The organism is Rhodoferax sp. EU05-FHT12H12, assembly GCF_058791215.1.
Map to the genome: position 1 here is coordinate 56,765 of NZ_JBYTDI010000005.1, position 114,544 is coordinate 171,308.

Annotated in this window: 103 protein-coding genes, 1 tRNA gene and 1 riboswitch (2 of these 105 cut by a window edge); of the genes, 48 read left to right on the plus strand and 56 right to left on the minus strand. The window is 63.0% G+C overall.

The features are described 5' to 3' along the window. On the plus strand, positions 1 to 412 hold the 3' end of the coding sequence (gene mutL, locus AC3WS7_RS14775; protein ID WP_492656888.1) for a DNA mismatch repair endonuclease MutL. It extends 1,583 nt beyond the left edge of the window; the window shows 412 of its 1,995 coding nt (coding positions 1,584–1,995); its start codon lies off the left edge, out of view; the stop codon is at positions 410 to 412. 291 nt (positions 413 to 703) lie between these two features. After that, on the plus strand, positions 704 to 3,931 hold the full coding sequence (locus AC3WS7_RS14780) for a bifunctional diguanylate cyclase/phosphodiesterase (RefSeq protein ID WP_492656889.1): 3,228 nt from the start codon (positions 704 to 706) through the stop codon (positions 3,929 to 3,931). A gap of 5 nt (positions 3,932 to 3,936) precedes the next feature. On the opposite strand, the gene AC3WS7_RS14785 is transcribed toward AC3WS7_RS14780, so the two are convergent. The 3 genes from AC3WS7_RS14785 to AC3WS7_RS14795 are packed head-to-tail and all read right to left on the minus strand — an operon-like array spanning position 3,937 to position 6,881. Then, on the minus strand, positions 3,937 to 4,968 hold the full coding sequence (locus tag AC3WS7_RS14785) for a cytochrome d ubiquinol oxidase subunit II (RefSeq protein WP_492657041.1): 1,032 nt from the start codon (positions 4,966 to 4,968) through the stop codon (positions 3,937 to 3,939). Between the two features lie 10 nt (positions 4,969 to 4,978). Further along, positions 4,979 to 6,304: a cytochrome ubiquinol oxidase subunit I gene (locus tag AC3WS7_RS14790; RefSeq protein ID WP_492656890.1), complete on the minus strand. Its 1,326-nt coding sequence runs from the start codon at positions 6,302 to 6,304 to the stop codon at positions 4,979 to 4,981. Next, positions 6,291 to 6,881: a GbsR/MarR family transcriptional regulator gene (locus tag AC3WS7_RS14795; protein WP_296471738.1), complete on the minus strand. Its 591-nt coding sequence runs from the start codon at positions 6,879 to 6,881 to the stop codon at positions 6,291 to 6,293. The genes AC3WS7_RS14790 and AC3WS7_RS14795 overlap by 14 nt, the downstream gene beginning before the upstream one ends. Between AC3WS7_RS14795 and AC3WS7_RS14800 the strand changes: the two genes are divergently transcribed. The 9 genes from AC3WS7_RS14800 (at position 6,880) to AC3WS7_RS14840 (ending at position 15,543) form a co-directional block, all read left to right on the plus strand. Continuing rightward, the gene (locus AC3WS7_RS14800; RefSeq protein ID WP_492656891.1) at positions 6,880 to 7,158 is read left to right on the plus strand and encodes a hypothetical protein; all 279 of its coding nucleotides are present in this window, start codon (positions 6,880 to 6,882) and stop codon (positions 7,156 to 7,158) included. The two genes, AC3WS7_RS14795 and AC3WS7_RS14800, sit on opposite strands and share 2 nt — an antisense overlap. Beyond that, the gene (gene trhP, locus AC3WS7_RS14805) at positions 7,155 to 8,579 is read left to right on the plus strand and encodes a prephenate-dependent tRNA uridine(34) hydroxylase TrhP (protein WP_492656892.1); all 1,425 of its coding nucleotides are present in this window, start codon (positions 7,155 to 7,157) and stop codon (positions 8,577 to 8,579) included. The genes AC3WS7_RS14800 and trhP overlap by 4 nt, the downstream gene beginning before the upstream one ends. Positions 8,580 to 8,717: 138 nt before the next feature. Further along, positions 8,718 to 9,314, plus strand: a complete 597-nt coding sequence (locus tag AC3WS7_RS14810) for a PEP-CTERM sorting domain-containing protein (protein ID WP_492656893.1) — start codon at positions 8,718 to 8,720, stop codon at positions 9,312 to 9,314. 95 nt (positions 9,315 to 9,409) lie between these two features. Next, the gene (locus tag AC3WS7_RS14815; RefSeq protein ID WP_492656894.1) at positions 9,410 to 10,303 is read left to right on the plus strand and encodes a DMT family transporter; all 894 of its coding nucleotides are present in this window, start codon (positions 9,410 to 9,412) and stop codon (positions 10,301 to 10,303) included. 76 nt (positions 10,304 to 10,379) lie between these two features. Beyond that, positions 10,380 to 11,555 (plus strand): glycerophosphodiester phosphodiesterase, encoded by a 1,176-nt coding sequence (locus tag AC3WS7_RS14820; RefSeq protein WP_492656895.1) that lies wholly within the window; start codon positions 10,380 to 10,382, stop codon positions 11,553 to 11,555. Between the two features lie 46 nt (positions 11,556 to 11,601). Then, positions 11,602 to 13,017, plus strand: a complete 1,416-nt coding sequence (locus tag AC3WS7_RS14825) for an MATE family efflux transporter (RefSeq protein WP_492656896.1) — start codon at positions 11,602 to 11,604, stop codon at positions 13,015 to 13,017. Further along, the gene (gene miaA, locus AC3WS7_RS14830; protein WP_492656897.1) at positions 13,014 to 13,988 is read left to right on the plus strand and encodes a tRNA (adenosine(37)-N6)-dimethylallyltransferase MiaA; all 975 of its coding nucleotides are present in this window, start codon (positions 13,014 to 13,016) and stop codon (positions 13,986 to 13,988) included. Before AC3WS7_RS14825 ends, miaA begins: the two co-directional genes overlap by 4 nt. Next, positions 13,985 to 14,638, plus strand: coding sequence for an ABC transporter ATP-binding protein (locus tag AC3WS7_RS14835; RefSeq protein WP_492656898.1), 654 nt, complete (start codon positions 13,985 to 13,987; stop codon positions 14,636 to 14,638). Before miaA ends, AC3WS7_RS14835 begins: the two co-directional genes overlap by 4 nt. 65 nt (positions 14,639 to 14,703) lie before the next feature. Continuing rightward, a complete protein-coding gene (locus tag AC3WS7_RS14840) occupies positions 14,704 to 15,543 on the plus strand; it encodes a substrate-binding periplasmic protein (protein WP_492656899.1) in 840 nt (279 codons plus the stop codon). Between the two features lie 14 nt (positions 15,544 to 15,557). Here the strand turns inward: AC3WS7_RS14840 and AC3WS7_RS14845 are convergent, their stop codons facing one another. Genes AC3WS7_RS14845 through AC3WS7_RS14855 form a run of 3 tightly spaced genes read right to left on the minus strand, consistent with a single transcriptional unit; the run spans position 15,558 to position 18,850 of the window. Beyond that, positions 15,558 to 16,229, minus strand: a complete 672-nt coding sequence (locus AC3WS7_RS14845; RefSeq protein ID WP_296471758.1) for an ABC transporter ATP-binding protein — start codon at positions 16,227 to 16,229, stop codon at positions 15,558 to 15,560. Further along, positions 16,222 to 17,802, minus strand: a complete 1,581-nt coding sequence (locus AC3WS7_RS14850) for an ABC transporter permease (protein ID WP_492656900.1) — start codon at positions 17,800 to 17,802, stop codon at positions 16,222 to 16,224. Before AC3WS7_RS14850 ends, AC3WS7_RS14845 begins: the two co-directional genes overlap by 8 nt. Before the next feature lie 16 nt (positions 17,803 to 17,818). After that, complete coding sequence (locus AC3WS7_RS14855) at positions 17,819 to 18,850, minus strand: thiamine ABC transporter substrate-binding protein (protein ID WP_492656901.1); 1,032 nt, start codon at positions 18,848 to 18,850, stop codon at positions 17,819 to 17,821. A gap of 60 nt (positions 18,851 to 18,910) precedes the next feature. Further along, positions 18,911 to 19,004: riboswitch (TPP riboswitch) on the minus strand. A gap of 156 nt (positions 19,005 to 19,160) precedes the next feature. On the opposite strand from AC3WS7_RS14855, the gene AC3WS7_RS14860 reads away from it, so the two are divergent. Next, positions 19,161 to 21,275: a TonB-dependent siderophore receptor gene (locus tag AC3WS7_RS14860; RefSeq protein ID WP_492656902.1), complete on the plus strand. Its 2,115-nt coding sequence runs from the start codon at positions 19,161 to 19,163 to the stop codon at positions 21,273 to 21,275. Between the two features lie 46 nt (positions 21,276 to 21,321). On the opposite strand, the gene AC3WS7_RS14865 is transcribed toward AC3WS7_RS14860, so the two are convergent. From AC3WS7_RS14865 to AC3WS7_RS14905, 9 genes are all read right to left on the minus strand, one after another. Then, a complete protein-coding gene (locus AC3WS7_RS14865; RefSeq protein ID WP_296471766.1) occupies positions 21,322 to 22,137 on the minus strand; it encodes an ABC transporter ATP-binding protein in 816 nt (271 codons plus the stop codon). 4 nt (positions 22,138 to 22,141) lie between these two features. Beyond that, a complete protein-coding gene (locus tag AC3WS7_RS14870) occupies positions 22,142 to 23,170 on the minus strand; it encodes a FecCD family ABC transporter permease (RefSeq protein WP_492656903.1) in 1,029 nt (342 codons plus the stop codon). Then, positions 23,167 to 24,195 carry a FecCD family ABC transporter permease gene (locus tag AC3WS7_RS14875; RefSeq protein WP_492656904.1) on the minus strand — a complete coding sequence of 343 codons (1,029 nt, stop codon included), beginning with the start codon at positions 24,193 to 24,195 and terminating at the stop codon, positions 23,167 to 23,169. The genes AC3WS7_RS14870 and AC3WS7_RS14875 overlap by 4 nt, the downstream gene beginning before the upstream one ends. After that, positions 24,192 to 25,217 (minus strand): iron-siderophore ABC transporter substrate-binding protein, encoded by a 1,026-nt coding sequence (locus tag AC3WS7_RS14880; protein WP_492656905.1) that lies wholly within the window; start codon positions 25,215 to 25,217, stop codon positions 24,192 to 24,194. The genes AC3WS7_RS14875 and AC3WS7_RS14880 overlap by 4 nt, the downstream gene beginning before the upstream one ends. Before the next feature lie 309 nt (positions 25,218 to 25,526). Continuing rightward, a complete protein-coding gene (locus tag AC3WS7_RS14885; protein ID WP_492656906.1) occupies positions 25,527 to 26,003 on the minus strand; it encodes a DUF2269 family protein in 477 nt (158 codons plus the stop codon). Next, positions 26,000 to 26,365, minus strand: coding sequence for a DoxX-like family protein (locus AC3WS7_RS14890; protein WP_492656907.1), 366 nt, complete (start codon positions 26,363 to 26,365; stop codon positions 26,000 to 26,002). Before AC3WS7_RS14890 ends, AC3WS7_RS14885 begins: the two co-directional genes overlap by 4 nt. Before the next feature lie 3 nt (positions 26,366 to 26,368). After that, a complete protein-coding gene (locus AC3WS7_RS14895) occupies positions 26,369 to 27,487 on the minus strand; it encodes a saccharopine dehydrogenase family protein (RefSeq protein WP_492656908.1) in 1,119 nt (372 codons plus the stop codon). Then, complete coding sequence (locus tag AC3WS7_RS14900) at positions 27,484 to 28,968, minus strand: DUF1501 domain-containing protein (RefSeq protein WP_492656909.1); 1,485 nt, start codon at positions 28,966 to 28,968, stop codon at positions 27,484 to 27,486. The genes AC3WS7_RS14895 and AC3WS7_RS14900 overlap by 4 nt, the downstream gene beginning before the upstream one ends. A gap of 9 nt (positions 28,969 to 28,977) precedes the next feature. Then, on the minus strand, positions 28,978 to 30,777 hold the full coding sequence (locus tag AC3WS7_RS14905) for a DUF1800 domain-containing protein (protein ID WP_492656910.1): 1,800 nt from the start codon (positions 30,775 to 30,777) through the stop codon (positions 28,978 to 28,980). An 82-nt stretch (positions 30,778 to 30,859) separates the two neighbouring features. Here AC3WS7_RS14905 and AC3WS7_RS14910 point away from each other — a divergent pair, with 82 nt between their 5' ends. Next, positions 30,860 to 33,445 carry an FtsX-like permease family protein gene (locus tag AC3WS7_RS14910; protein ID WP_492656911.1) on the plus strand — a complete coding sequence of 862 codons (2,586 nt, stop codon included), beginning with the start codon at positions 30,860 to 30,862 and terminating at the stop codon, positions 33,443 to 33,445. A gap of 28 nt (positions 33,446 to 33,473) precedes the next feature. Here the strand turns inward: AC3WS7_RS14910 and AC3WS7_RS14915 are convergent, their stop codons facing one another. The 4 genes from AC3WS7_RS14915 to AC3WS7_RS14930 all read right to left on the minus strand — a co-directional run bounded on the left by AC3WS7_RS14915 (position 33,474) and on the right by AC3WS7_RS14930 (position 36,965). After that, positions 33,474 to 34,505: a TRAP transporter substrate-binding protein gene (locus AC3WS7_RS14915; RefSeq protein WP_296471787.1), complete on the minus strand. Its 1,032-nt coding sequence runs from the start codon at positions 34,503 to 34,505 to the stop codon at positions 33,474 to 33,476. Between the two features lie 64 nt (positions 34,506 to 34,569). Further along, positions 34,570 to 35,862 carry a TRAP transporter large permease gene (locus AC3WS7_RS14920; RefSeq protein ID WP_296471789.1) on the minus strand — a complete coding sequence of 431 codons (1,293 nt, stop codon included), beginning with the start codon at positions 35,860 to 35,862 and terminating at the stop codon, positions 34,570 to 34,572. An 87-nt stretch (positions 35,863 to 35,949) separates the two neighbouring features. Beyond that, positions 35,950 to 36,465, minus strand: a complete 516-nt coding sequence (locus AC3WS7_RS14925; protein ID WP_296471790.1) for a TRAP transporter small permease — start codon at positions 36,463 to 36,465, stop codon at positions 35,950 to 35,952. Next, positions 36,462 to 36,965 (minus strand): gluconokinase, encoded by a 504-nt coding sequence (locus AC3WS7_RS14930; protein WP_296471793.1) that lies wholly within the window; start codon positions 36,963 to 36,965, stop codon positions 36,462 to 36,464. The genes AC3WS7_RS14925 and AC3WS7_RS14930 overlap by 4 nt, the downstream gene beginning before the upstream one ends. A gap of 179 nt (positions 36,966 to 37,144) precedes the next feature. On the opposite strand from AC3WS7_RS14930, the gene gntR reads away from it, so the two are divergent. Next, positions 37,145 to 38,167, plus strand: coding sequence for an HTH-type transcriptional regulator GntR (gene gntR, locus AC3WS7_RS14935; protein WP_492656912.1), 1,023 nt, complete (start codon positions 37,145 to 37,147; stop codon positions 38,165 to 38,167). Between the two features lie 4 nt (positions 38,168 to 38,171). Here gntR and AC3WS7_RS14940 read toward each other — a convergent pair whose 3' ends face one another. Further along, a complete protein-coding gene (locus AC3WS7_RS14940) occupies positions 38,172 to 38,738 on the minus strand; it encodes a DUF2917 domain-containing protein (RefSeq protein ID WP_492656913.1) in 567 nt (188 codons plus the stop codon). 113 nt (positions 38,739 to 38,851) lie between these two features. Here AC3WS7_RS14940 and AC3WS7_RS14945 point away from each other — a divergent pair, with 113 nt between their 5' ends. From AC3WS7_RS14945 to AC3WS7_RS14980, 8 genes are all read left to right on the plus strand, one after another. Further along, entirely contained in the window at positions 38,852 to 39,853 is a 1,002-nt protein-coding gene (locus AC3WS7_RS14945; protein WP_296471800.1) for a LysR substrate-binding domain-containing protein, read from the plus strand. A gap of 40 nt (positions 39,854 to 39,893) precedes the next feature. Beyond that, positions 39,894 to 40,469: an SH3 domain-containing protein gene (locus tag AC3WS7_RS14950; RefSeq protein ID WP_492656914.1), complete on the plus strand. Its 576-nt coding sequence runs from the start codon at positions 39,894 to 39,896 to the stop codon at positions 40,467 to 40,469. Next, positions 40,466 to 41,383: a M48 family metalloprotease gene (locus AC3WS7_RS14955; RefSeq protein ID WP_492656915.1), complete on the plus strand. Its 918-nt coding sequence runs from the start codon at positions 40,466 to 40,468 to the stop codon at positions 41,381 to 41,383. The genes AC3WS7_RS14950 and AC3WS7_RS14955 overlap by 4 nt, the downstream gene beginning before the upstream one ends. A 17-nt stretch (positions 41,384 to 41,400) precedes the next feature. Continuing rightward, the gene (locus tag AC3WS7_RS14960) at positions 41,401 to 42,489 is read left to right on the plus strand and encodes a lipocalin-like domain-containing protein (RefSeq protein WP_492656916.1); all 1,089 of its coding nucleotides are present in this window, start codon (positions 41,401 to 41,403) and stop codon (positions 42,487 to 42,489) included. A gap of 148 nt (positions 42,490 to 42,637) precedes the next feature. Next, positions 42,638 to 44,416: an ABC transporter transmembrane domain-containing protein gene (locus AC3WS7_RS14965; protein ID WP_492656917.1), complete on the plus strand. Its 1,779-nt coding sequence runs from the start codon at positions 42,638 to 42,640 to the stop codon at positions 44,414 to 44,416. Between the two features lie 85 nt (positions 44,417 to 44,501). Further along, positions 44,502 to 44,699 (plus strand): hypothetical protein, encoded by a 198-nt coding sequence (locus AC3WS7_RS14970; protein WP_296471809.1) that lies wholly within the window; start codon positions 44,502 to 44,504, stop codon positions 44,697 to 44,699. A 21-nt stretch (positions 44,700 to 44,720) separates the two neighbouring features. Next, entirely contained in the window at positions 44,721 to 45,125 is a 405-nt protein-coding gene (locus AC3WS7_RS14975; protein ID WP_492656918.1) for a hypothetical protein, read from the plus strand. 104 nt (positions 45,126 to 45,229) lie between these two features. Beyond that, on the plus strand, positions 45,230 to 46,555 hold the full coding sequence (locus AC3WS7_RS14980) for a Glu/Leu/Phe/Val family dehydrogenase (protein WP_296471813.1): 1,326 nt from the start codon (positions 45,230 to 45,232) through the stop codon (positions 46,553 to 46,555). A gap of 39 nt (positions 46,556 to 46,594) precedes the next feature. Here the strand turns inward: AC3WS7_RS14980 and AC3WS7_RS14985 are convergent, their stop codons facing one another. The 24 genes from AC3WS7_RS14985 to AC3WS7_RS15100 form a co-directional block, all read right to left on the minus strand. Beyond that, positions 46,595 to 47,071, minus strand: a complete 477-nt coding sequence (locus AC3WS7_RS14985) for a DUF1178 family protein (protein WP_492656919.1) — start codon at positions 47,069 to 47,071, stop codon at positions 46,595 to 46,597. Between the two features lie 13 nt (positions 47,072 to 47,084). Continuing rightward, a complete protein-coding gene (locus AC3WS7_RS14990; protein WP_296471816.1) occupies positions 47,085 to 47,687 on the minus strand; it encodes an NUDIX domain-containing protein in 603 nt (200 codons plus the stop codon). Between the two features lie 7 nt (positions 47,688 to 47,694). Next, complete coding sequence (locus AC3WS7_RS14995) at positions 47,695 to 47,997, minus strand: DUF2818 family protein (protein ID WP_296471818.1); 303 nt, start codon at positions 47,995 to 47,997, stop codon at positions 47,695 to 47,697. 43 nt (positions 47,998 to 48,040) lie between these two features. Continuing rightward, positions 48,041 to 49,528, minus strand: a complete 1,488-nt coding sequence (gene nuoN, locus AC3WS7_RS15000; RefSeq protein WP_492656920.1) for an NADH-quinone oxidoreductase subunit NuoN — start codon at positions 49,526 to 49,528, stop codon at positions 48,041 to 48,043. A gap of 24 nt (positions 49,529 to 49,552) precedes the next feature. After that, positions 49,553 to 51,028, minus strand: coding sequence for an NADH-quinone oxidoreductase subunit M (locus AC3WS7_RS15005; protein WP_492656921.1), 1,476 nt, complete (start codon positions 51,026 to 51,028; stop codon positions 49,553 to 49,555). Between the two features lie 12 nt (positions 51,029 to 51,040). Next, positions 51,041 to 53,056 carry an NADH-quinone oxidoreductase subunit L gene (gene nuoL, locus AC3WS7_RS15010; RefSeq protein WP_492656922.1) on the minus strand — a complete coding sequence of 672 codons (2,016 nt, stop codon included), beginning with the start codon at positions 53,054 to 53,056 and terminating at the stop codon, positions 51,041 to 51,043. A gap of 5 nt (positions 53,057 to 53,061) precedes the next feature. Next, a complete protein-coding gene (gene nuoK / locus AC3WS7_RS15015; RefSeq protein WP_094478035.1) occupies positions 53,062 to 53,370 on the minus strand; it encodes an NADH-quinone oxidoreductase subunit NuoK in 309 nt (102 codons plus the stop codon). Further along, positions 53,367 to 54,011 carry an NADH-quinone oxidoreductase subunit J gene (locus tag AC3WS7_RS15020; RefSeq protein ID WP_296471827.1) on the minus strand — a complete coding sequence of 215 codons (645 nt, stop codon included), beginning with the start codon at positions 54,009 to 54,011 and terminating at the stop codon, positions 53,367 to 53,369. Before AC3WS7_RS15020 ends, nuoK begins: the two co-directional genes overlap by 4 nt. 25 nt (positions 54,012 to 54,036) lie before the next feature. Then, positions 54,037 to 54,534: an NADH-quinone oxidoreductase subunit NuoI gene (gene nuoI, locus AC3WS7_RS15025; RefSeq protein WP_492657042.1), complete on the minus strand. Its 498-nt coding sequence runs from the start codon at positions 54,532 to 54,534 to the stop codon at positions 54,037 to 54,039. Between the two features lie 35 nt (positions 54,535 to 54,569). Next, the gene (gene nuoH, locus AC3WS7_RS15030; RefSeq protein WP_296471829.1) at positions 54,570 to 55,646 is read right to left on the minus strand and encodes an NADH-quinone oxidoreductase subunit NuoH; all 1,077 of its coding nucleotides are present in this window, start codon (positions 55,644 to 55,646) and stop codon (positions 54,570 to 54,572) included. After that, positions 55,643 to 57,781 carry an NADH-quinone oxidoreductase subunit NuoG gene (nuoG, locus tag AC3WS7_RS15035; RefSeq protein ID WP_492656923.1) on the minus strand — a complete coding sequence of 713 codons (2,139 nt, stop codon included), beginning with the start codon at positions 57,779 to 57,781 and terminating at the stop codon, positions 55,643 to 55,645. The genes nuoH and nuoG overlap by 4 nt, the downstream gene beginning before the upstream one ends. Positions 57,782 to 57,793: 12 nt before the next feature. After that, the gene (gene nuoF, locus AC3WS7_RS15040) at positions 57,794 to 59,146 is read right to left on the minus strand and encodes an NADH-quinone oxidoreductase subunit NuoF (protein WP_492656924.1); all 1,353 of its coding nucleotides are present in this window, start codon (positions 59,144 to 59,146) and stop codon (positions 57,794 to 57,796) included. Next, the gene (gene nuoE / locus AC3WS7_RS15045) at positions 59,146 to 59,634 is read right to left on the minus strand and encodes an NADH-quinone oxidoreductase subunit NuoE (RefSeq protein ID WP_296471834.1); all 489 of its coding nucleotides are present in this window, start codon (positions 59,632 to 59,634) and stop codon (positions 59,146 to 59,148) included. The genes nuoF and nuoE overlap by 1 nt, the downstream gene beginning before the upstream one ends. After that, a complete protein-coding gene (locus tag AC3WS7_RS15050; RefSeq protein WP_492656925.1) occupies positions 59,631 to 60,884 on the minus strand; it encodes an NADH-quinone oxidoreductase subunit D in 1,254 nt (417 codons plus the stop codon). The genes nuoE and AC3WS7_RS15050 overlap by 4 nt, the downstream gene beginning before the upstream one ends. Positions 60,885 to 60,896: 12 nt before the next feature. Beyond that, entirely contained in the window at positions 60,897 to 61,505 is a 609-nt protein-coding gene (locus AC3WS7_RS15055) for an NADH-quinone oxidoreductase subunit C (protein WP_492656926.1), read from the minus strand. Between the two features lie 8 nt (positions 61,506 to 61,513). Next, positions 61,514 to 61,993 carry a NuoB/complex I 20 kDa subunit family protein gene (locus AC3WS7_RS15060; protein ID WP_094478019.1) on the minus strand — a complete coding sequence of 160 codons (480 nt, stop codon included), beginning with the start codon at positions 61,991 to 61,993 and terminating at the stop codon, positions 61,514 to 61,516. Between the two features lie 4 nt (positions 61,994 to 61,997). Next, on the minus strand, positions 61,998 to 62,357 hold the full coding sequence (locus AC3WS7_RS15065) for an NADH-quinone oxidoreductase subunit A (protein WP_094478016.1): 360 nt from the start codon (positions 62,355 to 62,357) through the stop codon (positions 61,998 to 62,000). 63 nt (positions 62,358 to 62,420) lie between these two features. Continuing rightward, positions 62,421 to 62,505: transfer RNA gene (locus AC3WS7_RS15070), tRNA-Leu, on the minus strand. Between the two features lie 116 nt (positions 62,506 to 62,621). Further along, positions 62,622 to 62,984, minus strand: coding sequence for a preprotein translocase subunit SecG (gene secG / locus AC3WS7_RS15075; RefSeq protein WP_296471841.1), 363 nt, complete (start codon positions 62,982 to 62,984; stop codon positions 62,622 to 62,624). Positions 62,985 to 63,020: 36 nt separating this feature from the next. Then, complete coding sequence (gene tpiA, locus AC3WS7_RS15080; protein ID WP_296471843.1) at positions 63,021 to 63,764, minus strand: triose-phosphate isomerase; 744 nt, start codon at positions 63,762 to 63,764, stop codon at positions 63,021 to 63,023. Continuing rightward, a complete protein-coding gene (locus AC3WS7_RS15085) occupies positions 63,761 to 64,756 on the minus strand; it encodes an NAD(P)H-quinone oxidoreductase (protein ID WP_492656927.1) in 996 nt (331 codons plus the stop codon). Before AC3WS7_RS15085 ends, tpiA begins: the two co-directional genes overlap by 4 nt. Before the next feature lie 66 nt (positions 64,757 to 64,822). Next, the gene (gene pnp / locus AC3WS7_RS15090; protein ID WP_492656928.1) at positions 64,823 to 66,940 is read right to left on the minus strand and encodes a polyribonucleotide nucleotidyltransferase; all 2,118 of its coding nucleotides are present in this window, start codon (positions 66,938 to 66,940) and stop codon (positions 64,823 to 64,825) included. 207 nt (positions 66,941 to 67,147) lie between these two features. Further along, positions 67,148 to 67,414 (minus strand): 30S ribosomal protein S15, encoded by a 267-nt coding sequence (gene rpsO / locus AC3WS7_RS15095; RefSeq protein WP_094478006.1) that lies wholly within the window; start codon positions 67,412 to 67,414, stop codon positions 67,148 to 67,150. Between the two features lie 130 nt (positions 67,415 to 67,544). Next, the gene (locus AC3WS7_RS15100; protein WP_296468075.1) at positions 67,545 to 68,858 is read right to left on the minus strand and encodes a branched-chain amino acid ABC transporter substrate-binding protein; all 1,314 of its coding nucleotides are present in this window, start codon (positions 68,856 to 68,858) and stop codon (positions 67,545 to 67,547) included. 94 nt (positions 68,859 to 68,952) lie between these two features. On the opposite strand from AC3WS7_RS15100, the gene AC3WS7_RS15105 reads away from it, so the two are divergent. Further along, positions 68,953 to 69,342, plus strand: coding sequence for an Hsp20/alpha crystallin family protein (locus AC3WS7_RS15105; RefSeq protein ID WP_296468073.1), 390 nt, complete (start codon positions 68,953 to 68,955; stop codon positions 69,340 to 69,342). A gap of 76 nt (positions 69,343 to 69,418) precedes the next feature. On the opposite strand, the gene tsaD is transcribed toward AC3WS7_RS15105, so the two are convergent. Further along, positions 69,419 to 70,474 (minus strand): tRNA (adenosine(37)-N6)-threonylcarbamoyltransferase complex transferase subunit TsaD, encoded by a 1,056-nt coding sequence (gene tsaD, locus AC3WS7_RS15110; RefSeq protein WP_296468070.1) that lies wholly within the window; start codon positions 70,472 to 70,474, stop codon positions 69,419 to 69,421. 68 nt (positions 70,475 to 70,542) lie between these two features. On the opposite strand from tsaD, the gene AC3WS7_RS15115 reads away from it, so the two are divergent. The 7 genes from AC3WS7_RS15115 (at position 70,543) to AC3WS7_RS15145 (ending at position 77,515) form a co-directional block, all read left to right on the plus strand. Next, the gene (locus AC3WS7_RS15115) at positions 70,543 to 71,301 is read left to right on the plus strand and encodes a GNAT family N-acetyltransferase (protein WP_492656929.1); all 759 of its coding nucleotides are present in this window, start codon (positions 70,543 to 70,545) and stop codon (positions 71,299 to 71,301) included. Between the two features lie 53 nt (positions 71,302 to 71,354). Further along, a complete protein-coding gene (locus AC3WS7_RS15120; protein WP_296468067.1) occupies positions 71,355 to 72,002 on the plus strand; it encodes an ANTAR domain-containing response regulator in 648 nt (215 codons plus the stop codon). A 66-nt stretch (positions 72,003 to 72,068) separates the two neighbouring features. Continuing rightward, positions 72,069 to 72,518: a hypothetical protein gene (locus AC3WS7_RS15125; protein ID WP_296468065.1), complete on the plus strand. Its 450-nt coding sequence runs from the start codon at positions 72,069 to 72,071 to the stop codon at positions 72,516 to 72,518. A gap of 501 nt (positions 72,519 to 73,019) precedes the next feature. After that, positions 73,020 to 74,264, plus strand: a complete 1,245-nt coding sequence (locus AC3WS7_RS15130) for a CmpA/NrtA family ABC transporter substrate-binding protein (protein WP_296468063.1) — start codon at positions 73,020 to 73,022, stop codon at positions 74,262 to 74,264. Between the two features lie 28 nt (positions 74,265 to 74,292). After that, on the plus strand, positions 74,293 to 75,231 hold the full coding sequence (gene ntrB / locus AC3WS7_RS15135) for a nitrate ABC transporter permease (protein WP_492656930.1): 939 nt from the start codon (positions 74,293 to 74,295) through the stop codon (positions 75,229 to 75,231). After that, entirely contained in the window at positions 75,228 to 76,055 is an 828-nt protein-coding gene (locus tag AC3WS7_RS15140) for an ABC transporter ATP-binding protein (RefSeq protein ID WP_296468060.1), read from the plus strand. Before ntrB ends, AC3WS7_RS15140 begins: the two co-directional genes overlap by 4 nt. Positions 76,056 to 76,300: 245 nt before the next feature. Continuing rightward, positions 76,301 to 77,515 (plus strand): MFS transporter, encoded by a 1,215-nt coding sequence (locus tag AC3WS7_RS15145; RefSeq protein ID WP_296468058.1) that lies wholly within the window; start codon positions 76,301 to 76,303, stop codon positions 77,513 to 77,515. Between the two features lie 9 nt (positions 77,516 to 77,524). Here AC3WS7_RS15145 and AC3WS7_RS15150 read toward each other — a convergent pair whose 3' ends face one another. The 3 genes from AC3WS7_RS15150 to AC3WS7_RS15160 form a co-directional block, all read right to left on the minus strand. Continuing rightward, positions 77,525 to 78,313 (minus strand): DUF3750 domain-containing protein, encoded by a 789-nt coding sequence (locus AC3WS7_RS15150; protein ID WP_492656931.1) that lies wholly within the window; start codon positions 78,311 to 78,313, stop codon positions 77,525 to 77,527. A gap of 12 nt (positions 78,314 to 78,325) precedes the next feature. Further along, positions 78,326 to 78,838: a hypothetical protein gene (locus tag AC3WS7_RS15155; RefSeq protein ID WP_492656932.1), complete on the minus strand. Its 513-nt coding sequence runs from the start codon at positions 78,836 to 78,838 to the stop codon at positions 78,326 to 78,328. Between the two features lie 81 nt (positions 78,839 to 78,919). Continuing rightward, positions 78,920 to 79,093, minus strand: coding sequence for a hypothetical protein (locus tag AC3WS7_RS15160; RefSeq protein ID WP_492656933.1), 174 nt, complete (start codon positions 79,091 to 79,093; stop codon positions 78,920 to 78,922). Positions 79,094 to 79,332: 239 nt separating this feature from the next. Here AC3WS7_RS15160 and katG point away from each other — a divergent pair, with 239 nt between their 5' ends. Beyond that, complete coding sequence (gene katG / locus AC3WS7_RS15165) at positions 79,333 to 81,543, plus strand: catalase/peroxidase HPI (RefSeq protein WP_492656934.1); 2,211 nt, start codon at positions 79,333 to 79,335, stop codon at positions 81,541 to 81,543. A gap of 16 nt (positions 81,544 to 81,559) precedes the next feature. Here katG and AC3WS7_RS15170 read toward each other — a convergent pair whose 3' ends face one another. Beyond that, the gene (locus AC3WS7_RS15170) at positions 81,560 to 83,359 is read right to left on the minus strand and encodes a bifunctional protein-serine/threonine kinase/phosphatase (RefSeq protein WP_492656935.1); all 1,800 of its coding nucleotides are present in this window, start codon (positions 83,357 to 83,359) and stop codon (positions 81,560 to 81,562) included. 69 nt (positions 83,360 to 83,428) lie between these two features. Further along, complete coding sequence (locus AC3WS7_RS15175; protein WP_492656936.1) at positions 83,429 to 84,724, minus strand: type IV pili methyl-accepting chemotaxis transducer N-terminal domain-containing protein; 1,296 nt, start codon at positions 84,722 to 84,724, stop codon at positions 83,429 to 83,431. Between the two features lie 324 nt (positions 84,725 to 85,048). Between AC3WS7_RS15175 and nirB the strand changes: the two genes are divergently transcribed. The 10 genes from nirB (at position 85,049) to AC3WS7_RS15225 (ending at position 96,446) form a co-directional block, all read left to right on the plus strand. Beyond that, positions 85,049 to 87,487, plus strand: a complete 2,439-nt coding sequence (nirB, locus tag AC3WS7_RS15180) for a nitrite reductase large subunit NirB (protein ID WP_296468046.1) — start codon at positions 85,049 to 85,051, stop codon at positions 87,485 to 87,487. Positions 87,488 to 87,497: 10 nt separating this feature from the next. Further along, positions 87,498 to 88,289: a type IV pili methyl-accepting chemotaxis transducer N-terminal domain-containing protein gene (locus AC3WS7_RS15185; RefSeq protein WP_492656937.1), complete on the plus strand. Its 792-nt coding sequence runs from the start codon at positions 87,498 to 87,500 to the stop codon at positions 88,287 to 88,289. Positions 88,290 to 88,367: 78 nt separating this feature from the next. Next, on the plus strand, positions 88,368 to 88,751 hold the full coding sequence (gene nirD / locus AC3WS7_RS15190) for a nitrite reductase small subunit NirD (protein WP_296468041.1): 384 nt from the start codon (positions 88,368 to 88,370) through the stop codon (positions 88,749 to 88,751). Between the two features lie 29 nt (positions 88,752 to 88,780). Further along, complete coding sequence (locus tag AC3WS7_RS15195; protein ID WP_492656938.1) at positions 88,781 to 91,594, plus strand: nitrate reductase; 2,814 nt, start codon at positions 88,781 to 88,783, stop codon at positions 91,592 to 91,594. 42 nt (positions 91,595 to 91,636) lie between these two features. After that, positions 91,637 to 92,542 carry a DNA-binding protein YbiB gene (ybiB, locus tag AC3WS7_RS15200; RefSeq protein ID WP_492656939.1) on the plus strand — a complete coding sequence of 302 codons (906 nt, stop codon included), beginning with the start codon at positions 91,637 to 91,639 and terminating at the stop codon, positions 92,540 to 92,542. Between the two features lie 17 nt (positions 92,543 to 92,559). Continuing rightward, positions 92,560 to 93,348, plus strand: a complete 789-nt coding sequence (gene cobA, locus AC3WS7_RS15205; RefSeq protein ID WP_492656940.1) for a uroporphyrinogen-III C-methyltransferase — start codon at positions 92,560 to 92,562, stop codon at positions 93,346 to 93,348. 46 nt (positions 93,349 to 93,394) lie between these two features. Continuing rightward, positions 93,395 to 94,114, plus strand: coding sequence for a methyl-accepting chemotaxis protein (locus AC3WS7_RS15210; protein WP_296472395.1), 720 nt, complete (start codon positions 93,395 to 93,397; stop codon positions 94,112 to 94,114). A gap of 177 nt (positions 94,115 to 94,291) precedes the next feature. Continuing rightward, entirely contained in the window at positions 94,292 to 95,536 is a 1,245-nt protein-coding gene (locus AC3WS7_RS15215) for a BaiN/RdsA family NAD(P)/FAD-dependent oxidoreductase (RefSeq protein WP_492656941.1), read from the plus strand. A gap of 131 nt (positions 95,537 to 95,667) precedes the next feature. Further along, entirely contained in the window at positions 95,668 to 95,880 is a 213-nt protein-coding gene (rpsU, locus tag AC3WS7_RS15220) for a 30S ribosomal protein S21 (protein ID WP_006296472.1), read from the plus strand. Positions 95,881 to 95,999: 119 nt separating this feature from the next. Continuing rightward, positions 96,000 to 96,446: a GatB/YqeY domain-containing protein gene (locus AC3WS7_RS15225; RefSeq protein ID WP_296472391.1), complete on the plus strand. Its 447-nt coding sequence runs from the start codon at positions 96,000 to 96,002 to the stop codon at positions 96,444 to 96,446. Here the strand turns inward: AC3WS7_RS15225 and AC3WS7_RS15230 are convergent. Beyond that, positions 96,443 to 97,207: a DUF4399 domain-containing protein gene (locus AC3WS7_RS15230; protein ID WP_492656942.1), complete on the minus strand. Its 765-nt coding sequence runs from the start codon at positions 97,205 to 97,207 to the stop codon at positions 96,443 to 96,445. The two genes, AC3WS7_RS15225 and AC3WS7_RS15230, sit on opposite strands and share 4 nt — an antisense overlap. 46 nt (positions 97,208 to 97,253) lie before the next feature. Then, on the minus strand, positions 97,254 to 98,675 hold the full coding sequence (pmbA, locus tag AC3WS7_RS15235) for a metalloprotease PmbA (protein ID WP_296472387.1): 1,422 nt from the start codon (positions 98,673 to 98,675) through the stop codon (positions 97,254 to 97,256). Positions 98,676 to 98,698: 23 nt separating this feature from the next. Here pmbA and yjgA point away from each other — a divergent pair, with 23 nt between their 5' ends. Next, entirely contained in the window at positions 98,699 to 99,361 is a 663-nt protein-coding gene (yjgA, locus tag AC3WS7_RS15240) for a ribosome biogenesis factor YjgA (protein WP_492656943.1), read from the plus strand. Positions 99,362 to 99,363: 2 nt separating this feature from the next. Further along, entirely contained in the window at positions 99,364 to 99,960 is a 597-nt protein-coding gene (gene mog / locus AC3WS7_RS15245; protein WP_492657043.1) for a molybdopterin adenylyltransferase, read from the plus strand. Positions 99,961 to 100,048: 88 nt separating this feature from the next. Here mog and cysE read toward each other — a convergent pair whose 3' ends face one another. Together cysE and AC3WS7_RS15255 are read right to left on the minus strand one after the other, a co-directional pair. Beyond that, on the minus strand, positions 100,049 to 100,822 hold the full coding sequence (gene cysE / locus AC3WS7_RS15250) for a serine O-acetyltransferase (RefSeq protein WP_296472381.1): 774 nt from the start codon (positions 100,820 to 100,822) through the stop codon (positions 100,049 to 100,051). Positions 100,823 to 100,832: 10 nt separating this feature from the next. Beyond that, on the minus strand, positions 100,833 to 101,675 hold the full coding sequence (locus AC3WS7_RS15255) for an RNA methyltransferase (RefSeq protein WP_492656944.1): 843 nt from the start codon (positions 101,673 to 101,675) through the stop codon (positions 100,833 to 100,835). Between the two features lie 140 nt (positions 101,676 to 101,815). On the opposite strand from AC3WS7_RS15255, the gene AC3WS7_RS15260 reads away from it, so the two are divergent. Continuing rightward, entirely contained in the window at positions 101,816 to 102,718 is a 903-nt protein-coding gene (locus AC3WS7_RS15260) for an inositol monophosphatase family protein (protein ID WP_296472377.1), read from the plus strand. On the opposite strand, the gene AC3WS7_RS15265 is transcribed toward AC3WS7_RS15260, so the two are convergent. Both AC3WS7_RS15265 and AC3WS7_RS15270 read right to left on the minus strand, forming a co-directional pair. Beyond that, positions 102,719 to 105,691, minus strand: coding sequence for a sensor domain-containing protein (locus AC3WS7_RS15265; protein WP_492656945.1), 2,973 nt, complete (start codon positions 105,689 to 105,691; stop codon positions 102,719 to 102,721). Continuing rightward, positions 105,688 to 108,654: a sensor domain-containing protein gene (locus tag AC3WS7_RS15270; protein ID WP_492656946.1), complete on the minus strand. Its 2,967-nt coding sequence runs from the start codon at positions 108,652 to 108,654 to the stop codon at positions 105,688 to 105,690. Before AC3WS7_RS15270 ends, AC3WS7_RS15265 begins: the two co-directional genes overlap by 4 nt. Before the next feature lie 85 nt (positions 108,655 to 108,739). Here AC3WS7_RS15270 and mutS point away from each other — a divergent pair, with 85 nt between their 5' ends. The 4 genes from mutS to AC3WS7_RS15290 all read left to right on the plus strand — a co-directional run. Beyond that, entirely contained in the window at positions 108,740 to 111,337 is a 2,598-nt protein-coding gene (gene mutS, locus AC3WS7_RS15275; RefSeq protein WP_492656947.1) for a DNA mismatch repair protein MutS, read from the plus strand. A gap of 46 nt (positions 111,338 to 111,383) precedes the next feature. After that, positions 111,384 to 112,211, plus strand: a complete 828-nt coding sequence (locus AC3WS7_RS15280) for a proteasome-type protease (protein ID WP_492656948.1) — start codon at positions 111,384 to 111,386, stop codon at positions 112,209 to 112,211. A gap of 61 nt (positions 112,212 to 112,272) precedes the next feature. After that, entirely contained in the window at positions 112,273 to 113,076 is an 804-nt protein-coding gene (locus tag AC3WS7_RS15285) for an alpha/beta hydrolase (protein ID WP_492656949.1), read from the plus strand. A 6-nt stretch (positions 113,077 to 113,082) separates the two neighbouring features. Then, positions 113,083 to 114,544, plus strand: partial view of an ATP-binding protein gene (locus AC3WS7_RS15290; protein WP_492656950.1) — the 5' portion only. The gene runs 329 nt beyond the window's last position; 1,462 of the gene's 1,791 nt are visible here — the first part of the coding sequence; the start codon lies at positions 113,083 to 113,085; its stop codon lies beyond the right edge, outside the window.

The window sequence follows — 114,544 nt, forward strand, 5'->3', positions numbered from 1 at the left end:
CGCCACCTTCGCCGCCACCCCCGACGAAGTGGCCACCGCTGAGGCCCATGTCGCCACGCTGAACACACTAGGCCTGGAGATCAGCCCCTTCTCGCCCAAGACCCTGGCCGTGCGCGCCGTGCCCACCACGCTGGCCCAGGGCGACGCGGTGGAACTGGCGCGCAGCGTGCTGGCCGAACTGGCCCAGCACGACGCCAGCACCGTCATCCAGCGCGCACAAAACGAAATATTGGGCACCATGGCCTGCCACGGCGCCGTGCGCGCCAACCGCAAGCTCACGCTTGAAGAGATGAACGCCCTGCTGCGCGACATGGAAGCCACCGAACGCAGCGACCAATGCAACCATGGCCGCCCCACCTGGCGCCAGCTATCCCTCAAAGAGCTGGACACGCTGTTTCTGCGGGGGCGCTGACCACGCGCGCCCTGCCCTGCAGCTGAATGCTGGGCAAGTGGGACGAGGCCCGGTTGCTGGCGTTGCTGCCAACCCACGGCACTGCTACGCGCTCGGGGAATATAGAAAGTTGGGAGGACAGGCCGCATAATCGTTGCAACTTTGACTTGCATCGAGTCTTAGCCCTGTACGAACGGCCCCATTGCCTTTATCTTCCGTAGGCTGACCCGGGGCGTGTTTGTCCCTGCTCCAGGAGCTTGTCTTTTGAACGCTGTTGCACCCCAAACCAACCCCTGGGAAAATTTGCGCGGGATGCGAAACCAGCTGCTGGTGCTGGCGGCAGTCCTGTTGCTCCTGCTGTGGGTCGAGGTGCCGGACAGCCTGCGCGGCATCGCGGGGTATGAGCCTTTGCACTCCCTGCTAGAGATCATCGCCGTTGTGGTGTCCGGACTGATTTTTGCGACGGTTTGGAACGCACAAGCCCACAAGGCATCGGGCAGCATGCCCCTGCTGGCCTACACCTTTTTGGGTGTGGCACTGCTGGACTTCTCACACCTGATGTCTTTCAAGGGCATGCCGCTGTATGTCACGCCCAGCGACCCGGAGAAAGCCATCAACTTCTGGTTGGCTGCGCGACTGCTTGCCGCCGTCGGCCTGTTGCTGGTCGCCGCCCTGCCCTGGAAGCCCTTGCGCCGCCCCCTGCATCGTTATGGCCTGCTGGCAGGCGTGCTGGCATTTGTGGTGTTGGCACACTGGGTGTTCCTGTTCCATCCAAGTACCATGCCACGTACCTTTATCGCAGGCAGTGGGCTGACGGCACTCAAGGTCCGTCTGGAATACGGCCTGATAGGCCTGCACCTGTTGGCGGCAGTCTTTCTGCTGAAGCGCAGGCGCACTGAACCCGGCCCGCACCTCACGGCACTGCTGGGTGCGGTGCTGACCATGGCCATGAGCGAGCTGTTCTTCACGATGTACGCCAGCGTGACAGACCTGTTCAATTTGGCCGGCCATGTGTACAAGGTAATCGCTTACCTGTTCCTCTACCAGAGCATCTTTGTCGCGACCGTACAGCGCCCCTACCAGGCGCTGGATGCGGTTCAGAGCAGCCTCAAAGCCACGCTGGAAGCGATTCCCGACATGATTTTCGAGATGGAGCTCAACGGCACTTACTACAGCTACCACACCCCCCAGATTGACCTGTTGGGCATAGCGGCCACCACGCTGGTAGGGAAAAACGTGCGGGACGTCATGCCCCGCGCCTCCGCCGACACCGTACTTGCGGCCCTAAAAGAGGCCATGGACAAGGGCCGCTCCAGCGGGTATTTGGTCAAGTTGCGCTTGCGTGACGGCTGGCGATGGTTTGAACTCACAGCCGCACGCAAGGCGCTGGAAGCCGATGCTGAACCACGACTCATTGTGCTGACCAGGGATGTCACTGAACGCATGGAGTCAGAGCAGCAACTCAAACTGCTGGGAACGGCCATGGCAGACCTCAACGACATTGTGCTGATCACGGAAGCCGAGCCCTTGCACGGTGCGGGCCCGCGCATCGTGTTTGTGAACGAGGCGTTTGAGCGCAAGACCGGGTACACCCGGGAAGAGGTTTTAGGCAAGACACCCCGCATCCTGCAGGGCCCCCATACCGACCGCGCCGTGTTGGACCAGATCCGCCAAAGCCTGCAGCACTGGAAATCAATCCACGCCGAGCTGATCAACTACAGCAAAAGCGGCGAGGAATTCTGGGTGGAGCTCAATATTGCCCCCATCGCCGACAGCACGGGCTGGTTTACCCACTGGGTCTCTGTACAACGTGACGTGACGGAGCGCGTCCGGGCGAAAAATGCCTTGCAGGCGTCCCTGCAACACACCCAGGCCATTCTGGACAACATGGCCGATGGCGTCGTCACCATCGGCCCGGATGGGTTGGTCAGAACGTTCAACAAAGCCGCAAGTGCCATGTTCGGCTACAACGCCGACGAAGTGGTGGGGCGCAATGTGTCCATGCTGATGCCCGAGCCCCACCGCAGCCAGCATGACGGCTACCTCGAACACTACCGGCAGACAGGCGAAGAACGGGTACTTGGCAAACCCCGCGAACTGGAGGGCAGGCGCAAAGACGGCAGCACCTTCCCCATGAACCTCTCGGTATCGCAAACCATACATCTGGGCGAAGCGACCTTCATTGGCCTGGTGCGTGACATTACCCAGCGACGCTCCGATGAGGAAGAAATCCGCAGGCTGGCGTTTTACGATGGCCTGACCGGCCTGCCCAACCGCCGCCTGCTGGCCGACCATCTGCGCCATGCGCTGGCCGCTTCCAGTCGTAGCGGGTTGTATGGTGCAGTGATGTTCCTGGACCTGGACCACTTCAAACAGGTCAACGACACCCAGGGGCATGCAGTGGGTGATGACCTGCTCCAGCAAGTGGCCACCCGTCTGCAAATGGCCGTGCGCGAGGGTGACACCGTGGCCCGCTTGGGTGGTGATGAATTCGTGTTGGTGCTGGAAAATCTCAGTGCCAAACACGATGAGGCAGCTGCGCGTGCGGAAGTAGTCGCCCATAAGATCTTGCACTTGTTGGCCGAACCCTGCAGCCTGCAGGGCAAGCCCCACGTGGCAACGACCAGTGTAGGCATCGCCTTGTTTGTGGAAAACAGCAAAAGTTATGACGACTTGCTCAAGGAGGCCGATGCCGCGCTCTATCAGGCCAAGGCCGCGGGGCGCAACACCTTCTGCTTTTTTGACCCCGCTATGCAGGCCAAGGCGGTGGAGCGCAGCCAGATGGAAGAAGAAATTCGCCATGGTCTCCTAGCGCAAGAGTTTGTGCTGTTCTACCAACTGCAAGTGGACCCGCACGGCGGCAGCCTGGGGGTGGAGGCACTGATCCGGTGGCAGCACCCCCAGCGAGGCATGGTGTCGCCCGCTCACTTCATTCCATTGGCTGAGGAGACCGGCCTGATATTGCCGCTGGGCCAGTGGGTGCTTGAGACCGCTTGCCAGCAGTTGGCCCGCTGGGCCCAAGACCCTTGCACCGCCCACCTGACGATCGCCGTCAATGTAAGCGCTGCCCAGTTTGCACAAGCTGACTTTGTGGCACAGGTCGAGCACGCCTTGACCACCTCCAACGCGCCACCGGAACGGCTGAAGCTGGAACTGACGGAAAGCACATTGGCCGCCAATGTGGAAGACCTGGTCCTGAAGATGAGTGCCCTGCGCCAGCACGGCGTGAGCTTCTCGCTGGACGATTTCGGCACCGGCTATTCCTCACTGGCATACCTCAAGCGCCTGCCGCTGCAGCAACTCAAGATTGACCAGGGCTTTGTGCGCGACCTGCTGACCGACCCCAACGACGCCACCATCGCCCGCACCATCATCTCGCTGGGCCATAGCCTGGGGCTGGTGGTGATTGCCGAGGGGGTAGAGGACGAAGGCCAACGCCAAGCCCTGGCAAGCATGGGATGTGATGCTTACCAGGGCTACTATTTCGGCAAGCCGCTGCCGGTCGACACCCTCGAAGCGGGGCTGCGCAACAAGGTGTAGTCCACCTAGTACTTCAGCGCCGTACTCTTACCCCAGAACACCCGGTACGCAAACACCGTGTAGCCGATGATGACCGGCAGCACGACCACGGTGCCATAGAAGATGACCAGCAAAGCCTCGGGCGCGCTGGCGGCGTTCCAAATGGTGAGTTTGTCCACCACCAGCCACGGGAACAAGCTGTAGGCCAGGCCATAAAAGGCCAACAAAAAAATCCCTACGGTGCTGGCAAAGGGCACGGCTGCGCCGTACTGGTTGGCTTGCGCCAGACGCGTGGGCAGGCGCTTCAGGCTGCGCGCAATCACCACAAACAGCGCAACCGTCGTGGCCGGAATCGGCAGCAGCATCACCACATTGGGAAAGCTGAACCATTTGTCAAAAATGCGCGGGCTGACCCAGGGTGTGGCCAGTGAAATGGCAACCACACCAGCGGCCGTGAGCCACAGGCTGGCCTGGGCCCAGCGCACGGCCTTCATTTGCAGCGCACCTTCCGTCTTCATGATCAGCCAACCCGCGCCCAGCAAGCAGTAGGCTGCCACCAGGCACAGGCCAATCAACGCATTGAAGAGTTGACTGCCCCAGTCGCGGCCAAAACCGGTGACCAGCCCGCCCAGCATGAAACCCTGCGACCAGCCCGCCAACAGTGAACCGGCATAGAACGCACGGTCCCACAAAGGCTTGTGCTCCGCCCGCGCTTTCACCCGAAAGTCAAACGCCACACCGCGCAGCGTCAGCCCAAACAGCATCAGCGCCACCGGCAGATACAAGGCTCCCAGAATGACGCCGTGCGCCATGGGAAACGCCACCAGCAACACGCCCACTCCCAGCACCAGCCAGGTTTCGTTGGCGTCCCAAAAGGGGCCGATACTGGCAATCATGGTGTCCTTCTGCGCCTCGTCATCGGCCCGGCGCAGCAGCACGCCCACCCCCAGGTCGTAGCCATCCAGAATCACATAGGCCAGCATGGCCAAGGCCATCACCAGGGCAAACACCAGAGGCAGCCAGCCTGCGGGTTGGCTCAGGTCGGGCAGGGTCAGCAGGTGGTTGGGTTCAAGCACGGGTAGCCTCCATCTCGGTTGTGGCCGCTTTGCGTGCCAGATAAAACACCACCCGCACATAGGCGAACAGCAAGACGGTGTACAGCGTGAGGTACATGGCCAGCGTGAGTGCGATATTGCCGGCGGGCACCGTGGATGCGGCTTGCGCCGTGGTCAGCACGCCGTACACCAGCCAGGGCTGACGGCCAATCTCGGTCACGTACCAGCCTGCCAGCAACGCCACCCAGCCAGAGAAAGTCATGGCCACCAGCACGCGTGCCAACCACGGCTGCAAGCCGCGCTTGCGCACCTGCCACACCGCCAGCCAACTCATGCCCAACATCAGCAGGCCCACCCCCACCATCACCCGGAAGGCCCAGAACACCGGTGCCACGGGTGGGTGTTTGTCACCAAATTCCTTGATGCCTTTGATTTCTCCATTCCAGTCATGCGTGAGGTAGAACGACGCGAGTTTGGGAATGGCGATTTCGAATTTGTTGGCTTGGCTGGCCTGGTCCGGCAACGCGAACACCACCGCAGGCGCACCCTTTTGGGTGTCCCAAATACCCTCCATGGCCGCCAGCTTGGCGGGCTGGTGTTGCAGGGTGTTCAGGCCGTGCAGGTCGCCCACCACAATTTGCAGCGGTATCAGCACGGCCGCCACATACAGCCCCGTGCGCAAGGACGCCTGCACGGTCGCGCCTTTGTCGCCCAAGAGCCAGCGGTAAGCGCTGAGGCCTGCCAGCAAAAAGGCCACGGTGAGACCCGAGGCGATCAGCATGTGCGTCATCCGGTAGGGGAAGGACGGGTTAAAGATCACTTCCATCCAACTCGTCACATGCGCTTGGCCGTTGATCATCTCGAAGCCCGCGGGGGTGTGCATCCAGGAGTTGAGCGCCAGAATCCAGAAGGCGGACGCCGTGGTCCCGGCAGCCACCAAAAAGGTGGCGATGGTGTGCACCCGCTCACTCACCCGCCCCCGGCCGAACAGCATGATGCCCAGCATGGTGGCCTCCAGGAAGAACGCGGTGAGCACCTCGTAGGCCAAGAGCGGCCCGGCCACATTGCCCACCGTGTTCATGAAGCCCGGCCAGTTGGTGCCAAACTGGAAACTCATGGTGATGCCACTCACCACACCGAGCGCAAAGGTCAGTGCAAACACCTTGACCCAGAACTGGTAGGCATCCATCCAACGCTGCTGCCCCGTGGCGTTGAAGCGGGTTTTAAAAAACAACAACACCCAGCCCATGCCGATGCTGAGGGTGGGAAACAGGATGTGGAAACTGATATTGGCCGCGAACTGGATACGCGCCAGCACGATGGGGTCAAAGCTGTCCATGGTCCACTCCATCGGTGTCGGACTTGGCGGGAGTGAACACACTCTTCACCCGGTCTTTCATCTCCAGCAATTTTTGCACCTTGGCCCCCAACTGCATCAGGCTGGCCAGCGTGGTCGAGTCCATCTTTTGCACATCGTCCAGCCAGTCCGTCATCAGCTCGATGAAGGCGTGCATCTGTTTCATGCGCTCCTGGGCGTGGATGTCTTCGGCCACACTGGGCTGCTCCATCAGCGCGTCACGCAGCATGGAGAGCGTCGGATCAATCTCGCGCTTGCGCCGCTCCGCCGCCAGCGTGCGAAAGATGGCCCACACGTCCTCGGGTGCCTGAAAGTATTCGCGCCGGTCATTGGGCTGGTGGATCAGCCGCACCAGGTTCCACGACTGCAACTCTTTGAGCCCCATGCTCACGTTGGAGCGGGAAAAGGTAAGCGCCTCCCCTATCTCGTCCGCATTCAGCGGCTTGGCCGACACATACAACAGCGCGTAAATCTGGCCCACCGTGCGGTTGATGCCCCAGCGGCTGCCCATTTCGCCAAAGTGCAGCACAAAGCGCTGCGTGAGCGGAGGTAGGTTCATGGTTCTGGTCTTTCCTGAATTTTCAGTATTTTCTGAAATTTCAGGAATTCATGAAGATCAGGAAAAAATTATTGACCTATCTCAAGGGATATTCCAGACCTCAATTCAGCATGACTTGGCGCGCAGCTCGGCCAGAGTGATGCCGGGGCGGGTGGGCAGCGCAAGCCGCTGCGCGAAGTCTTGGGTTGTCATGCGCGCTGCGATTGTGCGACGGTTGACCTGCATCAAACTTCCCGCAGGCGAATTTCGCAGGTCGGCCCGGATAATTTCGGCATGACGTCTGCCACTGTAAACACTGCCCTGCGCACTCCCGAATTGCTGGCCCCCGCAGGCTCTTTGGCCATGCTGCAAACCGCACTTGCGTTTGGCGCCACGGCGGTGTACGCCGGCCAACCGCGTTACAGCTTGCGCGTGCGCAACAACGATTTCGGCAGCCTGGACGTGCTGCGCGCGGGCATTGAGCACACCCACGCCCTGGGCAAGAAGTTCTACCTAGTCTCCAACATCTTCCCACACGGCAACAAGACCCAGAGCTATGTAAAAAACATGCAGCCAGTGATTGACCTGAAGCCCGACGCGATGATCATGTCCGACCCCGGCCTCATCATGCTGGCGCGTGAGGCTTGGCCCGACATGGAGATTCACCTCTCGGTGCAGGCCAACACGGTGAATGCGGCGGCGGTGAAGTTCTGGAGCAAGGTGGGCATCCGCCGGGTGATCCTCTCGCGCGAGTTGTCACTGGACCAGGTGGCGCAGATCCGTCAGGACTGCCCGGACACCGAACTGGAAGTGTTTGTGCACGGCGCGCTGTGCATCGCGTATTCGGGCCGCTGCCTGCTCTCGGGCTACTTCAACCACCGCGATGCCAACCAGGGCAGTTGCACCAACTCCTGCCGCTGGGACTACAAAACCCACACCGCGCAAGTGGACGCCAGTGGTGATGTGCTCTCGCCGCCTCCCGCCGGCCACGCCTGCGGACAGGGCAGCAGTGTGCCTGCCGAAGCCCAGCAGAGCATTGCCTACCTGCTGGAAGAAAGCCAACGCCCCGGCCAGTACATGCCCATCGAGGAAGACGAGCACGGCACCTACGTCATGAACTCCAAAGACCTGCGCGCCATCGAGCACGTGCAGCGCCTGGTGGAAATCGGGGTGGACTCGCTCAAGATCGAGGGCCGCACCAAGAGCCCGTATTACGTGGCCCGCACCGCGCAGGCCTACCGCGCCGCCATTGACGACGCTGTGGCCGGCCGGTCGCTCAACCCCGAGCTGCTGGGCCAGCTCGAAGGTCTGGCCAACCGGGGTTACACCAGTGGCTTCTTCCTGCGCCACACGCCCGAAGCTACGCAGAACTATTTGCGCGGCTACTCCGAGAGCGGCCGCAGTTTGTATGTGGGCGATGTGCTGGCCTTTGATGCGGAGCGCGGACTGGCGCAAGTGAATGTGCGCAACAAATTTTCCGTGGGCGACCGGCTGGAGATCATCCACCCCGCAGGCAACTTCGATGTGACTTTGCAACGCATGGAAAACACAGAGGGCGCGTTCATGGACGTGGCCCCCGGCAGCGGGCACACGGTGTGGGTGGACTTGCCGGAAAAGGCTGTGGGCGCGTTTGTGGCGCGTTATGTGGCAGAAATGGGCGCAGCTGGCGCAGAGTTGCCCGACAGGTCCGCACAACTTCCGGCGCTTGTCCCTGGCTGAGGCGTGGGGCGGCACCCGGGGTTATCCAGACCGGATGACCCGACACAGGCCTAAATAGGTCCAAACGGACTATTGGAGCCCGGAGTCAGGTGAATTACATTTGTTTACAGATCAACCTGTACTGTGCAAAGAGTCACCATGAACTACCAAAAGATATTGGGCGTCGCTGTCATCGGCTTGGCATCGTCTGTGTCGTCCATGGCCGGCAATAGCCTGACCTTCCAAGGTGTCACCTTCAGCACCTACGCCGTGGACAGCGACACGTTGCAATTGACGATAGACAATGCCAATGCGGCTACCGGCAACTGGACTGGCGTGCAGTATCTGAAGGCCTTCGCACTGAAGGACATTGGTGATTTCACTGCGGCATCTGTGGTGAGTGGCCCTTCGTTTTCCTCTGTGGTGGAGGGCAACCAAGAATTGAACGCCAACGGATGCGCAGGTGGTGCGTCTGGCGGTGCCTGTTTCACGTTTTCGCCTTTGGCTGCATTGACCAGCTCCATGAGCTGGACCATCAACTTCACGGCAGCCATTGGCAAGACCCTGGATTTTTCCGCTCCACACCTCAAAGTGGACTTTTACAAGACACTGACGCAAACCAAGAGCACGGGTGATTTGCTGTCCCAAACCCTTCCTGTGACCGCAGTGCCAGAACCCGAAACCTACGCCCTGATGCTGGCAGGATTGGGGCTGTTGGCCACTATCGCACAGCGACGCAAAGCCCGGCAAGGTTGAACCCGGCACACGACACCAAGGGAGCCTAGGCTCCCTTTTTTATTTGTGAATTCCACGCCAGGGAATGCCGTGCATGGGCTGACAATGTTCCACGCATGAAAACCAAATATTTCGCGCAACTGGTTGCGCTGTCCGCCCTGTGGGGCGCGTCTTTTCTGTTCATCCGCATGGCCAGCCCGGTGTTTGGCCCCAATGTGTTAGCCCTGTTGCGTGTGGGCATGGCCACCGCCACCCTGGCCCTGCTGATGCGGGCCATGCGCCAACCCTGGGCCTGGCAGCACTGGCGCACGCTGGCCATCATTGGTGCACTTTCGGTGGCCGCACCCTTTTTGCTGTTTGCCTGGGCTGGGTTGCAGCTGCCCGCGGGCTACAGCGCGCTGCTCAATTCCACGGCCGTGATCTTTGGCATGTTTGCCTCGGCCCGCATGGGGGAAGACACCATCACCATGCGCAAGGTTTTGGGCTGCGTGTGCGGCTTTGCAGGTGTGGCCTTCATCGTGAGCCTGGGGCCGGTGCAACTCTCGGCCAGCGTGGTGCTGGCCGTGGGTGCATGTGTGCTGGCTTCCGCCTGTTACGGCTTTTCTGCCCCCATCACCAAACAGGCAGTGGGCCGCCTGCAGCCGCTGCAAATTGCGGCTGGCATCCACGCGCTGTCGCTGCTCATGCTGCTGCCTGGTGCCGCCTACAGCCTGCCGCAGGCGCAGTTCACGCTCCAGGCGCTGATGGCCGTTGCCGTCATGGGCATCGTCACCTCGGGACTGGCCTACTGGGCCCACCTGCGTATCCTGCGCCATGTCACCCCCGTGGCTGCCATGAGCCCCATCTTCATGGTGCCGGTGTTTGGGGTGCTGTGGGGGCGCCTGTTTCTGGGCGAGGCACTGGGCAGCGGCCTGCTGATCGGCGGCGCATTGGTGCTGCTGGCCAGCGCCCTGATCACCGGTTTCAACCCCCTGCAGCGCTGGCTGGATTTGATCGACGCCAAACCCTGAAACCGCACTGTCATGGCTTGGTCACACGGCGGCACCATCATCCGCCGCTGGTCATTTCAACTCCCAGGGACATTCCATGACACGCATTCGTTTCACCGCCACCGCAGTGGCTTTGTCTGCCGCTGCCTTGCTGGCGGCTTGCGCCAACACCGGCCTGCAGACCCCCGCCTACCCCACGCTGAACGGCGCCAAGCCCTTGGTGATCGGCCACCGCGGTGCCAGCGGCTACCTGCCCGAGCACACCCTGGCCTCGTACAAAAAGGCCGTGGAACTGGGCGCCGACTTCATCGAACCCGATCTGGTCGTCACCAAAGACGGTGAACTGGTGGCCCGCCACGAACCCAACATCACCGCCACCACCGATGTGTCCGCCCGCCCCGAGTTCGCCAGCCGCAAGACCACCCGCAAGGTGGACGGCGTCAACGAGACCGGCTGGTTTGCCACCGACTTCACCCTGGCCGAGCTGCGCACCCTGCGCGCCAAGCAAGCCAATGCCGCCCGCGACAAGTCCTTTGACGGCCAATTCCAGATCCCCACCTTCCGTGAAATTCTGGAGCTCGCCAAGAGCGAAACCACCCGCACAGGCCGCACCATCGGCGTCTACCCTGAAACCAAACACCCCACCTACCACGTGGACGCCGGCCTGCCCATCGAGCCACGCCTGCTGGCCCTGCTGGCCGAGTACGGCTACACCCGCAAAGACTCGCCCGTCATCATTCAGTCCTTCGAGGTGTCCAACCTCAAGGCCTTGCGCAAGCAGACCCAGGTGCGCCTGGTGCAACTGGTGGACGCCGACGATGTGGACGCCAAGGGCAACGTGACCCTGGTGGCCCCTTTCGACAAGCCCTATGACTTTGCCGTGGCCAAAGACGGCCGGACCTTCCCCGACCTGCTGACCCCCAAAGGCCTGGCCGAAGTCAAAACCTATGCCGACGGCATTGGCCCCTGGAAGCCCTACCTGGCCAGCGCCGCCCAAGTGCTGGGCACTGACGGCAAGCCGCGTGACCTGAACGGCGATGGCAAGATCAGCGACGCTGACCGCGTAGCCCTGCCCCCCACCGATGTGGTGAAAAATGCCCACGCCGCAGGCCTGTTTGTGCACCCCTACACCTTCCGCAGCGAGGCCCCCGGCCTGCTGTCCGACTACAAGGGCGACCCCAAAGCCGAGTACAAACGTTTCTTCGCGCTGGGGGTGGACGGCCTGTTCAGCGACTTCCCAGACACCGCGGTGTCGGCACGCGACGGCAAGTAAACACGACGCCCAAGGGCCAAGCCCGCGCCCCTAGAATGGCAGGCCCATGTCTGCCATTCTTCCCCCGTCTTCCCCCTCTCGCCTGCGGCGCACAGGCACCGAACTGGCAGCCTTGTGGCACCTGGCCTGGCCCATCCTGATCGGACAGCTGGCCAATGTGGGCATGTCGGTGGTGGATGTGGCCATGGCCGGCCACGCCTCGGCGCACGACCTGGCCGGCATCTCGCTGGGCGTCTCCATCTGGAACATCACCATCATCACCCTCATGGGGCTGATGATGTCGGTCGCCCCCCTGGTGGCCCACCACGTGGGCGCCCAGGAATTTGACAAGGTGCCGCACCTGGTGCGCCAGGGCCTGTGGAAGGCGCTGGGCGTGGGGTTGTGTGCCATGGTGCTGGTCAACGTGGCCGCGCGGGTGTTTGACCACATGGACATCGAACCCCATGTGCGCGAGGTGGCCAGCGGCTTTGTCTTCATCATCAGCTTTGGCCTGCCGGCTTTCACCTGCTACCGCGTGCTCTACGGCTACAGCGCCAGCCTGAACCAGACCAAACCCATCATGGTGATGTCGCTCGCCGCATTGGCACTGAACGTACTGGTGAACTGGCTGCTGGTGTTTGGCGTGGGGCCTTTCCCGCGCCTGGGCGGGCTGGGCTGCGCCTGGGCCACGCTGCTGTGTGTGTGGCTCAACTTTCTGGGTTTGCTGGTGTGGATGCGGTTTGCACCGGCCTACCGCAGCACCTGGCCGTTTGCCCGCTGGGAATGGCCGCACCCGGAAAAACTGACGGCGCTGTGGAAACTGGGCTTTCCGATTGGCGTGACCTACTTTGCCGAAACCAGTGCCTTCGGCCTTATCGCCCTGCTGATTGCCGAGTTTGGCAGCCGCGAGGTGGCCGCCCACCAGATCGCGCTGAACTTCACCTCCCTGGTCTTCATGGTGCCGCTGAGCCTGGGCATTGCCCTGCTCACGCGCGTGGGCCAGTCGCTGGGCGCGGGCGACCCGGTGGCGGCACGCTTTCGGGCCTGGGTGGGGGTGAACGCCGGCCTGGGTTTTGGCGTGGTATCAGCCATCACCATGGCCCTGTGTGCGCACCAGATTGCCTGGGCCTACACCAATGATGCGGCCGTGGCGGCGCTGGCCGCCAATCTGCTCTTGCTGGCCGCGGCGTTCCAGCTGTCGGACTCGACCCAGGTGGTGGTCAGCTGCGCCATCCGTGGCTACAAGGTCACGCGCAGCCCCATGGTGATCCACCTCACCGCGTTCTGGGGTTTCTCGCTGCCACTGGGCTGCGTGTTGGGCCTGGCGCCGCAGTGGTTGCCCTGGCACCCGGCCCAGGCCATGGGCGCCCAGGGCTTCTGGATCGCACTGGTGGTGGGCCTCACGGTAGCCGCCGTGGGCCTGGTGCTGCTGTTGCGCAAGGTGGCGCTGGACCACCTGCCTGGGCAAGCCCGCAGCATATGAACACCGCCCTGCCCTTCCACATCTGCCTGGCCGGTCCCACCGCCAGTGGCAAAACGGCCGCCGCACTGGCGATTGCAGCACGCCACCCCTGCGAGATCATCAGCGTGGACTCCGCGCTGGTCTTCCGCGGCATGGACATTGGCACGGCCAAGCCCAGCGCCGCCGAGCTGGCCACCGTGCAGCACCACCTCATTGACATCCGCGACCCGCTCAACGCCTACAGCGCCGCCGAGTTTGTACGCGACGCGCAGACGCTCATCTGCGACATCGCCGGGCGCGGCAAGCTGCCACTGCTGGTGGGTGGCACCATGCTGTACTTCAAGGCGTTGTTTGACGGGCTGGACGACATGCCCGCCGCCAACCCCGAGGTGCGCGCCGCGCTGGATGCCGAAGCGGCCGAGAAAGGCTGGCCCGCCATGCATGCCCAGCTCGCTGAGGTGGACCCGATCACCGCCGCGCGCCTGGCCCCGGCCGATAGCCAGCGCATCCAGCGTGCGCTGGAGGTGTACCGCATCTCTGGCCTGCCGCTCTCGCACTTCCATGCGGCCAACGCTGCTATCAAAACAGAAGCTGCTCACGCAGACTCCACGAGGGCTAGAGCCCTTATTTCCTTGGAACCGGCAGACCGCGCCTGGTTGCACGCCCGCATTGCCCAGCGCTTTGACGCCATGCTGGCGCAGGGTTTTCTGGACGAGGTGCAGACCCTGCGCGCACGTGGCGACCTGCACCTGGACCTGCCCAGCGTGCGCTGTGTGGGCTACCGCCAGGCCTGGGAGGCCTTGGACGGCCTGTGGCCCCTGGCCGAACTGCGCGACAAGGGCATCTTCGCGACGCGCCAGCTCGCCAAGCGACAGATCACCTGGCTGCGCTCCATGCCGCAGCGCCGGGTGGTGCCCGCCGATGCACCCGATGCGCTGGCGCAAGTGCTCGCACTGGTAGACAACACACTCGCCCAACGCGCCGCCCCATGACCCTGCGCGTCCAGCACCTCAGCAAGCACTACGGCAGTACGCCGGTGTTTGCCAACGTCTCACTCAACGTCGCGCCCGGCGAGTTTGTCGCCATCGTGGGCGAATCCGGCGTGGGCAAGTCCACCCTGCTCAACTGCATGGCCGGGCTGGACCACTGGGACAGCGGCAGCGTGCAGCTGGCCGGGCACGACCTGGGCAGCCTGAACGATGACGCACGCGCCCTGCTGCGCCGCGAGGCCGTGGGTTTTGTGTTCCAGGCCTTCCATGTGCTGCCGCACCTGGACGTGGCGCAAAACGTGGCGCTGCCCCTGCTGCTGCTGAACCGGCCCGACCCGGCGCGGGTGGAGGCGCTGCTGGAAGCGGTGGGCCTGGGCGGACTGGGTGCGCGCCTGCCCCAGCAGCTCAGCGGTGGGCAGTTGCAGCGGGTGGCCATAGCACGCGCCCTGGTGCACCAGCCCGCCCTGCTGCTGGCCGATGAGCCCACCGGCAACCTGGACCCCACCACCGCCGCCAAGGTGATGGACGCCCTGGTCGCGCAAACCCGCCAGCATGGCACGGCGCTGGTGCTGGTCACCCATTCGCTGGCCGCCACCGCCCAGGCCGACCGCGTGTTGCACCTGCGGGCCGATGGCATGGTGCCACCGTCCTGAGCGGCAAGCCCCTCGGCGAGACCCCTGGCAACACAAGCAAGCGTGCTTGCGCTAGACTGGTTTTCATGGATACACAACGCCGTGCCCACACCAGCCTTCGCACCCTGCTGACCACCACGTTTTGCGCCCTGTGCAGCTTGGCCGCACAGGCCGATTGCAGCCGCCCTATGCAAGTGCCCGTATCAGCCACCGGGCAGAGCGTGATCATCAGCGAGGGCACGATCAGCGGCATTTACCCCGAACTGCTGCGCTCGCTGGGCGGAAAAGACGGCTGCGAATTTGTGCTGAGCCCGATGCCACGGGCGCGCCAAGAGCTGCTGTTTGAAACCGGCAAGGCGGACCTGCTGGTTCCTGCCGTCAAGACCCCGCGGCGCGATGAACACGGCATCTTTGTACCCCTCACCCGCAGCCGGGCCACCATCATTTCGCTTGACGCGCGGCGCGCGCCCTTCAAAAGCATGTATGACCTGCTCGAGCGCAAAGACGTGCGCGTGGTGCTGGTACGCGGCTTTGACTACGGCCAACCCTACCAGGAGCTGGTAGAGGCCCTGCAGCGGCACAACCGGCTGGTGCTGGAGTCAGACCCTCTGGCGGTGGCCCGTGTGCTCAAGGCCAACCCCGGCGATGTCACCATCATGGCGCCGGTGATTTTTGCCGGAGCCATCCAGGACGATGCACGGGTCAGTGACCTGGCGGACAAACTGCGCTTCGACCCGGTTGCCGAGCTGCCGTGGGGCGACAACGGCCTCTACATCTCCAAAAACTCCCTCAGCAAAGAAGACAGCGCCACATTGCTGGCCCTGCTGAATCGCCCGACCGTCGCCAACACGCTGTGGAAGAGTTTTCAAACCTACTACCCCGCCAACCTGCTCAAAGAGAGCATCCGGCCGCGCGACAGCAAGTAGCGCTGCGCGCGGCCTCACCACTGCGGCGCCAGCGCCCCGTCCACCAGCCGGTAACCACGTGTGCCCATGGCACGCGCCTCGGTCTCGTCGTGGGTTACCAAGATGGTGGCCATCTGGAACTCGGCAATACGTTGCACAAACTCCTGGCGCAGCTGCAGGCGCAGCTCGGCGTCCAGCGCGGAGAACGGCTCGTCCAGCAGCAGCACGCGCGGCTGGGTGATCAGCGCACGCGCCAGCGCCACGCGCTGCTGCTCACCGCCTGACAGCTGCCACACCTTGGATTTGGCATAGGCCTGCAGGCCAAAGCGCTGCAGCATGGCGCATGCCTGCTCGCGTGCCGCGGCTTTGCGCTGGCCCTGCTCCACCAGGCCAAAGGCCACGTTGTCCTGCACGTTCAGGTGAGGGAACAGCGCAAAGTCCTGGAACATGAGCGCAAAGCCGCGCCGCTCGGGCGGGGTGTCGGTAATGTCCTGCCCCGCAAACAGCACGTGCCCGCTCTCGGGCGGCTCCAGCCCGGCCACGATCTTGAGCAACGTGCTTTTGCCGCTGCCCGAGGGCCCCAAAAGCGCCGCCGTCTCGCCCGGGCGCACCTGCAGTTGCAGGTCTTGCAGCAGCACGCGTGGTGCCGCACCACGCGGTGCATGGGCGGGCTGCCAGTGTTTGCAGATGGCCTGCAGCTCAAGCATGGTCGCGGTCCTCAGAGGGCTTGGTTTCAATCAGCACAAAGGCTAGCAGCGCTAGCCCCATGAGCACACAGGCCAGCACCAGCGCAGCGCTGCGGTTGGCTGCACCAGGGCGGCCCAGGTGTTGGTAGATCAGGGTGGTGAGTGTGGCCCATTCGGGGCGCGACAAAAACAGCGTCACCGCAAACTCGCCCACGGCGGTGGCCGCAGCAAACGCCATGCCGCGGCGCAGTGCGGGCGCCAGCAGCGGCAGCGTCACACGCACAAACGCACGCCATGGGCTGGCGCCCAGGCTGCGCGCGGCGTCCAGGTAGTGCTCGGGCAGGCTGTCCAGGGCAGACGCGATGGACTTGGCCACAAACGGGTAGGCCAACAAGGCATAGGCCGCCACCAGCAGGCTGAAGCTGCCGGTCCAGGCCGGGTACAGCAGCAGCAAGCCAAACGCCACCATCACTGGTGACACGATAAAGGGCAGAAACACCAGCGTCCGTAGCCACAGCACACGTCGCGCCGCCAGCGCATGCGCCAGGCCCAGCACGGTTGCCAACAGCAAGGAGAGTGCGGTGAAGCGCGCGGTGTTCCACAGCGCCGCCAAGGTGTCTTCTTCCAGCAGCACGGCCCAGGCCTCCGCTCCTGAATTGATAGCTGCTTGCGCAATAGCCATGAGCGGTAGAGCACAAATAAGCATGTAAATGGCCACCACCACCAGCACCGCAGCCCACTGCGCCACCCCCTGCGGCGGCACACGCGGTACACGGTCCGCACGGCCGGGTGTGGCCAGGTGCCGTTCGATGGCGGCATAGGCCAGCGCCACCAGTGCGGTCAGCAGCAGCATCCACACCGCCAGCACGCCGGCCTGCTGCAGTTGCAGCTCGTGCGCCACCAGGGTGTAAATCTCCACCTCGGCGGTGGCGTAGTCTTGCCCGCCCAGCACCAGCGCCAGACCAAAACCCGCAAAGCAATAGAGGAAGACCAGGCACAGCGCCGAGGCCAACCAGGGCGCAATGGCCGGCCACTCCACGCGCCAGAAGGCGCGCCAGGGCGTGGCGCCCAGCGTACGCGCCGCGGCCACGCGCGAGGCACTCACCTGCCCCAGCGCGTCCGCCCCCGCACGCACCACCACACAGAGGTTAAAAAACAGATTGCCGTAGAGCAACAACCAGGGCGTGCCCTGCAAATCCGGCCCGCCCAGGCGCTCCAGCAGGCCCTGCGGCCCCAAGAGCGCCAGCACACCCATGGCCGCCACCAGCGTGGGCACCACAAAAGGCAGCATCAGCCCACGCAGGATCAGCGTGCGGCCCGCAAACTCAAAGCGTGCCAGCACCCAGGCCATGGGCAGGCCGAGGAGGAGCGAGGCGATGCAGGTGATGGCGGCCTGCCAGAACGACCAGGCCATGCGTCCGCGCAAATACGGGTCCAGCCACGGCGCGAACAAGGCAGCAACGCCCGCATCACCACGCCCGCCTTCCACCAGCAAGCGCAGCGCAGGCGCTACCAGCACCACCAGCAAAAACACCAGTGGCAACAAGGCCAAGGCCCAGCCCGCCCGGGGCTGCGCCGGGTCGCGGTGGCGCATGGTCAGGGGCGGTGAATTACTTCAGCACCACCTTGGTCCAGCGTGCCACCCAGTCCGCGCCCTTGGCGGCAATGTCGGCATCACTGGGCGCGTGGAAGGCGGTGGGCTCCGGCGCAAACTTGAAGGCGTCCGACTTGGCCACGCCCGCTTCGGCGGGGTACATCCACATTTCGGTTTGCATGCCCTGCTGCACGGGCACAGAACGCATGAACTCGACAAATTTTTCGGCCGCGGCGCGCTCCTTGCCGCCCTTCACCAACGCCACGCCCTCCACCTGGCGGAACACGGCGCCGGGTAGGCTCAGGGATGCGGTGGGCGGCTCGGCCAGTTTGGTCTTGCTATAGAACAGCTCTGCCGCCGGGCTGGTGGCGTAGCTCACCACGATGGGGTGCTTGCCACCGTTCTGGCTGAACTCGGTGTAGTAGGCCTCGCTCCAGCCCTTGGCCACCTTCAGGCCGTTGGCGCGCAGCTTGGCCCAGAAATCAAAGGCCTTGTCTTCGCCCATGGCGCCGATGGTGGCCAAAAGAAATGCGTAACCGGGGCTGCTGGTGGCGGGGTTTTGCACCACCAGCAACTTGGCATAGGCGGGCTGGGCCAGGTCTTCCAGCGCCTTGGGCACGGCCACGCCATTCTTGGCGAACCAGGCCTTGTCGTAGTTCAGCGTCACATAGCCGTAGTCCACAGGCACCAGCGGTGCGGGCAGTTCAGCGGCGGGCTTGCGGCTGGCCGCCGCACCCGTGTAGCTGTCCAGCACGTCGGCGGCCAGGGCCTTGGGCGCCAGCGCATTGTCAATGCCGTAGACCACATCAGCAATCGGGTTGGCCTTGGTCAGGATGAGCTTGTTGAGCATCTCGCCCGCGTCACCGCCCTTGGTGATGCGCAGCTTCACGCCGTTGTCTTTTTCAAACTGCGCCAGCAGCGGCTTGGGCACGATAAAAGAGCTGTGGGTCAGCACGCGCAGATCGGCCGCGTGTGCCGCTGCCAGGCCGGCGGTCAGCAGGGCTGTGCCCAGCGTGGTCTTCAGAAACGAAAAAATCCCGTGTTGCATGGTGTGCTCGCTTTCAATGCGCCAGCCACAGGTCGCATCAAAAACCGGCACCCGCAAGACGGGACAGGCTTCTCACACTTCCTACGCTGGCATAACCCAGATCAGGTACATGGGGTATTTCTCAGTCCTGTGACGGACACCCCCGGTGGAAGTGTGGATTGTAGGGTGCAAGCGATAGACGCTGTAGGTGCCGTGAGTCTGATGGTCCGCAGCATTGCAACTTTACATAAATACAAATAATTTGCATTCGTGTTTACATAAAATGCAAATCGTCAAACGAATTTATTTACCCCCCTTATTGCTGCTTACCATGCCCCGTCCCCATCGACTCCGCCCACTTCCTCTTCTCCTGTCCGCCTTGTTCAGCACCCATAGCGCTTGGGCCCAAGATGCAGAACCCTCGCCAGTGAAATCGCTCAGCGCGGTCACGGTGCAGGCAGCGACTGCCGAAGGCTTTGCCCCAATAACAGTGGAGGCAGGCAGTTTTCGTGGCGCAGACATCATGGATGTGCCCTCCACGGTCAACGTCGTCACCCGCGAGGTGCTGGAACTCCAAGGAGCCGCCGGCCTGTACGACGCATTGCGCAACACCGCAGGCGTAACACGCCAGCAAAACGGTGGCGAAACCTGGGATCAACTGGTGGTACGCGGTATCGGCGTCGAAAACCGCAGCAACTACCGCCTCAACGGCTCCATGCCACTGCTGAACTTCGGCCAGGTCTCCATGGAAAACAAAGAGCGCGTGGAAGTACTCAAAGGCGCTTCGGCTCTGTACTACGGCTTTACATCGCCAGCGGGCGTCGTCAACCTAGTGACCAAACGCGCCAGTGTGGATCCAGTCACGTCCCTTGGCCTCGTGTTGGACCAACACGGTACCGCCCTATCGACCGTAGACATCGGCCGCCAACTCGGCGACGAGCAGCAGTTCGGCCTGCGCGTCAATGCAGCGGGTGGTGCACTGGGCTCCTACATGGACGGTGTAAGCGACGGCAAACGCAGCTTTACCTCTGCCGCACTCGACTGGCGTGTCAACAGCCGCTTGAAGCTTGGCGTGGATCTGGAAAGCGACAAGCGCAAAACAACCGAGCAAGTCGGTGTGGCACTGCGAACAGCTGTGAACGGCGTGATCCCTTTGCCCGACCCGATCGACGCAAAAAAACTGGTGGGCCCGGACATATCCACATTTGAGACCAACACCCGCAACGCGCAGGTACGGGCCGACTACTCCCTGAACGACAACTGGGCACTGACCATGGAGGCGGGGCAATCGCAAGTAACGCGCGATCGCAATTTGGCCATTTTCAGCTTCACCAACAATGCAGCCGTCGCCACCGGTGCAGGCAGTATCCGCGGCAACATCCAGACCTTGCAGGCGAAAGCAGACATGCTTCGTGCCGAGGTTTTTGGAACCTTCTCCACGCTGGGTATGCAGCACAACCTGACGCTAGGGGCCAGCCAGACCGACTACCGCCAGGACCCGATCTACCAGCAGATCTACACCATCGCCTCACAAAATCTTTACAACCCAGTACCGATCACCAGCGTGGTTTATGGTGCGATCCCCACTTCACCCACTACCGCTGCGCTGGACACGCGAGACACCGGCGTGTACGCACTCGACCAGATCCAACTCAACCAACAATGGCAATTGATGTTAGGCCTGCGCCACAGCCGCTACCAAAGCAACCAGGGCACCGCACATTACGACGACAACAAAAGCACCCCCATGGCCGCACTGGTCCACAAATTCACACCTGACCTGTCCGTTTACGCCTCGTACGCTAACGGCTTGGAGCAAGGCGACACCGCACCCACCGGCACAGCCAACGTGGGTGAACGCCTGCCCCCCGGCGTGAGCCAGCAAAAAGAGCTGGGCATGCGTTGGCGCACCACAGAGAACACATTGGTGTCGGCCGCGCTCTTCGACATCAGCCGCCCAGGCTACTACACCAATGCAAGCAACATCTACACGGCAGATGGCGAGCAGCACTACTCCGGCTTAGAGTTGGCCACACAAGGCCAACTCACCAAGCAACTGGCATGGCAGACTTCCGCCCAGTGGCTGGATGCAGAGTTCCGCAACATCAATGCCACCTACAACGGCAAAGCCCCGGAAAACACAGCAAGGCACACCGCCAGCGCTTTCTTGTCATATGACCTAGCCAGCGTACCCGGTCTGTCTGTGAACGGTGGCGCCTACTACACAGGTCCACGTCCAGTCAACGACCTGAACCAAGCCTGGCTGGACAGCGTAACCATCTACAGCATGGGCGCCCGCTATGCGACCCGCGTGGCCGGCTACAAAGCCAGCCTCCAGCTCAATATGGACAACGTAGCCGACAAGCAATACTGGGCCGCTGGCGGCACGCGCTTGGCAGCAGGTGCGCCACGTACCGCCAAACTCACACTGAAGGTAGATTTATAAAAAACTAGCCTATCGCCCATACAGAATGGACGATAGAAGCTATCTTTTATATAGCACTGGGAACGCGTATTCGCCCCTCAGGGATCACCAGCGGCGTCCCGGACACCGGGTCTTCGATGATCCGGCACGGCAAGTCAAACACCTGCTCCACCAGCGCCGCCGTGATGATCTCCTTCGGCGCGCCCTGGGCCACCAACTGGCCCTGGCGCAGCACGACCAAATGATCCGCATACCGGCAGGCGTGGTTCAGGTCGTGCAGCACGGCGACCAGGGTGCGGCCCTGGTGGCGGTTCAAGTCGCGGAAGAGTTCCAGCAGGTCGATCTGGTGCGCCAGGTCCAGGTAGGTGGTGGGCTCGTCGAGCAGCAGCAACTGCGTGTCTTGCGCCAGCACCATGGCCACCCAGACGCGCTGGCGCTGGCCGCCGGAGAGTTCGTCCACCAGCCGGTCGGCTAAGTCTTCGATAGCGGTGGCGCGCAAGGCCTGGGCGACGATGCGGTCGTCCTCGGCCGTCCAGCCGCCGAACAGGCTTTGGTGTGGATGCCGGCCGCGCGCCACCAGCTCCGCCACGCGTATGCCTTCGGGGGCGATGGCGGTTTGCGGCAGCAGACCCAAGCGGCGGGCGACTTCGCGCGTGGGGTAGCTGCCGATCAGCGCGCCGTCCAGAAAGACCTGGCCGGCTTGCGGTGTGCGTAGCCGCGCCAGGGCTTTGAGCAGGGTGGATTTGCCGCAGGCGTTCGGGCCGACGATGACGGTGAAGGCGCCGTCGGGAATCGCCACACTCAGGTGCTCGGCCACGCGGGTGTCGCCGTAGGCCAGGGTCAGGTTTTCGCCACGGAGGCGGGAGACGGTGGGTATGTACATGGGTTCAGAGGTCGTGGCTTCGCCATTCGCGGGCTAGTAAGTAAGTCAGGTACGCCCCACCCAGCGCGCTGGTGACCAGGCCTACGGGGATTTGGAAAGGCGCCAGCACCAGCCTTGCCAGCAGGTCGGCGCTAGCGCACAGCACCGCGCCCATCAGCGCGGCGGCCCACAGGCCGATGCCCGGCGCGCGGCACAGGCGACGCGCGAGTTGTGGCGCGGCCAGGGCGATGAAGCCGATAGGGCCGGCGCAGGCGATGGCCAGCGCGGTCAGGCCTACGGCCACCAGGGTCAGATAGCTGTGGCTGCGACCCACATTCAGGCCCAGGCTGGTGGCGAGTTCGTCGCCCATCTCCAGCAGGCGCAGCCGCGGGCTGAGCAGCCAGGCCAGCGGCAGCAACAGGGCGCAGCCCAGGCCCAGGCGCTGGGCCTGCAGCCAGCCGCTGCCTTGCAGGCTACCGTGCAGCCACATCTTGGCCTGCAGCGCCTGGTCCAGCTCGGCGCGGGTCAGCAGGAAGTCGTTGACCGAGGCCAGCATGGCCGCAACCGCCAGGCCGATCAGTACCAGGCGCTGCCCCTGCATGCCGCGCTGCAGGCTGAACAGATAGACCAGCGCCACCGTGGCCAGGCCGCCGACCAGCGCGCCCAGCGGCACGTTGAGTGCCTGGTCGCCGAGCCAGAGAATCATCACCAGTGCGCCGGTGGCCGAGCCTGTTGTCAGGCCGATGATGTCCGGGCTGGCCAGCGGGTTGCGCGACAGGCTTTGGAAGATGGCGCCGGCCGTGGCCAGTGCCGCGCCCGCGCCCAGGGCCACCAGGGCGCGCGGTAGGCGCAGGTCGATCAACACCATTCGGCCCATGTCCTCGCCACCGTCCCACAAGGTGGCGAAGAAGCGGCCCCAAGGGAGGTCGTAGCTGCCCAGGCGCAGGCCGAGCAGCGTCACGACCAGGCCGACGGCCAACAGCACGCCAAGTACGATGCGGGTGCGGTGGTGTGCGAGTTCGGCCCAGATGCCGCTGTTCAGATTCAGGTTCATACCGCGCTCCCGCGCCGGCTGCGCTGCACCAGGGCCAGCAGCACCGGCGCGCCTATGAAGGCGGTGACGATGCCCACCTCGATCTCGCTGGGCACCGCGATCAGCCGGCCCACGATGTCGCTGCCCAGCACCAGCACGGGGCCGGCCAGCAGACCGTAGGGCAGTATCCAGCGCCAGTGCGGCCCGACCAGCAGGCGCACCGCATGCGGAATCACCAGGCCCACAAACGCAATCGGCCCTGCGGCGGCCGTGGCCGCGCCGCACAGCAGGGCGATGGCGACGAAGCTCCAGATGCGCACGGGCTTGAGCCGCAGGCCCAGCGCCTGGCCGAACTCGTCGCCCAGGGCGATGGCGTCGAGCGCACGCGCCTGCCACAGCGCAATCGCGCAGCCCACCAGCACCAGGGGCAGCATGGGCCACAGCACGTCGGCATTGCGGCCATCGAGCGCGCCGACCACCCAGAAGCGGTAGGCGTCGAAGGTGTTGCTGTCGTACAAGGTGATGATGCCGGTGCACGAGCCCAGGCTGGCGCTGATGGCCATGCCCGCCAGCAGCAGGCGCACGCGTTGCGCACTGGGCGCGGCGCCGCTGCTAAGCACATACACGCCAACGGCGGCCAGCATCGCGCCCAGCAATGCAAAGCCCACATAGCCGATGTAGCTGCCTATGCCCAGCACCGACATGGCCAGCACCACCGCCAGCGCCGCACCGGCATTGATGCCGAGCAGGCCGGGGTCGGCCAGCGGGTTGCGCGTCAGCGCCTGCATCAGACCGCCGGCGACTCCAAGTGCTGCACCCACGGCCAGGCCGAGCGCGGTGCGCGGCATGCGCATCTGCCAGACGATGGCGGACTCGACGCTGCCGTCCGGCTGCCACATCAGCTGCCAGAGCCTGGCCAACGGAATCGGGCGCGAGCCGAATGAAATGCTCGCCAGCACAAGCCCCAACAGGGCGGCCAGCAACAGCATCAGGCCCAGGCCCCGGGCGGCGCGGCGGGCCGGGGTGGTGGAGGGAAAGACGGTCATGGATTGGGCAATGCAGTGGCTGCGGTACGCGCCAGCGTGCTCAGCACGGTGCGCGCGGCCAGCGGGCCGGCGTTCAGATAAAACGGGTCGAGCCCCACGCGCACCGCATGGCCTTGGGCTGCACCGCGCAGGCGCGGCCACAGGGGCGAGCCGGTCAGGCCGGGCAGGGACTTATCGCGCGCGGCGTAGAAGATCCAGTCGGCATCGGCCTGGTCGAGCAGCTCGCCGCTGATGTCCTGCGAATTGCCCGCGAAGCGCTGGCTGGGCGGGCGCTGCAGGCCGGCGTCTTCGGCGATGCTGCCGGCAAACGAGCGCACGCCCATGATGCGGTTGCGCACCGCATTGGCCTGCACGAAGGACACGCTGGGGGCTGCATCGGCTTGCCAATGCTGGGCGAGGGCATTGGCATCGGCGTGGTACTGCTTCAGCCAGGCGCGGGCCTGCTCGCTGCGGCCCAGGGCGTCGGCCAGCAGCAGGAAGTCGATCTTCCAGTTCACGCCGTTGCCGCGCGTGACCACGGTGGGCGCAATGCGCTGGTACAAGGCGTGCATCTGTGGCGTCAACATGGCCTTGTTGACCAGGATCAGGTCGGGGCGCAGGGCGGCCAGCACCTCCAGGTCGGGCGCGCTGCGTACGCCAAGGTCGGCGGTACGGCGCATCTCGGCCTGACGCGGAGCAAAGCCCTGGGCCAGGTAGTCGGCGTACAGGCGGCCCTGGTCGTCGCGGGTGGTGCCCACCGGCACCAAGCCCAAGGTCAACAGGCCGTCGTTCTGCCCGGTGGACAGCACCGCCACGCGCACCGGTGGCTGGGCCAACCGCGTGCTGCCCAGGTAGTGCGCCACGCTGCGCGGAAACACGCCATCGGCCGCGCTGCTGCCCAGATCAGCGGCCAGCTTACGCGGGGCGGCGTGGGCTGGGAGGAAATCGGCTTTACCGACGTTGGTGGCTTTGTCTGCGGGGAGCGCCTGGAGTGCCAGCCCGCAGAGCAACAGGCCCAAGATGCGGTGGCGTGAGAAAGCCATAGTCAAGTTTTTAAATGCAAACAGTAATAAGAATTGATTGTAATTGGGCTGCATTAACAGACTGTGTCTAAAGCATCCCCCTCCAGACAACCAAGTGAACCGTGCCATTGGCTTTTTGTAAGCTGGTGTAGAGCTTTCGTTCACAGCGCTTCCACAACCACTTGCTCTTATCCCGCGTCTCGGTGGGTCAAGCCGATACACCCATCGCTGGGCGCATTCTTGTCTCAAAACCCAATGCAACGATACGGATACAGGGGAATCAAAAGAGTCTTGAAATTTCCCAGAATGCCGCGTGAGCGAGCTCGGTGCCTACGCCCATAAAGCCGGCTTGGCCACCATCAGGTAGAACACCGCGAGCATGGCGATGAAAGCGGGATAGCCCAATGCCTCCCAGCGGCGCGCGTACTGCCAATAGAGCGCGGGCAAGGGTTCTCCGGTCTCGTGCGCCACCTTCGCCATCCGGGCCATGCGCAACTGCAAGGCGACCACGGGTGTCCAGCAGGCGCCGGTGAACAGGTAGAGCGCTACCGCTGCGATCAGCCACGGCGTAGCCCAGGGGTAACCCACCAAATAGGCCATCCACAGCCCCGTGATGGGCTGGATCACCACGGCGGGCGAAGTGAACCAGGTGTCGGCCCGCACCACCAGGCGCGACACGACAGCCTGCGCGGCCACCACGCCGCTGCGATTGGCATAGAAGAAGAAAAACGCGGTGCCAAACCCGGTACCCACCAGCACAACACTGGACAGGATGTGCACCCACTTCAGGAATACATACAGGCTCACTGCGACCTCCGCATCAATATCCACAACACCACGGCAATGGGCACGTTCTTGGTCAAGGGCCCCAGCGGATGCAACCACAGCGCAGGCTGCATGAAAGTGGCCACCACGGTCATGCCCAGCATCACCAGCAGGGTCAGGCCGTAGACACGCCGTATCGGCCACACCAGCAAGAGCAGTCCCAACACGGCATCCACGGCAGCCCCCGCCCACACCAGGAGATTGGCCAGGCGCACATCCGTCACACCGCTGGCCGCCAGCAGCATGCGGCTTTGGCCCTGCAACTCCTGCACGCTGACCACTGCGGTAGTCAACCACACAAAAATCAGGCTGTAACGCAGCCAACGCGACTCAGCGTGTCCCATGGCTCAGCCCTCTTCCACCACATCGATCACCATGCCCCACTTGGCGAACTCGGGGGTGAATTCGCGCAGCGCATGCAGGCCCACGCAGGCGCGGGCACCAGCTTGCATGGACTCCCCTGCGGCAAGCCGGCGGGCCAGCAGAATGGCGGCCATGCAAGGGATCTCGGGGCCATGGTCCCGGTCGGCGGCGATGTGCCAGGCACGCCGGACCGATACACCATCCGCGTTCACACCCGCCACGCGCACCACCATCCCCCCCAGCGCAGAGCCCAGCGGGTCAAACAGTTTGGCGCCTGCATTGAGCAACCCGGCCAACGAGGACGGATTCTTCAACAGCCCATGTTCCCGCAGCCACGCCAGAAACGCGAAGGCCCGCTGCGACAGCCCCACCTCCAGCGCGGCGCGGAACACCATGCGGTCTTGCACTCGGTAGTGCGCGGGGAACAGCTCCAGATCCGGGATGTCGCACACGGCACCCAGCCGGGGTTGCAAGCGCTGAAACGCCACGCGCTGCGGACGGCTCCAACCCATCTGCGCCTGCCACTGGCCACCGTTCCACACCTGGATGGGAGCACCACAGTAACTCAGTACCGCCGCCAACGTAGCCACTCCCCGTGGTGCGGTTTGGGCCGGGGCGATGCAGATATCGATGCTGTCGATGCGCTGCCAGCCACCGCACAGGGAATCCACCACGGCAGACGACAAGGCCGGCACCGTGCTGGCACCCGTGATCGCAACCCGATTGGCCGCGACAAACGGGGCCTGCATGGCGGAGGCAAAGTCACTCACAAAACGGCGGCCATCGGCCAGGTCGATGTAGTGCGCACCGGCCTCTGCACACGCCCGGGCCACCGCATAGTCTTGGCCTTGAAACGGGCCTGCGGCGTGGATCAGCAGCTCCACCTGGTGCTTGCGCAAGGTCTGCGAGAAATTTGGACTCTGGCAATCCACCACCGCAGCGCTGGCACCCGTGCCATGGGCTTGGTCGAGTTCGGCAGCCAGCGCAGACGCCCGACCGGCATCACGCCCGGCCACCAGCAAGGCCACCGAACGGTCAGCCGCCAGCGCGCGGCAAATGCGTGCACCAAAATTTCCATACCCACCCAACACCATCACTCTCATGCAGGCATTCCCATAAATCCCAAATCCACAGGATAGTCGGCCCGCCCGGCGGCGGCGCCAAACTGCCGCAGGTTCGGCAAGATGCCGTTCAGCTCCAGAGGCCCCACACCAAACCAGCGCGCCAGCGTGGCGGCGTACTGGTCCACCGAGGTGCTGGGCAGCAGGCGCCCCTGGCCGACGTGCCACTGGTCTTGTGGTGCGCCGGTGTTGCCCACGCTGACGGGCGGCGGTGCGCCATAGAAGGCGCGGCCTTTGACGGCGCCGCCCACCACCAGATGGTGGCCACCCCAGCCGTGGTCGGAACCGTCGCCATTGGAGGTGAGCGTGCGGCCGAAGTCGGAGGCCGTAAACGCTGTCACGTTCTGCGCCACACCCAGCTCCACGGTGGCGCGGTAAAACGCCGCCATGGCCTCGCTCACGCGCCCCATCAGCACGGGCTGCTGTGCAATCAGGTTGTCGTGCAGGTCAAAGCCACCCAGTGACACCATGAACACCTGGCGCTTGGCGCCCAACACATCGCGGCCCTGGATCAGGCGCGCCACCATCTTCAACTGGTCGGCCAGCGGGTTGTTGGTGGGGAACTCGGTCGTCAGCGGCGTAGCGCCCCCACTCTGGCTGCCGGCCAGCGCGGCGGCCACATGCACCTCGGCCTCACGCGAGCGTTGCATGACACGTACGTATTCGTTTTCCAGTGGATGGGCGCTGGGCTCGGAGATCATTTCGGAGAGCAGGTTCTTCACGGCTCTGGAGCCGTAGACCGCGTTGTCGGTGGCCGCGCGTACACGCACCGCACCACCGGTGCTGACCTGGTACTGCAACGCCGAGTCACCCGACAGGAACACGGCATTGCCAGTGACCGACATGCAGGTAAACAAGGACTTGGCATTGCTGCGCAGCGCCAGATCCCCCAGATGCCCACCCCAACCCACGGTGGAGCCCTCGGGCGATGACGACTGCCAGACGGACTGCTGGTCGTTGTGCGAAAACAGCTTGGGGGGCAGCGGGTAGGTCTTGCGGTCCGCGCTGTTGAATTGCGCACGTGTGAGCGGCACCACCAGCGGCCCGACATTGAGCTGCACCGCGGCCTGGCCCGCGTTGAACAGATCGGCCAATCCCGTCATGGCGGGGTGCAGCGCGTACTGCCGTCCTTCTGCCAGCGGCGTACCGGGCTGCAGCAGCGTGCGTTGCAGGTCAGCACGCGCCAGCGCAATGCCGCCACCGGCCTCGCCCACTCCGCCACGCACGGTGGCGTACTGGGCGTAGCTGGCGGGGTCGAAGGTGACCACGGTGTTGGCGTAATCGTTACCACCGTAGAGGAAAACACAGACCAGGGCTTTGTAGTCGGTGGCCGTGGCAGCTGCCGCATCGCCCAGAGCAGCGAGGTTGAGCGCCGTGGGCAAGGCGGTGCCTGCCAAAGTGAGCTGGCCTGCACGTTGCAGGAAAGCACGTCGGGTGTGGAGGTGCGGTTGGAGCAAGTGCATGGCGGGCTCCTATTTCTGCACCAGGTACTGGGGCGCGGCCATGGTCAGCAGCACGGCGGCGGCCACGCGGTCCAGGCGCTTGTCGGGCGGACTGGTCGCGTTGAGCGGTGTGGCGTTCAAGGCGGTCACCATGCGGGCCTGCAGGGCCACTGGCAACTGGCCCGCGCACAACAACAGGTTCAGCCGCGCCACCAGCGCCTTCGCATCGGGTGCCAGTGCCAGTTCAGGCGTGTAGCGGGCCTGGATGTCGAAACCACGCTTGGGATTCTTGGAGTTGTTCACGTTGTGGGGCAAGTCGGGATCATTCACAAAAATGCCATTGCGCACCACACCTTGCAGGTAGTTGATGTAACCCGCCACGCTGCTCTCGGTGACGATCTGGAACTCGGGTGCCGATGCGCCGGCCGCAGCCATCTGGGTAGCGGGTGGCACATAACCGGGGCGGAAGAAGTTGAACACCGAAGGCGAGCGCAGCGGACTCTGGCCCAGTTGGGTCGCCGGATTGCTGAGGTCGCCGATCTTCCAGCTGTCCTGGGCCGAGGTGATGCCAAAGGTGCGACCCCACTGCACCAGGCGCAGCATGGGCTCGCGCAGGCGGCCAAACTGCGGGTCGCGCAGCCCGGCAGGACTGCGCGCTTCGTCGTCGAGCAGGATGGCGGCGAACACCGCGCGCAAGTCGCCCCGCACGCCCCTGCCGTTGTCGGCAAAGGCAGCACTTACACGCGCCACGTAGGCCGGGCTAGGGTTGCTGGTGACCAGGCGCTGGATCATCTGTTTGCCAAAGAAAGGGCCCACATTGGGATGCAGAAACAAGGTGTCGAGCGCCTTCTTGAGTGCATCCGCACCCGGTGTGTTGGCCGCAATGCTGGTGCCCAGAAAGTGCACGGCCTGCTCCGAATGGCGATTGGCGGCAAACGCCATGCGTTGTTTGGCAAAGTTGGTATTGCCCACCTTGCGCTTGCCCTCAGGGTCCAGCACTACGGTCACGTTGTGCCGCTGGTCGAAGTCGTAACCGGTGAACACACGTGCCAGTTGCGTTACATCGTTTTGGCTATAGGTCTCCAGCCGCTGTCCATTGGTTCCGGTCTTCTCACTGCCATCGGCGTTGAGCTGCACCAGGCCGATGGTGAAGAGCTGCATGACTTCACGCGCATAGTTTTCATCGGGCACGCGGCCGGTGGCGGCGTTCTCTTTCTGGTTGCCCTTGGTGTTGAGGTAGTGGCCCATGGCGGGGTTCAGCGTCACCTCTTCCAGCAGCGTGCGGAAGTTGCCCAGCGCGTGGCGCGCCAGCGTGTCCCAGTAGTGCGCCAGGGCGTGGCTGCGCCAGGCAAAGTCCAGCCCCGTGAGCGAGACCACAAAAAACTCGGACAGTGCGAGCGTCAGCCGCTTGCGCACGGCGTCGGGTGCGGTCATGAGCTGGTTCCAGACCATGTAGTCGCCGGGGTAGAAATGGTCGAAGTAGCGTGTGGTGTTGTCAATCGCGCCATAGCCGCGCTCATTGAGCCAGTCCCAGCCGGTCTGGCCCTGGGGCGCGTCCAACTGCTGGGCCAGCCAGTCGGCATAGCTGTGTTGCTGCACGGCGGCGATCTCGGCGTCCGACGCCGAAAACTGCGCCTGCAACAAAAAGCGCGCGGCGTCTTCGGGCGTGTGGGCACGGCTGTACTGCTGGCCCGGGCGCTGCAACAACCGCCCCCCGGGTGTAGAACAGGCGGCCAGCAGGCCAGCCGCCCCGGCCAGCGCAGCACGCTGGGCCCAGCGTTCCGCCACCGGGTCCGCAGCGGCGAGGGTGTCAGTGTCTTCATGCGTCATACAGCAGTCCCCAGTGCAGCCGATGGCGGCCACTGCGCGCATGGTAACCACCGGCCAAGGCACTTTGCGCTAGGCTAGGCCCATGCTGCTACCTTTGCTCACCACTTTCTCCTGGCAGGAGCTGCGCCAGCACCCCTGGCGCAATGCGGCGGCCGTGGTGTCGGTGATGCTGGGGGTGGCCCTGGCGTTTGCAGTGCACCTGATCAACGCATCGGCGCTGGACGAGTTTTCGCAGGCCGTGCGTTCGGTGGGTGGCCAGCCCGACCTGGAACTGCGCACCGCGGCTGGCAGCGCCAGCAGTGTGGACCTGGCTCTGTGGGGCCAGCTGCTGCAGCACCCCGACGTGGCGGTGGCGGCACCGGTACTGGAGCTCAGCACCTATGCCATCCACGCGGGCCAAAAAACCCTGCTGCGTGTGGTGGGCGTGGACGCGCTGCAAGTGGCCGCGGTGGCGCCTGACCTGTTGCCCCTGCCCGCTGCCAATGCCGACCGACTGGCCTTCTTCGCCCCCGACACGGTGTTTCTGAACCCGCTGGCGCGCCAGGCCTTGCCCGGTGCCACGGTGCAGTTGCAGCACGGCCTGGGCCTGCACACCCTGCAGGTAGCGGGCAGCGTGGCCGCGGGGGGTGCCCCGCTGGCGGTGATGGACATTGCCGCCGTGCAAAGCCTGTTTGGCCGCAGCGACCTGAGCCGTGTGGATGTGCGGCTGCGTGCGGGCGTGGACCATGCCCAATTTGTGCGCGACGTCACAGAGGCCGCCGACTGGCCAGCCGGTGCCACGCTGCGCGCGCCCGGCGACGCGGTGGAACGCATCAGCAACCTGTCGCGCGCCTACCGCGTGAACCTGACCGTGCTGGCGCTGGTGGCACTGTTCACCGGGGGCTTTCTGGTGTTCTCGGTGCTGGCCCTCAGCGTGGCGCGGCGGGCGCAGCAGTTTGCGCTGTTGGGCGTGCTGGGCCTGACCGGCCGGCAACGGTTGCAGCTGGTGCTGCTGGAAGCCGCGGCGCTGGGCAGCGTGGGCAGCTTGCTGGGCCTGGCGCTGGGCAGCGCGTTGGCCGCACTTGCGCTGCGCCTGCTGGGCGGTGACCTGGGGGGTGGTTTTTTTGCGGGCAGCGCCCCCACCTTGCAATGGAGCGGTGCAGCCGCGCTGGTGTTTGGCCTGCTGGGCGTGGCCGCCGCGCTGGTAGGCGCCTGGGCACCGGCCCGGCTGGCGCAGCAGCTGCCCCCGGCGCAAACGCTCAAGGGCCTGGGCGCGCCGGATGCGAGCCACCACCGGGCCTGGCTGGGCGCGGCGCTGCTGGTGGCGGGTGGCCTGCTGGCGCTGCTGCCCCCGGTGTGGGAGATCCCGCTGGCGGCCTACCTGAGCGTGGCGTGTTTGCTGCTGGGTGGCATCACCGCCCTGCCCGCCGCCGTGGGCTGGGTGCTGGACGGGGTGGCCCCCTTCGTGGCGCGCCGTGCCTTGCCGCTGCTGGCGGTGGAGCGTGCGCGCCGGGTGCGCGAAAGTGCGGCGGTGGCGGTGAGTGGTGTGGTGGCATCGCTGAGCCTGGCGGTGGCACTGACCGTGATGGTGGCGAGCTTTCGCACCTCGGTGACCGACTGGCTGGATGTGGTGCTGCCCGCCGCCTTGTATGTGCGCACCGGCACCAGCGGCAGTACCACCGAGGCAGCCTACTTTGACCCCGCTTTCGTGCGGGGTGCGGCGCAGGTGCCGGGTGTGGAGCGTTTGAGCACGCAGCGCACCCTGTCCCTCACGCTAGACCCAGCCCAACCCGCCATTGCGTTGCTGGTGCGCCCGCTGCGCGACGCCCAAACGGGCGCACTGAACCTGCCCTTGGTGGGCAACCCGGTACCAGTGCCTGCCGGGCGCGTGGGTGTGTACGTGAGCGAGGCCATGCTGGACCTGTATGCGGCGCGGCTGGGACGGGATTTGCCTGCACTTTCAGCATCATTTAGGCCTCCAGCCCCCGTGGAATCTGCGCAAACAGCTATTTTTTTTGTAGCAGGCGTGTGGCGCGACTATGCCCGCCAGTTTGGCACCGTGGCCATGGACCCGGCCGACTTTGCACGCTACAGCCGCGACACGCGGGTCAACGACATCGCCTTCTGGTTGCACCCGGAGGCGGATGTACCGCAGGTACAAGAACAATTGCGCGCGCTGGCCAACCAACTGGCCCACACACCCGATGGTGCGGCGGGCAACTTGCTGGAGTTTGGCTCCGCCCGCGAGATTCGCGCCACCAGCCTGAAGATTTTTGACCGCAGCTTTGCCGTGACCTACTGGCTGCAGGCGGTGGCCATTGGCATTGGCCTGTTTGGCGTAGCGGCCAGCTTCAGTGCGCAGGTGCTGGCGCGGCGCAAGGAGTTTGGCCTGTTGGTGCACCTGGGGCTCACGCGGCGGCAAATCTTGCGCGTGGTGGCGCTGGAGGGCGCGGCCTGGACTGCGCTGGGTGCGTTGGCCGGCGTGGCGCTGGGCCTGGCGGTGGCCGTGGTGCTGGTGCATGTGGTGAACCCGCAGAGCTTCCACTGGACCATGGAACTGGCCCTGCCCTGGGGCCGGCTGGCGGCGCTGGCGGCCGCTGTGGTGGTGGCCGGAACAACAACGGCCTGGCTGTCAGGCCAGGCCGCTGCGGGGCGCGATGCAGTGATGGCGGTGAAAGAGGACTGGTAAGCCCTGCCCCACCACCACGTGGCTGCGCTTATTTCTTGGCGCGGATCTTGACCAGCTCGGCCTGCGCTTCGTTCCACAGGTCCATGCCAATGTCGGCACCGATCTGGGCGTACACGCGGGTCAGCTTGTCACGCATGCGGGCGGACTCGGCGGGCGACAGCTCATTCACCTGCATGCCCTTGGCCTTCAAGTCGGCAACGGCCCGGGAGGCTTCGTCGCGGGTGTCCTTGCGTTCAAAGTCGCGGCTCAGCTTGGCGGCGTCGCTGAGGATCTTTTGTTCGTCCTTGGACAGCTGGTCCCACCATTTCTTGCTGACCATCACGATCCAGGGGCTGTACACGTGGTTGGTCACCGTCATGTACTTTTGCACTTCGTAGAACTTGCTCGACAGGATGGTGTTGAAGGGGTTTTCCTGGCCGTCCACGGTGTTGGTTTCCAGCGCGCTGAACAGCTCAGAAAATGCCATGGGCACGGCGTTGGCACCCAGGGTCTTGAAGCTGTTGAGGAACACATTGTTTTGCATCACCCGCAGCTTGATGCCGTCCAGGTCTTCCACCTTGTTGATGGCGCGCTTGCTGTTGGTCAGGTTGCGAAAACCGTTCTCCCAATAGGCCAGGCCCACCAGGCCTTTTTCCTGCAGCTTGGCGCGGATCTTGTCACCAATCGGTCCGTCCAGCAGCGCATCGGCTTCCTTGGCGTTGCTGATCAAAAAGGGCGTATCCCACAGCGCCATTTCCTTGGTGATGCCGACCAGCGTGGCGGTGGAGCCGACCATCATTTCTTGCGCGCCGCCAATCAGCGAGTTCTGCATCTGCACATCGGGGCCCAGTGCGGAGGCACCAATCGTGCGCACCTTCATCTTGCCGCCCGAAGCTTTTTCCACCGCCTCGGCAAACACCTTGGACGCACGGCCTTGGTTGCTTTGCTCGTTGAGGCCATAGCCGAAACGGATCAGGCGCGGTTTGATGTCTTGCGCCAACGCGGGCAAGGCAGCGCTGAACACGGCGGCACCGGCCACGGCCAGCACGGCGCGGCGGATCAGGGTGGTGGAAGCTTTCATGGAATGTCTCCTGGGTGTTGTTGTGGAAGAAAACGGGAACAGAGCGGGAACAAAGGAACGGAAGTCAACGCATCCACGCCACCGGCGCGGTCACGATTTGCGGGAACAGGACGAACAGGAACAGGATCAGCGTGTAGGTGATGAGGAAAGGGTTCACGCCCTTGATGACCTGGTGCAGCGGCAGCCGCCCCACCCCGGCCACCACATTGAGCACAGTACCCACCGGTGGTGTGATGAGACCAATGGCGCCGTTGAGCACAAACATTAGACCGAAGTACACCGGGTCAATGCCGGCCTTCACGGCAATCGGCAACATCACGGGCGCAAAGATCAGGATGGTGGGCGTGAGGTCCAACGCGGTGCCCACCAGAATGAGCACCAGCATCATCACCACCATCAGGAGGCGTGGGCTCTCCACCAGCGGGCCCAGCCAGCCGGTCAGCACATTGGGCAAATCAGCCAGCGTGATCATGTAGCTGGCCACTTGCGCACCGGCACACAGGAACATCACGATGGCCGTGGTCTTGGCCGCGCGCACCAGCACGCCGTAGACCGCCGAAATTTTCATCTCGCGGTGGATGAACAGGGCGACCACCAGCGCATAGAACGCGGCCACCACAGCGGCTTCGGTGGGTGTGAACACACCGCTCTTCATGCCGCCAATGATGATCAGCGGCATCAGCAGTGCCCAGAACGCCTTGCGCGTGGCTTGCAGGCGTTCACGCATGGGCAGCGGCTGGCCTTCGGGCAAATCGATTTTGCGCAGCACCAGCTTCCAGGCCACGATCAGGCCCACCCCCATGATGAGGCCGGGCACGATGCCCGAGAGGAACAGCGACGAGATCGAGGTGTTGGTGGTCACGCCGTAGATCACAAACGGCATGCTGGGCGGAATGATGGGCGCGATGATGCCGCCCGAGGCAATCAGCCCCGCCGAGGTGTGCATGGGGTAACCCTGCTGGCGCATCATGGGCATGAGGATGGTCGCCAGTGCGGCCGTGTCGGCCAGGGCAGAACCACTCATGCTGGCCATCAGCACCGCCGCGCCAATGGCCACAAAGCCCAGGCCACCCCGGATGTGCCCCACCCAGGCCTGCGCCATGGTGATGATGCGCCGGCTGATACCGCCGGTGTTCATCAGCTCGCCGGCCAGGATGAAGAAGGGCACGGCCAGCAGCGCAAAACTGTCCACCCCCGCCACCAGGTTTTGTGCCAGCAGCTGCGTGTCCCAGAAGTCCAGCACCCAGGCCATGGCAGCCCCGGTCAGCACCAGCGACAGGGCCATGTTCATGCCAATGCCCATGAGCGCCAGCATGCCGACGCAAAACACAATGAATGCGAGACCTTCGTTAGACATGCAACCTCCGGCGCGCCACCTCAAGAAAGACTGCGGCGCCCTGCAGGGGCAGTGAACGAATGTGAACGGGGGGGTGCATATCCATATCTATTCCACTTCCGCGCCGTGACCGAGGTCCAGGGGCGTGCGTTGTAGCAATTCCCACAGGGCCATGGCGCCAATGGCGATGGCGCACAGCAGGGCCGGCAGAGGCAACAGCGCCGTGGGGTAACCCATCACCACGGAGTAGCTGTCTATCCCCACCACGACCTGTTGCCAGGCCCCGCGGCCCAGCAGCACACAGGCCAGCAACACCAGCACACGGATCACCGCCGTCATCAGCGCCAGTGCCAGCGGTCTCTTCTGCAACATCGCCACCAGGCTGGTGAACGCCATGTGCTCCCCAGCCGGGTAGGCGGCTGTGGCACCGATGAACACCATCCAGACAAACAGCAGGCGCGACAGCTCTTCACTGCCAGCCACGCCGCTACCAAAGCCGTAGCGCAACACCACGTTCACGAATACGGACACCGCCATCACGCCCAGGCAAAGCGCCAACAGCACGTGGGTCAGCTGAACAAACTTGCCGGGCGCTGCGGCCGGGTCTTGGACGGGTTCGGTCATGCAGGCTCCTGCGTTGCGGACAACCATTCGGTGACCATGGTCTGCAGTTGGGCCAGGGGAAGGGTGGCATCCAGGCGCAACACACCGGCCTCGCCGACGGGCGATTCGAGTGTGGCGAACTGGTTGTCCACCAGGCTGGTGGAAAAGAAATGCGCAGCACGTGCCCCGACGCGGGCCAGCGCCTCGGCCTTGCCAATCTCCAGAAACACAAAGCGCAGATTCGGCGCGGCTTGGCGCAGACGGTTGCGGTAGGCACGTTTGAGGGCCGAACAAGTCACCACCGCGCCGGCAGGTCGGGCCTGCAACTGAGCCCCCAGGGTGGCCAGCCAGTCCGCGCGGTCAACGTCGGTCAGCGCAATGCCGCGGGCCATCTTGTCGCGATTGGCCGTGCTGTGGTAGTGGTCGCCCTCCACCAGCGGCAGGCCGGTGGCCAGGGCCACGGCCTCACCCAGACTGGATTTTCCGCAGCCGGAGACGCCCATGATGACGATGGAATGCATAAACCTCGCAAATCGGATAGCGCTATCCAAAAATAACCCAATAAATGCTGCATGGCGGATTTCGGTCCACTTTTCAGAGTGAACGCCCAGCTTAGGGGTTTGTCCGCGACCCATCCCATGCAGGATAGCGCTATCCTATGCGAAGATATTTGCATGCCATTCAGTAGTTTCCCTAGGCCATGACAGCCCCCATCCGCCCCCGCGCCACTGGCCGCGTCACGCTCGCCGACGTGGCGCATCTGGCCGGTGTCAGCCCCATTACCGTGTCACGCGCACTGCGCGGCGAACGGGCCGTAGCGCCCGAGCTGGTGGCCAAGGTGCAGGCAGCGGCCCACAAACTGGGTTATGTGCCCAACCCCGCGGCACGGGCCTTGGCCTCGGGCCAAAGCAGCCACGTGGCGGTTCTGATCCCGATGCTGTCGAACGCGCTGTTTGTGGATGTGCTGGAGACTTTGCAGCAAACCCTGCGCCAAGCGGGGTACCAGGCACTGATTGGCATCACCCACTACGACGCGAGTGAAGAAGAAAGCCTGCTGCGCGAACAACTGTTGCACCGACCGGCCGGGCTCATCGTCACCGGGCTGGAACGCAGCGACGCCACACGCGGGCTGATCGCCCAAAGCGGGGTGCCTTGTGTACACCTGATGACCGCCGAAGCCCCCGAAGGGGCCTACTGCGTGGGCTTCTCGCAGCGCGACGCGGGCCACGACCTGACGCAGCACCTGCTGGACCAAGGCCATCGGCGCATTGCCTTTGCTGCCGCCCAGCTGGACCCACGCGCCCTGCAGCGCCTGGAGGGCTGGCGCCAGGCCTTGCAGGCGGCAGGCCGCTACGACGCAACGCTGGAGTGGTTGAACCCGGCGCCATCGTCGCTGTCACTGGGAGCCCGCATGTTTGAGCAAATCATGGGGCAGCAACCGCCGGTGGACGCCATCTTTTTCTGCAACGACGACCTGGCCCAGGGTGCCTTGCTGGCTGCACTGCGCCTGGGCATTTCGGTGCCACAGCGGGTGGCGATTGCGGGCTTCAACGACCTGACCGGCAGCGACCAGATGCTACCGCCGCTGACCACCGTGCGCACCCCGCGCGCCGAGATCGGCCAGGCCGCGGGGCAGATGCTGGTGGCGCTGATGCAAGGTGAGACGGTTGCCTCACCTTGCATCAATCTGGGCTACACGCTGCAACTTCGCGACAGCGCCTGAAAAGTTACGGCGCGTTGGACTCCAGCCCTTGCAGCACACGACCACGGCCGGCGGTCAGGAGGTTGGCATAGTTCGCCAGCCCCGCCACCAGGCGGCCCAAGGCGCGGACCACCAGGCCCAGGCCTTGCCCCACATCACGCAGGGGTTGCACCACATTGGTCTGGAATCGCGTCACCAGGCAAGTCTGCGGCTGTGCCACCCATTGCAGCTGAATGCCCTCTTGTCCCTTGTACGGCCACGCCTCCACCACCACACGCTGCCCGGCGCGCAATTGCAAGTCATGGCCCAACGCCACGAAATGGTCACCGGTTTCCAACAGCGGGGTGTGGCGCGACACATCCAGCGTGGCCCAGGCACGGCCTGACACCACACGCAGCACGCCAGCGGTGCGCGGCCGCACGGTCACGGCACGGCCCTTGGGCAGGACCCAGGGTGCCTCCTCGGTGATCGCCATCGCGTCGAGCTTCAGCTCGGCCATGGGGTCTTGGGGCGCTGACAGGCGGGGGCCGGACAAGGCATCGGACACAAATGAGGACAGGGACGGTTGCGGGGACGGGCTTTGGACGGACATGGTGGGCTCCTGAAAAAGGTGGTTGGGCAATGAATGATCTGCCCGCGCGCCTGCAGCGTCCAATGAAATCGGGCTATGCTATTCATTCCATTCCCGCATCAATCCATTTCGCCATGTCCAACGCCGCACCCTCCAGCACCGAGATCCGTCTGCGCACCCGGCCGATTGCCGTGGGCCATTTGCGCGCCCTGGAGGCGGTGGCCCGCCACCTCAATTTCCGGGCGGCAGCTGAGGAGCTGTCGCTGACGCAGAGCGCGGTGAGCCGTCAGGTGCAAGCGCTGGAAGAGGAAGTCGGTGTGCCCCTGTTTTTGCGCCACACCCGCGCCGTGGAGCTGACCAGTGCGGGCAGCCAATTGTTGCGCGCCGTGGTGCCTTCGCTGGAGCGGGTGGACAGCGCGGTGCGCCTGATCCGCCGCACGGCGGGGCGCAAAAGCGTGGCCATTTCCACCTGGGCTTCGTTTGCGTCGATGTGGTTGATCCCGCGGCTTGAAGCCTTCCAGGCCGAGTACCCCGACATCGACATCCGCCTGGACGCCACCGACAACCCGGTGGACCTGGACACCAGCGATGTGGACCTGGCCATCCGTTACACCCGCCCGGGTAACGTCGGCTCCGATGCCGTACGGCTGTTTGGCGAACAGCTCACCCCTGTGGCCAGCCCCTGGCTGCTGAAAAGCGGGCCACCGCTGCGCAAGGCCGCCGACCTGAACCGCTTTGCCCTGCTGGAAGCCAGCGACAGCCACCGGCACCAAAACCTGGAATGGCTGACCTGGCGGCGCTGGCTGGACGGCAACGACTTGCCCAAGCTGGAGCCCAAGCGCTGGATGTACTTCAACTACGCGCACCAGATCGTGCAGGCCGCACTCACCGGCCAGGGCGTGGCGCTGGCGCGCATGCCGTTGGTGGCCGACAGCCTAGCCAGTGGCGACCTGGTGGAGGTGCTGCCCAACGGCCGCATCGACACGCCGCTGGTGTATTTTTTAATTGTGGGCCCACGCAGTGGCGCACGCCCCGAAATCCAGGCGTTTTGCCAATGGCTGATGGCGCAAGCTGCCATCACCCGCACCGCCATTGGCGAGGTGCCCGACCCGGAAACCAACGCCCATCCGGACTGAGCCATTGCCGCGCTGCAGACCTTCCCCGACAATGGCACGCATGCGTAACCCTCTTACCCCAGCCCTGCTGGTGCTGGCCCTGCTAGGCAGCCTGTCGGCCCAGGCGCAGGACGCACTGTTCACCAAGCGCCAGACCACGCTGCGCGAGGGCCCGGCCGAGAGCGCGACCGCCCTGGCCACCCTGCCCGCCCAAACCGCCCTGACCCGCCAGCCCACGCGCCAGGGTGCTTGGGTACAGGTCAAAACGGCGGCAGGTGCCAGTGGCTGGATCCACCTGTTTGACGTGGGCCCTGCCACCGAGCAGAGCAGCGTCGCCAGTGCAGCCACCGGCGCCCTGCGCGGTCTCTCAAACCTGTTCAGCCGCGGCAGCGCGCAAAACCAGAACACCAGCGGAACCACCGCCACGGTGGGCATTCGCGGCCTGGGGGCCGAAGACATTGCCAACGCCCAACCCAATCTCGCCGCCCTAGCGCAGGCGGAGGGTCTGCGCCAGGACGCCACCCAAGCCAAACGTTTTGCCACCGAGGCAGGCCTGAGCGCCCACACGGTGGACGCGCTGCCGGTGCCTGCGCCTCCCGCCCCGGCCAACAACACCAACGCGGGATTCTCGCCATGAAACACACCCTCGCCGCTCTGGGGTGGGCGCTGTGCTTCGCCACCCTGCCCCAGGCTGCACTGGCGCAAGACCCCGGCAAGATGCTGGGCGGCCTGCTGCAAAACATCCTCAAGCCCAATGCAGCCGGCAACAACAGCGCCCCTGCGGCTGCGGCCAACAACACGGACCTGGTCGGCCTGCTCTCGCAATCGATGGAACAGATCGACGAGCCCAAGGAAATCGAGATGGGCCGCCAGCTCGCCGCGGTGCTGCTGGGCGCCAAGCCCCTGCACAGGGATGTGGCCCTGCAGCGCTATGTGAACCGCCTGGGCCGCTGGATCAGCCTGCAGTCCGACCGGCCCAACCTGCCCTGGACCTTTGCCGTGTTGGACGACGCGGGCTACAACGCCTTTGCCGCACCGGGTGGCTATGTGTTTGTGACCAAGGGTTTGGTGGATTCGGTGGCCGATGAGTCCGAGCTGGCTGGCATCCTGGCGCACGAGATCCACCACGTGGTGGCCAAACACCATTTGGCCGCCATGCGCAAGTCGGCGCAAACCGGCCTGCTGACCCGTGCCATTGCGTCGCAACTGGGCAACAACGCGCAAGGCGCGCTGTCGGCCCAACTGCTGGCGCTGGGGCGCGAGGTGTATTCCAAGGGCCTGGACCAGGGCGACGAGTTTGATGCTGACCGCAGCGGCGTGGCCTTGGCCGCACGTGCGGGTTTTGATCCCTATGGCCTGGTGGCGGTGTTGCAGCAATTGCGCACTGCGAAACCGGACAACCCGGTGTTCACCCTTGCGCTGAGCACCCACCCTGCCACCCAAGTGCGGCTGGACCAGTTGGAGGCTGCCATGGGCCAGCGCCTGGATGCACTGTCGGGCAAGCCTTCGCCCAGCGTTGCACAGCGCATGGCCCGTGCGGGCAACCGCTGAGTGCGGTTGTTGCAGCCATGATCACGCGGCGTGCCGCCTTGGCCGCACCACTGCTGGGCAGCCTGCTGCCCCGTGCATGGGCACTGCCCGCCAAGCGGCTCACTTTTCCGCGTGACGCGGGGAGCCACAACAACTTTGCCACCGAGTGGTGGTACCTCACAGGTTATGCCAACGTGGCGGGCCAGGCAGCGGCGCTGGGGTTTCAGGTCACGTTTTTCCGCAGCCGCGTGGCGGCCACGCAGGACATGCCATCGCGCCTGGCCGCCAGGCAATTGCTGTTTGCCCACGCCGCCGTGACCGATGTGGCGGGCAAGAAACTGTGGCACGACCAACGCATTGCCCGCTGGTCTGGCGAGGCCGCGGGCAGCAACCCGGCGGATACGGCATCGGCCAGCGCACAGGACACGGGCGTGCTGCTGCGCGATTGGTCTTTGCAGCGACAGGGCACTGACCTGCAGGCACAGATTCCTGCAGGCGACTTCACACTGGCTCTGAACATCAACACAACCCAGCCCGTGCTGCTGCAAGGGAAAGACGGCCTCTCGCGCAAGGGGCCGGAAGAAAGACAGGCCAGCTACTACTACAGCGAGCCGCAGCTGCAGGTGCGCGGCAGCATCACGCTGCAGGGGAAAACACGTGTGTTGGAAGCCGGCAGCACCGCCTGGCTGGACCATGAATGGAGCCAGGAAGTGCTGCACCCGCAGGCGGTGGGCTGGGACTGGATCGGCATCAACCTGTTCGACGGCAGCGCGCTCACCGCGTTTCAGCTGCGCGACCGCCAGGGTGGAGTCTTGTGGGACGGTGGTTCGTTCCGCAGCACAGCCGGAACGCGTTATGTGTTCTCGCGCGGGGAGGTATTGTTCCGCCCTGTGCGCAGCTGGCGCAGCCCTCTGAGCAAGGCCAGCTACCCTGTGGAGTGGGTGGTGCGCACCCCCGCCGACTACTACACGGTGAAGGCCGTCATCGACAACCAGGAACTCGACAGCCGCGGCTCCACGGGCGCCATCTACTGGGAAGGCCTGAGCGAGGTGTGGGACAGCAACGGCAAGCTGGTAGGGCGCGGTTACCTGGAGATGACCGGGTACGCGGCGGCGCTAAAACTCTAGCCGGGCTGCAACATACCGCAACAAAGCGAAAAACAACCGCTACAAATTTAGTAGCTGCTCGCGCAATAATGGAGAGGGCTAGAGGCATATTTCTTTATATTTCTCTGGCCACCTTGCCTCCACCGCCCTCGCCCCCACCTAGGCTGCCATGACCTCCTCCGACCGCCCCAAAGCCAGCAATCCCAAATCCCTCTCCGGCCTGCTGCCGTTTCTGCGGCCCTACCGGGGTCGTATCGGCATGGCGCTGGTGTTTCTGGTGCTGGCGGCGGGCGCCACGCTGGCCTTCCCGCTGGCGCTGCGCAGCTTGATTGATGGTGGGCTGGTGCAGGCCGACAAGGGCGCGCAGGTGATGGCGCTGCGCGAGCATTTTGCGGCGCTGTTCGCCGTGGCCGTGGCGCTGGGCCTGTTTTCGGCAGCGCGTTTTTACATGGTGAGCTGGCTGGGCGAGCGCGTCACCGCCGACCTGCGCAATGCGGTCTACAGCCATGTGCTCAAGCAGAGCCCCGAGTTTTTTGAGACTACGCAAACCGGCGAGGTGCTCTCGCGCCTATCGGCCGACACCACGCTGGTGCAAACCGTGGTGGGCTCGTCGCTCTCCATGGGGCTGCGCAATGCGGTGATGGGCATTGGCGCGCTGGGCGTGCTGGTCTGGACCAACCCGGTGGTGATGCTGCAGGTGCTGGTGGTGCTGGTTTTGGTGGTAGTGCCCAGCCTGTGGTTTGGCCGACGCGTGCGCAAGCTCTCCCGTGCGTCGCAAGACCGCATTGCCGACTCCAGCGCCATCGCAGCCGAAGTACTGAACGCGATTCCCGTGGTGCAAAGCTACACCGCCGAAGGACGTGAGACCGCGCGTTTTGTCACCTCCACCGACAATGCTTTCGAGACTGCCACCAAGCGCAGCCTGATGCGGTCCATGCTGGTGGCCTTCATCATCATTGCCACCAGCGCAGCACTGCTGTGGGGCTTGTACCAGGGCACACAGGCCGTGGCCGAGGGCCGCATCACGGCCGGCCATTTGGGCCAGACCGTGGTCTACGTGATCATCCTGGCCAGCGCGTTTGCCGTGCTGGGTGAGGTCTATGGCGACCTGCTGCGCGCGGCGGGCGCCACCGAACGCCTGATGGAGCTGCTGGGCACCCAGTCGCCTATCACTTCACCATCAAAACCGACTTTAGCGCCCATGCCCACTGCGGGAAGCGCTATTAAATTTGAAGCAATTGATTTCCACTACCCCTCGCGCCCCTTGCAGCCCGCGCTGCAAAACTTCAGCCTGAACGTGTTGCCCGGCCAGACCGTGGCCATCGTCGGGCCCAGCGGGGCGGGCAAGAGCACGGTGTTCCAGCTGCTGCTGCGCTACTACGACCCGCAAAGCGGCGGCATTGTGCTGGACGGCGTGGGCACGCGTGACATGGCGCTGGACGCGCTGCGCCAGCGCGTAGGCATCGTCCCGCAGGACGCCGTGATCTTCTCCAGCAGCGCGCTGGAAAACATCCGCTACGGCAAGCCCGACGCTACCGATGCTGAGGTGAAGGCCGCCGCACAAGCGGCATTTGCCCACGAGTTCATCACCGCCCTGCCCCAGGGCTACGACACCTTCTTGGGCGAACGTGGAGTGCGCCTGTCGGGCGGGCAGCGCCAGCGCATTGCGATTGCGCGCGCCATGCTGAAGAACCCGCCCCTGCTTCTGCTGGACGAAGCCACCAGCGCACTGGACGCCGAGAGCGAACGCATGGTGCAGGCGGCGTTGGAGTCGGCCATGCGCGACCGCACCACGCTGGTCATTGCGCACCGCCTGGCCACGGTGCAAAAGGCCGACCTGATTGTGGTGCTGGACCACGGGAAGCTGGTGGAACAGGGCACGCACGCCGAGCTGGTGGCACGCGGCGGTGTCTACGCCGGGCTGGCGGCGCTGCAATTCAACGCCTGAGCTAGCAGAAACGCGGCCATGTAAAGCATTGAAATGCGGGGGTGAAGTGCCTAAAATCAAGGCATTCAACCCTTGGGAGATTCGTATGGACGTCAGCAAAGCCAAGCCACAACAGGTGCAGCAGGCCCAAGCGGCCAAACGCACCCAGGAGGTGCGGGAGACACAGCAGCGCGAAGCGCAAGCCAAAGCGACCGCCCCCCAAAAAACCGAAGAGCCCAAACCCAAACCAGTGGTCAACAGCCAGGGCCAAACCACCGGCCGGTTGCTCAACGTCACCGCCTGAGCTGCCACGGGACCTGCGACCATGGTCGCCATCACTGCCACCAATTCGGCATCGCCTTCTTTGCAGGCGACGCTGAGCAAGGCGCGCATCGAGCAAGCGCGGCGTGAAGCCGACTCGGCCGAAGCGCGGGCCAGCGACCTGCGCGCGCAGGCCGATGAAGCAGAACGTGAGGCCCAAGACCGCAACCAGACCGCCCGTAGCCTCAGTGCCCGCAGCCAAGGCGCGGACAGCACCTACACCAGCGCCCTGCGTCGCCCCAGCAGCGAAGTGCCGCCCGCCACACAAGATTTTCTGGAACGCATGTACTCCGCGGTCAACCCCAAGTTTGCTGCGAGTGGCAACCCTCTCAAGCAAGACGGCGATGCAGCCCCCGTGGTGAACAGCCAGGGACAATCTACCGGGCGCATCCTGAACGTCAGCGCCTGACGTCGTTATTAATTTTTTGCATAGTTTGCAAATGAAGTGGCCTTGGACAGGTCGTCATGGCGCGCCTACATTGCGGGCCATGACGACAACCACAAGGAGCATTCATGTCGCAACACCACGCTAAACCGGCGTCTTCCGCACACCCAGCAGCCACGACCCATGCGCTGCCCTCCTACCTGCAGGCCGACCACCTCGGCCCCTGGGGCATTTACCTGCAACAGGTGGACCGTGTCACGCCCTACCTGGGCCACCTGGCGCGTTGGGCCGAGACCCTGAAGCGTCCCAAGCGCGCGCTGATCGTGGACGTACCGATCCAACTGGACAACGGCACCGTGGCCCACTTTGAGGGCTACCGCGTGCAGCACAACACCTCGCGCGGCCCCGGCAAGGGCGGCGTGCGTTTTCACCAAGACGTGACACTGTCGGAAGTGATGGCCCTGTCAGCCTGGATGTCGATCAAGAATGCCGCGGTGAATGTGCCTTACGGCGGCGCCAAGGGCGGTATCCGAGTCGACCCCAAGACCCTGTCGCGTGGCGAACTGGAGCGCCTGACGCGCCGCTACACCAGCGAGATCGGCATCATCATCGGCCCCACCAAGGACATTCCGGCACCCGACGTCAACACCAACGAACAGATCATGGCCTGGATGATGGACACCTACTCCATGAACGAAGGTGCCACCGCCACCGGTGTGGTCACCGGCAAGCCGATTGACCTGGGCGGCTCCTTGGGCCGCCGCGAGGCCACTGGGCGTGGCGTCTACACCGTGGGAGTGGAGGCAGCGCAGCACATTGGTCTGGATGTGACCCAGGCACGTGTGGCGGTACAGGGTTTTGGCAATGTAGGCGGTATCGCCGGCAAGCTGTTTGCCCAAGCCGGTGCCCGCGTGGTGGCGGTACAGGACCATGGCGGCACGATTTACAAGGAATCCGGCCTGGACGTTCCGGCCTTACTGGCCCACGTGGCAGCGCATGGTTCGGTAGCCGGATTCACGCCCGCAGAGTCGATTGCCAATGATGCCTTCTGGGATGTGGATTGCGACATCCTGATTCCGGCAGCGCTGGAGCAGCAGATCACCAAGGCGAATGCGGGGCGCATCAAGGCCAGACTGGTGATCGAGGGCGCCAACGGCCCAACCACGCCCGAGGCCGATGACATTCTGCAAGAGCGCAATGTGCTGGTGTTGCCCGATGTGATTGCCAACGCGGGCGGTGTGACCGTGAGCTACTTCGAGTGGGTGCAGGATTTCTCCAGCTTCTTCTGGAGCGAGGACGAGATCAATGCCCGCCTGGTGCGCATCATGAAGGAGGCCTTCGCCGGCGTCTGGAATGTGGCGCAGGACCACAAGGTGAGCCTGCGCACCGCGACGTTCATCGTGGCCTGCAAACGCATCCTGCATGCGCGCGAGCTGCGCGGTTTGTACCCCTGACCAGCCAGCCAAACAGCGGTGGGGCTTGGAGCGCCACCGCTACTGCAGAGGCCCTTTCAGGGCTTCGGGCAGGAGGAGTGGCATGACTTCAATGCCCTCCTCCACCAGCTCCCGGGCCTGCTCCGATGTGGTGTGCCCGCGGATGTTGCGTACCTCGGCTTCGCCGTAGTGCATCTTGCGGGCTTCCTCGGCAAATTCGCTCCCCACATCGGTGGTATTGGCCACCACATGGCGGGCCACGGCCATCCAAGCAGCAGCCAAGGCGGTTTCCACCTCGCCCATGCGTACCGGTGCAGACGGACTGGCGGGCAATGCCGCATCCTGCCCGGCTGCTTGCGGTTCACGCGCACCGGATAGGTTCAGGCGCGGCGCGCTGAGCTTCTTGACCACAGCAGGGTCCGCGCAAACCGGACATTGCACCAGCCCGCGACGACACTGCGAAACAAAGTCATCCTCCGACGCAAACCAACCTTCAAACAGGTGCTGATGGCTGCACGCGAGGTTCAGGACTTTCATGGCGGCAAAGCGTTCAGGCCGGCAGCGGTGCAGCCCACTCCAGCGGCCAGGTTCCTTGCAGGACGTTTTGCACCCAGAGGGCACCGGCCAAAGTTTTGGCGTCAGTCACCAAGCCTTGCTGACACCATTGCAAAAACTCGGCAGGGGTGGCCGTGAACACATCGAGAAATTCACCCTCGTCGAGCTTGCGCTCCCCCAGCTGCAAATCGCGGGCGAACCAGATGTCGATGAATTCGGTGGAGTAGGAAATGACAGGGTGCATGACCCCAGCTCGGGCCCAGGCGCCGGCAGAGTAGCCAGTCTCCTCCAGAAGCTCACGCTCAGCGCAGCGTTGCACGCTTTCACCCGCATCCAATTTGCCGGCCGGGAATTCGATCATCACGCGCCCAACGGGATAACGGTACTGGCGCTCCAGCACCAACTTGAGCTCACCGCTACCATCGTCCAACAACGGAATCACCATGACCGCGCCGGGGTGCACCACGTACTCGCGCGTCGCCTGCTGCCCATTGGGTAACAGCACCTGGTCGCGAAAGGCGTGGAGAAAATGTCCTTTGAGGATTTCCTCGCCAGACGTTTTGCGCTCAACGAGGTGTGTGTCGTCTTCCATGCCCATGCTTGGCTTACCCTGCCCGCTTGAGCAGGTAACGGTAGACAAAGCCCGGGAAGGCAAAGGTCACGAACAAGGCGAAGGTGATGGCGTAAAACTCCCAACCCTGCGGGCTGATCTGCCCTGCGCGATGCTCAAGCCCCATCCCAACGGCACCCGTCAAAGCGTAAAGGCAGAGCAATTCCAGTACGCGCCACCCCAGCGACTTCTCCGCTGCCAAGCGGTAAAAGCCCAACAGCCGCTCCGTGAAAAAAGGGAGATTGGCACAGACCAAGGCCAACACGACGACCAGTCCGGCCGCAAAAGAATTCATCATCGTTAAGGCGTCAAGGCCATGCCGGAAGCAAGCGCAGCCGCGCTCAGCTGCCCAGCATTTGGCGCACAGAGTTGGCGCAAACAGCCATCAAACCACTGGGGAAGATACCCAGCAGCAACACCAGCCCGCCGTTGATGCACAGCACCACACGCACGTCGGCGGAGGCGGTGACGGTGGTGGCCGTGATGGGTTCGTCAAAGTACATGACCTTGATGAGTCGCAGGTAGTAGAAGGCGCCGATGAGCGACATCAACACTGCAAACACGGCAAGCGCCAAGTAGAAACTATCACCCGACGCAATCAGGGCCTGCAGTACCGAGAGCTTGGCGTAGAAGCCCACCATGGGGGGAATACCGGCCAAAGAGAACAGGCAGATAGCCATGATGGCGGCATACAGCGGGCTGCGCTGGTTCAAACCGGCGAAGTCTGCGATTTCTTCGCTCTCGAAGCCATCGCGTGACAGCAGCAAGATCACACCGAAGCTGGCCAAGGTGGTGAGAACATAACTCACCACATAGAACATGGCAGAGCTGTAGGCATTGGCACCGGAGGCGGTGTTGCCGTTGACCACGCCAGACATCAAGCCAAGCAACACAAAACCCATTTGCGAGATGGTGGAAAACGCAAGCATGCGCTTGATATTGGTCTGCGCAATGGCGGCCAGGTTGCCGATCAGCAGGGAGCCAATCGACAAGACCATCAGCATCTGCTGCCAGTCACCAGCCAGGGGCAACATGCCTTCGACCAACAGGCGCATGACGATGGCAAAGGCCGCCAATTTGGGCGCACCACCAATCATCAGGGTCACGGCCGTAGGTGCACCTTGGTAAACGTCGGGAATCCACATGTGGAAAGGCACCACACCCAGCTTGAACGCCAAGCCAGCCACCAAAAACACCAGACCAAACACCAGAACCATGTGGCGAATCTGACCCGAGGCGATGGCCTTGAACACTTCGTTCACATCCAGAGAACCGGTCGCGCCATACAGCATAGACATGCCGTACAGCAAGAAGCCCGAAGCCATGGCTCCCAGCACAAAGTACTTCATGGCGGCTTCGGTGGCGGCCACATGGTCGCGGCGCAGGGCCACCAGTGCGTAGCTGGACAGGGTCAGCAACTCCAGGCCCATGTAAATGACCAAGAAGTTGTTGCCAGAGATCATGACAAACATGCCCAGCAGCGCAAAAATGCTCAGGGTGAACAGTTCACCACCGCGCAACATATCGCGCTGGCTGGCGTAGGAGCGACCGTACACCAGCGTCACCATCACCGCCAAGGTCGCAAAACACTTGAGCCAATTGCCCATGGAGTCGCTGACCACCATGTTGCTGAAGGCATATTGCGTCGTGCCCGTGGAGGCATAGGAGGCCTGCAACAAGGCTACGGCTCCCAAGGTGAGCAAGGTCAGCACATGGGTCACGCCCCGCAAAGGGGACTTCACGCGCAAATCAATCAGTGCAATGGCACACGCCATGACCAGCAGAATGAGCTCTGGCAGTACCGTGATCAAACTGAGTTTGTCTATCATCGTTCGTCTCGCAATTCAGTTAGATCAGTTCAACTTGGACACGGCCACGTGCTTGAGCAACTCGGCCACAGAAACGTCCATCACATCGGTGAAAGGTTTGGGGTACAGCCCCATCCAGAGCACCGCCACTGCCAAAAGCGCCAGCATGAAAAACTCACGGGCATTGATATCGGACAGGCCTTTGACATCGTCATTGGTCACCGGGCCCAAGTAGACGCGTTTAAACATCCACAAGGTGTAGGCTGCCCCGAAGATCAAAGCACTGGAGGCGGCAAAACCGATCCAGAAATTAAACTTCACAGCGCCGAGGATCACCATCCATTCACCGACAAAACCGGCAGTACCCGGCAAGCCGCAATTGGCCATGGCGAACAACAAGGCAAAGGCTGCAAACTTGGGCATGGTGTTGACCACCCCACCATAGCTGGCGATCTCACGCGAATGGACACGGTCATACAACACGCCAATCGACAGGAACATCGCGCCCGACACAAAGCCGTGCGCAATCATCTGTACCAGACCACCGGAGACACCCAAGTCATTGAAGATAAAGAAGCCCAGTGTCACAAAACCCATGTGGGCAACCGAGGAGTAGGCCACGAGTTTCTTCATGTCCTGCTGCACCATCGCCACCAAACCCACGTAGACCACAGCGATCAAGGACAAGGCCACCATGAAGCCCCCCCATTCGTGTGCGGCATCAGGGGCGATCGGCATAGAGAAGCGCAGGAAACCATAGGCACCGAGTTTCAGCATGATGGCGGCCAGCACCGCAGAACCACCCGTGGGCGCTTCCACGTGCACATCAGGCAACCAGGTGTGCACAGGCCACATAGGCACCTTCACGGCAAATGCAGCAAAGAAGGCGAAGAACAGCAGCGTCTGCGCGGTACCGCCCAAAGGCAAGGCATGCCAAGTCGCCAGGTCAAAACTGCCGCCCGACTTGGTGTACAGGTAGATCAGGGCCACCAGCATCAGCAAAGAACCGAGCAAGGTGTAGAGGAAGAACTTGAACGCCGCGTAGATCTTGTTCGGGCCGCCCCAGATGCCGATGATCAGGTACATCGGGATCAAGGTAGCTTCGAAGAACACATAGAACAACAGACCATCCAGTGCGGTGAACACACCGATCATGAGCCCGCTCAAGATCAGGAAAGCGCCCATGTACTGGTTAACGCGCTGGGTGATGGCCTCCCAGCCTGCAATGACCACCACCACGGTGATGAACGCTGTGAGCGGGACAAACCAGAACGAGATACCATCCACACCGAGGTGGTAGTTGACATTGAAACGGCTGATCCAGCCAGCCTTTTCCACAAACTGCATGGCAGCGGTAGTGGTGTCGAACTGGTCATACAAGGGCAAGGTCAGCAGGAAGCTGATCACCGCACCGACCAAAGCGATCCAGCGAACCACCTTGGCATGCTCGTCACGACCGACCGCCAGCAGCACCGCGCCGAAAGCGATAGGGACCCAAATAGCGAGGCTCAACAAACCCATATTATTTTTCTCCTACTTGAGCCAAACGAAATACGTCATCAACACAAACACGCCGAGAATCATCACCAAGGCATAGTGGTAGAGATAACCGGACTGACCCTTGCGCACCACGGATGACACCCAAGCCACCAGCTTCCAGGAGCCATTGACAACCGTGCCATCAATCACAGCCTGGTCACCCACTTTCCAGAGTCCGGTACCCAGAGCGCGTGCACCGCGGGCCAAAATATTCTCGTTGATCCAGTCCAGGTAGTACTTGTTTTCCAGCAGATTGAACACGGGCATCACATTGCGCTTGATAGTCGCAGGCACAGCGGGGAACACCATGTACATCAGGTAAGACGTCACCACACCGGCGAGCGCCAACCAGAACGGTGCAGTGGAAAACGCGTGCATAGCCATCTGCAGAGGGCCATGGAAGATGCCGGCGAGCTCCGCCATCGCGCCATGCTTTTCAGCATTGACGAAAATCACGTCCTTGAAGAAATCCCCGAACAGCATGGGCTGGATCGTCAAGTAGCCGATCAACACCGAAGGAATGGCCAACAGGACCAAAGGTACGGTCACCACCCAAGGCGACTCATGCGGATGGTGGTCATGCCCATGGTGACCGTGGTCATCGTGATGGTGTGCGTCAGGATTCTGGTCGAAACGCTCCTTGCCATGGAACACCAGGAAGTACATGCGGAAAGAATAGAACGCAGTCACAAACACACCCGCCAGCACAGCAAAGTTGGCAAAGCCAGCCGCGGGCAAGTGACTGAAATGAACGGCTTCAATGATGCTGTCTTTGGAGTAAAAACCCGCAAACAAAGGGGTCCCGATTAGCGCCAACGAGCCCAGCAAGGAAGTAATCCAGGTAATGGGCATGTACTTGCGCAAGCCACCCATCCAGCGGATGTCCTGGTTGTGGTGCACGCCCATGATCACCGATCCGGCGCCAAGGAACAGCAAGGCTTTGAAGAACGCGTGCGTCATGAGGTGAAACACCGCTACCGAGTAGGCGGATGCGCCCAGAGCGACGGTCATGTAGCCCAACTGCGACAGGGTGGAATAGGCGACCACACGTTTGATGTCGTTCTGGATGATCCCCAGAAAACCCATGAACAAGGCCGTGATGGAACCGATCACCAGGATGAAGTTCAGGGCCGTGTCGCTCAACTCAAACAACGGTGACATACGGGCCACCATGAAGATGCCTGCAGTCACCATCGTTGCCGCGTGAATCAGGGCGGAGATTGGCGTAGGACCTTCCATAGAGTCTGGCAACCAGACATGCAAGGGAAACTGCGCCGACTTGCCCATGGCACCGACAAACAGGCAGATACAAATCACAGTGACCAGCATCCACTCGGTGCCTGGGAAGCCCAACTGGGCCAGCTCACCGGATTTGGCGAACACTTCGCCGTAGTTCAGGGTTCCTGCATAGGCCACGATCAGGCCGATACCCAAAATGAAGCCAAAGTCACCGACCCGGTTGACCAAGAACGCTTTCATGTTGGCAAAAATCGCCGTAGGTTTGTTGAACCAAAAACCAATCAACAAGTAGGACACCAGACCCACCGCTTCCCAACCGAAGAACAGCTGCAGCAGGTTGTTGCTCATGACCAGCATAAGCATGGAGAACGTAAACAAGGAGATGTAGGAGAAGAAGCGGTTGTAGCCTTCGTCCTCTTCCATATAACCGACCGTGTAAAGGTGCACCATCAACGAAACGAAGGTCACCACACACATCATCATGGCGGTCAGGCCGTCGACCAGAAAACCAACTTCCATCTTGAGCCCACCCACCACCATCCAGGTGTAGAGGGTCTCGTTAAAGCGGGCACCATCCAAGGCAACCGATTTGAGTGTCGCGGCGGACAGAACGAAAGCCACCAGCACACCCAGGATGGTTAGCGTGTGGCTCAGCTTGCGGCCGATCCAGTTGCCACCAAAGCGGGTGCCAAAAATACCGGCCAGCGCAGACCCCACCAAGGGGGCCAAGGGCACGGCCAACAACGTCGATGCAGAAAGGGTTTGACTCATTGTGATTAACCCTTGAGCGAATTGAGTTCGTCGACGCTGATGCTGTTCTTATTGCGGAACAAGAGCACCAAAATCGCCAGCCCGATAGCGGCCTCGGCGGCGGCCACCGTCATGATGAACAACACAAAGATTTGGCCATGCAAATCATTCAGGTAGTGCGAGAACGCCACGAAATTGGTGTTGACAGCGAGCAACATCAACTCGATGGCCATGAGCAGCACAATCAGGTTGCGGCGGTTGAGAAAAATGCCCACCACCGACAGGGCAAACAGCATGGCGCCCAGAGACAAAAAGTGTCCTAAAGTCAAAGTCATTGTTTTTTCTCCGCATCTGCTGGCTCAACGGCTACGGCCGGGGCCGCCTGGGTTGCGGCCATCTTCACCACGGTCATCCGGTCACGCGACTTCACGCGCACTTGGTCACCGGGGCTCACATATTTGCTGTCCTTGCGGGCACGCAGAGTCAGTGCAATGGCTGCAATCATGGCGACCAACAAAATCGCGGCAGCAACCTCCAAGGGAAGCAGGTACTGGGTGAAGAGCAACACACCAATCTCTTTGGTGTTAGACGAACCTGCAGCGGCCACAGCCGAAGAAGGGTCTTCCACAATACGGAAGCCCCCCATCAACACGGCGGCCATTTCCAACGCAATCACCACACCCACCAGCGCAGCAAGCGGGAAGTGTTTCCAAAAACCAAGGCGCAAATTTTCCACGTTCACGTCCATCATCATCACGACGAACAAAAACAACACCATCACCGCACCAACATAGACCAACACCAAGGCGATGGACAGGAATTCCGCTTTCAACAACATCCAGATCAATGCCGCCTGGAAAAAGGTCAGCACCAGGTACAGGGCTGCATGCACCGGATTGCGTGCGGTGATCACCCGGAATGCTGCGAACAACAGCACCGCCGAGAAGGCATAAAAAAGACCAGTCGTAACACTCATGATTCAAACACTTTCTTGCGACAGATCAGCGGTATTTGGCGTCTGCTTGCTTGTTGGCAGCGATCTCAGGCTCGTACCGATCGCCCACAGCCAGCAGCATCTCTTTGGTGAAATACAGATCCCCTCGTTTCTCCCCGTGGTATTCCAGAATATGGGTCTCCACAATCGAGTCAACAGGACAGCTTTCTTCGCAAAAGCCGCAGAAGATGCATTTGGTCAGATCAATGTCGTAGCGGGTGGTGCGACGCGAGCCATCGTCACGCACGTCGGATTCAATGGTGATTGCCATCGCGGGGCACACTGCCTCACAAAGTTTGCAGGCAATGCAACGCTCTTCTCCGTTTTCATAACGGCGCAAGGCATGCAGACCGCGGAAACGTGGCGACAAGGGCGTTTTTTCCTCGGGAAACTGCACAGTCACTTTGCGGCGAAACAAATAGCGACCGGTCAGGGCCAGGCCCTTGAACAACTCCACCAGCAAAAAGCTGTAGAGAAAATCCTTGAGAGAAAAAGCGGAGGGCATACGGGCGACAGAAGGAGAAGACATGGACAGTTCCTTCACTTCCAGATGTTGAAGGAGGTTTGCATCCAGCCACCAATGACCAAGAGCCAGACCAGCGTCACGGGAATGAATACTTTCCACCCCAAACGCATGATCTGGTCATAACGGAAACGGGGGAATGTGGCACGCACCCAGATAAACAGACTCACTACGGCACAGGTCTTGATACCCAGCCAGATCCAGCCGGGAATGAAGTCCAACGCTGCCACGGGGGACAACCACCCACCCAAGAACATCAGGGATGCCAAGATGGAGATCAGCCACATATTGGCGTATTCCGCGAGGTAAAACATGGCGTAGGACATGCCGGAGTATTCGACCATGTGACCTGCCACGATTTCCGCTTCGCCTTCGACCACGTCAAAAGGATGACGGTTGGTCTCCGCCAATCCGGAAATGATGTAAACCACAAAAATAGGCAACAAAGGAAGCCAGTTCCAAGACAAGAAGCCCAATCCCATGGCAGCAAAGTCACCTTTGCCCTGCCCCATCACAATTTCCGACAGATTCATGCTGCCAGAAATCATGAGAACAATCACCAGGCAAAAACCCATCGCAATCTCGTAGCTCACCATCTGTGCAGAGGCACGCAGAGCACCGAGGAAGGCGTATTTGGAGTTGGACGCCCAACCGGCAATCACCACGCCATAAACTTCCATGGAGGTGATAGCCATCACGAACAGCAGGCCCGCGTTGATGTTGGCCAGCGCGACATCCGGACCAAAGGGAATAACAGCCCAAGCAGCCATGGCCGGCATGATGGTCAAGATAGGGCCAATAAAGAACAGACCTTTGCTGGCCTGCGTGGGGACCAGAATCTCTTTAGTGAGCAATTTCAAGGCATCTGCAATAGGCTGCAACAGCCCCCACGGTCCGACACGGTTAGGGCCGACCCGAACCTGCATCCAACCCAGGAACTTGCGCTCCCACAGCGTTAGGTAGGCCACGGCCCCCATCAGGGGCAACACCACCACCACAATTTTCAGCAAAGTCCAGATCACAGGCCACAGAAAGCTCGCCCACCACGATGCTGCGAGCAATCCCAATCCGGTGTTGTAAATCATGTCAATCATGACAAAGCCTCTTCTCGCGCTTGGGCGTCTCGCTTCGCATCTGCAGTCAATTGGAGCGATGTCGAACGGCGCACCAAACCGTCCAGTTGGTAGATGGATGCTGCAACGGGCTCCACCTCAGCAGCTTGCAAGTCGATCGCAAGCGCGCAGGCATTGCTCAGGCGAGCAGTTGGCACAAACCAAGCATCTCCCTGTTGCTCCAGGGCCAGGGCTTTGAGAACCTCTTGCGAAGAATCGCAGTCCACACCCGGCACATTCAGCAGATTGGCCATCACACGCAGTACTTTCCAAGCGGGACGGGCTTCACCTGCAGGTTTGACGACCGCATGAAAGCTCTGCACGCGGCCTTCTGCATTCGCAAAACTACCGGAAGTCTCGGTGAACGGCGCAACAGGCAGAATCACATCGCTAATGTCGAGATTGGCCTTGAAAGGGCTCAATGTCACAACCATCTCTGCTTTGGACAGGCCTACCAGAGCATCACGCCCCAAGGCACTGTCAAATTCCGGTTCCGTGTTGAGCAACAGGGCAGCCTTCAACCCGCCAGACAGCATCTGCGCAGCGTTCAGGCCAGTGGTCTGAGGTGTGGCACCAACAAACTGGGCGCCCACGGTGTTGGCCGCCTCGGTCAGATAGCCAGCCGTAGCACCCGTTTGCGCTGCAATCCAGTTGGCTAATGCCAACAGACTGGAAGCTTTGGCGTGGTGCGCGGCAGCATTGCCCAACAGCACCGCCTTGCGCTCGCCGGAAAGCAGCGAGCGGGCAATGGCCTGGGCCGCTGGCGTCGCAGTACCCGCGGCAGGTGCCGGCACCGACTTCTCAGCAGCAATGGCGGTTGCAATATCTGCCAATGCTTGCACCCAAGTGGCCGCAGGGGCCAGGGCCCAGTGAGCCACTGGCAATGCCCAGTCAGAAGACTCCGACGCGACTGCACTCACCACACAACCCAGCTTGCTGGCCTGGCGAATACGCTGGGCAAACAGGGGATGGTCCTTGCGCAGATTGGAACCGACCACCAACACCCGCTGCAATTGCGACAGGGATGCGATGGATATGCCCAAAGAGCGCACACCCTCTGCAGGCACGAACTCGCTGTTACGCAAGCGGTAGTCGATATTGTCACTGCCCAGCCCACGAATCAGGGCACCCGCCAACTGCAACTCTTCGAGCGTGCTGTGGGGGCTAACCAATGCACCGATACTGGCTGCACCATGGTTGGCCTTGATTTGTTTGAAGCCATTGGCCACATATTCCAGTGCCGTCTGCCAGTCCACGCTCTTCCACTCGCCGCCCTGTTTGAGCATGGGGGAAGTCAGGCGTTCTTCGCTGTTCAGCGCCTCATAGGAGAAACGGTCACGATCGGCAATCCAGCACTCGTTCACCGCGTCGTTTTCAAGCGGCACAACCCGCAGCACCTTGTGGTTTTTCACCTGAACAATCAGGTTGGCCCCCGTAGAGTCATGCGGACTGACGGACTTGCGACGTGACAGCTCCCACGTGCGAGCACTGTAGCGAAAAGGCTTGCTGGTCAAGGCACCGACGGGACAAATGTCGATCATGTTGCCCGACAACTCGGAATCCACCGTGTCACCAATAAAGGTTTCAATTTCGGCATGCTCACCGCGGTGCGACATGCCCAATTCCATGACGCCCGCGACTTCCTGACCAAAGCGGACACAACGGGTGCAATGGATGCAGCGGCTCATTTCCTGCATGGAAATCAGTGGCCCCACGTCCTTGACGGGTACCACACGCTTTTCTTCTTCGTAGCGCGAGGAAGATCCACCGTACCCCACGGCCAAGTCCTGGAGCTGGCATTCGCCGCCCTGATCGCAAATGGGGCAATCCAGCGGGTGGTTGATCAACAGGAATTCCATGACCGACTTCTGGGCCTTGATGGCCTTGTCGCTCTTGGTGCGCACAATCATGCCCTGGGTCACTGGTGTGGCACAGGCAGGCATGGGCTTGGGCATTTTCTCCACGTCCACCAGACACATGCGGCAATTGGCTGCAATGCTCAACTTCTTGTGGTAACAGAAGTGGGGAATGTAGGTGCCCGCCTTGTCGGCTGCATGCATCACCATGCTGCCTTCGGCGATCTCTACTTTCTTGCCGTCGAGTTCGATTTCAATCATCTTGTGACTCGCTCAAACGTGGGCCGCGACCATGCTGGTCTTGTGCTCTACGAGGTACTCAAATTCGTGCCGGAAGTGCTTGATCATGGCGCGCACAGGCATCGCAGCCGCATCGCCCAAGGCGCAGATGGTGCGTCCCTGGATGTTCTCAGCCACGTTATCCAACAAGTCCATATCGCTCGGGCGGCCTTGCCCGCCGACGATACGATCCACCATCCGCGATAACCAGCCCGTGCCTTCACGGCAGGGGGTGCACTGGCCGCAAGATTCGTGCATGTAGAAATAGCTGAGGCGCTGCAAGGCCGTAACCATGCAACGAGTTTCATCCATCACGATGACAGCGCCCGAGCCCAGCATGGAGCCTGCCTTGGCAATCGAGTCATAGTCCATGGTGCATTCCATCATGATGGATGCGGGTAGCACTGGCGAAGATGATCCACCGGGAATCACTGCCTTCAGCGCCTTTCCACCGCGCACACCACCGGCAAGCTCCAGCAGCTTGGTGAATGGTGTCCCCATGGGAATTTCGTAGTTGCCAGGACGTTCCACATCCCCACTGATGGAATAGATCTTGGTACCACCATTGTTGGGTTTGCCGCATTCCAGATAAGCCTGACCACCGTTGCGAATGATCCAAGGCACCGCTGCGAAAGTTTCGGTGTTGTTGATCGTGGTTGGCTTGCCGTACAGGCCAAAGCTGGCGGGGAACGGTGGTTTGAAACGGGGTTGGCCTTTTTTGCCTTCCAGCGACTCGAGCAAAGCCGTTTCTTCACCGCAGATGTAGGCGCCAAAACCATGGGCTGCATGCAGCTGGAAACTGAAATTGCTGCCCTGGATATTGTTGCCCAACAGGCCCGCGGCACGGGCCTCCTCCAGGGCTTCTTCAAAACGCTCGTAAGCCGAGAAGATTTCGCCGTGGATGTAGTTGTACCCCACCGAAATGCCCATGGCGTAGGCTGCAATCGCCATACCTTCAATCACGATGTGAGGATTGAACTGGAGAATATCGCGGTCTTTGCACGTACCGGGCTCTCCCTCGTCAGAGTTGCATACCAAGTACTTTTGCCCCGGGAACTGACGGGGCATGAAACTCCATTTCAGGCCCGTAGGGAAACCAGCACCACCGCGTCCGCGCAAGGCAGACTCTTTGACTGTAGCGATCACCTGGTCTTGCGTCAGACCTTCGCCGCCATCTTTGCCCAAAATCTTGCGCAGGGCCTGGTAACCGCCCCGTGCTTCGTAATCCTTGAGGCGCCAGTTGCTGCCGTTCAACCCAGCATAAATCTGGGGGTTGATGTGGCGATCGTGAAAGCAGGTTTGCACGCCGGTGGCGCGAAACTGGGAGAGAACATTCTCAGCGGTCATCACTTGCCCTCCGAGGCACGCAAGCCATCGACCAACTGGTCCAGCTTTTCGTTGGTCATGAAGCTGCACATGGCGCGGTCATTGACCAGCATCACAGGAGAATCGGCGCATGCGCCCAGACACTCGCTCTGCTGCAAGGTGAACAGGCCATCCGCCGTCGTTTCGCCCATGTGGATGCCCAGTTTGTGTTCGAGATGGTGCAACGCCTTCTGGCCATCGCGCAACTGACACGGCAGATTGGTACAGACGTTCAGTTTGAACTTGCCCACTGGGCGCTGGTTGTACATGTTGTAGAAGGTGGTCACTTCGTGCACAGCCATGGGCGCCATGCCCAAATGTTCGGCAATCACCTTCTCACTCTCGGCACTGACAAAGCCCAGCTCCTGCTGAACGATGGAGAGGCAGGCCATCACCGCAGACTGCTTCTGCTCTGCGGGGTACTTGGCCACTTCGCGGTCAAAACGCGCCTTGGTAGCGTCAGAGATCATCGGTCAATCTCTCCAAAAACAATGTCCATGGTGCCAATGATGGACACCGCATCGGCAATCATGTGCCCGGTAGCCATCTCGTTGAGCCCCGCCAAATGGGCAAATCCCGGCGGACGGATCTTCAGGCGGTAAGGCTTATTGGCACCATCGCTCACGATGTAAATGCCGAACTCCCCCTTAGGGTGCTCCACCGACGCATAGGCTTCGCCTTCGGGGACGTGGAAGCCCTCGGTGAACAGCTTGAAATGGTGAATCAACTCTTCCATGCTGGTTTTCATGGACTCGCGAGAAGGCGGCGCCACCTTGTGGTTGTCCGTGATCACCGGACCAGGGTTGGCCTTGAGCCAGTCCACACATTGTTTGATGATGTGATTGGACTGCTTCATCTCTTCCATACGGACCAAGTAGCGGTCGTACACGTCACCCGTCTTACCTACCGGAATGTCAAAGTCCACTTTATCGTACGCATCGTAGGGCTGCTTCTTGCGCAGGTCCCAAGCGATACCTGAGCCACGCAGCATGGGGCCGGTAAAGCCCAAGTTCAGCGCACGCTCGGGCGTCACGACACCGATGTTCACGGTGCGCTGCTTCCAGATGCGGTTCTCGGTCAACAGGGTGTGGTATTCCTCCAGGCACGCGGGGAAACGCTGTGTGAAGTCTTCGATGAAATCTAGCAGGGAACCTTGGCGGTTCTTGTTCAGCTCAGCAACACCCTTGGCATTGCGCACGCGGCTGGCCTTGAACTGGGGCATGGTGTCGGGCAGATCGCGGTACACACCACCCGGACGGAAGTAAGCTGCGTGCATGCGCGCACCACTGGCCGCTTCGTACATGTCAAACAGGTCTTCGCGCTCGCGGAAGGTGTAGATCAAAATGGTGGAACTACCGCAATCGTTGCCATGCGACCCCAGCCACATCAAGTGGTTCAGCAGGCGGGTAATTTCGGAGAACATCACGCGGATGTACTGCGCGCGCTCAGGCACTTCAATGCCCAGCAACTTTTCGATGGCCAGACAGTAGGCGTGCTCATTGCACATCATGGACACATAGTCCAGACGGTCCATATAAGGTAGCGCCTGGATGTAGGTCTTGCTCTCGGCCAGTTTTTCGGTCGCGCGGTGCAACAGACCGATGTGTGGATCAGCCCGCTGGATGACCTCGCCATCGAGCTCCAGCACCAGGCGCAACACGCCGTGTGCGGCCGGGTGCTGCGGACCAAAGTTCAGGGTGTAGTTCTTGATTTCAGCCATGCATTCAACTGCTTACTGCAGGCCTCCGTAATTGTCTTCGCGGATGATGCGGGGCGTGATCTCGCGGGTTTCGATGGTGACAGGCTGGTACACCACGCGGCCCTGCTCTGCGTCAAAGCGCATTTCCACATGCCCCGTGGTGGGGAAATCCTTGCGGAAGGGGTGACCGATAAAACCATAGTCGGTCAGGATGCGGCGCAGATCATTGTGGCCTTCGAACACAATACCAAACAGGTCAAAGGCCTCGCGCTCAAACCAGTTGGCAGAGTTCCAAATCTCGGTCACGGATGCCACCGATGGCATGTCATCGTCAGGCGTAAATATCTTGAGGCGCAACCGCTGATTCAGACTGACCGACAGCAAATGCATGACCACCGCAAAACGTGGACCTTCGTAGGCACCCGCCTTGTAGTCAGAATAGTCCACACCACACAAGTCCAGCAACTGCTCGAATTGGCAACCAGGCGCATCACGCAATGTCTTGGCCACCACCAGCAGGTCGTCAGCAGACACCACCAACTCGACTTCGCCCAAGGCCACGGTCAAACGCTTGACCTTGTCACCCAGCACACGCTGGACGGCGTCCAGTGTCGCTTCAGGCCGAATGGAATAAACAGTCATAGAAATCCTCAGGCCCGGGCAATGGTTTCGGTGCGGCGAATTTTTTGCTGCAACTGCAGGATGCCGTACACCAACGCCTCAGCGGTAGGAGGGCAGCCAGGCACATACACATCCACCGGCACGATACGGTCGCAGCCGCGCACCACAGAATAGCTGTAGTGGTAATAACCGCCGCCGTTGGCACAGGATCCCATGCTGATCACCCAGCGTGGCTCAGACATCTGGTCATAGACCTTGCGCAGTGCCGGAGCCATCTTGTTGCACAAGGTGCCAGCCACAATCATCAGATCGGATTGACGCGGGCTGGCACGAAACACCTCCGAGCCAAAGCGGGAGAGGTCATAACGGGCCGCCGCCGCATGCATCATCTCCACCGCACAGCAAGCCAGACCAAAGGTCATCGGCCAGATGGAGCCAGTCTTGGCCCAGTTCATCACCGAGTCGTAACTCGTGGTGACAAACCCTTCTTTGAGTACACCTTCAATCATTGGATCACTCCCAGTCCAGCGCGCCTTTTTTCCACATGTAGACGAAGCCAATGGTGAGCACCACCACGAACTCAGCCCCGATGAGGAAACCCAGCATTCCGGTTTCTTTCAAGGACACGGCCCACGGAAACAGAAAGGCTGTTTCAAGGTCGAACAAAATGAAGAGGATGGCCACCAAGTAGTAACGCACATCAAACTTCATGCGTGCGTCTTCGAAAGCTTCGAAGCCGCATTCGTAGGGGGAGTTTTTTGCAGGATCGGGGCGATTGGGCCCCAGGATGTAGCCGAGCACCTGCGGGACAACGCCCACACCGATACCGACCAAGATGAACAAGAGTACGGGGAGATATTGATCGAGGTTCATCTTGAGATTCTGATCACCGTTACAGCCCAGCCAAGCAGGCTCTTGGCTGAACGGAGTTTTTTCTGGTGCCGTCGGCGAGACTCGAACTCGCACAGCTTTCGCCACTACCCCCTCAAGATAGCGTGTCTACCAATTTCACCACGACGGCGGCTCTCAGCTGGCGAATTTGCGTGAGGAGCCTTGCGGCATTTGCTTATTCACCAGCCCTAGAGTTTACCCTGAATTTACCCTGCCATCGGCAGGGACAAGGCATTTAAAACCCGATCACTTGGCCGGGATCTGGGCGGCACCTGTTGCGGGCGCTGCTGGAGCAGATTCAGCGGCCACCGGAGCCGCAGCAGGCGCAACCACGGCAGCACCTTCCAGCACCGAGCCCGAGCTGGCAGGGCGCAAATTACCGAAGTACGCCAGGGCCAGCGTGCACACAAAAAACACCGTGGCCAAAATGGCCGTGGTGCGCGACAAGAAATTGGCACTGCCGCTGGCGCCAAACAGGCTACCGGAGCCACCGCTGCCAAAGGCAGCCCCCATGTCGGCACCTTTGCCGTGTTGAACCAGAATCAGACCGATCATGGCCAGCGCGGACAACATTTGCACAGTCAGAATGATGGTGACGATAAAACTCATGAACTACTACTCCTCAATTTGAAAAACTGCGCAGCCTCAAGCGGCTGCGGCGATGATGGCCAAAAAGTCCGGCGCTTTGAGAGACGCGCCCCCCACCAAGCCACCGTCAATATCTGCCTGACCCAGCAATTGGGCGGCATTGGCAGCATTCATGCTGCCACCGTAAAGAATCTGCACGCGATCCGAGTGCTCCGTGGCGGCACGCAACTGCGCGCGCAACACCGCATGCACCTGCTGCGCTTGTTCGGGACTGGCAGTCTTGCCGGTACCAATGGCCCACACCGGCTCATACGCCACCACAATTTCGCTGATGCAATGGCCGTTGGTGTGAATGACAGCGGCCAGCTGGCGCTTCACCACTTCTTCCGTCAACCCAGCTTCGCGTTCCTGCAGCGTCTCGCCCACACAGACGATGGGCGTGATGCCCGCAGCCAAGGCCTTTTGGGCTTTGCTGGCCACAACACCATCCGTCTCACCGTGGTACTGGCGGCGCTCGGAGTGGCCCACGATGGCGTAGCGAACCGCCAGATCGCGCAACATGCTGGCAGACACTTCACCGGTGTAGGCACCGGCATCGTGCGCGGACACATCTTGCGCGCCCACGGCAATCGCCGAGCCTTTCACCAAGGCACCCACCTCCGCCAGATACGGCGCAGGCACGCACACGGCAATGTCACAGGCCGGCTGACCCACACCAGCCAACAGCTGCTGCAACAGTGCCGCATTGGTCGCAGTGGCGCCGTTCATCTTCCAGTTGCCCGCAATCAATTTCTTTTTCATGCTGCATCCCACTTCAAAATAATTTTGCCAACGTGCTGGTTGCTCTCCATCAGCGCATGGGCTTTCGCCGCATCGGCCGGCGCAAACACGCTGTGAATCACCGCCTTGATCCGACCGGCAGACAGCAAGGGCCAGACCACCCGCAAACACGCGGCCGCAATCGCAGCCTTGAACACCAACGGCCGCGCACGCAAGGTAGAACCGGTGATGGTCAAGCGCTTGCGCAGCACCAGTCCTGCGTTGACCTCACTCTGCACACCCCCCTGCACCGCGATGATGACCAATCGGCCATCGTCCGCCAGGCATTGCACTTCCTTGGCCACATAGGCGCCTGCCACCATATCCAGCACCACGTCCACGCCGCGCCCCTGCGTAAGGCGCAAGGCCTCGGCCTGGAAATCCTGGGTTTTGTAGTTGATGGCATGGTCGGCGCCCAGCGCCAGGCAAGCCGCGCATTTCTCGTCGCTACCCGCTGTCGCAATCACGGTAGCACCCATGGCCTTTGCCAGCTGGATGGCGGTCACGCCAATGCCGCTGCTACCGCCCTGCACCAGCAAGGTTTCCCCGGCTTGCAGACGGCCCCGGTCGAACACATTGCTCCACACGGTGAACAGCGTCTCGGGCAGGCTCGCGGCCTCCACGTCGCTCAACCCTGCGGGCACCGGCAGGCACTGGCCCACAGGCGCTACGCAAAATTCGGCATAACCACCACCGGCCACCAGCGCACAGACACGGTCGCCCAGCGTGAAGCCTGCCACCTGCATGGCTTCGGCATCGCCCGACACAATGGTGCCCGCCACTTCCAGCCCCGGAAGGTCGGAAGCGCCGGCAGGCGCCGGGTAGTGCCCGGCGCGCTGCAGCACGTCAGGCCGGTTGATGCCGCTGGCTGCCACACGAATGCACACCTCACCCACACCTGCAACAGGCGCAGGACGGTCCACCAGACGCAACACGTCGGGTGGACCGAAGGACGAGATTTCGACAGCTTTCATAGCCAAATCAAGCGGTAGCGCCCGTGCTTATTGTGCGAGCAGCTACCAATTTGATAGCAAGGTTAATTAACCTTGCTCGCCGTTGTGGGCGGGACGGTCCAGCAGCGCCTTCATGGACAGCTTGATACGGCCCTTTTCGTCGGTCTCCATGACCTTGACCTTGACGATCTGGCCTTCGGACAGGTAGTCCGTGACCTTCTCGACGCGCTCGTGGGCGATCTGGCTGATGTGCAACAGGCCGTCCTTGCCGGGCAACAGGTTCACCAAGGCACCGAAGTCCAGAATCTTGGTGATCGGGCCTTCGTAGACCTTGCCGATTTCGACTTCAGCAGTGATCTGTTCGATGCGGCGCTTGGCTTCGTCGGCCTTGGCGGCGTCGGTTGCGGCGATGGTGATGGTGCCGTCTTCCTCGATGTTGATCTGGCAACCGGTTTCTTCGGTCAGCGCGCGAATGACGGCGCCGCCCTTGCCGATCACGTCACGGATCTTCTCTGGGTTGATCTTCATGGAGTACAGCTTGGGCGCGAAGCTGGACACTTCGGTCTTGGCTTCGCCCATGGCGTTTTGCATTTCACCCAGGATGTGCATGCGCGCTTCCTTGGCCTGGGCCAATGCGACTTGCATGATTTCCTTGGTGATGCCCTGGATCTTGATGTCCATCTGCAGCGCGGTAATACCATTGGTGGTACCGGCAACCTTGAAGTCCATGTCACCCAGGTGGTCTTCGTCACCCAGGATGTCGGTCAACACGGCAAAACGGTTGTCTTCCTTGATCAGGCCCATGGCGATACCGGCCACGTGTGCCTTCAAAGGCACGCCAGCGTCCATCAGCGACAGGCAGCCGCCGCAGACGGAAGCCATCGACGAAGAGCCGTTGGATTCGGTGATTTCCGACACCACACGCATGGTGTAGGGAAACTCTTCTTTCGTTGGCAGCACGGCAACGAGTGCGCGCTTGGCCAGACGGCCGTGGCCGATTTCGCGACGCTTGGGCGTACCCACGCGGCCGGTTTCGCCAGTAGCAAAGGGAGGCATGTTGTAGTGCAGCATGAAGCGGTCTTCGAAGTCGCCGCTCAGAGCGTCAATACGCTGCGCGTCACGCTCGGTGCCCAGGGTGGCAATCACCAAGGCCTGGGTTTCGCCACGTGTAAACAGGGCAGAACCGTGGGTGCGGGGCAGCACGCCGTTGCGGATTTCGATGGCGCGCACAGTGCGGGTGTCGCGGCCGTCGATACGGGGCTCACCGGCCAAAATCTGGCTGCGCACGATCTTGGCCTCGATCTCGAACAGCAGGCCTTCCACGGCCACGCTGTCAAACGCGGCGCCATCGGCCTTCAGAGCCGCCATGACTTCAGCGTAGGCGGCACGGCAAGCTTGGGTACGGGCTTGCTTGTTGCGGATTTGGTAAGCGGCAACCAGCTTGTCCTTGGCCAGTGCATCCACCTTGGCAACCAGCGCTTCGTCCTTGGCGGCGGGCTTCCAGTCCCACACGGGTTTGCCAGCATCACGCACCAGTTCATGGATCGCGTTGATGGCAATCGCGCCCTGCTCGTGGCCAAACACCACGGCGCCCAACATGATTTCTTCGGACAGTTGCTGGGCTTCGGACTCGACCATCAGCACAGCAGACTCAGTACCGGCAACGACCAGATCCATGATGGAGTCTTTGCGGGCAGTCTGGCCGGGGTTCAACACGTATTCGCCATTGACGTAGCCCACGCGGGCTGCACCGATGGGGCCGTTGAACGGAACACCAGACACGGACAGCGCAGCGCTGACGGCGATCATGGCGGCGATGTCGGCGTCGACTTCAGGGTTCAAGGACACGGTGTGGATCACCACGTGCACTTCGTTGAAGAAACCTTCGGGGAACAGGGGGCGGATCGGGCGGTCGATCAGGCGGCTGGTCAGCGTTTCAAATTCGCTGGGGCGGCCTTCGCGCTTGAAGAAGCTGCCGGGGATCTTGCCAGCGGCATAGGACTTTTCCAGGTAGTCCACGGTCAGGGGGAAGAAGTCCTGGCCGGGCTTGCCTTCAGTCTTGGCAACCACAGTAGCCAGCACCACAGTACCGTCCATGTCCAGCAGCACGGCGCCGGTGGACTGGCGAGCGATTTCGCCGGTTTCCATGGTGACCGTGTGTTGGCCCCATTGGAAGGTCTTGGTAACTTTGTTGAAAATACTCATGTTTATCTCCGTTGAGTTGTAGAAGGTGCAGGCCACCTCGCACTAGCCCGGAGTCAACATCACAGTCCACGATGCCATTCCAGAAAAACTCCGACGCGACCGGAATTGCTTTGGAATGACACAGCTTCGCTCTGTTTTTGCCGTCTCCGAAGTAAAAAACGCCTGAGCTAGTGACCTAACTCAGGCGCTTCTCATTCGTTGAATCGTTTACTTGCGCAGACCCAGCTTGGCGATCAATGCGACGTAACGGTCAGCATCTTTGCTCTTCAGGTAGTCCAGCAGCTTGCGGCGACGGCTCACCATGCGCAGCAGACCGCGGCGACCATGGTGGTCTTTGGCATGGGTCTTGAAGTGGGGGGTCAGTTCGTTGATACGGGCGGTCAACAAAGCCACTTGGACTTCGGGGCTGCCGGTATCGCCAGCTTGACGGGCGTTGTCTTTGACAACAGCGGCTTTGATGCTAGATGCAATCATGTGTTTTCCTGGTAATTTGGGACTGCGCGCTGGGCGCCGCCCCGGTTTGTACAACTTGCGCCAAGGGCTGGAACTGCCGTTGGCGTGCGCCTTGCCGAATGCAAAGCCGCTCGATTATAACCCGGTCGGGTCAGGGGCGCACCATCTTGCAGCTGGTGGCCTGCTCTGCTGCCGCGGCGGGCACACTTTTCACCACGCGAAAGCCATAACCCGAGCCTTCCACGTCAAATTTGACGCCCGGCGTGCCCTGGCGCTCCATCATGCCCACCACCAGCGGCTGCTGGAACTGGTGGTCGGCCGCACGCATGGTGCCTGTTTGACCACTAAAAGTGACGCTAGCCCGCTCCAGTTGTGCGGCGACAGCTACCATATCCATAGCGCCATTGGCGGCCACAGCGCCCTGTTTGCCTGCCGCCTCCACGCTCTGGGCCAACGCTTCAATCAACAGCTGCATGCGCATGTGCACATAGTCGTCCTCGGCCTTGGGGTAACGCACGCGGAAGGATTTGTAAAACGCCTCGCTGGCGGCAGTCTGCACATTGGGCAGCCAATCGGCCACCGCCACCACCTTGCCAAGGCCGGCGTCACCAATCGCTGCCGGGGCACCCAGGGCGTTGCCGTAGAAGGTGTAGAACTTGCCGTCAAAGCCCACATCCTTGGCGGCCTTGATGAGCAGGCTCAAATCGTTGCCGAAGTTGCCGGTAATGACGGCGCCCGCACCGCTGGCCTTGATTTTGGTGGCGTAGGGCAAAAAGTCTTTCACGCGGCCCAAAGGGTGCAGCTCGTCGCCCACCACCTGCACATCCGGGCGCAACACGCCCAACTGGCGCTTGGCCTCGCGGCCCACGGCTTGGCCGAAGCTGTAGTCCTGGCCAATGATGTAGACGCTCTTCAAGGCCTTGTCGTCCTTGAGCACATCCATCAGCGCGGCCATGCGCATGTCCGAATGGGCGTCGAAGCGGAAATGCCAGAAGCTGCACTTCTCGTTGGTCAACTCGGGCAACACGGCGGCGTAGTTGAGGAACAACACGCGGCGCGCCGGGTCGCGCTCGTTGTGCTTGTTGATGGCGTCGATCAGCGAGGCCGCCACACCCGAGGAATTGCCCTGCAGGATCACGCGCGCACCACCGTCGATGGCGGAACGCAGCGCCGACAGCGCCTCTTCGGTCTGACCCTTGCTGTCAAAACGCTCCAGCAGCAAGGCCTGGTTGCCACCCGCGCTGGCGGGCAGCTTGACACCACCGCGCGCATTCACACGCTCCACAGCCCAGACGAAGTTGCGGAAGGCCGCTTCGCCGCCACTGGCGTTGGCGCCACTAAAACCTTCGATGACGGCCACCTTGAGTGGCGCGGGTGTTTGGGCGAAGGCACTGGCCACCGTCAGGGCGCTGGCAAATAGCGTCTTGGTCGCCAATTTCAAGGCCTTGGGAAGAAGAATAAACATGGGGAATTTCTCTTGAAATGTGAGGGAAAGCGCGCAGCTTGGGAACATGCGGCGCTCACGGTGAGAGCCGCGCAGTGTACTAGGAGTCCACACCATGTTTTTTGCCTCTGCACCTTCCGTGTTCCAGCCCTCTGTGCGCCGTTCGGTGTACGCACCCACGGGCCGCTCGGTCGACCGTTTCTTGCAAGACGCCTTGTTTTCGGCACGCCAAAGCGGTAGCGCCTACACCCAGGACGAGACCAGCTTCACCCTGACACTGGACATGCCCGGCATCACCAAAGAGCAGCTCAGCATTTCCATTGACGGTACCGTGGTCCGCATCCAGAGCAAGGAAGACGCCCCCCGCCGCTACCGCGCCGCCTACGAGCTGCCCCAAGAGGTGGACAGTGCCCAGAGCGAAGCCAAGCTGGAACACGGGGTGTTGACCCTGAAATTGGTGAAAAAAGTGCCCGTGGACACCGCCACCGAACTGACCATCCAGTAAAGCTCCAGCGCCAGCACCAGAACGCTATGTTTTTAATAGCTGCTTGCGCATATTCCACGGGGGCTAGTGGCAGTTTTTATAGTGAATGTAGGGGCCAGCGCGGTTTCACGTCGAAGGCGTAATTCGCACTGGCCTGCTGCAAGCCACTTTGCAGCCGCATGGCCGCCGCCATGGCAATCATGGCGCCGTTGTCGGTACACAGGTGCAGTTCGGGGTAGTGCACACGCACACCACGCTTGGCGCACTCGGCATTCAGCAGCTCGCGCAGCTTGCGGTTGGCGCCCACACCACCGGCCACCACCAGGCGCTTCAGGCCGGTCTGCTTGATGGCAGCCATCGATTTCTTCAACAGCACTTCCACAATCGCCGCCTGCGTAGACGCCGCCAAGTCGGCCTGCTGCTGGCGCGGCAGTGCGTCGAAGGTGGCCACCGCACCAGCCGCCACCATGCGCTGGCTCTGCACCAGCACCGCGGTCTTCAGGCCCGCAAATGAAAAGTCCAGGTTGCCACTGTGCAGCAGCGGCCGTGGCAACGGGTAGGCCGTGGGACTGCCCTCCTCCGCCAGTTTGGACAACAGCGGCCCACCCGGATAGGCCAGGCCCATGAGCTTGGCCGATTTGTCGAAGGCCTCGCCCGCGGCGTCGTCAATGGTTTCGCCCAACAACGCGTAGCGGCCCACGCCGTCCACCCGCATCAGCTGCGTGTGGCCGCCCGACACCAGCAGCGCCACAAACGGGAACTCGGGCGGGTCGGCACTCAAAAATGGGGAGAGCAAATGCCCTTCGAGGTGGTGCACGCCCAGCACCGGCTTGCCCAGCGCCGCACCCAACGCACAGGCCACGCCCGCCCCCACCAACAAGGCACCGGCCAGACCGGGCCCGCGCGTGTAGGCCACCACATCCACCTCTTGCAGACTGCGGCCACTCTCATTCAGCACCTGCTGGGTGAGCGGCAGCACGCGGCGTATATGGTCGCGGCTGGCCAGCTCGGGCACGACCCCGCCATAGGCTTGGTGCATCTCGATCTGGCTATGCAGCGCATGGGCCAGCAGCGTGGGTACGGCCACGCCTTGCGACTGCACCATGGCCACGCCTGTTTCGTCACACGAGGACTCGATTCCCAACACCAGCATGCTTGTTTCCTTCAGAGCCACCGAGTTTAGAGGATGGGGCCCCGCACGGCCCCGGGCACAATGACCGCATGCACCTGCCTTTGACCGATGACGCCATTGCCCGGCTGGAAACCTCCACCTGCGACGCCGTGGCCCCGCCAGCCCATGAGACCCTGGACGGCTGGCTGCTGTCATTCGACACCTCCACCGTGGGCCGCGCCAAGAGCGCCGTGCCGCTGCGCCACCACAGCCTGAACCCCGCCGCCCTGCCCGACATCTGTGCGCGCTACGCACAGCGTGGCCTGCAACCGATTTTTCGGCTGGCCGATGTGGCGGGCTTGGCCGACGTGCAGGCCGAACTGCGCCGCCTGGGCTTTGCGCCCACCCAAGCGACGCTGGTGCAGGTAGCGCCCACCACGGCAGTCGCGGCCCTGGCCGACCCCGCCGCGGCCACCTGGTCGGCCACACCGACCCCACCGTGGGCGGCCGTATACACCGCACCAGGTTTTGACCCGGTGGATGGCCAGCACCGCGTGCAGGCCCTGAGCCGCGGCCAACACGGCGTATACGCCACCGTGGTGCAGCAGGGCCAGCCCCTGTGCGCGGGCACCGCGGTCTACAGCCAGGGCTGGGCCAGCTTGCACGGGCTACGCACCACCATGAGCGCACGCGGCCAGGGCCTGGCCCGGCATGTGATGGCCTGCCTGGCCCAAGAGGCACTGCACCGCGGACTCCCAGAAACGTTTTTGCAGGTAGAAGCCGAAAACACCGCCGCCCTCGCCCTGTACCGGCGCGCAGGCTTTGTAACCGCCTGGTGCTACCACTACTGGCACCCCAACGCAGATTGAGTGCTGGCGACATGCCAAAGATTGGCGCGACTTTTGCATGCAATGATCGGCGTATGACCGAGCCGCTACGCATCGTCGTGATCAACGCTGACTTGCTGGTCAATGACCCGCAGGACACCCACGCCCTGCACCAGGCGGAACGCTCGCGCAGCCTGCGCATTGGCCTGCTGGAAAACGGTTTCAACCTGGTCGCTTCGCTGCCGGCCGATGTCTACCTGACGGAGCGCCTGGCCCAGCTGCAGCCGGACATGATCATCGTGGACGCTGAAAGCGACGCCCGCGACGCGCTGGAACACGTGGTGATGGCGACCCGCGACGAGCGCCGCCCCATCGTCATGTTCACCAACGACAACGACAGTGGCAATGCACGTGCCGCAGTGGCCGCCGGGGTGTCGGCCTACATCGTGGCGGGCCTGCAGACGGAGCGCATCCGCCCGATTCTGGACGTGGCCCTGGCCCGCTTCCAGCACGAACAAGCCCTGCGCAAAGAACTGGATGCCACGCGCACCGAACTCCATGAGCTGTCCGCCGCGCTGCAAGACCGCAAAGTGATCGATCGCGCCAAGGCGCTGCTGATGCAACGCCAGCAACTCAGCGAGGAGGCGGCCTACGCCAAACTGCGCAAAACGGCCATGGACAAGAACCTCAAGATTGTGGACGTGGCCCAGCGCATGCTGGATGTGGCCGACTTGTTGTCTTGAAACAAGGACACAACTGCTTACCTGCCGTTCACACCCTGGGAACTTTTGCGGGCTATGCTGAGAACCATGTCACACGAAATACCCATGGAACAACTGGCCGCCGAGGTGTATGACGCCGCGCCCGTGGCCGTGCAGGAGCGCATGGTGTCGCAACTGGTGGGGAAAATCTACGAAACAGCGCCGGTGACGGTGCGCAGCAAGCTCATCCTGCACCTGATGAAACCCCTGGGCGTGTTGTCCCTGGTGGCCGTGGCCGACGGCATCTTCGCCAACATCCGCTTTCGCAATGGCTGGCCTGATGTGCAGGTGCTGCCCGACGATGTGAAGAACGTGGAGCCCCAGGATGTGGTGGCACTGACGCACTATGCGCAGCAGGTCAGCCTGCATGTGCTGGACGGGTTGGCCAATGTCGTCATGGCGTCCCCGGTGGTGGCCACCTCCGCCGCCACGGCCCTGCTGGTCCACATCCTGATACAGCGCAAGCGTGCAGACCGCCGCGCAGAGCAACGCAGCTAGTCACCGCGGGCCGACTCTGCCGAGGCCACAGGCCGCGACGGCAACACCCCAACAGCAACTCAAAAAACCAGCACGGCCGCCCCAGCCCCCCCCTGCGCAAATGCATGGGCCGGCCAGAGAGCGCACCAAGCCGCGGCATACCCACGGGGCGCAGGCCCCAAAAGTACCACCCCCTGGCGCTTGCGCCCGCTTTGGTGCAGTGCACAAAATCAGTGCGTCACGCGAATTTTTAAGCAAAATAGGCCCGAGACCAACGTAGATACTGCGCAAGCAGCTCCTGAATTCATAGCATATTGCAGCTTGAACAAGCTGGCACAGACATTGCGTTAATCCCTGCGAGACCGACAACGGTCATGCACTGCACCCCACCTAACGGCGGGTAGGGCTCAGGGCAAACAGGACAAAGGCGTCCCCACGGGTTCACTTGCGCACCACGCAGCGAACCCAGTGCGGACGCCTTTTTTGTTTTTCGTTTTGTGTTTTTACTTTTGGAGCTTGCGTATGACTGACCTTCTGAAAGCCAAACTCAGCCGCCGTGCTGTTCTGCAAACCGCCGCTGTGGGCGCCATTGGCATCGACCCCGCACTGCGCGCGGCAGTGTACGCCGCAGGCTCGGACGCTCCCGAGAAAACCGAGGTCAAGATCGGCTTCATCCCCCTGACCGACTGCGCCAGCGTGGTCATGGCTTCGGTGCTGGGCATCGACAAGAAGTACGGCGTCACCATCATCCCCAGCAAGGAAGCCAGCTGGGCCGGCGTGCGCGACAAGCTGGTGAACGGCGAACTGGACTTCGCCCACGTGCTCTACGGCCTGGTCTACGGCGTGCATCTGGGCGTGGGCGGCCCCAAGAAAGACATGGCCGTGCTGGCCACGCTCAACAACAACGGCCAGGCCATCACCCTGTCCAAGAAACTGGCCGACAAGGGCGCCGTGGACGGCGCAGGCCTGGCCAAGCTGATGGCCGCCGAGAAGCGCGAGTACACCTTTGCCCAGACTTTCCCCACCGGCACCCACGCCATGTGGCTGTACTACTGGCTGGCAGCCCACGGCATCAACCCCATGAGCGGCGCCAAGGTCATCACCGTGCCGCCGCCACAGATGGTGGCCAACATGCGCGTGGGCAATATGGATGGCTACTGCGTGGGCGAGCCCTGGAACCACCGCGCCATCATTGATGGCATTGGTGTGACCGCCATGACCACCCAGGACATCTGGAAAGACCACCCCGAAAAGGTGCTGGGCACCACGGGCGACTTCGTCAAGAAGTACCCCAACACCGCCCGCGCCGTGACCGCCGCCATTCTCGAAGCGGGCCGCTGGATCGATGCCAGCCTGTCCAACAAAAACAAGATGGCTGAAACGATTGCCGACAAGAGTTATGTGAACACCAGCGTAGACGCGATCAACCAGCGCATCCTGGGCCGCTACCAGAACGGCATGGGCAAGACCTGGGACGACCCCAACTACATGAAGTTCTACAACGAAGGTGCGGTCAACTTCCCCTACCTCTCCGACGGCATGTGGTTCCTGACCCAGCACAAGCGCTGGGGCTTGCTCAAGGACCACCCCGACTACCTGGGTGTGGCCAAGCAGATCAACCAGATCGACATCTACAAGCAGGCCGCCACCGCCAGCAAGACGCCGCTGCCCAAGAGCGACATGCGCAGCAGCAAGCTGATGGACGGCGTGGTCTGGGATGGCAAGGATCCCAAAAAGTACGCCGACAGCTTCAAGGTCAAGGCCTGAGTTCCACCCCACCCACAAGGAGGTCACCATGGTGAGCGCCGTTTTTCACTCGCCCCTGGCTGCTGCAGCCGAGGGGTCTGCTATAAAAAAAGAAGCTGCTAGCGCAGTATCCACGGGGGCTAGCATGCCAAAAAGCACTCAAACGGTGGTATCCACCGCCCCCGCACAAGCCAAACCCGGCTTCGACTGGCGCGGCCTGCTGCTGCAGGTGCTGCCGCCGTTGCTGGGCCTGGCCTTGCTGGTCGGTATCTGGGCGCTGGTGAGCGTGGGCACGTCGGCCAGCATCCCCAGCCCGCTGGAGACCTGGAAGCAGGCCGTCGTGTTGTTCAGCGACCCGTTCTACCGCAAGGGCCCCAACGACCAGGGTGTGGGCTGGAACGTGCTGTTCTCGCTGGAGCGCGTGGCGCTGGGATTTGGCCTGGCGGCTGCGGTGGGCATTCCGGCAGGTTTCATGATCGGCCGCTTTGAATTTTTGAGCCGCATGTTCAACCCGCTGATCAGCCTGCTGCGCCCCGTGTCGCCGCTGGCCTGGTTGCCGATTGGTTTGCTGGTATTCAAGGGTGCCAACCCGGCCGCCATCTGGACCATCTTCATCTGCTCGATCTGGCCCATGATCATCAACACCGCAGTGGGCGTGCAGCGCGTGCCGCAGGACTACATGAACGTGGCCCGCGTGCTCAATCTCAGCGAGTGGAAGATCGTCACCAAGATCCTGTTCCCCTCGGTGCTGCCCTACATGCTGACCGGCGTGCGCCTGGCGGTCGGCACGGCCTGGCTGGTGATCGTGGCGGCCGAGATGCTGACCGGTGGCGTGGGCATTGGTTTCTGGGTGTGGGACGAGTGGAACAACCTCAACGTCAAGAACATCATCATCGCGATCTTCGTGATCGGCATCGTGGGCCTGCTGCTGGAGTACGCCCTGATCAAACTGGCGACAGCGTTCACATTCGAAGAGGTGAAGTCATGAGCAACAGCAAGTACATCGAAATCCAGGGCGTAGAACAAACCTTCAAGACCAAGAAGGGCCTGTTCCCCGCGCTGCGCGACATCAACCTCACCGTGGCCAAGGGCGAATTTGTAGCGCTCATCGGGCACAGCGGCTGTGGCAAGTCCACGCTGCTCAACCTGATTGCCGGCCTGACCACGCCCACCGCAGGCAACCTGCTGTGTGCCAACCGCGAAATCGCAGGCCCCGGCCCGGAGCGTGCCGTGGTGTTCCAGAACCATTCGCTCCTGCCCTGGCTCACCTGCTTTGAGAACGTCTACCTGGGCGTGGAGCGCGTATTTGGTGCGGGCTCCAAGAGCACCGGTGCGGCGTCCGAGAACAAGGCCCAGTTGATGGCCCGCACCGATGCGGCACTCGCGTTGGTGGGCCTCACCGCCGCGGCACAAAAACGCCCTGGCGAAATCAGCGGTGGCATGAAGCAGCGCGTGGGCATCGCCCGGGCCCTGGCCATGGAGCCCAAGGTCTTGCTGATGGACGAGCCTTTTGGCGCGCTGGACGCACTGACCCGCGCCAAGCTGCAGGACGAGTTGCTGGAGATCGTGGCGCGCACCCAAAGCACCGTGGTCATGGTCACGCACGATGTGGACGAGGCCGTGCTCTTGTCCGACAAGATCGTGATGATGACCAACGGCCCCGCCGCCACCATTGGTGAAGTGCTCAGCGTGGACCTGCCCCGCCCGCGCAACCGCGTGGCCCTGGCCGACAGCCCGCAGTACCTGCAGTACCGCAAGGCCGTGATCGACTTTTTGTACACACGCCAGGCCCACGTCGAAAAGGCGGCCTGAGCACGCACCCCCCCTGTGCCACCAAGGGCGCCCTGCGGGGCGCCCTTTTTTTGTGCGCACGCCGCACCCAAATCAGGCACAAATCATGCTTGCACTTGGTCCAGCACGACCAACGAAGGTCTAGCAATCTTGCGGTTGAGCGCCTGCCCTTCTGGTAGCGCACATTCGGTATCTGGTGCCTGAAAACGGCGCCCGTCGCTTCCGCGCCCCCCTCTCTCCCCACAGAACCTCTACGGAGCCCACCCATGGCCGGATTTCGTCAATTCCTGAAAAGCGGACACACACCCACCCTGTTTGCCGCGTTTTTTTACCTCATGTTCTCGTTCGTCATCTGGGTGATGAATGGCGCCATGGCCCCCTTCATCAGTGAGCAGTACCAACTGACGGCATCGCAAAAAGGTTTGCTGCTGTCCATCCCCATCGTGGCCGGGGCCATCATGCGTTTCCCGCTGGGGCTGCTGGCGCAGTATGTGGGGCGCAAGACGGCCACGATGGTGGAGCTTGTGCTGATCACCTTCACCATGTCCTTTGGCTACTTCTTTGTGCACACCTATGACGACCTGCTCAAGATGGCTCTGCTGCTGGGCGTGGCCGGTGCTAGCTTTGGGGTGGCCATGTCATTGGGCTCGGGTTGGTACCCGCCCAAGTACAAGGGTCTGGCCATGGGCTTGGTGGGCGCGGGCAATGCAGGCACCGCACTGGCGGCACTGCTGGCACCGCCCCTGGCCCAGGCCTATGGCTGGCAAACCGTGTACGGCTTTGCCGCGCTGGCCTCGCTGGTACCCATGGCCGTGGTGCTCTTCATGGCCAAGGAGCCACCGGACCGTGACGAACACGCCAGCATGCGCCAGCACCTGGCCTGCCTGATGGAAAGCGACGGCTGGGTCTTCAGCCTGATTTACGTGGTCACGTTTGGTGGCTTTATCGGCATCGTGACCTTCCTGCCCACCTACTACTACGACCAGTTTGGTGTGAGCAAGGTGCAGGCCGGGCAGCTCACCATGCTGGCCGCGCTGATGGGGGCGGTGGTGCGCGTCGCCGGTGGCTGGATCTCCGACCACTGGGGCGGCGTGAACACGCTGACGGTGGTCTTGGTCATCGTCTCGCTGGCACTCATCGGCGTAGGGATGTCGTCCGGCTCGCTGGTCATGACCACGCTATTGCTGATCGTTTGTTTTGCCGCGCTGGGTGCGGGCAATGGCGCACTGTTTCAGTTGGTGCCGCTGCGCTGGCCCACCTCCACGGCGGTGGCGGGGTCCATGATCGGCGAGATCGGCGCCTTGGGTGGCGGCACCATCCCGGCCTTGATGGGCCAGTCCAAGCAGCACACCGGCAGCTTCATGTCCGGATTTGTGGTGTTGGCAGTGTTCTCCCTTCTGATGCTGGTCGTCATGCGCGCCATGCAAGTCCGCTGGACCCGCACCTGGGCTGAAAAGGGAGGTCGTGCGCGTAGCGCATGATCCTCGCGGTCAGCCGCCCGCATCCGTGCGGGCGCTCTCGTTGGGCGCAGGCGTGTCTCTCATGCCCACGCGCCCCACAAAAGGCAGGCGCAATGCCGGGGCGTTGAGATCAATGCCGAAGTTCAGGCCCAGCACATTCAGCTCCAGCCCCTCCTGCAAGCCCACACTCACGCCCAGCAGCCCCAGCAGGGACACGTGCACACCGGAGCCCGATGGAGAAACCCCGACGGGGTTGCTCAGCGGCCGGTAGTCTTTGCCGATCGCGTTGGATGGCAAATCCAGTTGCAGCGCCCGCACCTCGCGGCCAATGTGCGCCAAAAAGGTGTTGCTGTTGGGCCCCGGATAACTGCGGTACTGGTCCGCATAGGGGTAGCTGGCCACCGCGGCTTCGATGCGGTCAATCATGGTCTCCACGCCGGCGCCCCGGTGATCCACCAACAGCTCCGGGAGCGAGCCGTACCAGAGCCCGTCAGGGATGGCGTAGTTGCGCTGCACCACCCGCGGCGCGCGCCAGCCCACCACGTCGTAACGCGTGTAGGCCGTCTGGCCTTCGCGCTTGTAAATGATCCAGGGATGCACCGCAAAATTGCCGCGCCAGCCATAGGTGGGCGCCGCGTAGACCTGCACGATGGCTTGGTCCACATGCTGCCGGGGGTCTGGCGCCTGGCCCGACGAGTGCCGGGGCACCGTAGCCCAGTTTCGGCTGGGGGTCTGTTGGGCCTGCACGCCTTGGGCACAGAACACCAACCCGCCCCACAGGCCCACAACCACCAAACGCGCAAGTGCACGCACAAGCATCAGCGGCTGGAGTCAGCCGAAGGAGGCCACCGGTGGCGGCAAGGTGTCATCCAGGTAGAGCTCGTACTCGTCCCACTCACCCTTGCCAAAGTTCTCGTCGCACTGTTGGGCAATGTCGTCGAAGGACGTGAACTCGGTGCAAAACATCACGGTGCTGAAGTCTTGGCGGTAGGCGCGCCCCGCTTCGTCAAGCAAATCGCCTTCGGGGTCCATGACGGTCTGGCAGCAATGCACCCAGACGTAATGGCCCTCCAGGGCGTCCTCCATCTCCAGGGCACGCAACGCCTCTTCTTCGTCTGCACGCGGAGGCCACGGCTTGGTCAAACGGTAGGTCTGTCCATGGCAGGGGTGCTGGGGGTCCAGCTCCAGATCAATGGTTTGCCAGTCCGGTGAAATCTGGTCGGCCACCGCCATCAACTCCGCTTGGCTGATGTCGCCTTCCCAGTACACATCGGTGATGTGCACAGAGCTGCCAAATTCGCCGAACCAGAGGCTGGCTTTGTGTTTCAAGGTGTCAGGGTGCATGCGGAACTCCAAAGTGCGTTGGAGCACTTTAGCGCATGCCACCCCGCCAGCCCCAGCCGGGTGGCGAAAAGCCTGATCCGCTCAGTGGTCCAGCTTGGAGGGACTGTCCCTGCTCAGCAGGGCATCGAACCACGCCGCGTGCTGGGCACTGCATTTCATGTGCCGCTGCAACTCACGCTGGAACGACGTCAGCCGCGGCTGGCGCTGCTGCATGGGAGGTGTCAACGCTTTACCAGGCTGCCGAATTTTTCGCATGGGCGGTCCCTTCGAGTGGTGAAACCATCGTAGCGCCTTGGTGTGACACCCGGCGGCTGCACGCCGCTCTTTTTTTGTAAAGCCCAAAAACTGTGGGGCCGTCTCCACACGCGCCCGCCTACCCTAAAAAACGGCAAACGCAGCACTATGAATCGCATTAGAAAAACCTATTTGAGCGCATCGCACGCAAACCCTACACTGACTCTGCAAACCAATTTTCAACAGCCGAGGAGATACCCATGTCGACAGAAGCCAAGTGCCCATTCCCCCACGCCGCCCGCACCAACACCACGGCAGGTGCCCCCTCCAACACCAGCTGGTGGCCCAACCAGCTCAAGCTCACTGTTTTGCACCAGCACACGCCCGCATCCAACCCCATGGGCGCAGCGTTTGACTACGCCGAGGCCTTCAAAACCCTGGACCTGCATGCCGTCGTAGAGGACCTGAAGGCCCTGATGACAGACTCACAAGACTGGTGGCCTGCCGACTGGGGCCACTACGGCGGCCTGATGATCCGCATGGCCTGGCACAGCGCCGGCACCTACCGCACCAGCGATGGCCGCGGCGGCGCAGGCAGCGGCAACCAGCGTTTTGCCCCGCTCAACAGCTGGCCCGACAACGGCAACCTGGACAAGGCACGCCGCCTGCTCTGGCCTATCAAACAAAAGTACGGCCGCAAGATTTCGTGGGCCGACCTGATGATCCTGGCCGGCAACGTGGCCCTCGAGTCCATGGGCTTCAAAACATTCGGCTTTGCCGGTGGCCGCCCCGACATCTGGGAGCCCGAAGAAGACATCTACTGGGGTGCCGAAAAAACCTGGCTGGCCACCAGCGACAAACCGGACAGCCGCTACTCCGGAGACCGCAAGCTGGACAACCCGTTGGCCGCCGTGCAAATGGGGCTGATTTACGTGAACCCGGAAGGCCCGGACGGCAAACCCGACCCCGTGGCGAGCGGACGGGATGTGCGCGAAACCTTTGCCCGCATGGCCATGAACGACGAAGAAACCGTAGCCCTGGTGGCCGGTGGCCACACCTTTGGCAAGGCACACGGCGCGGGTGACCCGGCACTGGTAGGCCCCGAGCCTGAAGGCGCAGGCATCGAAGAACAAGGCCTGGGCTGGATCAACAAACTCGGCTCTGGCAAGGGCGTGCACACCACCACCAGCGGCATTGAAGGCGCCTGGAAACCCAACCCCACCACCTGGGACAACGGCTATTTCGACATGCTGTTGGGCTACGAGTGGGAGCTGACCAAGAGCCCCGCAGGGGCCCACCAGTGGGTGGCCAAAAACGTGAAACCCGAACACATGATTCCGGACGCACACGACCCGTCCAAGAAACATGCGCCCATGATGACCACGGCCGATCTGTCCCTGCGCTTTGACCCGGCCTACGAAAAAATTTCGCGCCGTTTCCACCAGAACCCGGCCGAATTCGCCGACGCTTTTGCACGCGCCTGGTTCAAGCTCACCCACCGCGACATGGGGCCGGTGAGCCGCTACCTGGGTCCGCTGGTCCCCAAGGAAACCCTGATCTGGCAAGACCCGATTCCCGCCGTCAATCACGCCCTGGTGAATGCACAGGACGTAGAGGCCCTGAAAGCCAAGGTACTGGCAGCGGGCCTGTCCACCGCCCAACTGGTGAGCACAGCCTGGGCTTCGGCATCCACCTTTCGCGGCAGCGACAAACGCGGCGGTGCCAACGGCGCACGCATCCGCCTGGCGCCGCAAAAAGACTGGGAAGCCAACCAGCCAGCAGAGTTGGCCAAAGTGCTATCAGCGCTGGAGACCATCCAGAAGGCGTTCAACAGCACACAGTCGGGGGGCAAACAAATCTCCTTGGCCGATCTGATCGTGCTGGCGGGCGGTGCCGCCATTGAGGCTGCGGCGCAACAGGCAGGCACTGCCGTGACGGTGCCGTTCACCCCAGGCCGCATGGATGCTTCGCAAGAGCAGACCGACGTGGAGTCGTTCGCCGTGCTGGAGCCACTGGCTGACGGGTTCCGCAACTACGTTCGCAAGGGTGCAGAAGGCCCTGCTGCCGAACTATTGGTGGACAAGGCCCAATTGCTCACCTTGAGCGCGCCCGAGATGACGGTGCTGGTCGGCGGCCTGCGTGCCCTGAATGCGAACGTCGGGCAGGCAGCCCACGGTGTGTTCACCAAACGCCCCGGCGTGTTGAGCAATGATTTTTTTGTGAACCTGCTCGACATGGGTACCCAGTGGCAAAAGTCTCCCACTGCGGCGGGCGTACTGGAAGGCCGTGACCGCAAGAGCGGCGCCATCACATGGACAGGCACGGTGGCCGATCTGGTCTTTGGCTCGAACTCGCAGCTGCGGGCCCTGGCGGAGGTCTATGCGTCCAGCGATGCACAGACGGCCTTTGTGCAGGACTTTGTGGCCGCCTGGACCAAGGTAATGAACCTGGACCGCTTCGACCTGGCGTAAACCGCGCTCTTCCTGCCTATTTGGGCAGGAAGAGCAGCCAGTACACCAGCAACAGATTGACCAACCCGAGGACAAAGGTCGCCAGCTTCCAGACGAAGCTGGGGTCGCGCTGCATCAGCGGCGTGCCCTGCGGGGCGGTGAGCGGGCGCGACGCGCCACGCTCCAGGGCCAGCAAAAACTCTTCGGCCGTCTCAAAACGCTGGCGCTGGTCCCGCGCCACGGCTTTTTGCAGCACGTGGTCCAGCCAGATCGGCACCTCGGGGTTGTGGCGGCTCGCAGGGGTAGGGTCCCGGTAGTAGCGGCCCACCTGGTAGGGCAAGACATCACCATAAGGCAGCTTGCCAGTCAGCAGTTGGTAGAGCGTGACACCCAACGCAAACAAATCACTCTGCGCATTCGGCAGTTGGGCTTCACCTTCTTCGGCCTCGCCCTTGCCGTTGACCGACTTGGTACGAAAGCCCCACTGCTCGGGGTTCACATAACTGGGCGTGCCTGCGTGCAGGGCGCGCATGACAGCGGGCTCGCGCCCACTCAGGGCCACGCCCAGGTCCAGCACACGCAGCACGCCGTCTTCGCCCAGGTGCAGGTTGGCGGGCTTGATGTCACGGTGCACCACGCCCTGGCGGTGCAAGCGCCCCAGCGCACGCAGGGCCTGCATGGCATACCCCAACGCCACGGCAGGCGCCACGCGGCCCTGTTTGTCCAGCAGTTGCTGCAGGGTTTCGCCGCCATGCCAGTCGTACAGCACATAAAAGGCCGAGCGCTCATGGCCAGTAGGCAGCGTCTCGTACACCGCCACCAGGTTGTCGCCAGCCCGCGAGCTTTGCATGCGCTGCGCCAGCCAGGCCTCGTGGGCCAGCATGGCACGCTCTTCCTGGTCATGGGCACGGGCAGTGTTCAGCGTTTTGAGGGCATACAGTCGTCCGGGGGGCGGCGCAGACACGCCAGTGCCGGGCGTGGGGGCCGCACTCCCCGCCCGCACCTGGTAGAGCACATTGATGCCGTTATCGGCAATGGGCGCGGTCACCGTGAACCCGTCCAGCGTGTCCCCCACCTTCAGGCGCGGCGGAATTGGCAAGGCCTGGGCCAGGCGGTTGGCGTCCGTCAGCGTGGCCTCTTGCAAGCCCCGCACGCGCACCACGATGGCGGACACGTTGTCATTGCTGCCCTTGGCCAGGGCCTGCTCCACCAGCTTCTCGCTGGCCTCACGTGCATCGGCCATGGCCGCGACCTCTGGCAGGCGCCGGGCAGACACTTCGCCGTGCACGCCATCGCTCATCAGAATGAACACGTCACCCACCTGCAGGTCGCCCTGCTGGTAGTCCACCACCAGGTGGTCCTGCGCGCCCACCGAACGCAGTAGTTGGTGCTTGAAGTCCGGGTGGTTGACCACATGGTCTTGCGTGAGCTGGGTGGCCACACCTTCGCGCACCAGATAACAGCGCGTGTCGCCCACATGGGCCAGGGTGTAAGACTGGCCACGCAGCACCAGTGCGGTGAGGGTGGTCAGCCCCATGGCGGGCTGGCGGCGCCGGTTGATGCCGCACAACCAGGCGTTTTGAGCACCAATGATGCGGTCCAGCGCCACCGTGGTGTCCCAGGTCTCGGGCGTGCCAAAGTAGTCGCGCACCAGACTGGTAACCGTGGTCTGCGCTGCCTCGCGGCCCATGCCCCCGGCACTTACGCCGTCGGCAATGGCGACGATGGAGCCGTGGTCCTCCTGCCCTTGCGCCGGCAGCATGGCCGCACAAAAGTCTTCGTTCAGCGCCTTGCGCCCGGCTTGCGAGGCAAAACCAATGTCAATGTCAAAAGCCATGCACCAAGATAAGCAATTTTGGTGCCGAATATTGCCGCGCCGCACCAAAGCTGTGCGGGTTAACCCTTGTCAGGGCTGGCCCAACAGCATCTGCATGCTGCGTTCATAGTGGGTGGAGAGCTGCTCGAACAGGCCCAGCAAGGTCTCGCTGCCGGCAGCCAACTCCTCCAGACGCGCGCCCCGTTTGGCAGGCGCCAGGCGCTGTGCCGCCTGTGCCGCTGCCACCATCTGCAGCCAGGCCACCCCTGCCGCTGCCAACGCGCCGTGGATGTCGGGCGTGCTCAGGGGAATGCCATTGAGGTAAGTGAGTGCGTCTTCAAACTCACGCTGGGCGGCATGCATGCTGGCCTGGGCCAGGTCCACCACGGCGCCTTCACCCACCAGGGCCAACAGCGCGTACTTGCCAAAACGCTGCGAGAGCATGCGCTGGCGCCCGGCCAGGTTCAGCACATGCAGGGGTGCGGCGGAGCCCGAGCTTTCCAGGCTGGTGGTCAGGCGCTCGGCCCCGAGCAGCAGGGCCTCGGCTTGCTGCTCCACGGCGTCGGTGCTGCCCTGGGCCAGGGCGGTCTTGAGCTGCTCCCAGGTCTGGGCGACCTGCTCCAGCAGGTCGCCGTAGGTGGGTTGGGACAGGTTTTTGCGCAAGAGCGCAAAGTTGCCATCCACCCACTGCAAGGAGTCCTGCAGCAGCGCAGCGTGGTGCACCGGCTGCACACCCGCCGCCAGCAGCAGGTGCAACTTGACCAGGCGCTGCGACAGCATGCGCAGCTGGCCCGAGCGGTTGACCGCTTCGGCAAAGTGGGCTGACTGGATGATGTGCTGCGAGAGCTGGCCCATGCGCTGGTTGGAACTCATGGCGGCCGAGCGCAGGGCGCGGAAGGCGTCGTCGTCCGACAGGCTCTGGGCCCGCATGAGGATGCCCTTGGCCCGGTCCACGGCCTTGCGCTCCTCAAAGCGGGTGGCCATGCCCTCAAAGGCCTCGCGCTGCTGTCGCTCCTTTTGAAACCGGGCCTGCGCCAGATGGATCAGCGGGCGCAGGCGGTTGGCGCCATAGCCGTGCACGACATAGGCGTGCACGCCGCTGTCGACGGCCTGCTGCATATGGCTGGCATCCGCGTCATGGGTAAAGACGACCAGCGGGCATGGCACCGTCTGGCCCACCATGTGCAGCGCCTGGAACCAGGCCGCCGTGGGCAAGGCCAGGTCACACACCACCACATCTGGTGCGTGCAGCACCACGGCCTGCACCAACTTGCTGCAATCCTCCACCGTGGCGCACACCGCCATGCCCGCCGCCAGCAGATCAGCGGCCAGCGTGGGGGCAGTCTGGGGGCGGGCAGAACACAGCAAGGCAGAGGTCATAAACATCAGGTGTAGCTAGGGGAAACAGGGCTTTTGGGCCCCGCCAGGCCATGCAATTCGCACACCAAGGGGTGGCAAAGCGCAGGCACGAAACCCAGCGCCGATCATATGGCACAGCTCTTGCATCAGCTCCTGCGGGCGCAACGACGCGCCCCAACGAGATGACAGCCGTATTGGTTCTGCGCACAACGACGTCGCGCAGCGCAGGGCTGTCCAAGGCCAGTGCTTGCTGGTGCGCCTTTGCTGAAGGCGCGGATCTCCTCTACCCCCTCATTTCTGGCATGTGGCCCTGCCACATCCGCGTTTGTCTCGTCCTTTGGAGTCGGCACTATGAAAAAATCGAAACTGGTAATGATTGGCAACGGCATGGCCGGTGTGCGCACCCTTGAGGAATTGCTCAAGGTGGCCCCGGACCTGTACGACATCACCGTCTTTGGCGCCGAGCCCCACCCCAACTACAACCGCATCTTGCTGAGCCCGGTGCTGGCTGGTGAGCAGACGCTGGACGAGATCGTGCTGAACAGCTTTGAGTGGTACACCGACAACCACATCACGCTGCACGCCGGCAAGAAAGTGGTGGAAGTGGACCGCGTCAAGCGCATCGTCAAGGCGTCTGACGGCACCGAGGCCGAATACGACCGCCTGCTGATCTGCACCGGCTCCAACCCCTTCATCCTGCCCATCCCCGGCAAGGACCTGCAAGGCGTGATTGCCTACCGCGACATTGCCGACACCAACGCCATGATCGAGGCGGCCACCAAATACAAACACGCAGTGGTCATTGGCGGCGGCCTCTTGGGCCTGGAAGCCGCCAACGGTCTGATGCTGCGTGGCATGACCGTGAGCGTGGTGCACGTACAGCCTACCCTGATGGAGCGCCAGCTGGACACCGTGGCAGGCGGCCTGTTGCAGAAGTCGCTGCAAGAGCGGGGTCTGAATTTCCTGATGGGCGCCCAAACCCAGGAGCTGGTGGGTGGTGACGATGGCCGCGTCAAGGCCATCAAGTTCAAGGACGGCACCGAAGTCGCGGCCGATCTGGTGGTGATGGCTGTGGGCATTCGCCCCAACACCGAGCTGGCCACCAGCATGCGCCTGCATGTGGACCGCGGCATTGTGGTGACCGACACCATGCAAACCGTGACCGACGCGCGCATCTACAGCGTCGGGGAATGCGCGGCCCACCGTGGCATCGCCTACGGCCTGGTGGCCCCTTTGTTTGAGCAGGCCAAAGTGGCCGCCAACCACCTGGCCATGTACGGCATTGGCCGCTACACCGGCTCGCTGACGTCCACCAAGCTGAAAGTGACCGGCATTGATTTGTTCAGTGCCGGTGAGTTCCAGGGCGGCGAAGGCACCGAAGAAATCGTGATGAGCGACCCCTTTGGCGGCGTTTACAAAAAGCTGGTCATCAAGAACGACAAGCTGGTGGGCGCCTGCATGTACGGCGACACGGTGGACGGCAGCTGGTACTTCAAGCTGTTGCGCGATGGCCGCAGCATTGCCGACATCCGCGACAAGCTGATGTTTGGCGAAAGCGGCTCCAACATCGGCGACGTGGGCCACCAGGGTCAGAACAAGGCCGCGGCCATGGCCGACAGCGACGAGGTCTGCGGCTGCAACGGCGTGACCAAGGGCACCATCTGCAAGGCGATCCGCGACAAGGGCCTGTTCACGCTGGATGAGGTGAAAAAACACACCAAGGCCAGCGCATCGTGTGGCTCCTGCACCGGCTTGGTGGAACAGATCATCATGTTCACCGCCGGAGGCGACTACTCCGCCACCCCCAAGACCAAGGCCATGTGCAGCTGCACCGACCTTGGCCACCAGGCGGTACGCGAGGCCATTGTGGCCAACAAGTACCTGACCATTGCCGATGTGCAAACAGGCCTGGGCTGGAAAACGCCCAACGGCTGCTCCAGCTGCCGCCCCGCCCTGAACTACTACGTGACCAGCAGCTGGCCCAAGGAAGCCAAGGACGACCCACAAAGCCGCTTCATCAACGAACGCAGCCACGCCAACATCCAGAAGGACGGCACCTATTCCGTCATCCCGCGCATGTGGGGTGGCGAAACCACGGCCGACGAGCTGCGCCGCATCGCCGACGCCGCCGACAAGTACAAGGTCCCCACCATCAAGGTCACCGGCGGCCAGCGCATCGACTTGCTGGGCGTGAAGAAAGAAGACCTGGTCGGTATCTGGAAAGACATCGGCATGCCCTCCGGCCACGCCTACGCCAAGGCCCTGCGCACGGTCAAGACCTGCGTGGGCAGCGAATGGTGCCGCATGGGCACGCAGGACAGCACCCAGATGGGCAAGGACCTGGAGCGCGCGATGTGGCGCATGTACGCACCGCACAAGGTCAAGTTCGCCGTCTCCGGCTGCCCGCGCAACTGCGCCGAGGCAGGCATCAAGGACGTGGGCGTGATCGGTGTGGACTCGGGCTGGGAGATGTACATCGCCGGCAACGGCGGCATCAAGACCGAGGTGGCGCACTTTCTGGTGAAGGTGAAGACTGCCGCCGAAGTGCTGGAATACACCGGCGCGTTTTGCGAGCTGTACCGCCAGGAAGGCTGGTACCTGGAGCGCACCGTGCATTACGTGAACCGTGTGGGCCTGGACTATGTGAAAAAGCGCATTCTGGAAGACCACGAAGGCCGCAAGGCCCTGTGGGAACGCCTGCAATTTGCGCTGGACGGTGAACCCGATCCCTGGTTCGACTTCAAGGACGCACAGGTTGACACCCGCCAGTTTGAAGCCGTCAAGGTCTGAGGGGCACACCATGCAACGCAGAACCCTGATGTCAATGGCCGGTGCCAGCACCCTGGGCCTGGCCCTGCCAGCCCGCGCCCAGGTGACGGATTTGAGCGACGCCATCAACAAGGCCGGCCGCCAGCGCATGCTGAGCCAGCGCATGGGCAAGGCCTGGCTGGCCCTGCTGCAAAACGTGGAGAAGACCAGCGCCCAGATGGTGCTGGACAAATCCATGGCGCTGTTTGACCGCCAGCTGACCGAGCTCAAGGGGTTCGCCCCCACGCCCGATGTGCAGGCCACCTACAGCAAGCTGGACGCTGCCTGGTCCGACTACAAAAGCGCGCTGGTGGGCAAGGCCCCTTCCCGCGACGGTGCGGCAACCCTGCTGCAGCTCGACGCCAAGGTGCTGGCCCTGGCCCACCAAGGCACGGTGCAGTACGAAGCGGCGCTGTCCAAACCTGTGGGCAAGCTGGTCAACGTGGCCGGGCGCCAGCGCATGCTGACGCAGCGCATGGCCAAGTTCTACCTGGCCGCCACCCTGCCCGTGGACGCCAGCGTGGCCGCCGCCGAAATCGGCAAGGCACGCAGCGAATTCACCGCGGCCATGGAGCTGCTGCGCAATGCGCCCGAAGCAACCTTGCGCATCAAGGACGAGCTGCTGCTGGGCGATGCGCAATGGGTATTTTTTGACATGGCACTCCGGCAGCTGCAGGAAGGTGCGCAGCGCCCCAAACCCATGGCCGATGTGTTTGTGAGCAGCGAAAACCTGCTCACCGTGATGGACCGGGTGACCGGCCTGTACTCGGCCCTCAAGGCATAAATACAAGCCAAATAGGCCTCTAGCCCCCGCGGAATATGCGCGAGCAGCTACTAAAACAATAGCATTAGGAAGAACGACATGACCGAATGGACCCTCATCTGCAAGATTGACGACATCCCCGTGCTCGGCTCGCGCCGTGTCGAGCGCGCCCAGGGCCTGGACGTGGCCGTGTTCCGCAACACACAGGATGAAGTGTTTGCGCTGCTGGACCGCTGCCCGCACAAGGGCGGCCCGCTCTCGCAAGGCATTGTGTTTGGCACCAGCGTGGCCTGCCCGCTGCACAACTGGACCATCGGACTGTGCGATGGCCAGGCCTCCGCCCCTGACGAAGGCTGCACACCGAAGTTTCAGGTCAAGCTCGATGGCGGCCAGGTGTTCCTGAAGACCACCGAGCTGCAAGGCCACGCCACCGACCTGGTGCGCCCCATTGCCGGCCCCACCCGCCGCACCACCAGCGCCTGAAGAAGAACCACCGTCCAGGGAGTCTTTGCATGCAGAAGGAAACACGCTCTACCTGCCCCTACTGCGGTGTGGGCTGTGGCGTCATCATCGAATCCCGGGGTGCGCAGATCACCGGGGTGCGCGGCGACCCGGACCACCCGGCCAACTTTGGCCGCCTGTGCTCCAAGGGCTCCACGCTGCACCACACGGCGAGCGCGCCCGTCACCCTGCAAACACGTCTGCTGCAGCCGCTGCAGCGCCTGCAGCGTGGCGCCGCGCCCCAGCCTCTGTCCTGGGACAGCGCACTGACGTTGGCCACCGACCAGTTCGCCCGCATCATCCGCGACCACGGCCCCGACGCCGTGGGCTTTTATGTGAGCGGCCAGTTGCTGACCGAGGACTACTACGTCTTCAACAAGCTGTCCAAGGGCCTGATCGGCACCAACAACATCGACACCAACTCGCGCCTGTGTATGAGCAGCGCCGTGGCCGGCTACAAGAAGACACTGGGCGCCGACGCCCCGCCCGCCTGCTATGACGATGTGAACCACGCGCAAACGATCTTCATCGTCGGCTCCAACACCGCATTCGCCCACCCCATCCTGTTTCGCCGCATCGAAGACGCCAAGCGCAAGAACCCCGGCATGAAAATCGTGGTGGCCGACGTGCGCCGCACCGACACGGTGGAACTGGCCGACCTGTTCCTGCAGATCCAGCCCGGCACCGACGTGATGCTGTTCCACGGCATGCTGCACCTGATGCTGTGGGAAGGCTGGACCAACCCCGCCTTCATCGCCGCGCACACCAGTGGCTTTGAAGACCTCAAGGCCACGGTGCGCGACTACACGCCCGATGCCGTGGCCCAAACCTGCGGCATCCGCAAGGAAGACCTGCTGGAAGCCGCGCGCCTGTTTGCCCAGAGCCCAGCCACGCTGAGCCTGTACTGCCAGGGCCTGAACCAGTCCAGCAGCGGCACGGCCAAAAACACCGCCCTCATCAACCTGCACCTGGCCACCGGCCAGATCGGCATGCCCGGTGCCGGCCCCTTCTCGCTGACCGGCCAGCCCAACGCCATGGGCGGCCGCGAAGTGGGTGGCCTGGCCAACCTGCTGAGCGCCCACCGCGACCTGGCCAACCCCGCGCACCGTGCCGAAGTGGCCGCGCTGTGGGGCGTGGCCAGCGTGCCCGAGACACCCGGCAAAACCGCCGTGGAGATGTTCCAGGCCGCCGCCGATGGAGAAATCAAGGCACTGTGGATTGCCTGCACCAACCCCGCGCAAAGCATGCCCGACCAGGCCACCGTGCGCCGTGCGCTGGAGCGCGCCGAGTTTGTGGTGGTGCAAGAGGCTTTCAGCACCACCGCCACCGCCCGCTACGCTGACCTGCTGCTGCCCGCCACCACCTGGGGCGAAAAAGAAGGCACCGTCACCAACAGCGAACGCCGCATCAGCCGCGTGCGCGCTGCCGTTGTGCCACCGGGCGCGCCCGACACCGCCCCGCGCCACGACTGGGCCATTGCCACCGACTTTGCGCAGCGCCTGGAGCGCGCGCTGGGCCGTGGCGCCGTCGCTGGCACGTTGTTCCCCTACCCCACGGCCGAATCGGTGTGGAACGAGCACCGCGAATCCACCCGCGGCCGCGACCTCGACATCACCGGAATGGACTACGCCCAGCTGGAAGCCACCCCCCTGCAATGGCCCATGCCCGAAGGCGCCAGCGCCGGCAAGGTGCGCCTGTACGAAGACGGCGTGTTCCCCACCCCGGACGGCCGCGCACGGTTTGCCAACGTGGCCTACAAGGGCGTGGCCGAACCGCGCGAGGCGCGCTACCCCTTCTCGCTGACCACCGGCCGCCTGCGCGACCAGTGGCACGGCATGAGCCGCACCGGCACACTGGGCCGCCTGTTTGGCCATGTGCGTGAACCCGTGCTGCAAATGCACCCGCAAGACATGGCGCGCCGCCTGATCACCGAGAACGACCTGGTGCATGTGACCAGCAAACGCGGCTCCATCCTGGTGCCGGTGCAGGCCAGCCCCGAGGTAGGGCTGAGCCAGGTCTTCATGGCCATGCACTGGGGGGAAGAATTCCTCAGCGGCGTCAGCGCCACCGGCACCCGCCTGGCCGGCGTCAACGCCCTCACCACCTCGGCCTACTGCCCGGACTCCAAACAACCCGAGTTCAAACACTCCGCCGTCAAGGTGCTCAAGGCCGACATGCCCTGGACCCTGCTGGCGATTGCCTGGCTGCCCGATGACACGGTGCTGGCCGTGCGCGGCAAACTGCAGGCACTGATGGCGCGTTTTGCCTACGCCAGTTGCGTGCCGTTTGGCAACGCCACCGCCGACGGCCACGGCCGCAGCGGCGTGTTGTTCCGCGCGGCCGACATGCAAGCCGCGCCCGACACGCTGCTGCAAGAGATCGAAGCCCTGCTGCACCTGGACGGTGCCGACGTGGTGCGTTATGCCGACAAGAAACGCGGCCAGCGCCGCGCCGTGCGCCTGCAGCGCAACACGACGGACGCCACGCTGGAAGGTTTTTTGCTGGCCGGTGACACGCGCGCCCAAAGCTGGATGACCACGCTGCTGCAGGATGAACAGCCCGCGCAGAGCTACGGCCGCGCGCTGCTGGCACCCGGTGCCACACCACCCGTGCCCGTGCAATCGCGCGGCAAAACGGTGTGTACCTGCTTCAACGTGACGGACACCGCCATCGACGCCACGCTGGCCGAGTGCACCGGCTTTGCCGCCGACCGCCTGAGCACGCTGCAAGCCACTCTCAAGTGCGGTACCAACTGCGGCTCCTGCGTGCCGCAGCTGCAGCGCATGGTGCGTGCCAGCATGGCACCGGCTGCGGCGGGTGCATAAGCACATAGCCGAAAGTTATCTGGTATCAAAGACAATCGCCCCATGGCTATTGGCAACTACATCAAGGAAATCGGTCGCGGCAAAGACGGCGCCCGTGCGCTCACCCGTGAGCAAGCGGACGATCTGTTCGGCCAAGTGCTGGACGGCAGCGTGACCGATCTGGAGGTGGGCGCCTTCTGCCTGGCCATGCGTATCAAGGGGGAAACCGCCGAAGAGATGGCCGGGTTTCTGGACGCCACGCGCCGCCGCATGGCCCTGCTGCCCGCCAGCGGCCAGCCCACGGTGGTCATCCCCAGCTACAACGGTGCGCGCAAGCTGCCCCTGCTGACACCGCTGCTGGCGCTGCTGCTGGCGCGCGAGGGCCTGCCGGTTCTGATCCACGGCTCGGCTACCGAAGACCGTCGTGTTTTTGTATCAAAAGTGCTCGAAACCCTTGATATACATGCGCAAGCAGCTATCAAAACCGTAGCGCCCGGCAGCGTGGCCTTTGTGCCCACGGCCCTGCTCAGCCCCGGCCTGCAGCGTTTGCTGGACGTGCGCCGGGTGGTCAACCTGCGCAACCCGGCACACAGCCTGGTCAAGCTCATGAACCCGGTGGACGGCCCCGCGCTCATCGTGAGCAGCTACACCCACCCTGAGTACGCCATCTCCATGGCCGACACCTTTGCACTGGTGCAGGCCAACGCCTTGCTGATCCGCGGCACCGAGGGCGAGTCGGTCGCCGACCCGCGCCGCACACCCAAGATGCAAGCCTTTGTACGCGGCCAGGCGACCGACCTGCAGGCCTACCAAAGCGGCGCCCTTACCGATCTGCCCGATCTGCCCACCGCCATTGATGCCGCCAGCACCGCGGCCTATATTGGCGATGTGCTGGTCGGCAAGCAGCCCCTGCCCACCCCGATTGCCCAGCAGTTGGCGCACATTTTGCAATTGCACCGCAGCCTCTAACGCACCGGACACTGCCCATGACACACCCCTTTTCCTGCACCCCGTCCAGCGGCCACGTCACCCTGGTCGGCGCCGGCCCTGGCGACCCGGAACTGCTCACGCTCAAAGCCCTCAAGGCCATCCAGCAGGCCACCGTGCTGCTGGTGGATGATTTGGTGAACGACGCCATCGTGGCGCATGCCAACCCGACCGCCCGTGTGGTGCATGTGGGCAAACGCGGCGGCTGCAAGTCCACGCCGCAGTCCTTCATCGAGCGGCTCATGATCACTGCCGCCCAAGAGGGCGAAACCGTGGTGCGCCTCAAAGGCGGCGACCCCTTCATCTTCGGCCGTGGTGGCGAGGAGGTAGAACACCTGCAGGCCGCCGGCATCCGCGTCTCGGTCATCAACGGCATCACCGCCGGCCTGGCCGCCGTCACCTCGCTCAATGTGCCGCTGACGCACCGCGAGCATGCGCATGGTGTGGTGTTTGTCACCGGTCACGCCAAGCCCGGCGACAAAGGCACCGACTGGCCTGCGCTGGCCGCTGCGGCCCAGCAGGCCAAGCTCACGCTGGTGATCTACATGGGCGTGAGTGGTGCGGCCGACATTGAGGCCGGTCTGCTGCAAGGCCTGCCCGCCGACACACCAGTGGCCATCATCCAGAACGCCAGCCTGCCCACACAGCGCCACGCGGCCTGCACCCTGCAGGCACTGCAAGCCACCATCCGCCGCGAACACCTGGCCAGCCCCAGCGTGATCGTGGTGGGCGATGTGGTGCTGGGTTTGCAAGCTGCGGTGCAAACACCGCATACCAAGGTGGCATAACGGCATTGTTTTTGCATGGTGTTCTCCAACGCGAAAGGAGTTCACCATGTTCATGCCCGCCCCCGTCCAGAACCCCTCTCCCCCTCGCACGGCCCTGCAGACGCAGCCGCTTGCCAGGCCCACCGTAGCGGCCGTGACGGCCCCCATTTCCGACCTGAACCTCGCTGCCCGCCAGCGCATGCTGTCGCAGCGCATGGTCATGCAAACCCTGCTGGCCGCCGGCGGTGACGCGCGCCAGCTCAGCGCTGCACGCACCACCTTCCAGCTGTTTTGCGACAGCCACGCACGGTTGCTGGGCACCATGTCCCACTACGACACACACAGCGCCACACGCCTGCACGCGGTCTACGAAGGCCCGCAGGGCGTGAACGCCACCATCCAGTCCTTCATGGAATTGATGCGCAGCGCGCTGGACCACATTGCCCGGCAGTCGCCACACGTGCAGTCGGTGCTCGAAGCCATCGTCGACAGCACCGACGCCGTGCTTGACGCGCTGAACGCCGCCACCAATGTGTTCGACGCGGTGACCAAGGCCCGTGCCGACCTTTTGTTCAAGGAGCTCACAGGCATCGTCTCCGACATCCACACCATCGCCCGCGAGGCCAAGGTGGTGAGCTTCAACGCCCAGGTGATGGCCGCACGCGCGGGCCAGCAGGGCCGCGAGTTTGCCGTGGTGGCCAATGTGCTCTCAGGCATCAGCACCGAGATTGACGGGCTGTCCCGCAAGGCGATTGATTTGGCGGACCGGAACCGGCAGCAGGCCTGACGGGATCGCGACGCCGGAGAATCGCGGCGCGCCTGATTTTTCTCCGGCTAAGTCGCAGCGCACCGGTGCCCGCAGCCCGGCGCTCATGGCACCCTGCTGGTCGCAAAATCGCGTCGAACTGCGGGCACCGGCGCGTTGCGACGTGGTGTGCAGACCCGCTCCTCTACACTGCGCCCTATGCACAGTTTTGACGTGGTGATCGTGGGTGCCGGAGCTGCCGGTTTGTTTTGCGCCGGGGTGGCGGGCCAGTTGGGCCTCAAGGTGCTGGTGATCGACCACGGCGAGAAGGTGGCCGAGAAAATCCGCATTTCGGGCGGCGGGCGCAGCAACTTCACCAACGTGGACGTCACCGCAGCCAACTTCCTCAGCGAGAACCCGCGCTTCGCCAAATCGGCCCTGTCGCGCTACACCCCGGCCGACTTCATCGGCTTGGTGAAAAAGCACAACATCGCCTTCCACGAAAAACACAAAGGCCAGCTGTTTTGCGACCGCTCGGCCGAAGACCTGATCGCCATGCTGCTGGCCGAATGCGCTGCAGGCGGCGTAGAACGCTGGCAACCCTGCAGCGTTAAAAATATAAGGTTTTTGGCCTCTAGCCCGCATAGGACCTGCGCAAGCAGCTATGAAATTGAGAGCGACCGCGGCACCATCCATTGCGGCGCGGTGGTCATCGCCACGGGTGGTTTGTCCATCCCCAAGATAGGCGCTACGGATTTTGGCTACCGCGTGGCCAAGCAGTTCGATCTGCCTGTGGTCGCACCCCGTCCCGCGCTGGTACCGCTGACCTTTGACGAGGCCGCCTGGGCTCCGTTTGCCCAACTCTCGGGCCTGTCGCTGCCCGTGGACATCGCCACCGGGGCAAAAAAGACCAGCATGGCGTTCCGTGAGGACCTGCTGTTCACCCACCGCGGCCTCAGCGGCCCTGGCGTGCTGCAGATTTCGAGCTACTGGGCCGAGGGCACCCCGATTCGCCTGAATTTGGCGCCTGGCACCGACTTGTCGAAGCACCTGACCGAGGCCAAAGCCACCTCGCGCAAACGCATTGCCAACGAGCTGGCCGGCCTGGTGCCCAGCCGCCTGGCCGACACCTGGGTGGACCAGGGGAAGACCTGGGGACATGACTGGCAGCGCCCCGTGAACGAAGCCAGCGACAAGGCCCTGAACGCCCTGGCCGAGCACCTTTCCCGCTGGGAACTGACGCCCACCGGCACCGAGGGCTACCGCAAGGCCGAGGTCACAGCGGGCGGCGTGGACACCAAAGTGTTGTCCAGCCAAACCCTGGAAAGCCGCCAACCGGGCCTGTTTTTCATTGGCGAAGTGGTTGATGTGACGGGCTGGCTGGGCGGTTACAACTTCCAGTGGGCCTGGTCCAGTGGCTATGCCTGTGCGCAGGGCTTGGCAGCGCGCATTAACGCGTTATAATCGCGGGCTATTCTGGCAGTCTCCCCATCGGCCAATACTAGTTATAGATGGGGAAATACCGCTGAACGTGGCATGTGGGTCTCGATCTCCCCCCATGACTGGCGACAGCACATTTTGGAATTCATTACGTAATGACAACGATCCGTGTAAAAGAAAACGAGCCCTTTGACGTCGCCCTGCGTCGCTTCAAGCGCACCATCGAAAAATTGGGTTTGCTGACCGACCTGCGCGCCCGCGAGTTCTACGAGAAGCCCACTGCTGAGCGCAAGCGCAAGAAGGCTGCTGCCGTCAAGCGCAACTACAAGCGCATCCGCAGCATGCAACTCCCTAAGAAGCTGTACTAAGGCTTCACGGTCAGGAAACGCATGGCGTTTCCCTGCCCACCAAAGCTCGCCTGGGGACGCTCCGGCGGGCTTTTTTCATTCTGCAGTCCCTCTTTTTTCCACCTCCAGGAAACACCGCTATGTCACTCAAAGACCAGATCACCGAAGACATGAAAACCGCCATGCGCGCCAAGGACAGCGAGCGCCTGGGCACCATCCGCCTGCTGCTGGCGGCCCTGAAACAAAAGGAAGTCGACGAGCGCGTGGAGCTGGACGATGCCATGGTGGTGGCCATCGTGGACAAACTGATCAAGCAGCGCAAGGACTCCATTGAAGCCTTTGTCAAGGCCGAACGCCAGGAACTGGCCGACAAGGAAGCCGCAGAGATGAAAGTGCTGCAGGCCTACCTGCCCCAGCGTATGGGTGCGGATGAGGTGCTGGCGGAAGTGAAGGCTATCGTGGCCGAGCTGGGTGCTGCAGGCCCGGGCGACATGGGCAAGGTGATGGGCGTAGTAAAGACCCGACTGGCTGGCAAAGCCGAGATGGGAACCGTGTCTGCGGCAGTGAAAGCCGCATTGGCTGGCTAAGGCTGCACACGCACCGTGGTGGTCACGGCCCCCACCACGGCCTGCTTGGGATCAATGTTGTCTACAAACTCCAGTTTGAGTGTGTAGTCCCCCGCGGGTGGGGCCAGCCAGGTTTCGGTTTGGCCTTCCACAAAGTCCATTTCGGCCACAGCACCGCCTTTGCTGCTCACCGTGAGCTTGAAATGGCCGGTGTCTTTTTCCTGCTGCACCGCATGGGCCACGTTCAGACCCGAGGCGTGGAATTGCACCCGAAACGGCGTTTTTTGCTCCATCCCTGACACCATCAGCGCGATCCCCTTGCCCACCAAGGCCTTGGGGTCTGTGCTGTTCTTTTTGCTGACCTTGATTTTCAAGGGCTTGCTGTACACAAAATGCGGCAGATGCTGGCCATCCGCCAGCAGCATGCGCAAGGTGTAGGTGCCGGGGGCCAGCGTGAGCACCGTCTCCATCTGGCCTTTGCCGAAGTGGATGTACTGCTCGTTGAAGGGCAGCGCCGCCTTGAAGTCCAGCGGCAAGTCACGGTTGACCAGCAGGTGGTGGTGGCCACTTTTGCCACCCAAAGGCTTGGCAATGGGCGCCAGGCCCCAGCCGCCCGACAGACCAAACTTCAGCAGAAATGGGGTTTCGATGCTCTCGCCTGACTTCAAGTTGGTGAAGTAGGCCTCAGCAGTACCCGCCGGAGTCGGTGCCTGCCAGGGATGCAACACACGCCCAGCAGCTGCCGGCGCTTGGGCTTGCACCAGCGCACTGGCAGACCACATCACAAGGCCTGCGACCCCGTAGACACACCGATGCATACGCGCTCCTTCAGCTACCAGCGAGCTTCATCCGGTTGATCAGTACCGAGCCCACTGTCTTGGCACCATAGTTGTAGGTATCGGCGCCCACGGCTTCAATACCCTTGAGCATGTCTTTCATGTTGCCGGCGATGGTGATCTCATGCACCGGGTAGGCAATGCGGCCCTTCTCGACCCAGAAGCCGCTGGCGCCACGCGAGTAGTCGCCCGTGACATAGTTCACTCCCTGCCCCATCAGCTCGGTCACCAGCAGGCCCGTACCAAGCTTTTGCAGCATGGCGTCCAGGTCGTCGCCTGCTTTCGTCAGGCGTGACGTGAAGGTCAGGTTGTGCGAGCCACCCGAGTTGCCAGTGGTGCGCATGCCCAATTTGCGGGCCGAATAGCTGCTCAGAAAATAGCCCTGCACACGGCCGGCGTCCACCACCTTGCGGGCCTGCACGCGCACACCTTCGTCGTCAAACGGTGAGCTGCCCTTGCCGCGCAGCACAAAGGGGTCTTCCTGGATATCGATGTGCTTGGGCAGCACCTGCTTGCCCAGCGAATCGAGCAAAAACGTGCTCTTGCGGTACAAGGCACCGCCGCTCACCGCCTGAACAAACGCGCCGACCAAACCCGCCGCCAACGGCGATTCAAACAGCACCGGGCATTCCACGGTGGCGATCTTGCGGGCCTTCAGGCGGCTCAGCGCGCGCTCGGCGGCGTAGCGGCCCACGGCCTGGGGGGACGCGAGTTCGTCGGCCGAACGCATGGAGCTGTACCAGGCGTCGCGCTGCATGTCACGGCCCTTGCCCGCAATAGGCGACACCGAGAGCGAGTGGCGCGAAGACGCGTAACCGCCACGGAAACCGCGCGTGTGGGCGCTGAAAAAGTGCGACTGCTGGGCCGACACGGCCGCGCCTTCACTGTTGGTAATACGCTTGCTCACGCCCAAGGCTGCGGCCTCGCATTCCAGCGCCAACCGGGCCGCCTCTTCGCTGCTGATGGCCCAGGGGTGAAACAGATCCAGGTTGCGGCTGCCCTCCGCCGCGGGCACGATATCGTCGGCATCGGGCAGACTGGCAAATGGGTCTTCGGCGGTAAAGCGGGCAATATCAAAAGCGGCACGCACGGTTTGCGCGATGGCCGCATCCGAGAAATCGGAGGTGCTGGCATTGCCGCGGCGGTTGCCCACGTAGACGGTCACTCCCAGCGATTTGTCGCGGTTGCGCTCCACATTCTCAAGCTCGCCATTGCGCACCGACACGCTGAGTCCACAGCCTTCGGACACCTCGGCGCCAGCATCCGTAGCCCCCAATTTCTTGGCATGCGCCAAAGCAGTGTCCACGCGCGACTCGAAAAAATCACGGGTGTAGGCAAAGCCGCTGTCGGCCGGTTTGGCCTTGGGAGTGGGTAATGGGGAGGTGTGCCCAGAGGCGGGGGTGGGTTTCTTCATGGCGACGGCTATGATACTTGGCTATGTCACGCAAACTAAAAAAGGGCTATTACGTCAAGGGTCAGTTCGTCGCCGAAGGCAGCGCACTGGACTTGGAGTACAAGCGCGAACTCAAGGGCACGGATGAGCCGACCCGCACCGACCTCAAAAAGGAAAGCACCGAGCTGCAAAAGCTGGGTGAAGACCTGCTGACGCTGCGCGCCGAACTCATGACCAAGTTGGACCTGCCCGACAAACTGGTGGAGGGCGTGGCGGAAGCCAAGCGCATCACCAACTTCGAAGGCAAACGCCGCCAGATGCAGTTCATCGGCAAGCTGATGCGCAAGCTGGAGCCGTCCAAATGGGACGAGATCCGTGCTGCCCTGGAAGAGCAGCACATGCCATCGGCCAAAGAAACCCTGGTGCTGCACCAAGCCGAGCAATGGCGCGACCGCCTGATTGCCGATGACGATGCCGTGGGTCAATGGATCACGCTGAGCCCCGCCACCGACAGCCAGAACCTGCGCGCCCTGGTGCGCCAGGCCCGCAAGGACGCCAAACCCGAGAAGCCCGGTGAAGCCCTGCGCCACGGCCGCGCCTACCGCGATATTTTCCAATTGGTGCGCGAAGCCTTACAGGCCCATCAGGATGGCCCCGGCTCTGACGATGCCGACGATGGAGCTGACTACGACGGTGACGAGGCGTGAACGTGTCGCAGATTGAGTCGGTCAAGATTGGCATTGTTTCCATCAGCGACCGTGCTTCCAGCGGCGTCTACGAAGACAAAGGCTTGCCCGCCCTGCGGGACTGGCTGGGCCGTGCACTGCACAACCCCATCCAGTTCGAAGCGCGGCTGATTGCCGACGAGCAGAAAACCATTGAAGACACGCTGATCGCGCTGACCGACGCGGGCTGTGCACTGGTGCTGACCACCGGCGGTACCGGCCCCGCGCTGCGCGATGTGACGCCCGAAGCCACGCTGGCTGTGGCAGACAAGGAAATGCCGGGTTTTGGCGAACAGATGCGCGCCATCAGCCTGCACTTTGTGCCCACGGCCATCCTCTCACGCCAGGTGGCGGTCATCCGCAAACAAACGCTCATCATCAACCTGCCCGGCCAACCCAAGGCGATTGCCGAGACGCTGGAAGGCCTGAAGGATGCTGAGGGTAAGCAGATCGTGCCGGGCATCTTTGCGGCCGTGCCTTACTGCGTGGATCTGATCGGCGGGCCCTACATGGAAACCGTGGACACGGTCTACAAGGCCTTCCGCCCCAAAAGCGCCGTGCGGCCGGCGCGCGTGCCTTAACCCAGAAACACCGTGGAACCGGCTTCGCCGGGCCACTGGTGTTGCCCCCTGCAAGGGGGATGCGGCAAAGCCGCCACGGGGGTGATCTTTATTTCCCGATCAGCTGGTTAAGCTTCTCGGCTTCAAAGCACTCCTTGCGCGCCGCATCCTTGGGCACACAATCGCTGTCCGCCAACCGGGCCGAAAGTTGCTCCACCGCTTTCCACAGCATGGCAATCTGGTGGTCTTGGCCGGAAGCACTGTCTACCAGGCCACGCAGGGCCTGGCTCACCGGGTCATCGTCCTGGGTGATGCCATAGGCACTGAATTTGCGCTCGGTACCCGTCACGTCGGCGCTCACGCCTTCTTTGCTGGGGATGATGCGTGCCGGAATACCCACCGCCGTGGCCCCCGCGGGCACGGGTTTGATGACCACGGCATTGCTACCGATCTTGGCGCCATCGCCTACTTCAAAACCGCCCAGCACCTTGGCGCCTGCACTCACCACCACGTCTTTGCCCAGCGTGGGGTGGCGCTTGGCCCCCTTATAAAGGCTGGTGCCGCCCAGGGTCACGCCCTGGTAGATGGTGCAGCCATCGCCAATTTCGGCGGTCTCGCCCACGACCGTCCCCATGGCATGGTCGAAAAACACCCGCGCACCCAGCTTGGCACCTGGGTGAATCTCAATGCCCGTAAAAAACCGGCCCAAATGCGAGACAAAGCGCCCCAGCCATTTGAAGCCATGTGTCCAACACCAGTGCGCCACCCGGTGCAGCACCACGGCATGCAGGCCGGGGTAGCAGGTGATGACTTCCCAGGTGGTGCGGGCCGCAGGGTCCCGGTCCAGGATGCATTGGATGTCAGTGCGCAGGCGTGAAAACATGGGAAAGAGTCTATCCGTTCAAAGTGGAGCTGCCGTCTGGGGGCACCATGCCCGCAACCGCGGCAGGTGTTTGCCGTGCCACGCTGGCGCTCTGCTGCAGTATGGCTTTGGCAATGCCACGCAGGATGTGGATTTCCTCCTGCGTGACCTGCGCGCGGTTGAACAAGGCATTCAGTCGCGGCATGAGCTTCTTGGGCGCGGCCGGGTCCAGAAAACCCAGCGCCACCAGCGACTGCTCCAGATGCGTCAGCATGCCGCTGACCTGGGCGGCGTCTGCCAGCGTGCTGGGCGGGCTGGTCACGTCCACACCAAAGCCTCCCAGTGCCAGGCGCCACTCATAGGCAATCACCTGCAGGGCAGCACCGATGTTGAGCGAGCCAAACTGCGGATTGCTGGGGATGGAGAGGCACACATGGCAGCGGTACACATCTTCGTTGCGCATGCCAAAACGCTCGGAGCCAAACAGAAAACCCACACCAGACTGGGCTGATTTGGATGTCAAATCGCCCTCTAGCCCTCGTATTTCCTGCGCGAGCAGCTCCCCTTTTGATAGCGCCGCAAAGTGTTCACGCGGCGTGGTGGTGGGTGGGCCAAAGTCGCGTGGCGTCATCGCCGTGGCGCACAGGTGGCTGAGGCCATCCAGCGCTTCGTCCAGCGTGTCCACGATGCGGCATTTGTTCAACACGTCCAAAGCGCCGCTGGCGCGCTGGATGGTTTCTTCACGGCGCAGCACATTGGCCCAGCGCGGTGCCACCAGCACCAGGTCGTCAAATCCCATGGTTTTCATGGCACGGGCGGCGGCGCCCACATTGCCAGCGTGGCTGGTGTTGATCAGGATGAAGCGGGTTTGCATACGAAAATGGGGGCAAAAGGGGTTGGTTGACTGCGATATGACCCCAATAGGGTGCGCAACCAAGGTCCAGCCGTTAAAATACGCCTATTGTCGCCGCCTGCATCGCCAGCCGGTCCTCCCAGTTCTTCCCCCAACAATCTATGACGCTCAATCTGCACCCCATGGTCAATGTGGCCATCAAGGCCGCCCGCACTGCCGGAAACATCATCAACCGCGCCGCGCTGGACATCGAATCCGTCCGCGTTTCGCAAAAGAAGGCCAACGACTTCGTCACCGAAGTGGACCACGCTGCAGAGCAAGCGATCATTGAAACCCTGCTGACGGCCTACCCTGGCCACGGCATCTGGGCCGAGGAATCCGGCAAGGAACACGGCGCCAAAGACTCCGAATTCGTCTGGATCATCGATCCGCTGGACGGCACCACCAACTTCATCCACGGCCTGCCCGTGTACTGCGTGAGCATCGCACTGGCCGTCAAAGGCAAGATCGAGCAAGCCGTGGTGTACGACCCCACCCGCAACGACCTGTTCACCGCCACCAAGGGCCGTGGCGCCTACCTGAACGACCGACGCATCCGTGTCTCCAAGCGCACCCAGCTCAGCGAGGCCCTGATCTCCACCGGTTTCCCCTTCCGCCAAGGCGACAACTTCAACCAGTACCTGCAGATGATGGGTGACGTGATGCAACGCACCGCCGGCCTGCGCCGCCCCGGCTCTGCCGCGCTGGACCTGGCCTATGTGGCCGCTGGCTACACCGAAGGCTTTTTCGAGCTGGGCCTGCAGCCCTGGGATGTGGCCGCAGGATCGCTGCTGGTCACCGAAGCTGGTGGCCTGGTGGGCAATTTCACTGGCGAAGCCGAGTTTCTGGAGCAAAACGAAATCCTGGCCGGCAGCCCCCGCGTGTACGGCCAGATGGTCAACATCCTGGGCAAGTACAGCAAGTTCGCCCCTGCCGGTGAAAAAGCCGCCTTGCGCCAGGCCGCGGCGGCCCAGAGCGATGCCGCAGTGGAAGACAGCGGCTCTGTGGGCGACGCCCTGCTGTAATCAAATGTCCCAGAGGGGTGGCAGAGCCGCCACCCCGGGCGCCAGCAGCAACTGCTGCACCGGCACCGCACGGCCGAACAAATAGCCCTGAAACAGGCTGCAGCCGTTGTCCAGCAGGAAATCGCGCTGCCCTTCCGTCTCCACCCCCTCGGCCACCACACTGAATCCCAGGCTCTTGCCCAGCGCCAACACGGTGCGGGCAATGGCGGCGTCGTTGGGATCGGTCAGCACATCACGCACAAAGGACTGGTCGATCTTGAGCTGCTGCAGCGGCAGCAGCTTGAGGTAGGACAGCGACGAATAGCCGGTGCCAAAATCGTCCAGCGCAAACCCCACCCCCACGGCCTGCAGGGCAGACATCTTGAGGATCGCGTCCTGGGTGTCGCTCAACAGCAGACTCTCGGTCAGCTCCAGCTTCAGGCGCAAGGGGTTGGCGCCGGTTTTGTGCAGCAAGTCCAGCACCTGCTGGGCAAAATCGGGGTGGCGAAACTGGCGTGCACTCACATTCACCGCCACCGTCAGCGTCTCGGTCTCCACTTGCTGCGCCCACTGGGCCAGTTGTCGGCACGCCATTTCCAGCACCCAGGCGCCCAGAGGAATGATGAGCCCGGTCTGCTCTGCCACCGGAATAAACTCCATGGGCGACACCAGGCCGCGCTGCGGATGCTGCCAGCGCACCAAGGCCTCGGCGCCCACCACACGGCGCGCGGCGTCCACCACGGGCTGGTAGTACACCACCAACTCCTGGCGCTGCAACCCGTGGCGCAGGTCCAGCTCCAGCGCGGTACGCTGCGCCACCAAGGCCTGCATGGCAGGGTCAAAAAAACGCATGGTGTTGCGCCCCGCCGCCTTGGCCTCGTACAGCGCCAGATCGGCCTGTTTGAGCAGTTCGTCCACCGTCTGGTGCTGCTGGGCAAACAGGGTGACACCGATGCTGGGCGTGCTGTGGTGCTCCGCAGCACCCAGCAGATAGGCCTGGTTCAGACTGCTGATCACTTTCTTGCCCACCAGCTCCACATGAGCGCTGGCCTGGGCCGCATCGGTATCCAGGCTGTGCAACATCACCACAAACTCGTCACCTCCCAGGCGCGCCACCGTGTCGGCAGCGCGCACGCAGGCCAGCAGACGCTGGGCGACCTGCTGCAGCAGCAGGTCGCCCACGTCGTGGCCGCGCGTGTCGTTGAGATCCTTGAAGTTGTCGAGGTCAATGAACAGCAGGGCTCCATAGTGGCCGTCGCGTGCGGCCAGGGCCAGCACCTGCTGTAGCCGGTCGATCAACAAACGCCGGTTGGGCAGGCCCGTCAGCACGTCGTAAAACGCAAGACGCTCGATCTTTTCTTCGGCCGTTTTACGGGCCGTGATGTCGCGCCCGACCCCGCGATAGCCGCAGAACACCCCTTGGGCGTCAAAGAAAGGGGCGCCACTGACCGACACCCAGTAGGGCTGCCCATGGTCATCGGTATCACACAGCTCCAACTCGCGGAAAACCTGGCGGGCCAGCAGCATCTGGCGATGCACCTCCCAGTCCGCGGCATGCAGGTTCAGCGCGCCCAGCTCCCAGCGTGTTTTGCCCATGCGGTGGAGTTGCGATTTCCCAGCCAGATTTCCCGCAAACCGGACAAAACGAAACTCGGCATCCTGTTCCCAATACCAGTCGGAGGACAGCTCCGTAAGCGCACGAAAGCGCGCCTCGCTTTCCATCAGCGTGGCCTGCGAGGCCTTGATGGCGGTGATGTCGGTCACCGAGCCGTAGGCGATGTGGTGGCCCGACGGCTCCCAGATGGTGATGGCCTTGCCAAACAGGGAGCGCACCGCACCATCCGCACGGCGCACGCGAAACTCGTGGGCCCATGTGGAACCATGCTCGGCCGTGTCATTCATGGACGCCACCATGGCGGCCAAATCGTCGGGGTGCACAGAACGGAACACCGTGTTGGGGTCGGTCCGGGCTGCCTGGGCACTGACACCAAACAGGGCCTCGCAGGCATCACTCACAAAAATGAATTCGCCCCGCGTCGGGCTGTGGCGCACAAACTGAAACACCATTTCAGGCAAGCGGCTGGTCAGGCGCTGGATCATCTCCAGGCGCTCCTGCAAGGCCTCTTTGGCGCGTTTCTCTTCCGAAAAATCCTGCACCACGCCGTAGTCCACATAGGAGCCGTCATCGCGCTGCTGGCGGCGCATGCGGGTGCGCAACCACTGCACACGGCCGGTTTGGTCCAGCCAGCGGTACTCCAGCTCACTGCCGTCCATGCGCTCGCGGGCCTGCAAAAAGGCGCGCCGGTCATCGGGGTGGATGTGTTGACGCGCGGTCTCAAAACTCACATCGGGCTGCCACGGCATCCCGCTCAACGCATACAGGCCTTTGGACCAGACCGAGCGCCCCGCCCCCTGCGGCACTGTCCAGTGGCCAACCCGGGCCAGACCTTCGGTCAGCTCAAACAGCTCCAGCTGCGCGCGCAACTCCTGGTTCGCCTGCTGCAAGGCCTGCTCACTCACCTGTACCGCGTCCTCGGCCTGGCGCTGCAGGGTGATGTCGTGCAGGTACACCACCATATGCAGCTCCCCGGCCAATTCCAGGCGCGTGCCTTCCATGCGGAACAGCACCTCGCGGCCATCGCGTGTGGTGAAGGGAATCTCGGTCTGGTGGTTCCCGTCCTGCCCTGCCGCGCGGGCAAAGGCAGCGTCCCGGGCGGCCACATCGGGCCAGAAGCCCAACTCCAGCGCGGTCTTGCCCACGGCGTCAGCCCAGCGATAACCAGTCACGGTTTCCCAGTGGGCGTTCACATCGACGAAGCAACCGTCACTGAAGCGTGAGAGGGAAATGGCGGCTGGGCTGCGCACAAACAGGGCGTCCAGCATGTCGTATTGCCGACGGGCTCCGGACTCTACCGAAGCCAGCGCCCCCTCCAGCCGCGCAATCTCTTGCGCACACTCGGCGGGCGAGCGTTGCGCCCAGTCCCGGCCACTCATGGTGCTGGCAACTCCAGCTGCTCCACCGGTACCGGACGGCCAAAGAAATACCCCTGAAAGGCCTTGCAACCGTTGTGCAGCAGGAAGTCCCGCTGACCCGCGGTCTCCACCCCCTCGGCCACCACGCCCAGGTCCAGGCTGCGCGCCAGGTTGAGGATGGTACGGGCGATGGCCGCATCGTTGGGGTCGGTCAGCACATCGCGCACAAAGGACTGGTCGATCTTGAGCTGGTCCAGCGGCAGGCGCTTGAGGTAGGCCAAGGACGAATACCCGGTGCCAAAGTCGTCCAGCGAGAAGCCCACGCCGATGGAACGCAGCTCGCTCATCTTGACGATCACCTCGTCAAAGTCGGACAGCAGCAGGCTCTCGGTCAGCTCCAGCTTGAGCCGGTAGGGGTTGGCCCCCGAGAGGCGCAGCAGGCTCAGGATGTGGTGGGAGAAATCCGGGTGTTTGAACTGGCGCGCGCTCACGTTCACGGCCATGGTCAGCTTCTGCGTGTGGGGCTTGGCGCTCCAGGCCACCAGTTGGGCGCAGGCCGCCTCCAGCACCCACTGGCCCAGCGGGAGGATCAACCCGGTCTGCTCGGCCACGGGGATGAATTCGCCCGGCGGCACCAGGCCGCGTTCGGGGTGCCTCCAGCGCAGCAGGGCCTCCACCCCGGTGGTGTGGCCCTGGTCGTCCACCACACGCTGGTAATACAGCATGAACTCGTTGCGCAGCAGGCCCTGGCGCAAATCGGCTTCCATGGCCGCGCGGGCCGAGGCCGCGGCCTGCATCTCGGGGTCAAAAAATCGCAGCGTGTTGCGCCCGGCCGCCTTGGCCTGGTACATGGCCAGGTCGGCGCGCTTGAGCAACTCGTCCACCGAATGGGTGTGCTGGTGGAACAGCGTGACACCGATGCTGGGCGAACTGTGCAGCTGGTGGCTACCCAAGGTGAACTGCTGGTTAAGCGCTTGCAGGATTTTCTTGGACACCATTTCGGCCTGGCTGGCCGCCTCGGCGGCGACCGCGCCCAGTTCTTCGAGCATGACCACAAACTCGTCCCCGCCCAGCCGGGCCACGGTGTCCACATCGCGCACACAGGCCTGCAGGCGGCTGGCCACCTGCTCGAGCAACAGGTCGCCCATGTGGTGGCCCAGGGTGTCGTTCAATATCTTGAAGTTGTCCAGGTCAATGAACAACAAGGCCCCATGGTGACCATGGCGCGCACTGGCAGCCACCGCGTGCTCCAGCCGGTCAATCAGCATGCGCCGGTTGGGCAGGCCGGTCAGCGAGTCAAAAAAGGCCAGGCGTTCGATCTCCGCCTCGGCCTGCTTGCGTGCAGATATGTCGCGTCCGGTGCCGCGGTAGCCGCAAAACACCCCGTCCGCATCAAAGATGGGAGCCCCGCTGATGGAGGCCCACATATAGGTACCGTCCTTGAGGACGCGCTGCATCTCGAAGTCATGGAAGGTCTCGTGCGCCAGCAGCTGCACCTTGTGCGCCGCCCACTGCGCCGGCCCCACGCCCAGGGCGCCGGACTCCCAGCGCGTCTTGCCGATGGCCGCCTCCGAGGCCAGCTTGGCACTGCTCAGGCCGTTGCCATCGATGCGCACAAAGCGGAACTCCGCATCCTGCTCCCAGTACCAGTCGGAAGACAGGGCTGACAGGCTGCGGAAGCGTTCCTCGCTGGCTTGCAGACGGGCCAACGCTTCTTTCTGGGCAGTAATGTCGGTGATAGAACCGCAGAACAGTACCGACCCGTCGGGCTGCAGCTCCGGCAGGGAGTTGCCCAGCATCCAGCGATCGGGCTCACCGAGCCTGCCGACGCGGAATTCACAGCGCCAGGGCTGCACCGCCCCCATGGCCGCCCAGGTGCTCTTGATCACCAGGCCCGTGTCGTCGGGGTGGATGCGCTGGAACACGGAGACCGGGTCGGCATAGGCCTGCTCCGGAGAAACGCCGTAAATCTGCTGCACCCCGGCGCTGACAAACGGGAACACATACTTTCCATCGGGCCACATCTGGTATTCGTACACCAGCCCCGGTGCGCGGCTGGTGATCTTGTGGATGAAGGCCAACTGGTTTTCCAGGCTTTGTCGCACCTGGTACTCGTCGGTGAACTCCTGGATCACACCCATCTCGGCCTGGATCACACCCTCCTTTATTTGGCGGTAAAAACGGGCACGCACCCAGATCATCTGCCCGTCGGAGCGACGCCAGCGGTACTCCACCACTTCGCCGTCCATGCGCTTCAGGGCCTGCTCCACCTGGGGCCTGTCCTCGGGCACCAGATCCGCCATGAGCTGGCCACGCGGCAAGCGGGTCTGCTCTCCCATGCCACCAATGCGGGCGGCCCCGCGCGAGATCATCAAATCGGTCGTATCCGGGTAGGCCACCCAGTGCCCCACCTTGGCCAGAGACTCGGTCAGCTCATAGAGCTTGATCTGGCGGTTGAGTTTGTCATTGGTCTGCTCCAGCGCCTGCTCGCCGGCCCGCAGTGCCTCGTGCGCCAGGCGATCGGCGGTCACATCGCGCAGGTACAGCAGGATGTAGGCCTCACCCTGCTCGTGCACCCGTGTTGCGTTCATGCGCACCACCCGGGGGTTGCCGTCCTTCATGACCAAGGTGACATCGGCATCTACCACGCGCCCGCCCTGGTAGAGCGGTGCGAACACCTGCTTGCGCTCCTCGGGGTCCAGCCAGTGGCCCATGTCCACGGCGGTCCGGCCCAGGGCTTCCTCGCGGGAATAACCGGTGAGGTGCACCCATTCGGCGTTGACTTCCACCAGCACCTCATCGCGCACCCGGGTCAGGACGATGGCCTCCGGGCTGTGGTCAAAAATGGTCTTGAACATGCCCCCGGTCACACCCCAAGCCACCACGGGTACCGCAGGCTGCGCGCCGGTCAGGGCCGGCTGGGGCTGTTCGGGTTGGGGCAACACGGGCAAAGGAGGGCTGGCCAGAGTGGTGAATAGTCCCATCATAGAGCCTCAAAGGGGTACCCGCCACGCTGGGGAACCCCTAGTGAAGGCCGTTCGTGCTGGCGAAGTTGATAGACTTCTTTGGATGACAGAACAGGCCCCTCCCCACACCCCCATGATGCAGCAGTACCTGGGCCTCAAGGCCCAGTACCCCGGCACCCTGCTGTTCTACCGCATGGGGGATTTTTACGAGATGTTTTATGCCGACGCCGAGAAGGCTGCGCGGCTGCTGGACATCACACTGACGCAGCGCGGCCAGTCGGCCGGCCAACCGGTGGTGATGGCCGGCGTACCCTTCCACGCCATGGAGGGCTACCTGGCCAAACTGATCCGCCATGGCGAGTCGGTCGCCATCTGCGAGCAGACCGGTGAGGTGGGCGCCAACAAGGGCCCGGTGGAACGCAAGGTGGTGCGTGTGGTCACCCCCGGCACGCTGACCGATGCCGAGCTGTTGAACGAAAAATCCGAGTCCATCCTGATGGCTGTGCACCAGGGCCCGCGCAACCGCTGCGGCCTGGCCTGGTTGTCGGTCACGCAGGGCGTGGTGTTTCTGGCCGAATGCGCGCCCGACGAGGTGAACGGCTGGATCACCCGCGTGGCCCCCAGCGAGCTGGCCTACAGCGCCGCTTGCACCACCACGTTTGAAGACCGCCTCAAGCGCCTGCGCTCCACCAGCCAGGCGCTGTACCTGACAGCCCGGCCCGAATGGCAGTTTGACAGCGCGCTGGGTAGCACCAAGCTGCTGGATGCGCTGCAGGCCGCCAGCCTGAGCAGCTGGAACGCGCAAGACCTGCCACTGGCCCATGCTGCCAGCGCTGCCCTCTTGGGCTATGCCGAGCACACGCAGGGCCGCGCGCTCACCCACATCCACCGCGTGCAGGTGCAGCGCAACGACGCGCTGATCGACCTGCCTGCCACCACACGCCGCAACCTGGAGCTGGTGCAGACCCTGCGCGGCGAGGACAGCCCCACACTGTTCAGCCTGCTGGACACCTGCATGACCGGCATGGGCAGCCGCATGCTCAAAAGCTGGCTGCTGGAACCCCAGCGCGACCGCACCGAGGCCCAGCACCGCCTGCAGGCAATTGGCGTGCTCCGTAGCAACCTCTGGCAAACCCTGCGCGGCCAGCTCAAAGGCTGTGCTGACGTGGAGCGCATCACCGCGCGCACAGCGCTGCGCCAGGTGCGCCCGCGCGAGCTGGTGGCGCTGGTGGTGACGCTACAAAAAACAGAGCTACTCGCGCAACATCTACGAGGGCTAGAGGGCTATTTGGCCCATATTTCAGAGCAACTGCAGCCGCCTGGCGAGGCTACCGCCCTGCTGGCCCGCGCCATAGACCCCGAGCCCGCCGCCCTGGTGCGCGATGGTGGTGTGATTGCCGGCGGCTTTGACGCCGACCTGGACGAGCTGCGCGCCATCCAGACCAACTGCGATGCCTTTTTGCTGGACCTGGAAGTACGCGAGAAAGCCCGCACCGGCATTGCCAACCTGCGCGTGCAGTTCAACAAGGTGCACGGCTTCTACATCGAGGTCACCACCGGCCAGGTCGACAAGGTGCCCGATGACTACCGCCGCCGCCAGACCCTGAAGAATGCTGAGCGATTCATCACCCCCGAGCTCAAGGCCTTTGAAGACAAGGCCCTGAGTGCGCAGGAGCGTGCGCTGGCGCGAGAAAAGTATTTGTTCGAGCAAGTGCTGGACCAGTTGCAGGGCCATATTCCGCAACTCACCCGTGTGGCCCGTGCCCTGGCCGCGCTGGACGCGCTGTGTGCGCTGACCGAGCGCGCACTCACGCTGGACTGGAGCGCCCCGCAGTTTGTGGCCGAACCCTGCATCGACATCGAAGCCGGCCGCCACCCGGTGGTGCAGGCTCGGTTGGCAGAGCTCTCCAGCGGCAACTTCATCGCCAACGACGCGCGCCTGGGCGCCCGCCAGCGCATGCAAATCATCACCGGCCCCAACATGGGTGGTAAGTCCACCTACATGCGCCAGGTCGCCCTCATCGTGCTGCTGGCCAGCATGGGCAGCTACGTGCCCGCGCGCGCCTGCCGCCTGGGGCCGATTGACGCCATCCACACCCGCATCGGCGCTGCCGATGATTTGGCCAACGCCCAGTCCACCTTCATGCTGGAGATGACCGAGGCCGCGCAAATATTGCACAGCGCCACGCCGCACAGCCTGGTGCTGATGGACGAAATCGGCCGCGGCACCAGCACCTTTGACGGCCTGGCGCTGGCCAGTGCCATTGCCACCCAGCTGCACGACAAGACCCAGGCCTTCACGCTGTTTGCCACCCACTACTTTGAGCTGACCGAGTTTCCGGCCACGCACCACGCGGCCATGAACGTACACGTGAGCGCGGCCGAGGCGGGGCGCGACATCGTCTTCCTGCACGCCATCGAACCCGGCCCGGCCAGCCGCAGCTACGGGATTCAGGTGGCCCGCCTGGCTGGCATGCCCGCTGCGGTGGTGAACCAGGCGCGCCACACGCTGGAGGCGCTGGAGACCCAAGCCACGGCATCGCAGGCCCAGGTGGACCTGTTTGCGGCACCACCTGCCAAAGACATGGAAGCTGGCAGCGCCGTAGAGACGGCGCTGGCGGGCATCAACCCCGACGCCTTGAGCCCGCGGGAGGCGATGGAAGCGCTGTACCAGTTGAAGGCCTTGGCCTCCAAGGCCTAGGCCTCCCCCCGATACACTCTAGCTTTACGCCTTCCAGAACAACAAAATGACCTACTGCGTCGCCATCAAACTCAACGCCGGACTGGTGTTCCTCTCCGACTCGCGCACCAATGCCGGGCTCGACCAGATCAGCACGTTCCGCAAGATGATCGTGTACGAGAAGCCCAACGATCGTTTCATGGTGCTGCTCTCGGCGGGCAACCTCAGCATTTCGCAGTCGGTACGCGAGATTTTGCAAATCGAACGGCTGAAGGACCATGAGGACGATGAAGGCATCACCATCTGGAACGCCAAGAGCATGTTTGATGCGGCCCGCGTGCTGGGGTCGGCCATCCGCAAGGTGCAGGAGCGCGATGGCGCGGCGCTCAAGAATGCTGGCGTGGATTTCAACGTGTCGCTGATTTTTGGCGGCCAGATCCAGGGCGAAGGCATGCGCCTGTTCCAGGTCTATTCGGCTGGCAACTTCATCGAAGCCACACCCGAGACGCCCTACTTCCAGGTCGGCGAATCCAAGTACGGCAAACCCGTGCTGGACCGCGTGATCACCCCCCACACCCCGCTGGACGAGGCCGCCAAATGCGCGCTGGTGTCCATGGACTCCACCCTCAAGTCCAACCTGTCGGTGGGCCTGCCGCTGGACATGGTGGTGTATGAAGCCAACAGTTTTTCCACCGACAAGGTGGTCTGCATCGACGAGAACAACCCCTACTTCGCCATGCTGCACAACAGCTGGGGCCAGAAGCTGCGCGAGGTGTTTGACAGCATTGAAGACCCGATGTGGAATGGCGGTCAGACCGCAGTGCCCTTGCTGGTGCCATCGGCACGCAGCCTGCCGCTGAAGAAAATCACCACCCCCGACGAGAAGCTCATCTAAGCATGCACGCATCCCTGTTTGTGTTCTTGCGGCCCGCGGGCGGCTCTGCGGTGTTCATCTGATGTCGACCATCGTTTTTTCTCACGCCAACAGCTTTCCTGCCAGTACCTACAAGGTGCTCTTCAAAAGCCTGCGCGCCCGCGGTTATGCCGTCAAGGCGGTTGACAAATACGGCCACGACCCGCGCTTCCCCGTTACCGACAACTGGCCCCACGTGGTGCAGCAACTGGTGGACTACGCTACCAAGGTGGTGGAAAAGGCAGAAGAGCCGGTCTGGCTGGTGGGCCACTCGCTGGGCGGTTTTCTGAGCCTGATGGCAGCTGCGCTGCACCCCGAGCTGACCAAGGGCGTGGTACTGGTGGACTCCCCGCTGGTGGGCGGCTGGCGTTCGCGCATGGTGGGCTTGGCCAAGACGACCCAGCTGGTGGGCGCCATCTCGCCCGGCGCCGTGAGCCGCCAGCGCCGCAACAGCTGGCCCAGTGCACAAGCCGCCTTCGAGCATTTCCAGCACAAGAAGGCGTTTGCCAAGTGGGATGCGCAGGTACTGCAAGACTACGTAGACGCCTTTGACGCGGACGAAGAGGACAAACGCGTGCTGGCCTTTGACCGCGCGATTGAAACCGCCTTCTACAACACCCTGCCCGACAACCTGGACCGCCTGCTGGCGCGCCACCCGGTGAAATGCCCGGTGACCTTCATTGGCGGCGACCAGTCCGAAGAGATGAAACAGGTCGGCATGGCCATGACCGTGAAGGTGACCAAGGGCCGCATCATGATGCTGGACGGCAGCCACCTCTTCCCCATGGAAAAGCCGTTGGCCACCGCCGCAGCCCTGGAAGCAGCGCTACGGAACATGGAGCGCTGACGCCCCATGGACACCGGCCTGCAAGCGCAAGTGGACCGACTGCAAGAACAGGTTCAGGCCCTGCAGTCCAAAAACCGGCAACTGCAAGCCGCCCTGGACGAACAGCAGACCCTGGCCAGCCAGTGGATGGAACAGCGCACCCGCGAGCTGCACACCAAAGCCCAGGTGCAAAAGAAGGCGGAGGCCCTGCAAAGGGTCTTCTACCGGATAGCCGAGCGCGCCACGGCCGGACTCACGCTCTACGACTTTCTGAAGACCGTGCACCAGCTGCTGGGCGAGTTGCTGTATGCCAAAAACTTCTATGTGTGCCTGAGCCACCCATCCCAAAACACGGTGGACTTTCCCTACTACGAAGACGAAAAAGACGGCGACACCATGCAGCGCTTTGGCGTGCCCCGCTTGCCTAGCATGACCGAATTTGTGCTGCGCAGCGCACAACCCCAACTCATCAGTGCCGAGCGTTTTCAGGCCCTGCAGAACAGCGGCGAGATCACCCATGCCACCGGGGACCTGACCTTCACCAGTTGGCTGGGCGTGCCCATGCAGATCCAGGGCCGCGTGCGCGGCGTGCTGGTGGTGCAGGGCTACGAACCCAATGTGCACTACTCCGAGGACGACGCCGACATCCTGGGCTTTGTCGCCAACCATGTGGGGGCCGCGCTGGAACGGCAGCAGGCCATTGAGGAGATGCGCAACTCTGAGGCACGCTACCGCTCGGTCATCGAGAACGTGGGCGTGGGTGTGATGGTGGTGCAGGACGGGCGCACGGTGTTTGCCAACCCGAGCATGGTGCGCATCGCCGGGCATTCGCACGCGTACCTGCTGTCCCACCCCTTTACCGCCACCGCACACCCCGACGATGTGCCCGCCCTGCTGGAGCGCAACCAGCGCCGCATGCGCGGCGAGGCGATGGAGCCGTCGTACAGTTTTCGCATGATCACCGGCACTGGCGACGTGCGCACGCTGGAAGTGTCTGCCGTGCTGATTGAGTGGAGCCAACGCAATGCAACGCTGCTGTTTGTGGTGGACGCCACCGCCCGCATGCAAGCCGAAGAGAGCCAACGCCTGGCGCTGCAACAGCAAATTGCGCTGAACGACATGAAGGCCCGCTTCATCACCATGGCGTCCCACGAGTTCCGCACGCCACTGGCCACCATCCACGGCTCAGTGGAACTGCTGCAGCACTACGAAGACCGCATGCCGGCCGACAAAAAACAGCAGACGCTGCAAAAGATTGACGATGCCGTGGAGCGCATGACACACATGCTGGAGAACGTGCTGGTGATTGGCCGCACCGATGCCGGACGGCTGGAGTTCAAACCCCGCGCCCTGAGCATCACCACCTTTTGTAACGGCCTGGTGGACGAGGTGCGTAGCGCCATGGCACGCCAATTGGTGGGCGTGCAACTCCAGCTGGAACTCCCCCCGGCCGAGCAGCGCTTCTGGCTCGACGACACCCTGATTCGCA

Coding starts and splice junctions, on each gene's coding strand:
- AC3WS7_RS14780 (WP_492656889.1), top strand. CDS start 704: ATGCGAAACCAGCTGCTGGTGCTGGCGGCAGTCCTGTTGCTCCTGCTG.
- AC3WS7_RS14790 (WP_492656890.1), bottom strand. CDS start 6,304: ATGGACAGCTTTGACCCCATCGTGCTGGCGCGTATCCAGTTCGCGGCC.
- AC3WS7_RS14800 (WP_492656891.1), top strand. CDS start 6,880: ATGGTTCTGGTCTTTCCTGAATTTTCAGTATTTTCTGAAATTTCAGGA.
- AC3WS7_RS14795 (WP_296471738.1), bottom strand. CDS start 6,881: ATGAACCTACCTCCGCTCACGCAGCGCTTTGTGCTGCACTTTGGCGAA.
- trhP (WP_492656892.1), top strand. CDS start 7,155: ATGACGTCTGCCACTGTAAACACTGCCCTGCGCACTCCCGAATTGCTG.
- AC3WS7_RS14810 (WP_492656893.1), top strand. CDS start 8,718: ATGAACTACCAAAAGATATTGGGCGTCGCTGTCATCGGCTTGGCATCG.
- AC3WS7_RS14815 (WP_492656894.1), top strand. CDS start 9,410: ATGAAAACCAAATATTTCGCGCAACTGGTTGCGCTGTCCGCCCTGTGG.
- AC3WS7_RS14820 (WP_492656895.1), top strand. CDS start 10,380: ATGACACGCATTCGTTTCACCGCCACCGCAGTGGCTTTGTCTGCCGCT.
- AC3WS7_RS14825 (WP_492656896.1), top strand. CDS start 11,602: ATGTCTGCCATTCTTCCCCCGTCTTCCCCCTCTCGCCTGCGGCGCACA.
- miaA (WP_492656897.1), top strand. CDS start 13,014: ATGAACACCGCCCTGCCCTTCCACATCTGCCTGGCCGGTCCCACCGCC.
- AC3WS7_RS14835 (WP_492656898.1), top strand. CDS start 13,985: ATGACCCTGCGCGTCCAGCACCTCAGCAAGCACTACGGCAGTACGCCG.
- AC3WS7_RS14840 (WP_492656899.1), top strand. CDS start 14,704: ATGGATACACAACGCCGTGCCCACACCAGCCTTCGCACCCTGCTGACC.
- AC3WS7_RS14845 (WP_296471758.1), bottom strand. CDS start 16,229: ATGCTTGAGCTGCAGGCCATCTGCAAACACTGGCAGCCCGCCCATGCA.
- AC3WS7_RS14850 (WP_492656900.1), bottom strand. CDS start 17,802: ATGCGCCACCGCGACCCGGCGCAGCCCCGGGCGGGCTGGGCCTTGGCC.
- AC3WS7_RS14855 (WP_492656901.1), bottom strand. CDS start 18,850: ATGCAACACGGGATTTTTTCGTTTCTGAAGACCACGCTGGGCACAGCC.
- AC3WS7_RS14860 (WP_492656902.1), top strand. CDS start 19,161: ATGCCCCGTCCCCATCGACTCCGCCCACTTCCTCTTCTCCTGTCCGCC.
- AC3WS7_RS14865 (WP_296471766.1), bottom strand. CDS start 22,137: ATGTACATACCCACCGTCTCCCGCCTCCGTGGCGAAAACCTGACCCTG.
- AC3WS7_RS14870 (WP_492656903.1), bottom strand. CDS start 23,170: ATGAACCTGAATCTGAACAGCGGCATCTGGGCCGAACTCGCACACCAC.
- AC3WS7_RS14875 (WP_492656904.1), bottom strand. CDS start 24,195: ATGACCGTCTTTCCCTCCACCACCCCGGCCCGCCGCGCCGCCCGGGGC.
- AC3WS7_RS14880 (WP_492656905.1), bottom strand. CDS start 25,217: ATGGCTTTCTCACGCCACCGCATCTTGGGCCTGTTGCTCTGCGGGCTG.
- AC3WS7_RS14890 (WP_492656907.1), bottom strand. CDS start 26,365: ATGGGACACGCTGAGTCGCGTTGGCTGCGTTACAGCCTGATTTTTGTG.
- AC3WS7_RS14895 (WP_492656908.1), bottom strand. CDS start 27,487: ATGAGAGTGATGGTGTTGGGTGGGTATGGAAATTTTGGTGCACGCATT.
- AC3WS7_RS14900 (WP_492656909.1), bottom strand. CDS start 28,968: ATGCACTTGCTCCAACCGCACCTCCACACCCGACGTGCTTTCCTGCAA.
- AC3WS7_RS14905 (WP_492656910.1), bottom strand. CDS start 30,777: ATGACGCATGAAGACACTGACACCCTCGCCGCTGCGGACCCGGTGGCG.
- AC3WS7_RS14910 (WP_492656911.1), top strand. CDS start 30,860: ATGCTGCTACCTTTGCTCACCACTTTCTCCTGGCAGGAGCTGCGCCAG.
- AC3WS7_RS14915 (WP_296471787.1), bottom strand. CDS start 34,505: ATGAAAGCTTCCACCACCCTGATCCGCCGCGCCGTGCTGGCCGTGGCC.
- AC3WS7_RS14920 (WP_296471789.1), bottom strand. CDS start 35,862: ATGTCTAACGAAGGTCTCGCATTCATTGTGTTTTGCGTCGGCATGCTG.
- AC3WS7_RS14925 (WP_296471790.1), bottom strand. CDS start 36,465: ATGACCGAACCCGTCCAAGACCCGGCCGCAGCGCCCGGCAAGTTTGTT.
- AC3WS7_RS14930 (WP_296471793.1), bottom strand. CDS start 36,965: ATGCATTCCATCGTCATCATGGGCGTCTCCGGCTGCGGAAAATCCAGT.
- gntR (WP_492656912.1), top strand. CDS start 37,145: ATGACAGCCCCCATCCGCCCCCGCGCCACTGGCCGCGTCACGCTCGCC.
- AC3WS7_RS14940 (WP_492656913.1), bottom strand. CDS start 38,738: ATGTCCGTCCAAAGCCCGTCCCCGCAACCGTCCCTGTCCTCATTTGTG.
- AC3WS7_RS14945 (WP_296471800.1), top strand. CDS start 38,852: ATGTCCAACGCCGCACCCTCCAGCACCGAGATCCGTCTGCGCACCCGG.
- AC3WS7_RS14950 (WP_492656914.1), top strand. CDS start 39,894: ATGCGTAACCCTCTTACCCCAGCCCTGCTGGTGCTGGCCCTGCTAGGC.
- AC3WS7_RS14955 (WP_492656915.1), top strand. CDS start 40,466: ATGAAACACACCCTCGCCGCTCTGGGGTGGGCGCTGTGCTTCGCCACC.
- AC3WS7_RS14960 (WP_492656916.1), top strand. CDS start 41,401: ATGATCACGCGGCGTGCCGCCTTGGCCGCACCACTGCTGGGCAGCCTG.
- AC3WS7_RS14965 (WP_492656917.1), top strand. CDS start 42,638: ATGACCTCCTCCGACCGCCCCAAAGCCAGCAATCCCAAATCCCTCTCC.
- AC3WS7_RS14970 (WP_296471809.1), top strand. CDS start 44,502: ATGGACGTCAGCAAAGCCAAGCCACAACAGGTGCAGCAGGCCCAAGCG.
- AC3WS7_RS14975 (WP_492656918.1), top strand. CDS start 44,721: ATGGTCGCCATCACTGCCACCAATTCGGCATCGCCTTCTTTGCAGGCG.
- AC3WS7_RS14980 (WP_296471813.1), top strand. CDS start 45,230: ATGTCGCAACACCACGCTAAACCGGCGTCTTCCGCACACCCAGCAGCC.
- AC3WS7_RS14985 (WP_492656919.1), bottom strand. CDS start 47,071: ATGAAAGTCCTGAACCTCGCGTGCAGCCATCAGCACCTGTTTGAAGGT.
- AC3WS7_RS14990 (WP_296471816.1), bottom strand. CDS start 47,687: ATGGGCATGGAAGACGACACACACCTCGTTGAGCGCAAAACGTCTGGC.
- AC3WS7_RS14995 (WP_296471818.1), bottom strand. CDS start 47,997: ATGATGAATTCTTTTGCGGCCGGACTGGTCGTCGTGTTGGCCTTGGTC.
- nuoN (WP_492656920.1), bottom strand. CDS start 49,528: ATGATAGACAAACTCAGTTTGATCACGGTACTGCCAGAGCTCATTCTG.
- AC3WS7_RS15005 (WP_492656921.1), bottom strand. CDS start 51,028: ATGGGTTTGTTGAGCCTCGCTATTTGGGTCCCTATCGCTTTCGGCGCG.
- nuoL (WP_492656922.1), bottom strand. CDS start 53,056: ATGAGTCAAACCCTTTCTGCATCGACGTTGTTGGCCGTGCCCTTGGCC.
- nuoK (WP_094478035.1), bottom strand. CDS start 53,370: ATGACTTTGACTTTAGGACACTTTTTGTCTCTGGGCGCCATGCTGTTT.
- AC3WS7_RS15020 (WP_296471827.1), bottom strand. CDS start 54,011: ATGAGTGTTACGACTGGTCTTTTTTATGCCTTCTCGGCGGTGCTGTTG.
- nuoI (WP_492657042.1), bottom strand. CDS start 54,534: ATGCCCTCCGCTTTTTCTCTCAAGGATTTTCTCTACAGCTTTTTGCTG.
- nuoH (WP_296471829.1), bottom strand. CDS start 55,646: ATGATTGACATGATTTACAACACCGGATTGGGATTGCTCGCAGCATCG.
- nuoG (WP_492656923.1), bottom strand. CDS start 57,781: ATGATTGAAATCGAACTCGACGGCAAGAAAGTAGAGATCGCCGAAGGC.
- nuoF (WP_492656924.1), bottom strand. CDS start 59,146: ATGACCGCTGAGAATGTTCTCTCCCAGTTTCGCGCCACCGGCGTGCAA.
- nuoE (WP_296471834.1), bottom strand. CDS start 59,634: ATGATCTCTGACGCTACCAAGGCGCGTTTTGACCGCGAAGTGGCCAAG.
- AC3WS7_RS15050 (WP_492656925.1), bottom strand. CDS start 60,884: ATGGCTGAAATCAAGAACTACACCCTGAACTTTGGTCCGCAGCACCCG.
- AC3WS7_RS15055 (WP_492656926.1), bottom strand. CDS start 61,505: ATGACTGTTTATTCCATTCGGCCTGAAGCGACACTGGACGCCGTCCAG.
- AC3WS7_RS15060 (WP_094478019.1), bottom strand. CDS start 61,993: ATGATTGAAGGTGTACTCAAAGAAGGGTTTGTCACCACGAGTTACGAC.
- AC3WS7_RS15065 (WP_094478016.1), bottom strand. CDS start 62,357: ATGAACCTCGATCAATATCTCCCCGTACTCTTGTTCATCTTGGTCGGT.
- secG (WP_296471841.1), bottom strand. CDS start 62,984: ATGAGTTTTATCGTCACCATCATTCTGACTGTGCAAATGTTGTCCGCG.
- tpiA (WP_296471843.1), bottom strand. CDS start 63,764: ATGAAAAAGAAATTGATTGCGGGCAACTGGAAGATGAACGGCGCCACT.
- AC3WS7_RS15085 (WP_492656927.1), bottom strand. CDS start 64,756: ATGAAAGCTGTCGAAATCTCGTCCTTCGGTCCACCCGACGTGTTGCGT.
- pnp (WP_492656928.1), bottom strand. CDS start 66,940: ATGAGTATTTTCAACAAAGTTACCAAGACCTTCCAATGGGGCCAACAC.
- rpsO (WP_094478006.1), bottom strand. CDS start 67,414: ATGATTGCATCTAGCATCAAAGCCGCTGTTGTCAAAGACAACGCCCGT.
- AC3WS7_RS15100 (WP_296468075.1), bottom strand. CDS start 68,858: ATGTTTATTCTTCTTCCCAAGGCCTTGAAATTGGCGACCAAGACGCTA.
- AC3WS7_RS15105 (WP_296468073.1), top strand. CDS start 68,953: ATGTTTTTTGCCTCTGCACCTTCCGTGTTCCAGCCCTCTGTGCGCCGT.
- tsaD (WP_296468070.1), bottom strand. CDS start 70,474: ATGCTGGTGTTGGGAATCGAGTCCTCGTGTGACGAAACAGGCGTGGCC.
- AC3WS7_RS15115 (WP_492656929.1), top strand. CDS start 70,543: ATGCACCTGCCTTTGACCGATGACGCCATTGCCCGGCTGGAAACCTCC.
- AC3WS7_RS15120 (WP_296468067.1), top strand. CDS start 71,355: ATGACCGAGCCGCTACGCATCGTCGTGATCAACGCTGACTTGCTGGTC.
- AC3WS7_RS15125 (WP_296468065.1), top strand. CDS start 72,069: ATGTCACACGAAATACCCATGGAACAACTGGCCGCCGAGGTGTATGAC.
- AC3WS7_RS15130 (WP_296468063.1), top strand. CDS start 73,020: ATGACTGACCTTCTGAAAGCCAAACTCAGCCGCCGTGCTGTTCTGCAA.
- ntrB (WP_492656930.1), top strand. CDS start 74,293: ATGGTGAGCGCCGTTTTTCACTCGCCCCTGGCTGCTGCAGCCGAGGGG.
- AC3WS7_RS15140 (WP_296468060.1), top strand. CDS start 75,228: ATGAGCAACAGCAAGTACATCGAAATCCAGGGCGTAGAACAAACCTTC.
- AC3WS7_RS15145 (WP_296468058.1), top strand. CDS start 76,301: ATGGCCGGATTTCGTCAATTCCTGAAAAGCGGACACACACCCACCCTG.
- AC3WS7_RS15150 (WP_492656931.1), bottom strand. CDS start 78,313: ATGCTTGTGCGTGCACTTGCGCGTTTGGTGGTTGTGGGCCTGTGGGGC.
- AC3WS7_RS15155 (WP_492656932.1), bottom strand. CDS start 78,838: ATGCACCCTGACACCTTGAAACACAAAGCCAGCCTCTGGTTCGGCGAA.
- AC3WS7_RS15160 (WP_492656933.1), bottom strand. CDS start 79,093: ATGCGAAAAATTCGGCAGCCTGGTAAAGCGTTGACACCTCCCATGCAG.
- katG (WP_492656934.1), top strand. CDS start 79,333: ATGTCGACAGAAGCCAAGTGCCCATTCCCCCACGCCGCCCGCACCAAC.
- AC3WS7_RS15170 (WP_492656935.1), bottom strand. CDS start 83,359: ATGGCTTTTGACATTGACATTGGTTTTGCCTCGCAAGCCGGGCGCAAG.
- AC3WS7_RS15175 (WP_492656936.1), bottom strand. CDS start 84,724: ATGTTTATGACCTCTGCCTTGCTGTGTTCTGCCCGCCCCCAGACTGCC.
- nirB (WP_296468046.1), top strand. CDS start 85,049: ATGAAAAAATCGAAACTGGTAATGATTGGCAACGGCATGGCCGGTGTG.
- AC3WS7_RS15185 (WP_492656937.1), top strand. CDS start 87,498: ATGCAACGCAGAACCCTGATGTCAATGGCCGGTGCCAGCACCCTGGGC.
- nirD (WP_296468041.1), top strand. CDS start 88,368: ATGACCGAATGGACCCTCATCTGCAAGATTGACGACATCCCCGTGCTC.
- AC3WS7_RS15195 (WP_492656938.1), top strand. CDS start 88,781: ATGCAGAAGGAAACACGCTCTACCTGCCCCTACTGCGGTGTGGGCTGT.
- ybiB (WP_492656939.1), top strand. CDS start 91,637: ATGGCTATTGGCAACTACATCAAGGAAATCGGTCGCGGCAAAGACGGC.
- cobA (WP_492656940.1), top strand. CDS start 92,560: ATGACACACCCCTTTTCCTGCACCCCGTCCAGCGGCCACGTCACCCTG.
- AC3WS7_RS15210 (WP_296472395.1), top strand. CDS start 93,395: ATGTTCATGCCCGCCCCCGTCCAGAACCCCTCTCCCCCTCGCACGGCC.
- AC3WS7_RS15215 (WP_492656941.1), top strand. CDS start 94,292: ATGCACAGTTTTGACGTGGTGATCGTGGGTGCCGGAGCTGCCGGTTTG.
- rpsU (WP_006296472.1), top strand. CDS start 95,668: ATGACAACGATCCGTGTAAAAGAAAACGAGCCCTTTGACGTCGCCCTG.
- AC3WS7_RS15225 (WP_296472391.1), top strand. CDS start 96,000: ATGTCACTCAAAGACCAGATCACCGAAGACATGAAAACCGCCATGCGC.
- AC3WS7_RS15230 (WP_492656942.1), bottom strand. CDS start 97,207: ATGTGGTCTGCCAGTGCGCTGGTGCAAGCCCAAGCGCCGGCAGCTGCT.
- pmbA (WP_296472387.1), bottom strand. CDS start 98,675: ATGAAGAAACCCACCCCCGCCTCTGGGCACACCTCCCCATTACCCACT.
- yjgA (WP_492656943.1), top strand. CDS start 98,699: ATGTCACGCAAACTAAAAAAGGGCTATTACGTCAAGGGTCAGTTCGTC.
- cysE (WP_296472381.1), bottom strand. CDS start 100,822: ATGTTTTCACGCCTGCGCACTGACATCCAATGCATCCTGGACCGGGAC.
- AC3WS7_RS15255 (WP_492656944.1), bottom strand. CDS start 101,675: ATGCAAACCCGCTTCATCCTGATCAACACCAGCCACGCTGGCAATGTG.
- AC3WS7_RS15260 (WP_296472377.1), top strand. CDS start 101,816: ATGACGCTCAATCTGCACCCCATGGTCAATGTGGCCATCAAGGCCGCC.
- AC3WS7_RS15265 (WP_492656945.1), bottom strand. CDS start 105,691: ATGAGTGGCCGGGACTGGGCGCAACGCTCGCCCGCCGAGTGTGCGCAA.
- AC3WS7_RS15270 (WP_492656946.1), bottom strand. CDS start 108,654: ATGGGACTATTCACCACTCTGGCCAGCCCTCCTTTGCCCGTGTTGCCC.
- mutS (WP_492656947.1), top strand. CDS start 108,740: ATGACAGAACAGGCCCCTCCCCACACCCCCATGATGCAGCAGTACCTG.
- AC3WS7_RS15280 (WP_492656948.1), top strand. CDS start 111,384: ATGACCTACTGCGTCGCCATCAAACTCAACGCCGGACTGGTGTTCCTC.
- AC3WS7_RS15285 (WP_492656949.1), top strand. CDS start 112,273: ATGTCGACCATCGTTTTTTCTCACGCCAACAGCTTTCCTGCCAGTACC.